This window comes from Actinokineospora terrae, from assembly GCF_900111175.1.
GTDB classification, from domain to species: domain Bacteria; phylum Actinomycetota; class Actinomycetes; order Mycobacteriales; family Pseudonocardiaceae; genus Actinokineospora; species Actinokineospora terrae.
In genome coordinates this window covers 114,918-227,711 of the sequence record NZ_FOGI01000006.1, presented here as the reverse complement: position 1 = coordinate 227,711, position 112,794 = coordinate 114,918, and the positions used below count along the sequence as shown (strand labels likewise).

Annotated in this window: 103 protein-coding genes and 4 pseudogenes (3 of these 107 only partly in view); 59 read left to right on the top strand and 48 right to left on the bottom strand. The window is 72.0% G+C overall.

Going from position 1 to position 112,794, the window contains the following annotated elements:
* From ruvB to BMY07_RS15045, 4 genes are all read right to left on the bottom strand, one after another.
* Positions 1 to 415: the 5' portion of a Holliday junction branch migration DNA helicase RuvB gene (gene ruvB, locus BMY07_RS15060; protein WP_092778675.1), read on the bottom strand. The gene continues 641 nt to the left of window position 1, outside the view; only the first 415 of its 1,056 coding nucleotides appear in the window; its start codon is at positions 413 to 415; its stop codon lies beyond the left edge, outside the window.
* Complete coding sequence (ruvA, locus tag BMY07_RS15055) at positions 415 to 1,011, bottom strand: Holliday junction branch migration protein RuvA (protein ID WP_092778673.1); 597 nt, start codon at positions 1,009 to 1,011, stop codon at positions 415 to 417. The genes ruvB and ruvA overlap by 1 nt, the downstream gene beginning before the upstream one ends.
* Positions 1,008 to 1,610 (bottom strand): crossover junction endodeoxyribonuclease RuvC, encoded by a 603-nt coding sequence (gene ruvC, locus BMY07_RS15050; protein WP_092778671.1) that lies wholly within the window; start codon positions 1,608 to 1,610, stop codon positions 1,008 to 1,010. The genes ruvA and ruvC overlap by 4 nt, the downstream gene beginning before the upstream one ends.
* 75 nt (positions 1,611 to 1,685) lie before the next feature.
* Positions 1,686 to 3,392, bottom strand: coding sequence for a metallophosphoesterase family protein (locus tag BMY07_RS15045; protein WP_092778670.1), 1,707 nt, complete (start codon positions 3,390 to 3,392; stop codon positions 1,686 to 1,688).
* A gap of 92 nt (positions 3,393 to 3,484) precedes the next feature.
* Here BMY07_RS15045 and BMY07_RS15040 point away from each other — a divergent pair, with 92 nt between their 5' ends.
* The gene (locus BMY07_RS15040; RefSeq protein WP_092778669.1) at positions 3,485 to 3,919 is read left to right on the top strand and encodes a cupin domain-containing protein; all 435 of its coding nucleotides are present in this window, start codon (positions 3,485 to 3,487) and stop codon (positions 3,917 to 3,919) included.
* Here BMY07_RS15040 and BMY07_RS15035 read toward each other — a convergent pair.
* The 6 genes from BMY07_RS15035 to BMY07_RS15010 all read right to left on the bottom strand — a co-directional run bounded on the left by BMY07_RS15035 (position 3,900) and on the right by BMY07_RS15010 (position 7,478).
* A complete protein-coding gene (locus BMY07_RS15035) occupies positions 3,900 to 4,355 on the bottom strand; it encodes a GNAT family N-acetyltransferase (RefSeq protein ID WP_092778668.1) in 456 nt (151 codons plus the stop codon). The genes BMY07_RS15040 and BMY07_RS15035 overlap by 20 nt on opposite strands.
* Positions 4,352 to 4,861 (bottom strand): DUF4262 domain-containing protein, encoded by a 510-nt coding sequence (locus BMY07_RS15030; RefSeq protein ID WP_092778667.1) that lies wholly within the window; start codon positions 4,859 to 4,861, stop codon positions 4,352 to 4,354. Before BMY07_RS15030 ends, BMY07_RS15035 begins: the two co-directional genes overlap by 4 nt.
* Positions 4,862 to 4,927: 66 nt before the next feature.
* The gene (locus tag BMY07_RS15025) at positions 4,928 to 5,677 is read right to left on the bottom strand and encodes a YebC/PmpR family DNA-binding transcriptional regulator (RefSeq protein WP_092778666.1); all 750 of its coding nucleotides are present in this window, start codon (positions 5,675 to 5,677) and stop codon (positions 4,928 to 4,930) included.
* An 18-nt stretch (positions 5,678 to 5,695) separates the two neighbouring features.
* Complete coding sequence (pdxT, locus tag BMY07_RS15020; RefSeq protein ID WP_092778664.1) at positions 5,696 to 6,343, bottom strand: pyridoxal 5'-phosphate synthase glutaminase subunit PdxT; 648 nt, start codon at positions 6,341 to 6,343, stop codon at positions 5,696 to 5,698.
* 56 nt (positions 6,344 to 6,399) lie between these two features.
* The gene (locus tag BMY07_RS15015; protein ID WP_092778662.1) at positions 6,400 to 6,708 is read right to left on the bottom strand and encodes an AzlD domain-containing protein; all 309 of its coding nucleotides are present in this window, start codon (positions 6,706 to 6,708) and stop codon (positions 6,400 to 6,402) included.
* A complete protein-coding gene (locus BMY07_RS15010) occupies positions 6,705 to 7,478 on the bottom strand; it encodes an AzlC family ABC transporter permease (protein WP_092778660.1) in 774 nt (257 codons plus the stop codon). The genes BMY07_RS15015 and BMY07_RS15010 overlap by 4 nt, the downstream gene beginning before the upstream one ends.
* A gap of 76 nt (positions 7,479 to 7,554) precedes the next feature.
* Here BMY07_RS15010 and BMY07_RS15005 point away from each other — a divergent pair, with 76 nt between their 5' ends.
* Positions 7,555 to 8,112 (top strand): helix-turn-helix domain-containing protein, encoded by a 558-nt coding sequence (locus BMY07_RS15005; RefSeq protein WP_245782394.1) that lies wholly within the window; start codon positions 7,555 to 7,557, stop codon positions 8,110 to 8,112.
* Between the two features lie 49 nt (positions 8,113 to 8,161).
* On the opposite strand, the gene pdxS is transcribed toward BMY07_RS15005, so the two are convergent.
* Entirely contained in the window at positions 8,162 to 9,085 is a 924-nt protein-coding gene (pdxS, locus tag BMY07_RS15000; protein ID WP_092778658.1) for a pyridoxal 5'-phosphate synthase lyase subunit PdxS, read from the bottom strand.
* Positions 9,086 to 9,374: 289 nt separating this feature from the next.
* Here pdxS and BMY07_RS14995 point away from each other — a divergent pair.
* Positions 9,375 to 11,363: pseudogene (locus tag BMY07_RS14995) on the top strand (elongation factor G-like protein EF-G2); the annotation flags it as partial.
* 230 nt (positions 11,364 to 11,593) lie between these two features.
* Here the strand turns inward: BMY07_RS14995 and BMY07_RS14990 are convergent.
* From BMY07_RS14990 to BMY07_RS14970, 5 genes are all read right to left on the bottom strand, one after another.
* Positions 11,594 to 12,553 carry an NUDIX hydrolase gene (locus BMY07_RS14990; protein WP_245782393.1) on the bottom strand — a complete coding sequence of 320 codons (960 nt, stop codon included), beginning with the start codon at positions 12,551 to 12,553 and terminating at the stop codon, positions 11,594 to 11,596.
* Positions 12,550 to 13,680 (bottom strand): glycosyltransferase family 4 protein, encoded by a 1,131-nt coding sequence (locus BMY07_RS14985; RefSeq protein ID WP_092778656.1) that lies wholly within the window; start codon positions 13,678 to 13,680, stop codon positions 12,550 to 12,552. Before BMY07_RS14985 ends, BMY07_RS14990 begins: the two co-directional genes overlap by 4 nt.
* Before the next feature lie 7 nt (positions 13,681 to 13,687).
* Positions 13,688 to 14,623: a phosphatidylinositol mannoside acyltransferase gene (locus BMY07_RS14980; protein WP_092778655.1), complete on the bottom strand. Its 936-nt coding sequence runs from the start codon at positions 14,621 to 14,623 to the stop codon at positions 13,688 to 13,690.
* Entirely contained in the window at positions 14,620 to 15,240 is a 621-nt protein-coding gene (gene pgsA / locus BMY07_RS14975) for a phosphatidylinositol phosphate synthase (RefSeq protein WP_092778654.1), read from the bottom strand. The genes BMY07_RS14980 and pgsA overlap by 4 nt, the downstream gene beginning before the upstream one ends.
* A gap of 85 nt (positions 15,241 to 15,325) precedes the next feature.
* Positions 15,326 to 15,814 carry a MarR family winged helix-turn-helix transcriptional regulator gene (locus tag BMY07_RS14970; RefSeq protein ID WP_092778653.1) on the bottom strand — a complete coding sequence of 163 codons (489 nt, stop codon included), beginning with the start codon at positions 15,812 to 15,814 and terminating at the stop codon, positions 15,326 to 15,328.
* 80 nt (positions 15,815 to 15,894) lie between these two features.
* Between BMY07_RS14970 and BMY07_RS14965 the strand changes: the two genes are divergently transcribed.
* Positions 15,895 to 16,446, top strand: coding sequence for a YceI family protein (locus tag BMY07_RS14965; protein WP_092778652.1), 552 nt, complete (start codon positions 15,895 to 15,897; stop codon positions 16,444 to 16,446).
* 95 nt (positions 16,447 to 16,541) lie between these two features.
* Positions 16,542 to 17,105, top strand: a complete 564-nt coding sequence (locus BMY07_RS14960) for an HIT family protein (protein ID WP_092778651.1) — start codon at positions 16,542 to 16,544, stop codon at positions 17,103 to 17,105.
* Positions 17,106 to 17,144: 39 nt separating this feature from the next.
* Here BMY07_RS14960 and BMY07_RS34335 read toward each other — a convergent pair whose 3' ends face one another.
* From BMY07_RS34335 to BMY07_RS14945, 3 genes are all read right to left on the bottom strand, one after another.
* Complete coding sequence (locus BMY07_RS34335) at positions 17,145 to 19,667, bottom strand: NACHT domain-containing protein (RefSeq protein WP_177215589.1); 2,523 nt, start codon at positions 19,665 to 19,667, stop codon at positions 17,145 to 17,147.
* Positions 19,668 to 19,809: 142 nt separating this feature from the next.
* The gene (thrS, locus tag BMY07_RS14950; RefSeq protein WP_092779098.1) at positions 19,810 to 21,834 is read right to left on the bottom strand and encodes a threonine--tRNA ligase; all 2,025 of its coding nucleotides are present in this window, start codon (positions 21,832 to 21,834) and stop codon (positions 19,810 to 19,812) included.
* Positions 21,835 to 22,009: 175 nt separating this feature from the next.
* A complete protein-coding gene (locus BMY07_RS14945) occupies positions 22,010 to 22,648 on the bottom strand; it encodes a DUF305 domain-containing protein (protein WP_092778648.1) in 639 nt (212 codons plus the stop codon).
* Positions 22,649 to 22,812: 164 nt separating this feature from the next.
* On the opposite strand from BMY07_RS14945, the gene BMY07_RS14940 reads away from it, so the two are divergent.
* Positions 22,813 to 24,246: an LVIVD repeat-containing protein gene (locus tag BMY07_RS14940; RefSeq protein WP_092778647.1), complete on the top strand. Its 1,434-nt coding sequence runs from the start codon at positions 22,813 to 22,815 to the stop codon at positions 24,244 to 24,246.
* A gap of 49 nt (positions 24,247 to 24,295) precedes the next feature.
* On the opposite strand, the gene BMY07_RS14935 is transcribed toward BMY07_RS14940, so the two are convergent.
* Positions 24,296 to 24,904, bottom strand: a complete 609-nt coding sequence (locus BMY07_RS14935; RefSeq protein ID WP_092778646.1) for a malonic semialdehyde reductase — start codon at positions 24,902 to 24,904, stop codon at positions 24,296 to 24,298.
* 157 nt (positions 24,905 to 25,061) lie between these two features.
* On the opposite strand from BMY07_RS14935, the gene BMY07_RS14930 reads away from it, so the two are divergent.
* Positions 25,062 to 28,175 carry an NACHT domain-containing protein gene (locus tag BMY07_RS14930; protein WP_092778645.1) on the top strand — a complete coding sequence of 1,038 codons (3,114 nt, stop codon included), beginning with the start codon at positions 25,062 to 25,064 and terminating at the stop codon, positions 28,173 to 28,175.
* Between the two features lie 41 nt (positions 28,176 to 28,216).
* On the opposite strand, the gene BMY07_RS35885 is transcribed toward BMY07_RS14930, so the two are convergent.
* A complete protein-coding gene (locus BMY07_RS35885; RefSeq protein ID WP_281245066.1) occupies positions 28,217 to 28,351 on the bottom strand; it encodes a hypothetical protein in 135 nt (44 codons plus the stop codon).
* 23 nt (positions 28,352 to 28,374) lie between these two features.
* On the bottom strand, positions 28,375 to 31,278 hold the full coding sequence (gene lanL, locus BMY07_RS14925) for a class IV lanthionine synthetase LanL (RefSeq protein ID WP_092778644.1): 2,904 nt from the start codon (positions 31,276 to 31,278) through the stop codon (positions 28,375 to 28,377).
* Positions 31,279 to 31,578: 300 nt separating this feature from the next.
* Here lanL and BMY07_RS14920 point away from each other — a divergent pair, with 300 nt between their 5' ends.
* Positions 31,579 to 33,666, top strand: a complete 2,088-nt coding sequence (locus tag BMY07_RS14920) for an ATP-binding protein (protein WP_092778643.1) — start codon at positions 31,579 to 31,581, stop codon at positions 33,664 to 33,666.
* 120 nt (positions 33,667 to 33,786) lie between these two features.
* Positions 33,787 to 35,040, top strand: a complete 1,254-nt coding sequence (locus tag BMY07_RS14915) for an MFS transporter (RefSeq protein ID WP_092779096.1) — start codon at positions 33,787 to 33,789, stop codon at positions 35,038 to 35,040.
* A 6-nt stretch (positions 35,041 to 35,046) separates the two neighbouring features.
* On the opposite strand, the gene BMY07_RS14910 is transcribed toward BMY07_RS14915, so the two are convergent.
* The 5 genes from BMY07_RS14910 to BMY07_RS14890 all read right to left on the bottom strand — a co-directional run bounded on the left by BMY07_RS14910 (position 35,047) and on the right by BMY07_RS14890 (position 39,201).
* Entirely contained in the window at positions 35,047 to 35,325 is a 279-nt protein-coding gene (locus BMY07_RS14910) for a hypothetical protein (RefSeq protein WP_092778642.1), read from the bottom strand.
* A gap of 7 nt (positions 35,326 to 35,332) precedes the next feature.
* Positions 35,333 to 36,274 carry a methyl-accepting chemotaxis protein gene (locus tag BMY07_RS14905; RefSeq protein ID WP_143073499.1) on the bottom strand — a complete coding sequence of 314 codons (942 nt, stop codon included), beginning with the start codon at positions 36,272 to 36,274 and terminating at the stop codon, positions 35,333 to 35,335.
* A 158-nt stretch (positions 36,275 to 36,432) separates the two neighbouring features.
* The gene (locus BMY07_RS14900) at positions 36,433 to 36,993 is read right to left on the bottom strand and encodes a hypothetical protein (protein WP_092778638.1); all 561 of its coding nucleotides are present in this window, start codon (positions 36,991 to 36,993) and stop codon (positions 36,433 to 36,435) included.
* 157 nt (positions 36,994 to 37,150) lie between these two features.
* Positions 37,151 to 38,521: a HAMP domain-containing sensor histidine kinase gene (locus BMY07_RS14895; RefSeq protein ID WP_092778636.1), complete on the bottom strand. Its 1,371-nt coding sequence runs from the start codon at positions 38,519 to 38,521 to the stop codon at positions 37,151 to 37,153.
* Positions 38,518 to 39,201, bottom strand: coding sequence for a response regulator transcription factor (locus BMY07_RS14890; RefSeq protein WP_092778634.1), 684 nt, complete (start codon positions 39,199 to 39,201; stop codon positions 38,518 to 38,520). The genes BMY07_RS14895 and BMY07_RS14890 overlap by 4 nt, the downstream gene beginning before the upstream one ends.
* Positions 39,202 to 39,525: 324 nt before the next feature.
* On the opposite strand from BMY07_RS14890, the gene BMY07_RS14885 reads away from it, so the two are divergent.
* The 6 genes from BMY07_RS14885 to BMY07_RS14860 all read left to right on the top strand — a co-directional run bounded on the left by BMY07_RS14885 (position 39,526) and on the right by BMY07_RS14860 (position 43,492).
* Complete coding sequence (locus BMY07_RS14885; RefSeq protein WP_092778632.1) at positions 39,526 to 39,909, top strand: hypothetical protein; 384 nt, start codon at positions 39,526 to 39,528, stop codon at positions 39,907 to 39,909.
* Positions 39,910 to 39,979: 70 nt separating this feature from the next.
* Positions 39,980 to 40,381: a hypothetical protein gene (locus BMY07_RS14880; RefSeq protein ID WP_143073498.1), complete on the top strand. Its 402-nt coding sequence runs from the start codon at positions 39,980 to 39,982 to the stop codon at positions 40,379 to 40,381.
* Positions 40,382 to 40,481: 100 nt separating this feature from the next.
* The gene (locus BMY07_RS14875) at positions 40,482 to 41,795 is read left to right on the top strand and encodes an ATP-binding protein (RefSeq protein WP_092778630.1); all 1,314 of its coding nucleotides are present in this window, start codon (positions 40,482 to 40,484) and stop codon (positions 41,793 to 41,795) included.
* Positions 41,796 to 41,799: 4 nt separating this feature from the next.
* Complete coding sequence (locus BMY07_RS14870; protein WP_092778629.1) at positions 41,800 to 42,591, top strand: DNA-binding transcriptional response regulator; 792 nt, start codon at positions 41,800 to 41,802, stop codon at positions 42,589 to 42,591.
* Positions 42,588 to 43,232: a hypothetical protein gene (locus tag BMY07_RS14865; RefSeq protein WP_092778628.1), complete on the top strand. Its 645-nt coding sequence runs from the start codon at positions 42,588 to 42,590 to the stop codon at positions 43,230 to 43,232. The genes BMY07_RS14870 and BMY07_RS14865 overlap by 4 nt, the downstream gene beginning before the upstream one ends.
* A gap of 53 nt (positions 43,233 to 43,285) precedes the next feature.
* Complete coding sequence (locus tag BMY07_RS14860; protein WP_092778627.1) at positions 43,286 to 43,492, top strand: hypothetical protein; 207 nt, start codon at positions 43,286 to 43,288, stop codon at positions 43,490 to 43,492.
* A 63-nt stretch (positions 43,493 to 43,555) separates the two neighbouring features.
* On the opposite strand, the gene BMY07_RS14855 is transcribed toward BMY07_RS14860, so the two are convergent.
* Both BMY07_RS14855 and BMY07_RS14850 read right to left on the bottom strand, forming a co-directional pair.
* The gene (locus tag BMY07_RS14855) at positions 43,556 to 44,083 is read right to left on the bottom strand and encodes a mycothiol transferase (protein WP_092778626.1); all 528 of its coding nucleotides are present in this window, start codon (positions 44,081 to 44,083) and stop codon (positions 43,556 to 43,558) included.
* 19 nt (positions 44,084 to 44,102) lie between these two features.
* Entirely contained in the window at positions 44,103 to 44,681 is a 579-nt protein-coding gene (locus BMY07_RS14850; protein ID WP_092778625.1) for a helix-turn-helix domain-containing protein, read from the bottom strand.
* 50 nt (positions 44,682 to 44,731) lie between these two features.
* Between BMY07_RS14850 and BMY07_RS14845 the strand changes: the two genes are divergently transcribed.
* Complete coding sequence (locus BMY07_RS14845; protein ID WP_092779094.1) at positions 44,732 to 45,958, top strand: MFS transporter; 1,227 nt, start codon at positions 44,732 to 44,734, stop codon at positions 45,956 to 45,958.
* 40 nt (positions 45,959 to 45,998) lie between these two features.
* Positions 45,999 to 46,769, top strand: a complete 771-nt coding sequence (locus BMY07_RS14840) for a TerC family protein (protein ID WP_092778624.1) — start codon at positions 45,999 to 46,001, stop codon at positions 46,767 to 46,769.
* Between the two features lie 10 nt (positions 46,770 to 46,779).
* Here the strand turns inward: BMY07_RS14840 and BMY07_RS14835 are convergent, their stop codons facing one another.
* Positions 46,780 to 47,151 carry an STAS domain-containing protein gene (locus BMY07_RS14835; RefSeq protein ID WP_143073497.1) on the bottom strand — a complete coding sequence of 124 codons (372 nt, stop codon included), beginning with the start codon at positions 47,149 to 47,151 and terminating at the stop codon, positions 46,780 to 46,782.
* A 164-nt stretch (positions 47,152 to 47,315) separates the two neighbouring features.
* Between BMY07_RS14835 and BMY07_RS14830 the strand changes: the two genes are divergently transcribed.
* Positions 47,316 to 47,828 carry a hypothetical protein gene (locus tag BMY07_RS14830; RefSeq protein ID WP_143073496.1) on the top strand — a complete coding sequence of 171 codons (513 nt, stop codon included), beginning with the start codon at positions 47,316 to 47,318 and terminating at the stop codon, positions 47,826 to 47,828.
* Here BMY07_RS14830 and BMY07_RS14825 read toward each other — a convergent pair.
* Positions 47,825 to 48,928, bottom strand: coding sequence for an NAD(P)/FAD-dependent oxidoreductase (locus BMY07_RS14825; protein ID WP_092778621.1), 1,104 nt, complete (start codon positions 48,926 to 48,928; stop codon positions 47,825 to 47,827). The genes BMY07_RS14830 and BMY07_RS14825 overlap by 4 nt on opposite strands.
* 75 nt (positions 48,929 to 49,003) lie before the next feature.
* Positions 49,004 to 49,888: an RNA polymerase sigma-70 factor gene (locus BMY07_RS14820; RefSeq protein WP_092778614.1), complete on the bottom strand. Its 885-nt coding sequence runs from the start codon at positions 49,886 to 49,888 to the stop codon at positions 49,004 to 49,006.
* A gap of 107 nt (positions 49,889 to 49,995) precedes the next feature.
* Here BMY07_RS14820 and BMY07_RS14815 point away from each other — a divergent pair, with 107 nt between their 5' ends.
* The gene (locus tag BMY07_RS14815) at positions 49,996 to 50,535 is read left to right on the top strand and encodes a dihydrofolate reductase family protein (RefSeq protein WP_092778613.1); all 540 of its coding nucleotides are present in this window, start codon (positions 49,996 to 49,998) and stop codon (positions 50,533 to 50,535) included.
* A 15-nt stretch (positions 50,536 to 50,550) separates the two neighbouring features.
* On the opposite strand, the gene BMY07_RS14810 is transcribed toward BMY07_RS14815, so the two are convergent.
* Together BMY07_RS14810 and BMY07_RS14805 are read right to left on the bottom strand one after the other, a co-directional pair.
* Positions 50,551 to 51,192 (bottom strand): VanZ family protein, encoded by a 642-nt coding sequence (locus tag BMY07_RS14810; RefSeq protein ID WP_245782392.1) that lies wholly within the window; start codon positions 51,190 to 51,192, stop codon positions 50,551 to 50,553.
* Between the two features lie 86 nt (positions 51,193 to 51,278).
* Positions 51,279 to 51,959 carry a TetR/AcrR family transcriptional regulator gene (locus BMY07_RS14805; protein ID WP_092778612.1) on the bottom strand — a complete coding sequence of 227 codons (681 nt, stop codon included), beginning with the start codon at positions 51,957 to 51,959 and terminating at the stop codon, positions 51,279 to 51,281.
* Between the two features lie 65 nt (positions 51,960 to 52,024).
* Here BMY07_RS14805 and BMY07_RS14800 point away from each other — a divergent pair.
* The 3 genes and pseudogenes from BMY07_RS14800 (at position 52,025) to BMY07_RS14790 (ending at position 54,831) form a co-directional block, all read left to right on the top strand.
* Positions 52,025 to 53,133 (top strand): annotated as a pseudogene (locus tag BMY07_RS14800) (FAD-dependent oxidoreductase).
* Between the two features lie 535 nt (positions 53,134 to 53,668).
* A complete protein-coding gene (locus tag BMY07_RS14795) occupies positions 53,669 to 54,400 on the top strand; it encodes an SDR family NAD(P)-dependent oxidoreductase (protein ID WP_092778611.1) in 732 nt (243 codons plus the stop codon).
* 20 nt (positions 54,401 to 54,420) lie between these two features.
* Entirely contained in the window at positions 54,421 to 54,831 is a 411-nt protein-coding gene (locus BMY07_RS14790; RefSeq protein WP_092778610.1) for a MerR family transcriptional regulator, read from the top strand.
* Here BMY07_RS14790 and BMY07_RS14785 read toward each other — a convergent pair.
* On the bottom strand, positions 54,824 to 56,248 hold the full coding sequence (locus tag BMY07_RS14785; RefSeq protein ID WP_092778609.1) for a WGR domain-containing protein: 1,425 nt from the start codon (positions 56,246 to 56,248) through the stop codon (positions 54,824 to 54,826). The genes BMY07_RS14790 and BMY07_RS14785 overlap by 8 nt on opposite strands.
* A 197-nt stretch (positions 56,249 to 56,445) precedes the next feature.
* Between BMY07_RS14785 and BMY07_RS14780 the strand changes: the two genes are divergently transcribed.
* Positions 56,446 to 56,940, top strand: coding sequence for a pyridoxamine 5'-phosphate oxidase family protein (locus tag BMY07_RS14780; protein ID WP_092778608.1), 495 nt, complete (start codon positions 56,446 to 56,448; stop codon positions 56,938 to 56,940).
* Here the strand turns inward: BMY07_RS14780 and BMY07_RS14775 are convergent.
* Positions 56,937 to 60,974 carry a SpoIIE family protein phosphatase gene (locus tag BMY07_RS14775; protein ID WP_218150669.1) on the bottom strand — a complete coding sequence of 1,346 codons (4,038 nt, stop codon included), beginning with the start codon at positions 60,972 to 60,974 and terminating at the stop codon, positions 56,937 to 56,939. The two genes, BMY07_RS14780 and BMY07_RS14775, sit on opposite strands and share 4 nt — an antisense overlap.
* A 136-nt stretch (positions 60,975 to 61,110) precedes the next feature.
* Here BMY07_RS14775 and BMY07_RS34330 point away from each other — a divergent pair, with 136 nt between their 5' ends.
* From BMY07_RS34330 to BMY07_RS14760, 3 genes are all read left to right on the top strand, one after another.
* Complete coding sequence (locus BMY07_RS34330; protein WP_092778606.1) at positions 61,111 to 61,623, top strand: hypothetical protein; 513 nt, start codon at positions 61,111 to 61,113, stop codon at positions 61,621 to 61,623.
* A 65-nt stretch (positions 61,624 to 61,688) separates the two neighbouring features.
* Positions 61,689 to 63,014, top strand: a complete 1,326-nt coding sequence (locus BMY07_RS14765) for an MFS transporter (RefSeq protein ID WP_092778604.1) — start codon at positions 61,689 to 61,691, stop codon at positions 63,012 to 63,014.
* A 21-nt stretch (positions 63,015 to 63,035) separates the two neighbouring features.
* The gene (locus BMY07_RS14760) at positions 63,036 to 63,386 is read left to right on the top strand and encodes an ArsR/SmtB family transcription factor (protein ID WP_092778603.1); all 351 of its coding nucleotides are present in this window, start codon (positions 63,036 to 63,038) and stop codon (positions 63,384 to 63,386) included.
* Positions 63,387 to 63,404: 18 nt separating this feature from the next.
* On the opposite strand, the gene BMY07_RS14755 is transcribed toward BMY07_RS14760, so the two are convergent.
* Positions 63,405 to 64,907, bottom strand: coding sequence for an alpha/beta hydrolase (locus BMY07_RS14755; protein ID WP_092778602.1), 1,503 nt, complete (start codon positions 64,905 to 64,907; stop codon positions 63,405 to 63,407).
* 244 nt (positions 64,908 to 65,151) lie between these two features.
* On the opposite strand from BMY07_RS14755, the gene BMY07_RS14750 reads away from it, so the two are divergent.
* Together BMY07_RS14750 and BMY07_RS14745 are read left to right on the top strand one after the other, a co-directional pair.
* Complete coding sequence (locus BMY07_RS14750) at positions 65,152 to 66,102, top strand: CE1 family esterase (RefSeq protein ID WP_092778601.1); 951 nt, start codon at positions 65,152 to 65,154, stop codon at positions 66,100 to 66,102.
* 76 nt (positions 66,103 to 66,178) lie between these two features.
* Positions 66,179 to 68,929: a polysaccharide lyase family 8 super-sandwich domain-containing protein gene (locus tag BMY07_RS14745; RefSeq protein ID WP_218150668.1), complete on the top strand. Its 2,751-nt coding sequence runs from the start codon at positions 66,179 to 66,181 to the stop codon at positions 68,927 to 68,929.
* A 1-nt stretch (position 68,930) separates the two neighbouring features.
* Here BMY07_RS14745 and BMY07_RS14740 read toward each other — a convergent pair whose 3' ends face one another.
* Together BMY07_RS14740 and BMY07_RS14735 are read right to left on the bottom strand one after the other, a co-directional pair.
* Positions 68,931 to 69,494 (bottom strand): nuclear transport factor 2 family protein, encoded by a 564-nt coding sequence (locus BMY07_RS14740; protein ID WP_092778598.1) that lies wholly within the window; start codon positions 69,492 to 69,494, stop codon positions 68,931 to 68,933.
* A 105-nt stretch (positions 69,495 to 69,599) separates the two neighbouring features.
* Positions 69,600 to 70,214: a TetR/AcrR family transcriptional regulator gene (locus BMY07_RS14735; RefSeq protein WP_092778597.1), complete on the bottom strand. Its 615-nt coding sequence runs from the start codon at positions 70,212 to 70,214 to the stop codon at positions 69,600 to 69,602.
* Positions 70,215 to 70,350: 136 nt separating this feature from the next.
* Between BMY07_RS14735 and BMY07_RS14730 the strand changes: the two genes are divergently transcribed.
* The 3 genes from BMY07_RS14730 (at position 70,351) to BMY07_RS14720 (ending at position 72,054) form a co-directional block, all read left to right on the top strand.
* On the top strand, positions 70,351 to 71,241 hold the full coding sequence (locus BMY07_RS14730; protein ID WP_092778596.1) for an AAA family ATPase: 891 nt from the start codon (positions 70,351 to 70,353) through the stop codon (positions 71,239 to 71,241).
* A 165-nt stretch (positions 71,242 to 71,406) separates the two neighbouring features.
* Positions 71,407 to 71,550: a zinc-binding dehydrogenase gene (locus BMY07_RS35420; RefSeq protein ID WP_245782391.1), complete on the top strand. Its 144-nt coding sequence runs from the start codon at positions 71,407 to 71,409 to the stop codon at positions 71,548 to 71,550.
* A gap of 75 nt (positions 71,551 to 71,625) precedes the next feature.
* Positions 71,626 to 72,054 (top strand): pyridoxamine 5'-phosphate oxidase family protein, encoded by a 429-nt coding sequence (locus tag BMY07_RS14720; RefSeq protein WP_092778595.1) that lies wholly within the window; start codon positions 71,626 to 71,628, stop codon positions 72,052 to 72,054.
* A gap of 493 nt (positions 72,055 to 72,547) precedes the next feature.
* Here BMY07_RS14720 and BMY07_RS14715 read toward each other — a convergent pair whose 3' ends face one another.
* The 5 genes and pseudogenes from BMY07_RS14715 to BMY07_RS14695 all read right to left on the bottom strand — a co-directional run bounded on the left by BMY07_RS14715 (position 72,548) and on the right by BMY07_RS14695 (position 75,761).
* On the bottom strand, positions 72,548 to 72,841 hold the full coding sequence (locus BMY07_RS14715; RefSeq protein WP_143073494.1) for a hypothetical protein: 294 nt from the start codon (positions 72,839 to 72,841) through the stop codon (positions 72,548 to 72,550).
* Positions 72,842 to 73,063: 222 nt separating this feature from the next.
* Positions 73,064 to 73,477 carry a hypothetical protein gene (locus BMY07_RS14710; protein ID WP_092778593.1) on the bottom strand — a complete coding sequence of 138 codons (414 nt, stop codon included), beginning with the start codon at positions 73,475 to 73,477 and terminating at the stop codon, positions 73,064 to 73,066.
* Positions 73,474 to 73,992: a hypothetical protein gene (locus tag BMY07_RS14705; protein WP_177215588.1), complete on the bottom strand. Its 519-nt coding sequence runs from the start codon at positions 73,990 to 73,992 to the stop codon at positions 73,474 to 73,476. Before BMY07_RS14705 ends, BMY07_RS14710 begins: the two co-directional genes overlap by 4 nt.
* 62 nt (positions 73,993 to 74,054) lie before the next feature.
* Entirely contained in the window at positions 74,055 to 75,092 is a 1,038-nt protein-coding gene (locus BMY07_RS14700; RefSeq protein WP_092778592.1) for a sensor histidine kinase, read from the bottom strand.
* Positions 75,085 to 75,761, bottom strand: a pseudogene (locus tag BMY07_RS14695) (response regulator transcription factor). The gene BMY07_RS14700 and the pseudogene BMY07_RS14695 overlap by 8 nt, the downstream one beginning before the upstream one ends.
* 171 nt (positions 75,762 to 75,932) lie before the next feature.
* Between BMY07_RS14695 and BMY07_RS35415 the strand changes: the two are divergent.
* Together BMY07_RS35415 and BMY07_RS35410 are read left to right on the top strand one after the other, a co-directional pair.
* A pseudogene (locus tag BMY07_RS35415) lies at positions 75,933 to 76,403 on the top strand (DedA family protein); the annotation flags it as partial.
* Positions 76,404 to 76,462: 59 nt separating this feature from the next.
* On the top strand, positions 76,463 to 76,900 hold the full coding sequence (locus BMY07_RS35410; protein ID WP_245782440.1) for a hypothetical protein: 438 nt from the start codon (positions 76,463 to 76,465) through the stop codon (positions 76,898 to 76,900).
* Here the strand turns inward: BMY07_RS35410 and BMY07_RS14685 are convergent.
* Positions 76,890 to 78,047, bottom strand: a complete 1,158-nt coding sequence (locus tag BMY07_RS14685) for an alpha/beta hydrolase family protein (RefSeq protein WP_177215587.1) — start codon at positions 78,045 to 78,047, stop codon at positions 76,890 to 76,892. The genes BMY07_RS35410 and BMY07_RS14685 overlap by 11 nt on opposite strands.
* A gap of 331 nt (positions 78,048 to 78,378) precedes the next feature.
* Between BMY07_RS14685 and BMY07_RS14680 the strand changes: the two genes are divergently transcribed.
* The 3 genes from BMY07_RS14680 (at position 78,379) to BMY07_RS14675 (ending at position 80,850) form a co-directional block, all read left to right on the top strand.
* Positions 78,379 to 79,494 (top strand): sensor histidine kinase, encoded by a 1,116-nt coding sequence (locus BMY07_RS14680; RefSeq protein ID WP_092778590.1) that lies wholly within the window; start codon positions 78,379 to 78,381, stop codon positions 79,492 to 79,494.
* A 568-nt stretch (positions 79,495 to 80,062) separates the two neighbouring features.
* The gene (locus BMY07_RS34325; RefSeq protein ID WP_177215586.1) at positions 80,063 to 80,212 is read left to right on the top strand and encodes an ATP-binding protein; all 150 of its coding nucleotides are present in this window, start codon (positions 80,063 to 80,065) and stop codon (positions 80,210 to 80,212) included.
* Complete coding sequence (locus BMY07_RS14675; RefSeq protein ID WP_092778589.1) at positions 80,209 to 80,850, top strand: response regulator; 642 nt, start codon at positions 80,209 to 80,211, stop codon at positions 80,848 to 80,850. The genes BMY07_RS34325 and BMY07_RS14675 overlap by 4 nt, the downstream gene beginning before the upstream one ends.
* Before the next feature lie 4 nt (positions 80,851 to 80,854).
* Here the strand turns inward: BMY07_RS14675 and BMY07_RS14670 are convergent, their stop codons facing one another.
* Together BMY07_RS14670 and BMY07_RS14665 are read right to left on the bottom strand one after the other, a co-directional pair.
* The gene (locus tag BMY07_RS14670) at positions 80,855 to 84,436 is read right to left on the bottom strand and encodes a BTAD domain-containing putative transcriptional regulator (protein ID WP_092779090.1); all 3,582 of its coding nucleotides are present in this window, start codon (positions 84,434 to 84,436) and stop codon (positions 80,855 to 80,857) included.
* A 40-nt stretch (positions 84,437 to 84,476) separates the two neighbouring features.
* Positions 84,477 to 86,168, bottom strand: coding sequence for an AfsR/SARP family transcriptional regulator (locus BMY07_RS14665; protein ID WP_092778587.1), 1,692 nt, complete (start codon positions 86,166 to 86,168; stop codon positions 84,477 to 84,479).
* 176 nt (positions 86,169 to 86,344) lie between these two features.
* Here BMY07_RS14665 and BMY07_RS14660 point away from each other — a divergent pair, with 176 nt between their 5' ends.
* From BMY07_RS14660 to BMY07_RS14635, 6 genes are all read left to right on the top strand, one after another.
* Entirely contained in the window at positions 86,345 to 86,704 is a 360-nt protein-coding gene (locus tag BMY07_RS14660) for a hypothetical protein (protein WP_092778586.1), read from the top strand.
* Between the two features lie 61 nt (positions 86,705 to 86,765).
* Positions 86,766 to 87,386 carry a helix-turn-helix transcriptional regulator gene (locus BMY07_RS14655; RefSeq protein ID WP_092778585.1) on the top strand — a complete coding sequence of 207 codons (621 nt, stop codon included), beginning with the start codon at positions 86,766 to 86,768 and terminating at the stop codon, positions 87,384 to 87,386.
* A 226-nt stretch (positions 87,387 to 87,612) separates the two neighbouring features.
* On the top strand, positions 87,613 to 88,857 hold the full coding sequence (locus tag BMY07_RS14650) for an ABC transporter substrate-binding protein (protein ID WP_092778584.1): 1,245 nt from the start codon (positions 87,613 to 87,615) through the stop codon (positions 88,855 to 88,857).
* Complete coding sequence (locus BMY07_RS14645) at positions 88,854 to 89,723, top strand: carbohydrate ABC transporter permease (protein WP_218150667.1); 870 nt, start codon at positions 88,854 to 88,856, stop codon at positions 89,721 to 89,723. The genes BMY07_RS14650 and BMY07_RS14645 overlap by 4 nt, the downstream gene beginning before the upstream one ends.
* Entirely contained in the window at positions 89,720 to 90,550 is an 831-nt protein-coding gene (locus tag BMY07_RS14640) for a carbohydrate ABC transporter permease (RefSeq protein WP_092778582.1), read from the top strand. The genes BMY07_RS14645 and BMY07_RS14640 overlap by 4 nt, the downstream gene beginning before the upstream one ends.
* 18 nt (positions 90,551 to 90,568) lie before the next feature.
* Complete coding sequence (locus BMY07_RS14635; RefSeq protein ID WP_092779088.1) at positions 90,569 to 91,960, top strand: GH1 family beta-glucosidase; 1,392 nt, start codon at positions 90,569 to 90,571, stop codon at positions 91,958 to 91,960.
* Here BMY07_RS14635 and BMY07_RS14630 read toward each other — a convergent pair.
* Positions 91,932 to 93,206, bottom strand: a complete 1,275-nt coding sequence (locus BMY07_RS14630) for a COG1470 family protein (protein ID WP_092779086.1) — start codon at positions 93,204 to 93,206, stop codon at positions 91,932 to 91,934. The genes BMY07_RS14635 and BMY07_RS14630 overlap by 29 nt on opposite strands.
* A gap of 152 nt (positions 93,207 to 93,358) precedes the next feature.
* Here BMY07_RS14630 and BMY07_RS14625 point away from each other — a divergent pair, with 152 nt between their 5' ends.
* Complete coding sequence (locus BMY07_RS14625; RefSeq protein WP_245782389.1) at positions 93,359 to 93,982, top strand: helix-turn-helix transcriptional regulator; 624 nt, start codon at positions 93,359 to 93,361, stop codon at positions 93,980 to 93,982.
* Between the two features lie 123 nt (positions 93,983 to 94,105).
* Positions 94,106 to 97,096 (top strand): DUF11 domain-containing protein, encoded by a 2,991-nt coding sequence (locus BMY07_RS35880; protein ID WP_092778580.1) that lies wholly within the window; start codon positions 94,106 to 94,108, stop codon positions 97,094 to 97,096.
* A gap of 13 nt (positions 97,097 to 97,109) precedes the next feature.
* Positions 97,110 to 97,790, top strand: a complete 681-nt coding sequence (locus BMY07_RS14615; RefSeq protein WP_092778579.1) for a Pvc16 family protein — start codon at positions 97,110 to 97,112, stop codon at positions 97,788 to 97,790.
* 190 nt (positions 97,791 to 97,980) lie between these two features.
* Positions 97,981 to 99,891, top strand: coding sequence for an ATP-binding protein (locus BMY07_RS14610; protein ID WP_092778578.1), 1,911 nt, complete (start codon positions 97,981 to 97,983; stop codon positions 99,889 to 99,891).
* A gap of 10 nt (positions 99,892 to 99,901) precedes the next feature.
* A complete protein-coding gene (locus BMY07_RS34975) occupies positions 99,902 to 101,491 on the top strand; it encodes an eCIS core domain-containing protein (protein ID WP_218150666.1) in 1,590 nt (529 codons plus the stop codon).
* A gap of 109 nt (positions 101,492 to 101,600) precedes the next feature.
* On the top strand, positions 101,601 to 103,115 hold the full coding sequence (locus BMY07_RS14600) for a phage tail sheath family protein (protein WP_092778577.1): 1,515 nt from the start codon (positions 101,601 to 101,603) through the stop codon (positions 103,113 to 103,115).
* 28 nt (positions 103,116 to 103,143) lie between these two features.
* A complete protein-coding gene (locus BMY07_RS14595; RefSeq protein WP_092778576.1) occupies positions 103,144 to 103,584 on the top strand; it encodes a phage tail protein in 441 nt (146 codons plus the stop codon).
* Positions 103,581 to 104,033 (top strand): hypothetical protein, encoded by a 453-nt coding sequence (locus BMY07_RS14590; protein WP_092778575.1) that lies wholly within the window; start codon positions 103,581 to 103,583, stop codon positions 104,031 to 104,033. The genes BMY07_RS14595 and BMY07_RS14590 overlap by 4 nt, the downstream gene beginning before the upstream one ends.
* Positions 104,030 to 104,188, top strand: coding sequence for a DUF6760 family protein (locus tag BMY07_RS34320; RefSeq protein ID WP_177215585.1), 159 nt, complete (start codon positions 104,030 to 104,032; stop codon positions 104,186 to 104,188). Before BMY07_RS14590 ends, BMY07_RS34320 begins: the two co-directional genes overlap by 4 nt.
* Before the next feature lie 2,682 nt (positions 104,189 to 106,870).
* On the top strand, positions 106,871 to 107,206 hold the full coding sequence (locus tag BMY07_RS14580; protein ID WP_143073490.1) for a hypothetical protein: 336 nt from the start codon (positions 106,871 to 106,873) through the stop codon (positions 107,204 to 107,206).
* A gap of 10 nt (positions 107,207 to 107,216) precedes the next feature.
* Entirely contained in the window at positions 107,217 to 107,642 is a 426-nt protein-coding gene (locus tag BMY07_RS14575; RefSeq protein ID WP_092778571.1) for a phage tail protein, read from the top strand.
* A 21-nt stretch (positions 107,643 to 107,663) separates the two neighbouring features.
* The gene (locus BMY07_RS14570; RefSeq protein ID WP_092778569.1) at positions 107,664 to 108,380 is read left to right on the top strand and encodes a CIS tube protein; all 717 of its coding nucleotides are present in this window, start codon (positions 107,664 to 107,666) and stop codon (positions 108,378 to 108,380) included.
* A complete protein-coding gene (locus BMY07_RS14565; protein WP_092778567.1) occupies positions 108,377 to 110,131 on the top strand; it encodes a VgrG-related protein in 1,755 nt (584 codons plus the stop codon). Before BMY07_RS14570 ends, BMY07_RS14565 begins: the two co-directional genes overlap by 4 nt.
* Before the next feature lie 12 nt (positions 110,132 to 110,143).
* Positions 110,144 to 110,443 (top strand): PAAR domain-containing protein, encoded by a 300-nt coding sequence (locus BMY07_RS14560; RefSeq protein ID WP_092778565.1) that lies wholly within the window; start codon positions 110,144 to 110,146, stop codon positions 110,441 to 110,443.
* Between the two features lie 2 nt (positions 110,444 to 110,445).
* Positions 110,446 to 110,853, top strand: a complete 408-nt coding sequence (locus BMY07_RS14555) for a GPW/gp25 family protein (RefSeq protein WP_218150675.1) — start codon at positions 110,446 to 110,448, stop codon at positions 110,851 to 110,853.
* Positions 110,853 to 112,794: the 5' portion of a putative baseplate assembly protein gene (locus BMY07_RS14550; RefSeq protein WP_092778564.1), read on the top strand. It continues 2 nt past the right edge of the window; only the first 1,942 of its 1,944 coding nucleotides appear in the window; its start codon is at positions 110,853 to 110,855; its stop codon straddles the right edge of the window (only 1 of its three bases is visible, at position 112,794). Before BMY07_RS14555 ends, BMY07_RS14550 begins: the two co-directional genes overlap by 1 nt.
* Positions 112,793 to 112,794, top strand: partial view of a phage tail protein gene (locus tag BMY07_RS14545; protein ID WP_092778563.1) — a 2-nt sliver only. The gene runs 553 nt beyond the window's last position; only 2 of the gene's 555 nt are visible here; the start codon is cut by the window's right edge — 2 of its three bases fall inside, at positions 112,793 to 112,794; its stop codon lies off the right edge, out of view. The genes BMY07_RS14550 and BMY07_RS14545 overlap by 4 nt, the downstream gene beginning before the upstream one ends.

The following is a 112,794-nucleotide window of genomic DNA, read 5'->3' as shown; positions in this document are numbered from 1 at the left end:
CCCGGAAGTCCTCCATCGCCAGGTACAGCATCTCCTCGGCGGGGCGGGCGATGCGGTGGATCTCGTCGATGAACATGACCTCGCCCTCGACCAGGTTCGACAGCATCGCGGCGAGGTCGCCCGCGCGTTCGAGGGCGGGGCCGGAGGTGATCCGGATAGGCCTGCCCAGCTCGGCGGCGATGATCATGGCGAGGCTGGTCTTGCCCAGGCCGGGCGGGCCGGAGAGCAGCACGTGGTCGGGTGGGGCGCCGCGCCTGGTCGCGCCTTGGAGCACCAGTTGCAGCTGCTCGCGGACCCGGGGCTGGCCGACGAACTCGTCGAGGGTGCGCGGGCGCAGCGAGGTCTCGTCGTCCCGCTCCCCCGGCGCGACCAGGGGCGACAGGTCGCCCCACTCGGGTTCGTCGTGCTCGGTCATCAGCGCTTGCGCCCGAGGGTGGCCAGCGACTGGCGCAGCACGGCGGCGGTGTCGGCGCCCGCGTCGGCGGCGAGCACGGTGTCGACGGTCTGCTCGGCCTGCTTGACCGGGAACCCGAGGCCGACCAGGGCCTCGACCACCGAGCCGCGGACCTGGCCCGCGGCGGGGGCGACCGGGGCGTCGCCGGTGCCCACGAGCGCGCCGACCTTGTCGCGCAGCTCGATGCTGAGCCGCTCGGCGCCCTTGCGGCCGATGCCGGGGACCTGGGTGAGCACGGTGATGTTGCTGTCGGCCAGCGCCGCGCGCAGCTGCGCGGGTTCGAGCACGGCGAGGGTGGCCAGGGCCAGCCGGGGTCCGATGCCGGAGACGGTCTGCAGCAGCCAGAACAGGTCGCGGGCCTCGGTGTCGGCGAAGCCGAAGAGGGTCAGCGAGTCCTCGCGGACCACCAGGGCGGTGGCCAGCGCGGCCTCGTCGCCGCGGCGCAGCGTGGCCAGGGTGTGCGGGGTGGCCTGGACGGCGAACCCGACGCCGCCCACCTCCACCACCGCGTGGTCGAGACCGATCGAGGCCACCGTGCCCCGTACCGAGGAGATCACTCGCTCACCGCCTTGCCCGTGCTCCGCCGTCGACCCGCTTCCAGTCTGCGGGCGGCGGCCAGCCTCGCACGGTGGTTGCGGGCCAGCTCGGCCGCCCTCGCCTCGGCCTCGGCCATCCGGTTGCGCACCGGCGCCCGCCACAGGTGGCAGATGGCCAGGGCCAGCGCGTCGGCGGCGTCGGCAGGCTTGGGCGCCGCGGTCAGCCCGAGCAGCTTGGTCACCATGAGTGTCACCTGGGCCTTGTCCGCCCGCCCCGATCCGGTGACGGCGGCCTTCACCTCGCTGGGGGTGTGGAACATGACCGGCAGGTCGCGGCGGGCCGCGGCGAGCGCGACGACCCCGGCCGCCTGCGCGGTGGCCATCGCGGTGCGCACGTTGTGCTGGCTGAACACCCGCTCGATGGCGACGACGTCGGGGCGGTGCCGCTCCAGCCAGGCCTCGATGGCGTCGGAGACCTTGAGCAGCCGGACCGCCAGCTCGTCGTCGACCGGGGTGCGGACCACGTCCACCGCGACCGCCCGGACCGCGCGGCCCGTGCCGCCGTCGACGACCGCGACACCGAGCCGGGTCAGGCCAGGGTCGACGCCCAGCACGCGCACCGTCTTCTTCTCCCCACCGCTGCCACCGCTTCGCGAACACTCGTTCGAGAGCCTATGGCGTGCGGCCGCTCCCGATCACCGCGACACGCGGATCGGCTGCTCGATCAGGTGCGGTTCGAGCGGGGTGGCGGGGGTGAACCACGGGTGGGTGCGGCCCGCGCCCGGTTGGGCGGTCCAGTCGCGGCAGACGCGGTCGAGCCGGATGGGGTAGATGGTCAGGCCCTCGGCGTCGATCCTGATCCGGAGGAAGCCCTTGTGGTCCTCGATGCTCTGGCCCGCCATGACCTCGTTGAGGTTGATGCCCGCGCGGCTGGCGAGCATCAGGTAGCAGGCGACGAGTTCGGCGTCGAGGAAGCCGATCAGCAGCGGGGTGCCGAGGGCGACGACGAGCAGCGTGCCCCAGTCCTGGGCGGCGCCATCGGGGAAAACGTCGGTATAGAGCCAGATCACGACGTAGGACCAACCGACCGCTAGTCCTAAGTGTCCTGCCGCGTGCAAGATGCCGAAGAGCCTGGCTAGGCCGACCCTGTGCGGGTTGCCCAACCTGGCGAAGCCGAGACCGCCCAGCACGAGGACGAGTCCGACGACGACGGCGGGTGCCCAGCTCGCGACCAGACCGAAGAAGCCCTTGGCGCCGATGTCGGTCTGCACCAAGCCGTAGAGGACGGCCAGGGTCATGACCGTCTGGAAGCCGCCTGTCAGTCCCCAGAAGCCGGGGTTGCGCCACGGCAGGCGGAGGATGCCACGGGCGAACCGCCTGGAGGTGTCGACATCGGGGTAGCGGGACTCCAGGTCGTAGAAGGCCGGTGGTGAGGGCGCGCGGACGCGGGAGTTGGCGGGCGGCAGGCACAACAGCTCCGGCAGCTCGTGGGTCGCCGCGAGGTAGGCGCCGCCGAGGCCGCAGGTGATGCGCTGCCGGGGTTTGTCGTCCCGTTCGGCGAACCGGGCGTAGTGGTGCTTGTCGCCGGAGAGCATGACCCGGGTCTCGGCGCCCTTGGAGCGGACGATCTCGCGGTCGAAGAACTCGATGGTGTCGTAACCGTTTGTCCTACCGCCGGACCCCGCGTCCACCCAGGCCGGTTTGGACGTGCACAGGATGACCCCGTCGCCCTCGGCCATGTCCGCGGTGGCTTCGCGGAAGTACTCCAGCTGCGGCGCGTCGACGTAGTCGTCGAACTGGGTGTCTATGGCCAGCAGCCACCAGTTGTGCGGGAGCTTGATGGCGAAGTAGGAGCGGGTCTGCTCGGTAGCCCAACCGCCGAACCAGCGTCCTTGGGCGAAGACCCGCAGGAACGCGGTAAGGCCGTCGTACCAGTCGTGGTTGCCGGGCAAGGCGAACAGGGTGGGGGAACCGTTTTCGGTCAGCGGTAGCGCGGCTCGGTATGGCCCTTTAGTCCGGTCCTCGTAGTCGGTGGTCGACGCGTACGGGTAGACCTCGTCACCACCCATGACCAGCACCTTGCCGCGCGGCAGGTCGTGACCATCGACGGCCAGCTCGTCCGCGGCGAGCAACTGGGCGACGGAGTGGGTCGCGTGGAAGCCGTCACCGAGGTCGGCGACGAAGTCGACCCACTCGGCGTCCTCGTGCGCGTGCTCCCGGACCCGCAGACTGCCCTGGATCTCCCGCTTGTCGGCGTAGGACCCGAAGATCGTCGCCAACGCCGACTGGATCCCGGTGGTGAACAACACCCTGGGCGCCAACCACCGCACCGCCGCCCGCGGCGAGAACCCCAACTCCGCCTCGGTCAACGCCGCCGGACGCGGACGCTCTGGTTCAGCCACCGGACCCGCCTCTCGCTACCGGGGAGAAGATCGTAACCGGCGGTTCGCCGCAGGCGGGAGGACCGAACGGGCAGGCTTCCTACGCTGAGACCATGAGCGATCCCGTAGCCGCCTACACCGCCGCGCTCGGCCTGTCACCGCTACCGGTGGAAGGTGGGCGCTGGGCCAGGTCGTGGGCGGACGACACGTTCTCGGCGATCTACTACCTGCTCGAACACCCGGAGTTCTCGGCGTGGCACCGCCTCGACCGGCCCGAGCTCTACGTCCACCACGCGGGCGCCCCGCTGATCACGCACCTCATCGGACCGGACGGCTACCGGGCCCACCGGCTCGGCCCGGACGTCGCCGCCGGTGAGCGCCCCCAGTTGCTGGTCCCGGCAGGCACCTGGCAGGCGTCCGAGACCGCGACGTGGTCGCTGGTCGGCACGGTCGTGGTCCCGCCCTACACCGACGCCGCGGTCGAGTTCGGCGTCCCCGATGCCCTGCCGGCCGGGCTGGCGCGGTTGCTCAGCGCGGCTTCTCCATGATCAGCAGGCGGATGCCGACGACGTCGTCGCGCTCGCCCGCCGGGAGGTAGCCCGCGGCGCGGTAGAGGCGCTGGTTGTCGTGGCTGGCGGCGCCGGTGATCAGCCAGAAGCGGGTGATCTCCGGTGGGGCGGCTGCCTCGACCGCCGCCAGCAGGGCTCGGCCGACGCCCGCGCCCTGGAAGTCGAGTGCGACGGAGAAGCGGGCGATCTCCATGCGGGTGCCGTCGACCCGGCCGCGGACGCTGCCGACCAGGCGGGTGCCGGACCAGGCGCCGATCGCGATGCGGAGGTCGGCGCGGAACTGGTCCAGGGTCTCTACCAGCGGCGGGATAAGAGGTTGGTGGTAGCGCTGGGCCTCGGACACGTAAGCGGAGCGCTGGACGGTAAGAGCTTCACCGACGTCCTCTGGGCGCAGCGGGGCGAGACGGATGGTCATGGGCCGTCGATGCCGGGGCGCCAGCTCTCGGGCAGGCCGCTTTCGGTGAGGACGGGCTGCCACTCGGCGAAGCCCTCGGGGGCCTGGTGGCTCCACGGGAAGTGGCCGTCAGGGGTGGCCACGATGATCTGCACGGCCGGGAACTGACCGGACGGGTAGAGCAAGAGGGCGCTACCGAGCAGCGGGTAGAAGTCCTGGTTCACCCGCTCGACGACTACCGGCGTGCCTTCGAAGAAGTCCAGGTAGGGCAGACCGGGGAAGAACCGCTCACCCTCCGACGCACGCCGAACGTACGCGTCGAGCAGGGGCTGGTTCATGTCGACCGGCAGGCCGATGACGATCGCCTCGGGCGCGCCGAACCGGCGCCAGGCTCCCACCGTGAACGCGTACGGGGAGCCGTGTTCGTCGCCGGGCACCTGGATGACGGCGTGGCCGCTCTCGTCGGCGGTCTTGAGCAGCCACTCGCGCAGCGCGGCTTGGTCGTCGCTGATGTCATCCAGCGGCACGGGCGACTCCTCGGTGGGGACCGAAACGGGGCCCGGGCGAGAAACCCGGGCCCCGGAGAACAACGCCTAGTCGATCTCGGCGAGCACGTCGTCCGAGAGGTCGAAGTTCGCGTACACGTTCTGCACGTCGTCCGAGTCCTCGAGGGCGTCGATCAGCTTGAAGATCTTGCGGGCGCCATCGGCGTCGAGGGCGACGGTGACCGAGGGGACGAAGCTGGCGTCGGCGGACTCGTAGTCGTACCCGGCGCCCTGCAGGGCGGTGCGGACGGCGACCAGGTCGGTCGGCTCGGACACGATCTCGTAGTTCTCGCCGAGGTCGTTGACGTCCTCGGCGCCCGCGTCCAGCACGGCACCGAGCACGTCGTCCTCGGACAGGCCGTTCTTGGGCAGCACCACGACGCCCTTGCGGTTGAACATGTACGCCACCGAGCCCGGGTCGGCCATGTTGCCGCCGTTGCGGGTCATCGCGGTGCGGACCTCGCCGGCGGCGCGGTTGCGGTTGTCGGTGAGGCACTCGATGAGCACCGCGACGCCGTTGGGGCCGTAGCCCTCGTACATGATCGTCTGCCAGTCGGCGCCGCCCGCCTCCTCGCCGCCGCCGCGCTTGCGGGCGCGCTCGATGTTGTCCTGCGGGACGGAGTTCTTCTTCGCCTTCTGGATCGCGTCGAAGAGGGTGGGGTTGCCGTCGGGGTCACCGCCGCCGGTGCGCGCCGCCACCTCCACGTTCTTGATCAGCTTGGCGAACAGTTTGCCCCGCTTGGCGTCCAGGGCGGCCTTCTTGTGCTTGGTCGTCGCCCACTTTGAATGGCCGCTCATCGGTCCTCCGTCAATGGCTCAGCTCTCGGTTGTGCGCCCGCGGACCCCGGCCGCACGGACCATGTCCACGAACAGGCGGTGCACGCGCGCGTCACCGGTCAGCTCCGGGTGGAACGAGGTGGCCAGCACGTTGCCCTGCCGAACGGCGACGATCCTACCGGCGGCCGCTCCCGCCGCCTGGCTGTCGGGCACCCTGGCCAGCACCTCGACGGTCGGACCGGCCGACTCGACCCAGGGCGCGCGGATGAACACGGCGTGCACCGGGGGCCCGTCGACCCCCGTGACCTGGAGGTCTTCCTCGAACGAGTCGACCTGCCTGCCGAAGGCGTTGCGCCGCACGATCACGTCGAGGCCGCCGAGCTGGTGCTGGTCGGGCCTGCCGTCGATGACCTTCTCGGCGAGCAGGATGAGCCCGGCGCAGGAGCCGTAGGCGGGGAGGCCTGCGGCGAGCCTGGCGCGCAGCGGGTCGAGCAGGTCGAAGGTCGCCAGCAGCCGGGAGATGGTCGTCGACTCCCCGCCGGGCAGCACCAGGCCGTCCACCTCGGCCAGCTCGGACTCGCGGCGGACGGTGATCACCTCGGCGCCGCCCGCCTCGAGCGCGGCGGAGTGCTCCCGGACGTCGCCCTGCAGGGCGAGCACGCCGATGAGCGGTCGTTGCGCGGACACTGGTTGGTCCTCCCTCGTTTCCCGACCCAGGGTAATGAGCCCGGTCGGGGGTCGGGTCAGGCCACCCCGGCCAGGCGAAGCAGTGCGGTGGTCGCGGCGGCGGCGATCACCACGACGACGAACGGGGCCTTGCGCCAGGCCAGCAGCCCGCCGACGGCGACCCCGGCGGGCAGTGCCCACCCTGCGAAGTCGTGGCCCTTGGCCAGCGCGCTGGTGGCGATGAGCGCGACCAGCAGCACGACGGCGCCGGTGGCCAGCAGGTCCCTGACCCGCTGCGACAGGGTGATCCGGTCGCGCAGCAGGGTCCCGCCGAAGCGGAAGGCGAAGGTGCCCAGGGCGAGCACCAGGATCGGCACGATGGTCACGCCGTCGCCCCCTTCGGTCCGGCCTCAGCGGTCCCGCCAGTCCCGCCAGTCCTGGCAGTCTCAGCAGCCCCGGCAGTCTCCGTGGTCCCGGCAGCCCCGGTCCCGTTGTGGCGGGGCACGGCCAGGAGTCCGGCCAGGGCGAGCAGCACGGGCACGCCCGGCGGCAGGAACGGGGTGGCGGCCAGGGCGATGGCGGCGCCGAGCAGGGCGGGCCGCAGCTTGCCCGCCTCCTTGAGCGCGGGCAGGACCAGGGCCAGCATGACCGCGGGGAAGACCGCGTCCAGGCCGAGCGCGTTCGGGTCGCTGACCAGCGAGCCCGCCAGCGACCCGCCGAACACGCCGAGGTTCCAGGCGACGAACAGCGATCCGCCGCAGGCCCAGTAGGCGGCCTTGGCGCGCTCCGGGTCCTTCTGCGCCATGGCGAAGGCGACCGACTCGTCGACCAGCAGGTGGCTGCCCACCAGCCGGGCGGGCAGGCTCTTGCCCACCACGTCGCCGATCGCGAGGCCGAACGGCAGGTGCCGGGCGTTGAGCACCAGGCCACCGATGACCGCCGCGATCGGGCTGCCACCGGAGGCGACCACGCCGACCGCCATGTACTGCGAGCCGCCCGCGAAGACCAGCACGGACATCGCGACCGGCACCCACAGCGGGTTGCCCGCCGCGACCGCGATCGCGCCGAACGAGGCCCCGTTGACCGCCGCGGCGACCGCGATGGCCAGCACGCCCCGCCAGAGGCCGGGATCGAGGGTTCGCCATATCGAACGCATAGTCCAGTATCATGAACACCTCAGGCGCGTTCGTCAAGGCGAACGCTTTGTTCGTCGTAGCGAACGGAGAGTGTTGGTGGAGCAGCGCGGAGCCCCGCTGGAGGTCATCGCCCGGTCCCTGCGCCGCGAACGCGAGCGAGTCGGGCTCTCGCTCAGCGAGCTGGCCAAGCGGGCCGGGGTGGCCAAGTCGACGCTGTCGCAGCTGGAGTCCGGCTCGGGCAACCCCAGCGTGGAGACGCTGTGGGCGCTCAGCGTCGCGCTGAACGTGCCGTTCAGCAGGCTCGTCGAACCGCCCCAACCGCGCGTCCAGGTCATCCGTGCGGGCGAGGGGCCCGCCGTGTTCTCCGAACGCGCCTCGTACATCGCCACGCTGCTCGCCTCGTGCCCACCGCACGCCCGCCGCGACCTGTACCTGATCACCGCGGAACCGGGCAGCACGCGCGAGTCCGCCCCGCACTCCCCCGGCGTCGTCGAACACGTCGTGCTGTGCACCGGACGCGCCCTGGTCGGCCTCACCGACGACCCGGTCACCATCGAGCCGGGCGACTACGTCTCCTACCCGGGCGACCTGCCGCACGTGTTCGAGGCGCTGACCGGGGGCACCATGGCCGCGATGGTCTCCGAGCACGTCTAGCGGGTGGCGCTGGATCGGACCCCGTGCCCGATCCAGCACACCCCCAGGATCACCAGCCGCGTTCCGCCAACCGGTGCGGCTCGGCGATGCCCTCGACGTTGATGCCGACCATGGCCTCACCGAGACCACGGCTGACCTTGGCGATGACGTCGGGGTCGTCGTGGAAGGTGGTGGCCTTGACGATGGCCTCGGCGCGCTGCTCGGGGTTGCCGGACTTGAAGATGCCCGAGCCGACGAACACGCCCTCGGCGCCCAGCTGCATCATCATCGCCGCGTCGGCCGGGGTGGCGATGCCGCCCGCGGTGAACAGCACGACCGGCAGCTTGCCGGTGCGCGCGACCTCGACGACCAGGTCGTAGGGCGCCTGCAGCTCCTTGGCCGCGACGTAGAGCTCGTCGGTGGGCAGCGAGGACAGCCGCTTGATCTCGGCGCGGATCTTGCGCATGTGGGTGGTGGCGTTGGAGACGTCGCCGGTGCCCGCCTCGCCCTTGGAGCGGATCATCGCCGCGCCCTCGGTGATCCGGCGCAGCGCCTCGCCCAGGTTGGTCGCGCCGCAGACGAAGGGCACGGTGAACGCCCACTTGTCGATGTGGTTGGCGTAGTCGGCCGGGGTGAGCACCTCGGACTCGTCGATGTAGTCCACGCCGAGCGACTGCAGGACCTGCGCCTCGACGAAGTGGCCGATGCGGGCCTTGGCCATCACCGGGATGGAGACCGCCGCGATGATCCCGTCGATCAGGTCGGGGTCGCTCATCCTGGCCACGCCGCCCTGGGTGCGGATGTCGGCGGGCACCCGCTCCAGGGCCATGACCGCGACGGCACCCGCGTCCTCGGCGATCTTGGCCTGCCTGGCGTCGACCACGTCCATGATCACGCCGCCCTTGAGCATCTCGGCCATGCCGCGCTTGACCCGCGTGGTGCCGGTTTCCGGGGCGGTGGCGGCGTGCTTGGGGGCGGTGCTGGCGTCGGACACGGTGCGGCCTCTCGGGTCGAGTCGTCGCGCCGGGCAACGGCGCTGACCACAGGTTACGTCCCAGGTGGTCCGATCAAGGCGGCCAATCGAGGGCTATCTCGAAAGACCACTTCGGCCATGGGGTTGTCCGTTCGGCGGAGGCGGTGTGAGATCGGACACAGACAGCCGATGGGGAGCCCCGGCGGCCCCCCGACCGAGGGAGGTGGGCGCCATGGGGTCGAAGCACTCCGAGAACGGTCAACCCGAGTCCGGGGTCGTGGTGAGCGACCCGGCGAAGGTCCGCAACATCGCGCTGGTCGGGCCGTCCGGGGCCGGGAAGACCACGCTCACCGAGGCGCTGCTGGCGGCGTCGGGGGTGCTGGGCAGGGCCGGGTCGGTCACCGAGGGCACGACGGTGTGCGACCACGACCCGGCCGCGGTGCGCCAGCAGCGGTCGGTGGGGCTGGCGGTGGCCCCGCTGCTGCACGACGGGGTGAAGGTCAACCTGATCGACACCCCCGGGTACGCCGACTTCGTGGGTGAGCTGCGGGCCGGGCTGCGGGCGGCGGACGCGGCGCTGTTCGTGGTCAGCGCCGCGGAGGGGGTCGACGCGGCCACCACGGCGCTGTGGGCGGAGTGCGCGGCGGTCGGCATGCCCAGGGCGCTGGTGATCGCCCGGCTCGACCACGCGCGCGCCGACTTCGCCGCCGAGCTCGCCGCCTGCCAGGACGCATTCGGCACCAACGTGCTGCCGGTGTACCTGCCGGTGGGCGACGGGCTGCTCGGCTTGATCACCCAGCGGTGGGTCGGCGGCGAACCGGCGCCCCTGGACGAGGTGGCCGAGGTGGCGCGGGCGGAGCTGCTGGAGGGGATCATCGCCGAGAGCGAGGACGAGTCCCTGATGGACCGCTACCTGGCGGGCGAGGAGATCGACCCGGCGACGATCACCGCGGACCTGGAGACGGCCGTGGCGCGCGGCGCGTTCCACCCGGTGTTCCCGGTGTGCGCGCTGTCCGGCCTGGGGGTCGCGGCCCTGCTCGACGCGCTGACCAGGGCGTTCCCGTCGCCGCTGGAACACCGGCTGCCCGGGGTGACCGACCCCGCCGGGCACGCGCACCCGGCGATCACCGCCGACCCGGACGGACCGCTGGCCGCGGCGGTGGTGCGCACCGCGGTCGACTCGTACGTCGGTCGGGTGTCACTGGTCCGGGTGTTCTCCGGGACGCTGCGCCCGGAACGCGCGGTGCACGTCTCCGGGCACGGACTGGCCGACCGCGGCCACGAGGACCACGACACCGACGAACGGGTCGCGCACGTGTACTCGCCGCTGGGCGCGGCGCTGCGGGAGGTGCCGTACTGCGTGGCCGGTGACCTGTGCGCGGTGACCAAGGTCGGCTCGGCGGAGACCGGGGACACGGTGTCGGCGCCGGAGGACCCGATCCTGATGGCGCCGTGGGCGATGCCGGAGCCACTGCTGCCGGTCGCCGTCACCGCGAAGACCCGCAGCGACGAGGACACCATGGCGCGCAACCTGTCCCGACTGGTCGCGGGCGACCCGACGCTGCGGACGGAGCGCAACCCGGAGACGCACCAGTTGGTGTTGTGGTGCATGGGCGAGGCGCACGCGGACGTCGTCCTCGACCGGCTGCGCGCGGGTGGGGCCGATGTGGACACCGAGCCGGTGCGGGTGACGCTGCGGGAGACGTTCGCGACGCCCGCGCGGGGGCACGGTCGGCACGTGAAGCAGTCAGGCGGGCACGGGCAGTACGCGGTGTGCGACGTGGAGGTCGAGCCACTTCCCACAGGCACCGGCGTCGAGTTCGTCGACCGAGTTGTCGGCGGGTCCGTCCCACACCAGTTCATCGGCAGCGTCGAAAAGGGCGTCCGCGCCCAACTGGCCCGAGGCCTCCGCGACGGCCACCCCGTGGTAGACGTCCGGGTAACCCTCGTAGACGGCAAATCCCACACCGTCGACTCCTCCGACACCGCCTTCCAAACCGCCGCCGCCCTAGCCATCCGCGACGCCGCGGAGAAGGCCCGGATCGCCGTGTTGGAGCCTGTGGACGAAGTTCACATCACTATTCCTGACGACCACCTGGGCCCTGTCCTGGGTGACCTTTCCGCCCGCCGAGGTCGAGTCCTCGGCACGACCACGGACGACTCCGGCCACACGACCATCCAGTCGGAGATCCCCGCGACGGCGCTTGTGCGTTATGCGATCGACCTGCGGTCACTGACTTCTGGGGCGGGCAGCTTCAACCGCTCGTTTTCCCGCTTCGACCCACTACCCGCCAGTTAGGGCAGCCTTCACAGACGTTGGCCCCAACGCGCCCCTCTCAGACGTTGGTCCCCACGTGCCCCTCGCAGACGTTGGCCGACCACGCGCTCCTCGGATCCGCTGGTGCCAAGCCGGCTCGATGGGGCGTTGTTCGGCCAACGTTTCAGAGGGGCACGTGGGGACCAACGCCTGGGAGGGGCGTATTGGGACCAACGATCGTGAAGGCCGGGTGGGGGCCAACGTCGGCCGTGCTACCGGACCGGTCGAAGGGTCCCGTCCCATGTGGACAAGCTCGGCAAGAGCTCGGCGAACTGCACCGGGTACACCGTCTCCGAGGTGGCCAGCAGTTCCTCCGACGACCACCACCGATGCTCACCGATAGTCGCCGACTCCAGTTCCGTGAACCCCGAAGTGTCCACAGCAGACCCATCCGGCAGCGAAGCGAGGAAGAACCACTCCTCCCCGTCATAGCTCCGCCCAGCGAAACTGAACGCCACCCGCCGTCGCCACACGGGACCCACAAGGGAGTCCGGCACCACCCCGGTCTCCTCAAGCAGTTCCCGCAGCGCAGCCGTGCGCAGGTCCTCCCCCGCCTCCACCCCTCCCCCAGGCGTGAACCAGTACACGTCATCCACGCGCGCAGGATCGTGGCCCCGGAACAGCAGCACTCGCCCATCCCGATCACGCAGGATCACCCGCGCGGCAGGTCGGGGGACGTCCTCCGACAAGGATGGCTCCGCGATCTCCAGGTACTCCGGGCTGGGCGCGGTGCCTGCGAGTTTGAGCCAGCGGACGACGCGGCGGCGGCGCAATGCGAGGGTGTCGCGGACTGCGTCGCCGTGGACTCGGCGGGCGATTATCACTCGGTGCTCGGCGTCGGCGAGTTCGGCGACGAGGGTGAGGGGGAGGTCGCGGCGGTCTACGGTGGCGAGTTCTCTGGTGAGGGCGTTCTCGGCGGGTTCGCGGTCGGGGCGGGGGGCGTGTTCGGCTCGGTCGGCCAGGACGCGGAGGTGGTCGCCGGGGGGTGGGTCGATGCCGCCGGAGACGGCGCGGGCCACGACGGCGCGGCGGGCCAGGGCGGCGTCGAGGGCGGCCCAGGCAGCGTCGGTGCGCACGTGCAGGCGGTCGAGGCGGTTGGCGGTTCCGACCAGCCAGATGCCGATGAGGACCAGCAGCGCCATGGCCGCCAACACCACCACCCAGGCGGTCACGGCACCTCCCCCACACCGCGTGGATCCGCCGCGACGGCCTGCTCGTAGACCCGCAGGACCTGCGCGGCGACCACCGACCAGTCGTACGCGGCGACCCGCCGCTCCCCCTCCAGCACGAGGGTGTCCCGCCTGGCCCGGTCGTCCAGCACGGACCGCAGCCCGGCGGCCAGTCCCGCGGGCTCCCCCACCGGGGTCAGCACCCCCGCGCGGCCGTCGTCGAGGACCCGGCGGAACGCGTCGAGGTCGCTGGCCACCACCGCGGCACCGGCGGCCATCGCCTCGGTCAGGATGATCCCGAAGCTCTCCCCGCCCAGGTTCGGGGCGCAGTAGACGTCCACGCTGCTGAGCATGCGCGCCTTGTCCGCGTCGTCCACCTGGCCGAGCAGGTCGATCCGGTCGGCGAGGCGCGGTCCGGCCGCGCGCCGCAGGTCGGCCTCGTCGCCGCGGCCGACCACCACCAGCCGCAGGTCCGGCCGGTCGTCGAGCAGCAGGTTCAGTGCGTCGAGCAGCACCGGCATGCCCTTGCGCGGCTCGTCGTAGCGGCCGACGAAGCCGACCGTGCCGCCCGCGCGGGGGTAGCCGGGCAGCGGGTCGGCGTCGCGGAAGAACCCCACGTCGACGCCGTTGGGGATCTCGACCGCGTCGCCGCCGAGGTGCTCCACCTGCACCCGCCTGGCCAGCGCGGACACCGCGATCCTGGCGGTGATCTTCTCCAGGAACGGCCGCAGCACCGACTGGAACGCGCTGAGCGTGCGCGAGCGCGGCGTCGAGGTGTGGAAGGTGGCCACGATCGGGCCGTCGGCGACCACCATGGCCAGCATCGACAGGCTCGGCGCGGTCGGTTCGTGCAGGTGCAGCACGTCGAAGTCGTGCTCGCGGACCCACCGGCGCACGCGCGCGTAGGACACCGGGCCGAACGACAGCCGCGCCACCGACCCGTTGTACGGGATGCCCACGGCGCGCCCGGCGGGCTGGACGAAGTCCGGCAGCGGGGTGTCCTCGTCGGCCGGGGCGAGCACGTCGACCTCGTGGCCGAGCCCGCGCAGCGCCCTGGCCAGGTCCAGCACGTGCGCCTGGACGCCGCCGGGCACGTCGAAGGAGTACGGGCAGACGATGCCGACCCTCATGTCCCGCTCACCGGCGCCCCCGGGGTTCCTCCCCGGTCGACAGCTCCCGCTGCCGGGCCTCGGTGAGGTCCTCGATCCACAGCTTCTGCAGCATGTGCCAGTCGGCCGGGTGCGCGGCGATGTCGGCGGCGAACACGTCGGCCAGCGCCTGGGTGGCCGCCTTGACCCCGCGCACGCCGTCGACCTTGATCGGCGGGTGCAGCCGCAGGCCCCAGCCGTGGTCGGTGAACCAGCAGCCCGCCGGGATCAGGGCGGCGCCGGTGCGGGCGGCGAGGTAGGCGGGACCGGAGGGCATCCGGGTCTTGGCACCGAAGAAGGTGACCGGTAGGCCTGCCGGGGTGAGATCGCGGTCGGCGACAAGACAGATCAGCTTGTTCTGCCGCAGCCGCTCGGCCAGCACGACCGCCGGGTTCTTGTCGCCACCGGTGGCAGGAATGATCTCGAAGCCGAGCGACGCGCGGTATTCGACGAACCGCTCATAGAGGGACTCTGGCTTGAGGCGCTCGGCGACGGTGGTGAACCGGCCGTGCTCACGCGCGAGCCACACACCGGCGGCGTCCCAGTTACCTGAGTGCGTCAGGGCTAAGACGGCGCCGTTGCCCTCGGCGAGCGCGGCGGTGATGTACTCGTTGCCGGTCATGGTGGCGTCGATCTCGGCGTGCACGGCAGCGTGGTCCATCGCCGGTAGGCGGAACGCCTCTTGCCAGTACCGGGCGTAAGAGCGCAGCGCCTGCCGGACGAGGTCGTCCAATTCGGCCGGTCCCGCCTTCGGGACGACCCGGGCGAGGTTGGCCCGCAACTGCTGGGCCCCCGGCCCGGCGCGGCGCGCGGCGAGGTCGGCACCGCCGCGGAACAGCGCGGTCGCGGCACCCTCCGGCAGCGTCTTGACCAGCCGCCAGCCCGCCCCGTACCCGGCGGCGTGCAGCCGTTCGCCCCAGCTCATCGGGCGTTCTCCTCGGCGGGGACCGCGGCGCTGCGGCGCACCGCGAGCAGGCGCTGGCCAACGGTGATGACCGACCCGGCGGCCACCAGCCACAGCGACACCTCGACCGCGTACGGCACGCCGAGGCCGGACAGGCCGGTGCCGACGAGGGTGATGATCAGCCGTTCCGCGCGCTCCACCAGGCCGCCATCGGCGTCGAGGCCGCTGGCCTCCGCGCGCGCCTTGATGTAGGAGACGACCTGCGCCAGCACCAGGCAGATGAGCGCGGCGACGGCGGTGACCCGGTTCCCGGTGTCGAACAGGTACCAGGTGATGCCGCAGAGCAGGGCGCCGTCGGCGAGCCGGTCGCAGGTGGCGTCCAGCACGGCGCCGAAGCGGGTGCCGCCGCCGAGCGCGCGGGCCATCGCGCCGTCGAGCAGGTCGAACATGGCGAAGCCCCAGACCACGAAGGTCCCGGCGAGCAGGTGCCCGGTGGGGAACAGCCACAGCGCGCCCGCGATGGCGCACGCGGTGCCCAGCACGGTGACGGCGTTCGGGGTGAGGCCGAGGCGCACCAGCCCGGCCCCGACCGGATCGGTGACTCGGGAGACGGAGGCACGGGCGAAGATGTTGAGCATGGGGGTGTGAGACGCACCTAACCGCGGGACGACCTGGCCCGGGCAGCCTAACCGCCGCGGGTCCGCCCCGTGCAGACCGGGCTGGTCAGCGCAGTTCGCGGCACCCGGGCAGGGTCTTGTCCGGGTCGATGCCGTCGAGGATGGCGGCGCTGATGGCGCCGAGCGCGGTGACCTGCTCGGGGGTGAGCCGGTCGAACACGGCCTCGCGCACGGTGGTGACGTGCCCGGGTGCCGCGGCGGCCAGCGCGGCGAACCCGGCGTCGGTGAGCACGGCGACGGAGCCGCGCTTGTCGGTCGGGCACTCGCGCCGCTCGACCCAGCCCTGCGCCTCCAGCCTGGCCACGGCGTGGGAGAGTCTGCTGCGGCTGGACCCGCGCAGCCCCGCCAGCTCGCTCATCCGCAGCGACCGGCAGGGGGCGTGGGAGAGCACGACGAGGATCTCGTAGTAGGTGTAGGGCATCGACGAGTCGCGTTGCAGTTGCCGGTCCATGTGCTCACCCAGGGCACCGAGCATGGTGACGAAGGTCCGCCACACGTCCTGGTCGGCCGCCGAGAGCCACCGGGTGTCGTCCATGCCACCCACTCTACTAGTTGAACTCTCAATCGGCTCGCGGTAAGGTTCCGGTTGAGTGTTCAACCACATGAGGAGATCTGATGACTCTCGCCACCCTGCCCGGCTTCGTCGCGGGCACCTGGGACATCGACGCCGCCCACTCCGACGTCGGCTTCTCGGTCCGGCACATGGTGGTCAGCAAGGTCAAGGGCCGCTTCGACGGCGTCTCCGGCGAGATCGTCACCGCCGAGGACCCGGCGCAGGCCTCGGTGCGCGTCGCGATCGACCTGAACACGATCAACACCCACAACGAGCAGCGCGACGGCCACCTGCGCTCCGCCGACTTCTTCGAGGTCGAGACCTACCCGGAGCTCACCTACACCGCCACCGGCATCCGCGCCGACGGCGACGGCTACGTCCTCGACGGCGAGCTCACCCTCAAGGGCGTCACCAAGGTCGTGCCGCTGCAGTTCGAGCTCAACGGCTTCGGCCCGGACCCCTACGGCGGCACCCGGGTCGGCTTCTCCGGCCAGACCGAGATCAACCGCCGCGAGTTCGGCGTGAACTTCGAGGGTGTCCAGAACGGCATCGCCGTGGTCGGCGACAAGATCACCGTGCACATCGAGATCGAGGCCGTGCTGCGCCAGGCCTGACCCGCGGGGTGGGTGGGGGCGGGGTCGCCGCCTCCACCTGTGACCCGCGCTGCCAGGCCCGATGCGGTGCCGCCCCCCGCCACTAGGATCGGGGCATGGCTGGACCCGCCCCCACCGAGGGACCCGAGCTCGTTCCCCAGGACGGGGTCGGCGAACCCGACGCCCTGCAGCGGCTGTGGACACCCCACCGGATGGCCTACATCCGCGGCGAGGGCAAACCCGACGGCCAGGACAGCGACGGCTGCCCATTCTGCGGCCTCGTGCGACTGGACGACGCCGAGGCGCTGATCATCGCTCGTGGCTCGACGGTGTACGCGGTGCTCAACCTGTACCCGTACAACCCGGGGCACCTGATGGTCGTGCCTTATCGGCATGTGGCTGACTACACGGACCTGACCGCCGCCGAGACTGACGAGCTTGCCCGATTCACGCAGCAGGCGATGCGGGTGGCGCGGAAGGTGGCGTCGCCGCACGGGTTCAACATCGGGATGAACCAGGGCGTGGTGGCCGGTGCCGGGATCGCGGCGCACCTGCACCAGCACCTGGTGCCCCGGTGGGGTGGGGACGCGAACTTCATGCCCGTCATCGGGCACACCAAGGTCCTCCCCCAACTCCTCGCCGAGACCCGCACGCTGCTGGCCAGTGCCTGGGCCGACTAGTCGAGCGCCTCCCTTCGACCGCCCGAGCCATTCGCTCCGTCACAACCGCGTGATCGACGCTATGAACCAGCCCGCCATGAGTTGCCACGCGTTGCCGTCCAACCCTGACCGCCAGAGCGACAAGGTGGAACGCCAGGCCCGGAGAGCTTCAGAGGGCTCACCACCGAACACGTCGACCAGCCTCACCGGGTCAGGGGCGGTGAACGAGACCGCCATGGTGACCAGGTTCGCCGAGTAGGTCGCGTGCTGGCGGATCGTGTCGCGGGGCACCGGCGTGTACCCGTTGAACCTCGAAGAGCGCTCTTTCGCCCGGTAGGTGCTGATGAGTGTCCGAAGCACCTTCTGGATGTTCGCGCGCTCGTCGGCGGGCAACTCGCTGAACAGGCCGACCGCGAACTCCACAATGGACCGCCTGCGGCGCCACGCGTGGTGCGACAGCACGGCGTAGAGCAGTTCGTCGGCGATCTCCCCGGATGGCCACCGGCCGCCGAAGGACGCCTCGGCGACCTTGCGCAATTCGAGCACCACGAAATGCGCGACCAGGTACTCGCCGAAGTTCGCGTGCAGGAACTCGTAAGAACGGTAATCGCGGTTGGCGGAGTTCGCCTCGGCTGTGTGCACGAAGAAGAACTCGCCCACCACTCGCGCACCCGCGTCCTCCGCGACCGCGGACTCACCACCCAGCGCGGCGAGATCAGCCCGGATCTCCGACTCGCTCGCGCTCAGCCTCCCCCGGTTGAACATGGCCATGCCTGCGATGGCCAACCTGGTCACCTGGTTGTCCACCGCCACGTCCAGCGCCCTCCCGCGCAACAGGTGGTCGGTGCGCTTGAGCACCTCGCGGCGCACGACGGTGTCGAGGATCTGGTCGTAAAGCGCAGCCCGGGACAGTCCGGCGTCCAGCAGTCGCGAGGTCGGGTCGGCGGCGTAGAGGGCGAGCATGAGCAGCAGCAGGGGTTGGACCGCGAGGTCGGCCTGGTGCATGGCTTCGTCGAAGGTCAGCGCCCGCACCGCGCCGGAACCGACCCCGGCGGCATTGGCCGCCCGCCAACGCTCCAGCCAGCCTGCGACCTGGTCGTGGCTGAACGCCTCCAACTTGACCACGACGGTCCCGTCGACGAGGGAGACACGGTCGACCACCACGGTGCGGCAGGTGACGATGACCGCTACCGGGCGCCCCTGCTGCGCCTCGATCCACTGGAAGTCCGCGACTTCCTGCAGATAGCTGTGCCGGTCGTACCGGGACGCCTGCAGCAGCTCGTCCAGCCCGTCGAGCAGCAGGACCCGCAGGGTGTCGGCGCTGCTGTCGGCGAGGTCGGTCCACAGGACCCGCTCGTTGGTCGCCCGGTCGAGGGCGGCTTGGACCTGCTTCATGATCGGCGCGCCCGAGTCGACCGACCGCAGCGGGACGCGCACGACCGTGTAGTTGCTGACGGGCAGTTGGGCGGCGAGGACCTTGGTCAGCAAGGACTTCCCCGCACCCGGGTGGCCGAGCAACACCATCGGGACGCGGACGGCCTCAGCGGAGGCCAGGTGCCCGGCGAGCCGGTGGTCGAGATCGTGGTGGATGTCTTGGTGGTCCCACCAGGTGTCGTCGGCGAGAGCCGTGGACTTGGCGCTGCGGGCGATCCGGTAGCGCGGGGTCAGGAACATCCTCTCCACCGTCGGGAAGACAACCTCGGTGTTGTAGGGCCCGGCATCGGTCGGCACGACCGGTTCGAAGAGCACGCTGCGGTTGGCCAGGTGCAGGCTCCAGCGGGGGTGGTTTGGTCTGGGGCCCGGCGCGTTCGCCGAGACCAAGCGGTGCAGGCCCTCCAGGGCGGTGGCCTGCTCGGCCGCCGCGTTCCGCAGGAGGGTGTCCAGCTCGGCGAGCCGCGCCCGGGTCGCGGCGTGCTCACCCAGGCTTGCCCACACCAGGAACTCGGGAACCGTGGCGGCCAGATCCAGGTAGTACGACTCGTAGCGCTGGGCCACCGCGTCCACGAACTCCACCGGCTCGGGGTAGCCCATTTCTGCCGCAGCCAGTTGCTCGTTGGTGTGCCGTAGCAGATCCGCTGCCCATCGCGTGATGCGGTCGAGGTTCTCGCGGAACCCCCACGCACCGGACGGGCACGGCACCTCGAGCAGGTAGAGGGCCTCGAAGTAGTCCTCCGCGTGGCTTCCATCCCGCTCAGGCCACTCGAAGTCGACGGAGATGTCGTGCTCGGCGAGGTGTTCCCGCAGGACCTCCAGGAACGCCGCCGCCGCGATGATGCTGTGCGCGGCGGAAACCAGCTCGCGCCGCTCCCTGCCCGCGGCGACTGAAGTCTTCGCCCGCAGGCCACCAACGATCGAGCGCAGCAGTCCGAAAGCCTCGTTCTTCTGGTCCACCCACCCCCACAGCGGGGTCAGCAACGCCAATGGCGCCAGGGCAGCACCACCGAGAACGGCAAGACCGGCACCCGCACCCGCGGCGAGGATCAGCCCGCCAAGAGCCTTGTCGAGCGCGCCCACGGCCCTCGGCTCGTGCTTGCCGAGCACGTCGAGTGCCCCGGCGAAGGTCAAGGCGGGCTGTCGCGGCACAGTGGCTCCCGGCGGCGTCGGGGGTGGGGGTGCCGATTCTGACGCCGATCCACTTCGCCGGGAGGTCGCGGGCCACTGGACCGGGCCACCCGCGAGCCGGGCTGGTGGCCGGAGCGCGTGCCCAGGCCACCAGCCGTGACCGCTAGTCGATGGTGAAGGTGTCCGCCGTCGGGGAGGTGTTGTCGCGGCGGGTGATCCAGGACTCGATGGCGTCGATGGCGCGGGCCACGGGGATGCCGTTGACCTGGGAGCCGTCGCGGAAGCGGAAGGAGACCGAGTCGGATTCGACGTCCTTGCCGCCTGCCACCAGGAGGAAGGGGACCTTCTGCAGGGTGTGGTTGCGGATCTTCTTCTGCATGCGGTCGTCGGAGGCGTCGACGTCGACGCGGATCGCCCTGGCGCGCAGGGACTTGGCCACCTGGAGCAGGTGGTCGGTGTGCTCGTCGGCGATGGGGATGCCGACGACCTGCACCGGGGCCAGCCAGGCGGGGAAGGCGCCCGCGTAGTGCTCGGTGAGCACGCCGAAGAAGCGCTCGATGGAGCCGAACAGGGCGCGGTGGATCATCACCGGGCGCTGGCGGGTGCCGTCACCGGCGGTGTACTCCAGTTCGAAGCGCTCCGGCAGGTTGAAGTCGACCTGGATGGTCGACATCTGCCAGGTGCGGCCGAGGGCGTCGCGGGCCTGCACGGAGATCTTGGGGCCGTAGAACGCGGCGCCGCCCGGGTCGGGGACCAGTTCCAGGCCGGAGTCGGTGGCCGCGACGCGCAGCGCCTCGGTGGCCTTGGCCCACACCTCGTCGGAGCCGACGTACTTCTCCTCGTTGCGGGTCGAGAGCTCGAGGTAGAAGTCGTCGAGGCCGTAGTCGCGCAGCAGGTCGAGCACGAAGGTGAGCAGCGACTTGAGCTCGTCCTGCACCTGCTCGGGGGTGCAGAAGATGTGCGCGTCGTCCTGCGTCATGCCGCGGACCCGGGTGAGGCCGTGCACGACGCCGGACTTCTCGTAGCGGTACACCGAGCCGAACTCGAACATCCGCAGCGGCAGCTCGCGGTAGGAGCGGCCGCGGGAGCGGAAGATCAGGTCGTGGAACGGGCAGTTCATCGGCTTGAGGAAGTAGTCCTGGCCGGGCTTGCGGACCGTGCCGTCCTCGTTGTACTCGGCGTCGAGGTGCATCGCCGGGTACATGCCGTCGCGGTACCAGTCCAGGTGCCCGGAAGTCTCGAACAGCGTGCCCTTGGTGATGTGCGGGCTGTAGACGAACTCGTAGCCCTCTTCCTCGTGGCGGCGGCGCGAGTAGTCCTCCATCGCGCGCCGCACGATGCCACCGCGGGGGTGGAACACCGCGAGGCCGGAGCCGATCTCGTCGGGGAAGCTGAACAGGTCGAGCTCGGTGCCCAGCCTGCGGTGGTCGCGGCGCTCGGCCTCGGCCAGCAGTTCCAGGTAGCCGTCCAGCGCCTCCTGCGACTCCCACGCGGTGCCGTAGACCCGCTGGAGCTGCTGGTTGTTCTGGTCGCCCCGCCAGTACGCGGCGGCCACCCTGGTGAGCTTGAACGCCGGGATGTGCTTGGTGGTCGGCACGTGCGGGCCGCGGCACAGGTCGCCCCAGACCTGCTCGCCGGAGCGCGGGTCGACGTTGTCGTAGATGGTCAGCTCGCCGCCGCCGACCTCCATCACCTCGGGGTCGTCCACAGTGTCGTCCGCGCCGCTCTTGAGGTCGACGAGCTCCAGCTTGAACGGCTCGGCCGCCAGCTCGACCTTGGCCGCGTCGACCGACTCCAGCACCCGACGGGAGAACCGCTGCGCGCCCTTGATGATCTGCTTCATGCGCTTCTCCAGCGCCAGCAGGTCCTCCGGGGTGAACGGGCGCTCGACGGCGAAGTCGTAGTAGAAGCCGTCGCGCACCGGCGGGCCGATGCCGAGCTTGGCGTCCGGGAACTGCTGCTGCACGGCCTGGGCGAGCACGTGGGCGCAGGAGTGCCGGATCACCGAGCGGCCGTCGTCGGTGTTCGCCGCGACCGGGGTGACCTCCGCGTCCGAGGTGGGCGCCCAGGACAGGTCGCGCAGGCGGCCCTCGGCGTCGCGCACCACCACGACGGCGTCCGCGCCCTTGCCGGGCAGCCCGGCCTCGCGGACGGCCGCGCCAGCCGTAGTGCCCGCCCGCACCACCACGCTCTGGGCGGGTGCGACGGCTGGGGACTCTGGCTGGGGCACGGGAGCTCCTCGGTGCTCGGGTGGTCACACCGGCTGTGACCTCGACACCAGGGATGCTAGCGAGCCGCTCGCGGCGTCCGCCGCCCGGTTTCCCCTGCCTGTGGACAACCCGGGGGGATGGGGACGGGCGGGCTCAGCCCAGGATGGTGCGCAGCCGGACGATCTCGTCGGACTGCTCGGCGACGATGTTGTCGGCCATCTCCTGCACCCGCACGTCCGAGCCGTCCTTGCGGACCACGTCGGCCATCTCGATGGCGCCCTGGTGGTGGCGGGTCATCAGCTCGACGAACAGCGCGTCGAACGCCGCCCCGGTGGCCGCCTTGAGCCGGTCGAGCTGCTCCTGGGTCGCCATGCCCGGCATCGGGTGCCCCGCGTGCCCGGAGTGACCGGCGTGGCCGGGGTCGATGGTCGGCTTGCCGTTGCGGCGCAGCCACTCGTTCATCGCGCCGATCTCGGGGCCCTGGGTGTCGGCGATGCGGCTGGCCAGGCCCTTGAGCGAGGTGTTGGCGGCGCGGTCGGGGGCGAGCGCGGCCATGTCCACCGCCTGCTGGTGGTGGACGATCATCATCTCGGCGTAGGTGTAGTCGGCGGCGTTCGGCGGGACGACGGGCACCCCGGACTCGATCTCCTCGGGGGACAGCGTGTGGTTGGCCTCCCCCGGCCTGCCCGGCTGCACCACGGGGTTGCTCGGGGCGGGCTCGGGACTGGTGCAGGCCGCACCGGCCAGCGCGATACCGAGCACAACCCCGCACACAATCCGCCGACCGGCCATCCCGACTCCCCTCGCCCCGCGCCAGGGGGCCGAACGTACCCGACCGGGGCCGGTGGCAACAGAGTGTGTCCATCTGGTGATAACTAGCAACAAAAGGGGCTGGTTGCGGTCTTGTGCCCAGGTCATACTGCGGTTTCGAAGCCTTCACGAGAGGGGTACGCAGGGTGCCTTCTACCCGACGCGGCAGGCGCGGGACCGCGATCGCGGTCGCCGGTGTCGCGGCCGCGACGATCTCCGCTCTGCTCGGGGTGCCGTCCGCGTCCGCGCAGGGCCAGTTCCCCGGTCCGGACGAGATCGTCACCAGTCCCAACGTCAAGCACGTCGCCAACATCCCGGCGACCGCCCCGCTGAAGGGCACCGGGTCGACCGGGACCGACCTGGCCTTCACCGGCGACTACGCCATCGCGGGCAACTACCTCGGCTTCACCATCTACGACATCAAGAACCCGCGCCAGCCCAAGATCGCCAGCCAGGTGCTGTGCCCCGGTTCGCAGAACGACGTGTCGGTCAGCGGGAACCTGCTGTTCCTGTCCACCGACTCCCGCCGCAGCGACGACTCGTGCGCGTCGGTGGCCCAGTCCGACGGCACCAAGGCGTACTGGGAGGGCATGAAGATCTTCGACATCAGCGACAAGCGCAACCCGCGCTACATCCGGTCGGTGGAGACCGCCTGCGGGTCGCACACGCACACGCTGGTGCCGGACAAGCGCGGCCGCGACGTCTACATCTACGTCTCCTCCTACAGCCCGGCGACGAACATCAGCAAGTGCCAGCCGCCGCACGACATCATCACCATCATCAAGGTGCCGCTGCGCAACCCGGCCGCGGCCGAGGTCGTGGCGACGCCGAACCTGTTCCCCGACGGCGGCAACCCCGGGCGCGGCACCTCCGGCAACGTCGAGGTCCCCTACGTGGTCGCGACCTCCGGCTGCCACGACATCACCGTGTTCCCGTCGAAGAACCTCGCGGCGGGCGCCTGCATGGGTGACGGCGTGCTGATCGACATCGTCGACCCGGAGAAGCCGCGGGTGATCAACCGCGTGCAGGACGACGACCACTTCGCGTTCTGGCACTCCGCGACCTTCAACAACGACGGCACCAAGGTCATCTTCACCGACGAGCTCGGCGGTGGCGGCGGCGCGACGTGCAACGAGAAGGTCGGCCCGACCCGCGGCGCGAACGGGATCTACGACATCACCGGCCGCGGCAACCAGCGGGCGCTGGAGTTCCGCAGCTTCTACAAGATCGGCCGCTACCAGACGCCGACCGAGAACTGCGTGGCGCACAACGGGTCGCTGCTGCCGGTGCCCGGCCGCGACATCATGGTGCAGGCCTGGTACTCCGGCGGCATCCAGCTGGTCGACTACACCAACTCGCAGCAGCCCAAGGAGATCGGGTTCTTCGAGCGCGGCCCGGCGGCGGTGTCGGCCGAGAGCGGCGGCGTGTGGTCGGCGTACTACTACAACGGGTTCATCTACGCGTCCGACCTTGGCAAGGGCTTCGACGTCCTCGAGGTGAACGACCCGGCGACGGACCCGGCGAAGTCGTACCGGTGGACCGAGCTCAACGTGCAGACGCAGTCGACCTACGGTCGGTAAGGATCACCGTGGAAGGGGCCCCGCCGCGGCGGGGCCCCTTCTGCGTGCGTCAGACGGTCAGCACGACGTCGTCGTAGTCCAGTCGCGGGCTGCGGGGGAACGGCGCGGCCTCGGCGGGGTTGCCGATGTTGACCACCACCAGCGAGCGCAACCGGCCGTCCGGGAAGAACTCCCCGTCCACCCCGGCGGCGTCGAACCCGGTCATCGGCCCCGCGGCCAACCCGGCGGCGCGGACGCCGAGCACGAAGTACCCCGCTTGCAGCAACGCGTTGAACCGCGCGCTCCCGGCCCGCCGCTCGGCGTCGACGAAGAAGTCCTTGGCGCCGGGCAGGTGCGGGAACACCGTCGGCAGGTTCTCGTGGAAGTCGGTGTCAGCGGCCAGGATCGCGGTCAACGGCGCGCTCAGCGTCTTCGCCCGGTTGCCCTCCGACAGGTGTCGGGCCAACCGCTCCCGCCCCTGCGCCGTCCGCACGAGCACAACCCGCAACGGCTGCCCGTTCATCGCGGTGGGCCCCCACTTCACCAACTCGTAGATGGCGCGCACCTGCTCCTCGCTGACAGCACCCTCCGCGAACGCGTTCGCGGTCCTGGCCTGCCGGAACAACAGGTCCTGCGCGTCCTCGGCGAGCTCGAGCACCCGACCCTGCACAGCCGTCATCACTGACACCCCTTCGATCGTCGACACCTCCCGCTCAACTTGATTGAGAGCTTGACTATTTCTCGAAGGCCGATGACCCCGGTCACACCCCCTGGCCCGGGCCGCCGGTGCGCGGTGCGGTAGGACGTTGCGGTCCTAGATCTCGGGGAGGCGGACCGTGCAGCCGCGGACCACACGTGTTGTCCTGCTGGGAGCCCTGGTCCTGCTCTGCGCCGCGGTGGCGGCGTGGATGGCGGGCAACGACCTCGACACCAACGACCGGATCGCCAGCGTCACCGCGATGGTCTTCGCCGCGGTAGGGCTCGCGGTGGGGATCATCGGCGCCACCGAGCCCCGCGAGCACCGGCACCGCGACATCGACAGCCTCGCCGACGACCTGGCGGGCACCGTCGCCGACGAGTGGGCGGAGGAGGCGACCGCGCGGCGGCTGCGGGACCCGCACGTGCTCCCGGTGGCGTGGTCGAGCGAGTGGCTGACCGGCCGGGTGGACGGCCCGTTCGACGAGGTCGCCGCCCGGGTCGCCCGCGGCTACTCGGGCATCGGCTCCGGTCGGATGCTGGTGCTCGGCGAGCCGGGCTCGGGCAAGACGGTCCTGGCGATCGTGCTGACCCTGGGGTTGCTGGCCGACCGCGCGCCGGGCGACCCGGTGCCGGTGCTGCTCGCGGCCTCGTCGTGGGACCCGGTCGAGGAGTCGCTGGACGACTGGTCGGCGCGCACCGTGGCCACCGCGTACTACAACGGCCGCGAGGAGATCCCGCGCAGGCTCCTCGACCACGGCAAGGTCCGCCTGGTGCTCGACGGCCTCGACGAGGTCCCCGAGGCCGACCGGCGGGCGGCGGTCCGCGGCATCGACACCGCGCTCGGCCGGGACCGCCCGATCGTGGTGACCTGCCGGGCCGCCGAGTACGCCGAGGTGATCGGGGACGGGTCCCCCGGGCTGCGCGCAGCGGTGGTCACACGCGTGCTGCCGGTGGCCCCCGAGGACGCGTCGGCGTACCTGCGGGAGGCGTCCACGGCCGACTGGGCACCCGTGTTCGCCGCGGTGGGCCACGACCCAGGCGGGGATGTCGCGCTCGCGCTGTCCACGCCGCTGATGGTGTCGTTGGCGCGCACGGTGTTCCAGCGGCTGGACGCCGACCCTATTGACCTGCTCGACCGCGACCGGTTCCCCAGCAGGCACGCGGTCGAGGACTTCTTGGTCGACCACCTCGTCGACGCCACCTACGCGACCCCGGGCACACGGGCGGAGGCGGCGGCTAGAAGGTCCGCGCGTGCTAAGCGGTCGCTGGAGTTCCTAGCCCGCTACATGCACCGCTACCGCAGGCGCGACCTGGCGTGGTGGCGGATAAGCGATCGGCTCCTGTCGCCGTGGGCCGCGCCGGTGATCGGGCTCGGTATCGGCCTGTGCGTGTCGGTGTTGCTCTCGATCGGGGTCGGCATCGGCGTGTTGCAGTCCGAGGCGGGCGCGCTGTCGCAGGACCTGCCACTGCGCGCGGGCATGGTCATCGCCGTGCTGGCCACTGCCCTCTGGTACGGCGCGGCCCACCGAGTCCCCGGGCGGGTGGCCTTCTCGCCGCAGGGGTGGGGTCCGCGCTTCCGCGCGGGCTTTCGGACGGGAGCCGCGTTCGTGGCCGTCCCGGCGGTGCCGCTGCTGCTCGGCCGTCTGATCTTGAGCTACCTGGAGTACGGCTCGCTGACCTACCGAGCGGCGGACCTGGCCGATCTCCTGGCGGCGGCGGTCGTGGCGGTGGTTGCGGGCACCGCGTTCGGCGTGCACCAGGCCGTCAACGCGTTGCCGCGGCGGTCGGCGCGGTCGAGCCCCATGGAGTTGCTGCGGCAGGACCGCAGATCGGTGCTCGTGGGCGGTGTCGTCGCCACCGCGGTGGCGGTGCTGGTCTCGGTTCCGGCGCTACGGCTGGGCGTCGTCCTCGAGACCGTGTACGGCGGGGCGCTGTCGGGCATCGAGCCCGAGAACGGGGTGCTGTTGGCCGAGCAGCACCACTCCTCCGTCGACCCGACCACGGCGGTGGTGGTCATGGCGGTCGCGGTCGCGGTACTGGTGACGTTGACGAGGGCGTGGCCGCGCTTCGCTGTCACCCGACTTGTCCTCGCCGTGCGGCGTAAGACGCCCTTGCGGTTGATGCGTTTTCTCGCCGAGGCGCGCAACCTGGGTCTCTTGCGCCAGTCCGGCGGCGTCTACCAGTTCCGGCATGTGCGACTACAAGAACGGCTGCAAGGTGGGCCTACTGAGCGCCGCGGGGCCGGCAGGGCAATGTCGCCGCAGCGGAGGAAAGTTGTCGTTTTCGCTTCCATCTTCGCGCTTGTCGCTGGCACGGTGCTGACAATCGGGACCTACAACTACCTGCGCTGCGAACCCCTCTTGCGGCTAGGCGGCGATGTCTCGAAGGTTCGCGCTAGCACTGACGCAGGTTCCACGTGCATCGGTGTCGTCCCGGAATCGCAGTGGTACGGACTGCCTGCCGACCACGAGGTGGTCGACCGGCTGATCGCGGGCAACCGCCGCGCGCGGGACCTGGGTGGCGGCGGGGTCGTCGGCGTCATCGGTTCGCTGCGCACGGGCGATGGCGGCTCGTGGCGGGAACTGTCGGCGGGACTGCTCGGGGTGGCCGAGGCCCAGGAGCAGGCCCCGCCCACCCGTCCGGTGCGGGTCGTGCTCGTCGGCTACCCGAACGAGTTGCCCGACGCCCAGTACACCGCGGCGGCCCGCGTCGCGGTCGCCGCGCGACGAGAGGGGGCGCCGCTGCTCGGCGTCGTAGACCTGACCAGCACGTGGACCACTCCCCTCCCCGAGGATCTGCCGGGGACGTCGGCCGTGATCGTGCACGCCGGCGGTGGCGACGAGCGGTACGCCGCCAGCCAGGTCCAACTCCTGCGCCTGCGCGCGGTGCTGGCCGGGGATCGGCCGGACCTGGTGGATCCGTGGACCCTCACCTTCGGCTGCGACGGCACCGCGCCCCGGGTGCTGATCAGGACCTCGACGGCACTGCCGCCGCTGGAGCCCGGGTGCGGTCGGCAACGGCCGACGGTCGTCGTCGGCGGCGGGGATCCCGAGTCGGTCGGCGACCTCCCGGCGGTCGAGGACGGCGACGTGGCCTACCTGGCCCAGGCGCCCGACGTGGCGTGCCGCTGTGACGTCCCGGCCACTCGGCGCGCGCACGATCTCACCCGGGCGCTGGCGGGTGAGCCCGGTCTGCGGCTGAGCAAGGGCATCCGGACCGGCGGGCGGTGGGAGTTCGCTGCGCTGGGGTGACGGCGGTGGCCGTGTCCGGAGGGGACACGGCCACCGGGGGATCACCACTCACAGCCGTTCGTGACGAGCATCAGTGACGAGAAGCAGTGGCTGCAGCAGCTGGAGAGCAGCTGGGGCTCGTCGCCGGTCTGCTCCGTCGCGGGGAGCAGGTCCAGTTGGTTCACGGTCAGTTCCATCGGGGGTTCCTCCTTTCACGGGGTCAGGCCAGGACGGAGTCCCTGGCGTAGCTGGGCAGGAGTGGGCGAGCACCGCCGTGGTGGAGGCGGAGCAGGAAGGACAGGGTGCCCGCGTAGCCGTTGGCGAAGGAGGCGACGACGTCGCCGGTGTCGTCGGGGGTGAGCAGGCGGCCGCGGCGGCGGACCGCGCGGGCGGCGATGACCTGGGCGGTGTCCTCGGCCCAGGTCCGGTAGCGGGTGGCCGGGTCCGCCGAGGTGCCGCGACGCGGGGTCGTGGCGGTGGCGGCGCGAGAAGCCGGGTCGAGCGGCGCGGTGGCTCGTTGGGTGGGCAAGCTCGTCGCGGCGGTGGCACGAGTGGCGGGGTCGAGCGCCGAGCCGTGGGGCGCGGTGGAGTGGGCGACGCCTCGATCGGCGGGCCGGTCAGTGCCGTGGGAGGACGCGGCAGGGCGCGCGGATGTGCCGGTCGGCGCGGTGTGGGTGGCGCCGGTCCCGTGGGAGCGGGACGCGGCCGAGGTGGCCGGGTCGATGGCGGACAGGGTGGCGCAGTCGAGGAGGAAGTCGCCGTCGGTGGCCAGGCCGTGGCACCACAGGGGCGGGGCGGTCCAGGCGCCGTGGTGGACGGCGGTGGCGGCGGCCTCGGCGAGGGCGCGGGCGGCGGGGTGGCCGGTGAGCTGGTGCAGCCGGAGCAGGAAGGTGCCCACGCCGGTCGCGCCGCTGCAGAAGCCGGTCAGCCGGACGGTATCGGCCTGGCTGTCGTCCTCGCCGCTGGGCCAGAACGCGGCGTCGCCGTCGAGGATGGCGGCCCCGGCCAGCGCCTCGGCCGCCTGGCCGACCATGGCCAGGTACCGGCCGTCGCCGGTGGCCGCGGCGATGTCGAGCAGGAACGTGGCGATGCCTGCGACACCGTGCGCGAACCCCCAGTGCGTGGTGCCCGCGAGCAGGAAGTCCCCCTTCGCTGTCCACTGTGGACCTTCCTCGGCGCCGGCCAGCAGCGCGTCCGCGCACCGCCGGGCGCGGACGAGGAGCTCGTCGTCGCCGGTGTGCCGCCACAGCCGCACCAGGGCCAGCCCGGCGCCCGCGACACCGTGGAACACGTCCGGCACGTGCCACTCGGTCGGCAGGGTCCGCGCCAGGCTCAACCCGGCCGCGCTGATGTCGTCCGCGCCGAGCAGCGCACCGGCCTCGTAGAGGCTGACCGCGGTGCCGGCCCGCCCGAACATCAGCCCGGGCAGGACCCTCGGCTCGTCCCCCAGCCTGCGCATGGTCCACCTGGCGGCCAGGTCGACGGTGTCGAGCACCTCCGCGTGCCCCGCCCGCGCGGCCTGGCTCAACACCAGCAGCACCCCGGGCGCGCCGACGTGGACCGAGCACGGGTCGTACCGCGAGGCGGTCTCGGAGTTGCGCCACAGCCAGCCCCGCTCGGGGGTCGCGGTGCCGACGATGTCGGCCAGCATCTCGTCGACCAGCTCGCCCACCCCCGCCACGTCCACCGCCGCGTCGACCGGGGCGGGCTCGGCCAGGGCGGTCCGCACCTCGGCGAGGCTGGGTCGGGCGGCGGGTTCCGGTGCCAGCAGGCCGGTGACGACCGAGCCCAGCCGGGCCGCGACCGGGTTGCGGCGTGCCATCAGCCGGACCATCTCCCGCAGCCGGGTGCCCTGCGACGCGGGCGGGTGGGCGCCGGAGACCAGGTAGAACAGCGTGGCCCCGAGGCTGTAGAGGTCGGTGGCCTGGTCCGGGTCGGCGGCGATCATCCGGGACCGGCCCTCGTCCTCCGGCGCCGCGTAGCCCGGTGTCAGCAGCCGGGCGGCGACGTCGGTCGGGCGCAGCGCGGACTCCAGGTCGATCAGGACGAGCCGCCGGTCCGCGGTGACCAGCACGTTGTTCGGGGTCAGGTCGCCGAGGACGTACCCGGCGGCGTGCACCTCGCCGAGCAGGTCGACCAGCCGGCGGGTCAGGTCGAGCGCCAGGTCGGTGTCCAGGGCGAGCGCGGTGCCGCGCGGGCGCAGTTCCCTGGCGACGAACCGGCGCAGCGGCACGCCGTCGACCCACTGCTGGGCGACGAAGATGTCCGTGCCGGAGGTGAAGATGTCGAGGAACCCCGGCGAGGACCCGCTCGGCCCGAGGATCGACAGCAGCCGGGCCTCGGCGCGGGCGCGGGTCCGCGAATCGGTGCCGTCGACCCCGGCCCCGGTGTGCTCGCGGAAGCGCTTGAGCACCAGGCGGGTGCCGTCCGCGTCCTCGGCGAGGTACACGCCGCCGCGGTTGTTCTGCCGGATGGCGGAGCGCACGGTGAACCTACCGCCGACGAGCACCGATTCGGCCACTGTGGACGGTGTGACATCGTCCTGGAACGGGTCGACGGCCCACGATGGCGCTACCTGACCCACCGCGCGCTTGTCCGGTACAACCGATCCGTCCGGTGCGCGCAGCATCGCGCGGTACTCACCGTCGTCGGTCAGCACTGTCGGTGGGGTGAATCCGCCGTAGCGGTAGAACACCTGCGAGTGTTGGCGATAACGGCGGTCGGTGAGGATCCACTGCCCCGGTAGGCCTAGCGTCGCGCGGTGCAAGGCTTCCGCGACAACGCGCGCGTGGTCGTCGTCATCGGGGTACGCGGTGACGAACTTGCCCGCGGCCTTGCGGTCGGCGTTGGGGCCGACGAGTTCGTGCAAGCGGCGCATGGTGACGGCGAACTTGAACGCGCACCGGTGCCGGGCGAGCACCTCCACCGAGCGGGACAGCACGAGGCAGGCCGACAGCGGGGTGGCCGGGACGTGCAGCTTCCAGCCCTGTTCCCGGGATCTGTGGTCGTCGGGCAGCACGTAGTGCCACCGGTCGTCGACGGCGTGCCGCCAGGTGCGCGGCTGGTGCCGGTCGAGCACCGCGGCGGCGCAGTCGGCGAGCAGGTCGGCGTCTTCGAGCGTCATCGGAAACCATCCCCAGGGTGTCGGCCCCGATCGGGGCCCGTCCGCAACTAGACGCCGTTCATCGCCGTGAAACAAGCGGTTCACAGTGGGGGAACACTTCGGATGCAACGAATTCCATCGTTCGGCGTGTGTCGGGTGACCGCCGGTGAGCGTGGACGGCCGCCGTCGCCCTGTCAGGTCATCGCCCTGTCGGCGTGGCGAATTCCGGCCCGGTCACCGGATTCCGGTCACCGCGCCGGAGCGGGGCCAGTACAGTGGCCGCCACTTCGATCCTGTTGATCACCCGGCGAGGACGTGCCCGTGGCCGACGACAGTACGCGCAACCAGTTGACGGCGACGTCGTCGAACGCGGTGCAGGCGCACACGATCCTAGGTGGCGTTCACTTCACCACTGCACAGTCAGCGTTACCTGTCCCCCGCCAACTGCCCGCCGACACCGCGCACTTCAACGACCGAGAGAAGTACCTGAAGTCACTGGGGAACTGGTTGGAGACCACTACGCCGGTAGCACCAACGATGATCGTGGGAATCGGTGGCGTCGGTAAGACCTCTCTGGCAACGCATTGGGCGCACCAGGTCCGTGACAGCTTTCCCGATGGCGACCTCTATCTAGACCTTCGCGGCTACCACGCCGATGAAGCCGTGACAGCGGAAGACGCGCTGGAACAGATCCTGCGGTCGTTGGACATACCGGGCGAGCGCATCCCGGTGGGCACCGAGCCGCGCGCGGCGTTGTACCGATCCTTGGTGCACGGCAAGCGGATCCTCATCCTGTTGGACAACGCCGCCACCCCGCAGCAGGTCCGACCGCTGCTGCCCGGCTCGTCTTCGTGCCGCGTGCTGATCACCAGCCGCAGTAGACTGACCGGGTTGGCGACCAGGGAAGGGGCCCAGCGGATGGCGTTGGACGTGCTGCCCCCAGTGCGGGCGGTCGAGGTGTTGGCCAGGATCGTGGGCGAGAGCCGGATCGCGGCCGAACCGGACGCGGCAGCGGAGTTGGCCCGCGACTGCGGTTACCTCCCTCTTGCGCTGCGCATCGTGGGCGGCAGGCTTGCCGCGAGCGAGTCGTTGAGTCTGGCCGAGTTCGCGCGGGAACTGCACCAAGAGCGGCTGGACGCGCTAACCGACGATGAGGACCCTTCCGCCGCCGTACGCGTGGTGTTCTCCTTGTCCTACCGAACACTGCCTGCCGACGCGGCCAGATTGTTCCGCCTCCTCGGAGTGGTTCCCGGTGCCGACATCGGCCTAGACGCGGTCTCCGCGTTGGCAGCGCTCACGCCCACGGCGACCCGACGGCTACTAGAGACGTTGGTCAACGCACACCTCCTGCGCGAGGACACACCTAGGCGCTATCGGTTCCACGATCTACTTAGGGTCTACGCGGCTGAACGGGCTAGCGATGACTCCGAACGCGGAGAGGCGTTGCGGCGTCTGCTCACTTGGTACACCCATGCGGCCGACGCGGCGGCGAGGATGTTCACGCCGAGCTTCACCCGCATCGCGCTGGATCTTGCCGAGACGCCTGCTCCGCTACCGACCTTCACGGACAGGGCTGACGCGCTGCACTGGTGCGACCTGGAGCGGGCGAACCTGGTGGCATCGGTGACGCAAGCCGAGCGTGCGGGCGAGCTGGCGCTGGCGTGGCAGTTGCCGGTGGCGATGTTCGGTGCCTTCCTGGCCCGCCGCCCGTTCAACGACTGGGTGGACACGCACCTGGTGGCGTTGCGCGCGGCCAGGGCCTGCGGTGAGCGGGCAGCGTTGGCCTGGCTGCACACGAGCATCGCGCTCGCGTATAGAGGCCTGCGCGACTACGCGACCGCCCTGGAGCACTTCGAGCTGGCGCGGGCCGGATGGCGGGAACTGGGCGAGGGGTGGGCGGAGGCGTGGGCGCTCCGCGACACCGGCGACGTCCAGCACCGGCTGGGTGACGTGACCTCGGCCGTGGCCACACTCACCGAGGCACTGGCGATGCACGTCGCGGAGGGCGACGCGTTCGGCGAGGCCACCGCGCTGCGCCTGCTCGGCGAGGCCCAGCACAGCCTCGGCGACCACGACGCCGCCCTGGCCAACCTGGAGCGTTCGCTGGAGATCCGCAGGCAACAGGGCGACCAGCGCAACATAGCCATCGTCTACGCGGCCATGAGCGTTATCCACAACAGCAAGAACGACCCCACCCGCGCCCTCGAGTACGCGACCCAGGCCCTCCCCCTGGCCGAAGCCCTCGACGACTGGCACACCGAAGCCCGCGCCCACGACGCCCTGGGCGACGCCCTATCCCGTCTCGGTAAGCCAAACAGCGCAAGGGAACACTGGGAGGCCGCGCTACTCCTCCTGGAGAAGCTCGCCGACCCGGACACAGACACCTTGGAGCGCAAGCTCTCCACCTAACCGGATACCGGTATAGCCGGGCGGAAACAACCCTACCTATCCACCTCACACTGTGGCACTGTCCAACAACAGGCACACACCAGGAGGTGGCTCGTGGTCGCCGGCGCGGACGTGACGGAGATGCACCGCTTACCAGTACGGAAGCTCGTCGCCGCCAGTGTGGGGAACGCGGTGGAGTGGTACGACTGGACGGTCTATGCGACGTTCAGTACGTATATCGCGAACGCGTTGTTCGAGCCTGGGAGCAAGGCGTTGTTGGCGACGTTCGTGACGTATGCGTTGGCGTTCTTCTTCCGGCCGTTGGGCGGGTTTCTGCTGGGGCGGTTCGCGGATACTCGGGGGCGGCGGCCTGCGATGATCCTGACGATCGTGGCTATGGCGGGGGCTTCGTTGGCGATCGGGGTGTTGCCGACGTTCGCGCAGGTGGGGTGGTTGGCGCCGGTGTTGTTGTTGGTGGCCAGGATCGTGCAGGGGTTGTCGATGGGTGGGGAGGTGTCGAACGCGTCGGCGTACCTGGCGGAGATCGCGCCGTCGGGGCGGCGGGGGCGGTACTCGGCGTTCTTCTACATCTCGACCGGGTCGGCGGTGCTGGTCGCGTCGCTGCTCGGGTACTTCCTCACCAACGGGCTGGGCAAGGCCGCCATGCAGGACTACGGGTGGCGGATCCCGTTCGTCGTCGGCGGTGTGCTCGGCTTGGTCGGCCTGGTGCTGCGGCGCGCGTTGGACGAGACCGAGCAGTTCGAGGACAACAAGGACAAGGCGCGGCGGTTGAGCAACCCGCTGCTGTTGACGCTACGCAGGCACCCCAAGGCTGTCGGGCATCTAGTCGGCTTCACGATGCTGTCGACCCTCTGCTACTACACGTTCTTCAGCGCCCTGACCCCGTTCGCGATCAACACCAGGAAGGCCGACGCCGGCGACGTCTTCCTGGCACTGTCCATCGGTACCGCGCTATTCGTGGCGCTGCAATACCCCATGGGCGCCATAGCCGACCGCTTCGGCCGCAAACCCCAGCTCTTGGTCTGGGCGGCCGCGATAGCCATGTCGAGCTACCCACTGTCCACACTTGTACGCCCCGGCCTGGCCAACCTGATCGTCGTCTTCTGCGTGGGCCTGGGGTTCTACACCGCAATGACCTCGATCGCCCCGGCCATCATGAGCGAGCTCTTCCCCACGGAGGTCCGAGCCCTGGGCATTGGCGCTTGGTACAACCTCACGGTAGCCCTGTTCGGCGGCACAGCGCCTCTAGTCGTAACGGCCCTGGCAGACGCAGGCGCCTCGACCGTCTTCTTCTGGTACCTCACCGCCGCGGCCGTAGTCGCCTTCCTCGTCATCCTTACCCTGCCGGAGACGAAGGGCAGCGACCTCCGCTAGTCCCTCTTACTCGGCGCCGCGAACCAACGTGTCAGCAGCAGCGAGCGCGGTGTGGGCAGTAGAGCGGATGCGGAAAGCCTGGGCGCACAGGGAAAGCACCGGGTCGGTCTTCTCCATCGCGTCGATCAAACCAGCCAGTGCGTCACCATCCGTCTCGCGGCCGGTTAGCCCTGCCTTGACCAGGAGAGACGACCACACCTGACTGCCAGTCGACGGATAGAGGCGGTGGATGGCGTTCTCCGCGTCGATCAACGTGGGGCTGGCAAAGCCGTAGGGGGCGGTCATGGCGGCCTCAGTAGTGGAAGACGCCGACGAGGGCGTTGAGCTTGGTGGCGAGGGTGGACAGGTCGTCGGCGGCGACCTGGCCGGCCCGGGCGCTGTCGGAGGTCGCGGTGGTGACCTCGGCGACGGCGCCGAAGGTGGCGGACAGCTCGCCGCTGCCGTTGGCGGCCGCCGAGATCGCGCGGCTCATCTCGGCGGTGGTCGCGGACTGCTGCTCCACGGCGGAGGCCACCGTGGTGGAGTGGTCGGTGATCTGGCCGACGACGTCCTGGATCTGCTGGACCGACCTGGCCGCGCCCGCGGTGCCCGCCTGGATGGCCTCGACCCGCTGGGAGATGCCCTCGGTGGCCCTGGCCGTGGCCTGCGCCAGGTCCTTGACCTCGCTGGCGACCACGGCGAAGCCCTTGCCCGCGTCCCCGGCCCGCGCGGCCTCGATGGTCGCGTTGAGCGCCAGCAGGTTCGTCTGCTCGGCGATCGAGGTGATCATCTTGACCACCTCGCCGATCTCGGAGCTGGCCTCGGCGAGGGCGGCGATCTGCACGCCGGTCTCGGTGGCCGCGGTGAGCGACTGCTGGGCGACGTCGGCGGCCTGACCGGCGCTGCTGGCGATCTCGGCGATGGACGAGGTCATCTCCTCGGCGCTGACCGACATCGACCGCACGTTCTCGCTGACCTGGCCCGCGGTGTCGGTCGCGGCACCGGCGCGCTCGGCCGCCCGGCCGGAGCCCGCGCTGAGCCCGCCGCTGACCTCGGAGAGCCGCACCGACGCCGACGTCAGCGCGATCGCCGTCCCGGCCGGCTCGGACACCGTCTCGCGGACGGTGCCCATGGCGGTGTCGAAGTCGCGGCCCATCACCGCGAGCTCGTCGCGGCCGTGGATACCGGCGTGCCCGGTGAGGTCCTTGGCGGCGAGCGCGGCGATGGCGGCGCCGACGACCGCGAGCAACCCCAAGGTGCCCACACCTTCGTGCCGACCTTGCGGTTGGCCAGCCAGCGCGTCACCAGGCCGCCCACCGGCCGCCCCGTCCCCTGCTCGCGCACCCGTGAGGCTGGGCGGGTCCCCCGACGCCGGGGGGACGCGTCCGGGGGACCCGCCTGGTGGGCGTCGGCTCAGCCGCGCCCAGGTCCTTCGCCGCGGCCGGGCCCGTCGCCGCGGTCCCCACCCCGGTCGCCGCCGCGGTCCTCGTCCCGGCCACCGCCGCGGCGGTCACCACCGCGGTCGTCTCCGCCGCGACCGCCGCGCACCTCGCCACCCCGGTCGCGGGCGTCGCTGACGGCGGGGCGGCTGTCGCGGTCGTCGCGCATCGCCAACGCCGTGACACCGGCGCCGATCGCGCCACCGAGCACGAGCGCGACGACGACCAGCGTCGCCCGGTGCTTGGCGACCCGGCCCGCGGTCGCGCCCGCGCCGCGCCACCTCGACCGCGGCGGCGGAACCGGCGCACCCGGGGCGGCCGCGTGGGCCGTCGACTGCTCGGCGGCGGGCCATGCCGCCGGGTCCGGCCGCGGCGCGCCAGGATCCGGCTCGGCGTGGCCGGGCACGGGCTGCTCGACCGTGGGCCGCGGCGCGGGGTGGGCGGGCTCGGCGGGGTAGGCGAGTCGCTCGGTCGGCTGGGCCGCCGTCGGGGGCACCTCGGCGCGGGGGGCGTCCGGGTCCTGCGGTGTGGTCATCGGCGGTGCCTTTCGGGTGCGGTCAAGCGGATCTCCTGCTGGTCGGCGACGACGTGGCCGGGGTCACGTCCACAACGGACGGACAGGCTGGTGGTCAGCACACCACAGACATTGACGCCGCTTCATGAGACGACGATGAGAACCCGGTCGCGCTTCGTTAAGAAACGTCCGCCAGCGGCAGCAGGATCGACACCCGGGCACCGCCACCCGGCGCTGGACCGGCCACCGCCCTGCCACCGTGCTGGGCCGCGACCTGGGCGACGATGGCCAGTCCGAGCCCCGAGCCCGGCAGCGACTTCGCCGCGGCGGCCCGGTAGAAGCGCTCGAACACGTGCGGCACGTCGGCCTCCGCGATCCCCGGACCCTCATCGTCAACGTCCACCCGGGCCCACCAGCCGTCACTGGACACCCTGGCGGTGACGACACCGCCGTCCTGGCTCCACTTGGCCGCGTTGTCCAGCAGGTTGAGCACCGCGCGCTCCAGCGACACCGGCCGGGCGAGCACCGGCGCGGGCGCGAACTCGGTCACGTACCGCACCTTCGGCGCCCTGGCCCTGGCGCGTTCCACGGCCGGTCCGACCACGTCGGCGAGGTCCAGGGGCTCCTCCACCTCCGGGGACCGGTCGCCGGTGGACAGGTCGACAAGCTCGCCGATGAGGGTGGTGAGTTCCTCGGTCTGGGCGCGCAGGTCGGCCAGCAGCCGGGCGCGGTCGTCCGGGGGCAGGTCGCGGGTGTGCTCAGCGGCGTGGATGAGCAGTTCGACGTTGTTGCGCAGGCTGGTCAACGGGGTGCGCAGCTCGTGCCCGGCGTCCTGGGCGAGGCGGCGCTGGGCGTCGCGGGAGGTGCCGAGTGCGGCGAGCATGGCGTTGAACGCGGACCCGAGTCGAGCGATCTCGTCTGTTCCGCTGACGGTGATCCCGGCGGAGAGGTCCTGGGTCCTGGCCACGTCCTCGGCCGCGGCGGTGAGCGCGTCGACCGGGCGCAGCGCGGTTCGGGCGATCAGCCACCCGGCGACGGCCGCGAGCGCGACCCCCACCAACCCGACGATCCCGTGCCACAGCCCGAGTTCGGCGAGGGTGTTCTCGACTTCCTCGGCGTCCATCGCGACCTGGGCCGCACCACCCTGCCTGGCCACAGTCAGGACCCGGTAGGGGTCATCGGAGATCACGACCTCTTCGGTGACCCGGGGCATCATCCCGGCGGCGACCTGTGCGGCGCGGGCGCTGACCGGGAAGGTAGGCCCACCGCTGGCACCTCTGATCTGCCCCGTGCGGTCCACGAACTGCACGATCAGCGTGGACGGACCGCGGCGAGGTCCGCGGCCGCGGTCTTCGAGCAGCACGGTGATGGCGTCCGCCGGGGACGTGGTGGCGGAGGCGACCCTGGCCGCGGACTGGAGCCGGTCGTCGAAGTCCCGGTTCAGCTTGCCGCGCACCAGCAACCACGAGGTCAGCGCGACCCCGAGCACCGCGACGGCGACGGCCCCGACGGCGAGCGCGGTCAGCCGCGACCGCAGCGACAGGGTCACAGCGGCTCCTCCCGCAGGACGTAGCCGACGCCGCGCACGGTGTGCAGCAGCCGCGGCTCCCCCTCGGCCTCCAGCTTGCGGCGCAGGTAGCCGACGTACACGTCGAGCCCGTTGGACGCGGCGCCGAAGTCGTAGCCCCAGACCTGCTCGAACATCAGCGTCCTGGTCAGCACGATGCGCGGGTGGCGCAGGAAGGCCTCCAGGATCGCGAACTCGGTCCTGGTCAGCCGCAGCGGCCTGCCGCCCCGGGTGACCTCGCGGGTGGCCGGGTCGAGCACGACGTCGGCGAAGCGCAGCGCGGGGTCGGCGGCGGCGTTGTACTCGGTCCTGCGCAGCAGCGCGCGCACCCTGGCCAGCAGTTCCTGCAACGCGAACGGCTTGACCAGGTAGTCGTCGGCGCCCGCCTCCAGCCCGGCCACCCGGTCGTCGACGCCGGTGCGGGCGGTCAGCATCAGGATCGGCACGAAGTTGCCCTCGGCGCGCAGCACCCGGCAGGTGTCGAGCCCGTCGAGCACCGGCATGGTGACGTCTAGCAGCACGCCGTCCGGCCGCTCGGCGCGGACCAGCGCGAGCGCGGCCGCCCCGTCCGCCGCCGTGGCGACGGTGTAGCCCTCGAACCGCAGGGTCCGCGACAGCGAGTCCCGCACGGCCGCCTCGTCGTCGACGATCACCAGGTGCACGACGCCTCCGCTGCGGCCGGGGACTGGTCCACCACCACGATCGCACACCACCGGGGCACGACCGCCCACCCGCGCCGTACACCCACCGGAACCGGCCCCCGCGCCACCCCGGGTCGCCGGACGAGTGCACTGTGGACGATTTCGGTACCGCAGACCAGCAACGACGCGCGGACGCGTCACCCACAGGCGGGCGATGGCCGCACCAGCGGGGGAACGCCATTGAGGGAACTCAGCCCAGTGGTGAGACTCGGGTTGACGGATTTCGTCGGTCGGGGGACCAGCGGTCAGCTATCCACCAGTCAGACATCCAGCGCAGGAGGAACCATGTCGGCCACCCACCTCTCCCCCGCCGAGGCCGCGTTGACCCTGTCCGCGAGCGGGCTGCCCGAGACCGGGATCCACCCCTCCGCCCGCAACACCCAGGACCACAGCTTCACCTTCATGGGCGCCTTCCGGATCGAGGCCACCATCTCCACCGGCGACGGCGTGTCCGCGCTGATCACCGCCTACGCGGTGGGCATCCGGCTGTTCCAGTACACCGTCGACCAGCAGAACCCGACCATGCGCGCGGCGGGCAGCATCGCGGGTTTCAAGCTGGCGATGGAGGCCGACCTGGTGAGCGACCCGAGCCGGATCGTCTTCGAGGGCGAGGGCTGCGTCCCGATCGAGGGTTGTCAGCAGCTGCACCACGTCCTGCCGGTCGACTAGCCCGCACCCCCGGCCCGGTCCACTGTGGACGTTCTCAGGACGATCTCGGGTGGACCGGGATACTGGGGGTGTGGATCGAGAGGAGCGCCTCGCCAGGGCGCGGGCCGAGGTGGCCGCGGCGCGCAAGGCCGACGGCAAGCCGGGGTTGTGGGCGCGGCTGCCGCGCGGCACCTGGCACGTGATCGCCAAGGTCGGCCGGTTCCTGCTGGAACTGGTCGGCGAGGCGGTGTTCGAGGTCCTCGTGGCCGTGCTGGCGATCGGTCTGTTCGTCGGCGTCCTCGCGCTCGTGGCCTGGGGTTTCGGGGTGAACCCGATCGCGACGACGGTGCTGGTGGCGGGCCTGGCGGTGTTGCTCGTCTTCGGCGTGCTCGACCTGGTCGGCGGCAGGCGACCGGGTCGGATCGGCGCGATCCTCGCCGGGACCGGGCTGTTCACCGTCATCTGGCTCGGCTACGTGCTCGCCTACTCCTGATCCCGCCGCCGCGCGGGGAGTGCGAAGTTTCCCCTTCCACCCGCCGCTGATCGATGACGACCATGAAACCCCACGGTGGTTGTCGACGATCAGGAGAGTTGTGCGGGGTTTCGACGAGGCCCAGGTCAGGTTCAGCACCGCCGTGCGCGCGGCGGCGCCGCTGTGGGCGGCGGGGTGCTGGATCCGGGCCGGACTGCTCGCCGGGGTGTGGGTGACGCTGCTGTGGGCGGACCCCGCGGACCGGGCGCGCGGCGCGGCCCAGTTGCTGGTGGGGACCGGCGCGGTGCTGCTGGCGTTCGCCCACGTGCGCCCGGAGGTGTTGGCCGCGTTGGGCCAGGTCCCCGGCTTGCGCAGACTCGTCGACCACCTCACGTCCACCTCCGGGCGGGCCACGGTGGACGCGTCCGGCCTGGCCGAGGGGGCGGGGGCGCTGCTGGCGACGTGGTTGTTCGCCGGGCCGTTCCCGTTGGCCTCGCTGCCGCCCGCGGCGCGGCTGGTCGGGTTGACGCTGGCCGTCCTGTACGTGTGGGAGGCCGTGCTGCAGGCCGTGATCGACCCCGGCTGGTACAGCGTCGAGCAGCCGCCACCGCGCGGGATGCGGGTGTTCCGCCGCACGTTCGCGCCGGTGCTCAGCACGATCATCCTGGTCGGCGCGGCCCCGTACACCGAGCACGCGGTGTCCACCACGGCCTGGCTGGTGCTGAGCGCGACCCCGTACCTCTACTACCCGGTGTGGGCCGCCTTCGACGTGCTGCTGCGCGCGTCGGTGAGCCACGCGGGCACCAGCCACCTGCTCAACCGGCAGGAGATCGCCATCGACCTGCACAGCCAGGTGAAGAACTCGGCCGGGCTGTTGCAGCGCTACGTCGACGAGCCCGCGCCCGTGCTCGCCGAGGTGCGCAGCCTGGCCCGCGAGGTGCTGATGCGGGTCGAGGAGATGCGCAGGGATGTCCTGGACGTGCAGCGCGACCAACGCCGCAGGCGGTTCGGCGACCTCTGGGACACCACCCAGCGGGTACTGCCCTCGCACTGGCGGTCGGCCTGCGTGCTGACCGAGGGCGGGGCGGTGGTGCTGGGCCCGGCGGACGCGCAGATCGCCCGGCGGGTGCTGCCGGACCTGCTCACCAACGCGCTCAACGCGGGCGCGGGGTCGGTGGAGCTGGCGTGCCGGGCGGACGCGGACGAGGTGGTGCTCACCGTGCGCGACGACGGACCGGGCGTCACCGCCGAGGACCTGGACCGGCCGCACGGCAGCGCGGCGCTGTTGCGGCAGCGGCTGGTGCTCTTCGGCGGCGGCATCGAGTGGACCGCGACCGGGGCGGGCACCCTGGTCCGCGCGCACTGGCGGACCCAGTCGCACGGGGCGGGCACCCGGCTGAGCCCACCGGGGACCGACCGGCGCGGGGGGCACTGAGGCGATGCGGATCGTGGTGGTGGACGACATCCTGGAAGTGGGCAACACCGTGGCCAGGGCGCTCGACGGCAGCGGGCACGAGGTGCGGGTGCTGCTGAGCCCGGCCGCGCTGGGCACCGCGCTCGCCGAGCACCGGTTCGACCTGGCTTTCGTCGACCTCGACTTCTCCTACGAGTCGAGCGAGACAGGGCTCACCGCGCTGCGGCACCTGTCCGGCGCAGGCGTGCCCGCGGTCGTCTACTCGGCCGACAGCGAGGAGAACCGCGCCCTGCTGCTGCTGGCCGCCTTCCAGCACTTCGCGCCGCTGGCGCTGCTGTCCAAGAGCGCGACCCAGGACCACATCCGCGCGCTGGTCGGCCGGTTGGCCGAGTCCGGGATGGCGCCGGTGACCGACCGGCTGTCCGACCGATACCGTCCACACGCGACACCGACGCTGCTCGACCAGCTGGTGCGCAATCGGACCGACCTCACGATCTGGCGCCTGCTGTCCCGGTACGCGACGCGCGGCGAGGTCGCCATCGCCGCGCACGTCCACCCGAGGACGGTGGACAAGTTCCTGTCCACCCACTACCCGGTCATGCGCGCGGTCGAGTCGCGGCTGCGGTCCACGGTGCGTGAGCCGGAGTCCGAGACGCCGAAGAAGCACCTGCTGGCCCCGATGCACGCGTTCGCCGTGAAGCACGCGATGTTCTTCGCCGACGCGGAAGTCGAGGCGCTGGTGGACTCCAAGCCGCCACCCACTCGAACCACCAGCGAGGCCTCCCGCGCGGCGCGCGAGTACCGGGGCCGCTCGTGACGGCGTGGCCGCTCGGCCTGGACTGGCTCAGCGGCTTCCTGCTGGCGTTCGCCATCACCCCCGGCGGGCACTTCGCGCTGGCCCTGGTGCTGGAGCGCCGGATCATCCGCCCCCGCGAGGAGTTCACGGCGCTGGTCTACGGGGATCCCCTGCTGTGCCTGGCGTGCGGCACCGGGTTCGCGTTGACGCCGGACGGCATCCCGGCACCGGTGGCGTTCCTCGGCACGCTCCCCGCGGTGCTGGTGTCGGTGGCGGTGTGGCTCGGTTTCGGCGCGTGGCAATGGGTCGACGAGCTGCGGCGCGGGTACTACACGGTGGCGCAAGCGTTTTCGCCGACGAAGGTCTGGCACCAGCTGGTCGTGTACCCGGGTTTCGGGACCCTGGCGGGTTTCGCGGGCACGGCGGGCCTGGCGGCCCCGGTCACCGGGGTCGGGGCGGTGCTGGGCAAGGTCGTGATCGGCGCGGGTCTGCTCGCGTGGGTGGCGATGAACGTCTACGACCGCGTACACCCCAGACTGGGCCACCCGCCGTATGACTGGCGGCACCTGCGCCCGGCGCCGCATCCCTGGCCACCTGCGTCGACGACGTTGCGTACAGCGTGCGAAGTTTCCCCTACCGACCGACCGCGCGACACCGGATAGTTGTGCTCACCGGACGGGGAAGGTCCGGGAGGCGAGTCGGGGAGGCGGACCGGATGGGTAAGAACAAGCGGGCACGCCAGGCAGGGGACAAGGACTCCTCGGGCAAGGCGGGCGAGCCGAACATCGTGGAGGGCACTGGCCGAGCGGCCGGGGTCAAGATCGGCGCGGCCATGGACATCGTCACCAAGGCCAAGACCGGTGGGGCCATCGGGGCGTGCGTCGGCGCTGTCGTGGCGGACATCATGACCCGCGACGACTGATCCAGTGCGGGCAACGGCCTCCGGCGCGGCATCGGGGGCCGTTCCCCTTGCACGGCAACGGGATCAGGAGACCGGGCGCCAGCCGGGCGGCGGGTCCTCGCCGACGCGGCCGTCGACCGCCTCGCGCAGCAGGTCGGCGTGACCGGTGTGGCGGCCGTACTCCTCGATGAGGTCGCACACCAACCGGCGGAGGCTGACGTGGTTGCCCTCACCGTCGCTCAGGTGCGCGGCTTGGTCGAGCCCACCGTTCGCCAGGGCGGTGTTCAGGCGCGCGCGAGACCGTTCCACCGCGGCGTCCCAGATCGCGTAGTGCTGCGCGGGGGTGGCGTCGGTGGGGCCGAAGCCCCAGTGCGGGTCGCCGTCCCACGGGTCGCCGGAGAGGCGGACGGAGAAGATGTGGTCCTCGACCACCGCGAGGTGGCGCAGCAGGGTGCCGATGGTCAACCCGGAGGCGCCGATCCTGGCGGACAGGCCCGCGGCGTCGAGGTCGTCGGCCTTCCAGCGGAACGTCGCGCGCAGCCGGTCGAGGGCACCGACGAGGTGCTCGGCCTCGGTGCCCGCCAGGGGTGGTTCCCACGGGGTGTCGGTCATGGGTCCACTGTAGAGCGGACTACTCCCCCTTGGGCCTGGCGCGCACGTGCATGCGCTCGCCCTGCGGCCCGAACAGGCTGAGGATCTCGACCGGGGCCTCGCCGGTGCTGCCGAACCAGTGCGGCAGCTTGGTGTCGAACTCGGCCGCCTCCCCCGCCTTGAGCACGACGTCGTGCTCGGCGAGGACCAGGCGCAGCTTGCCGCTGAGCACGTAGAGCCACTCGTAGCCGCTGTGCGTGCGCGGGTCCGGGTCGCAGCGGGTCACCGGGATGACCATCTTGAACGCCTGCGGCCCGCCCGGGTGCTGGGTCAGCGGCACGATCGTCGCGCCCGCGTGCCGGATCGGCTTGAGGCGCACCCTCGGGTCGCCGACGGCGGGCGCGCCGACGAGGTCGTCGAGCGGCACCTGGTAGGCGCGGGCCAGCGGGAGCAGCAGCTCCAGGTTCGGCTTGCGCTCGCCGGACTCCAGCCGCGACAGGGTGCTCACCGAGATGCCGGTGGTCTCGGCGAGCTGGGTGAGCGTGGTGCCCCTGGTCTTGCGCAGCGCCCGCAGGCGGGGTCCGACAGCGGAGAGCACGGCCTCGTCGTCGTTTGCCATACCGGCAAGAGTACTTGGCTGATTTTGCCGGTCAAGCACACGCTGTGGCCATGACCAAGCGCGCGGCGCTCGCCGCTCTCACCCTCGCCATGCTGGTGCCGTCGCTGAGCACCAGCATCGCCAGCGGCGCGGCGCCCACCCTGGCGGTGGCTTTCGACGCGACGTTCGCCCAGGTCCAGTGGGTGGTGCTGGCGTACCTGGTCGCCGTGACGGCGCTGACCGTCGTGGCCGGGCACGTCGGCGACACCACCGGGCGCAAGCGCCTGTTCCTGATCGGCATCGCGCTGTTCGGGGTGATGTCGGCGGCCTGCGCGGCGGCCCCCACGCTCGGCGTGCTGGTCGCCGCCAGGGCCGGGCAGGGCGTCGGCGCGGCGATCATGATGGCGCTGACCGTGGCGTTCGTCGGCGAGGCGGTGCCCAGGGAGCGGATCGGCACCGCGATGGGCCTGCTCGGCACCGTGTCGGCGGTCGGGACGGCGCTGGGGCCGCCGGTCGGCGGGGCGCTGATCACGGCCTTCGGCTGGGAGGCGATCTTCCTGCTGACCGTCCCGCTGAGCGCCACGGCCTTCGTGCTCGCCTACCGGTACCTGCCCGACGCGCCCAAGGCCCCGCGAGCCCGCCTCAGCCTGGAGGTGCTGCGCGACCGCGCCAGGGCGACGAACCTGCTGCTGAGCGCGATCGCGACCACCGTCCTGATGTCGACCCTGGTGGTCGGGCCGTTCTACCTGACCGGGGCGCTCGGGCTGGACGCTGCCGTGGTCGGGGCGGTCATGGCGGCCGGTCCGGTGGTCGCGGCGCTGGGCGGGCTGCCCGCCGGTCGGGTCGTCGACCGGCTCGGAACCCGCCGCACCACCGCGCTCGGGCTCGGCGGGATGGCCGCCGGGTGCCTGGCGCTGGCGACACTGCCGGAGAGCCTGGGTGTGCCCGGGTACGTCATCCCGATCGTGGTCATCACCGGGAGCTTCGCCCAGTTCCAGGCGGCCAACAGCACCGAGGTCGTGGCCACCGCGCCCGCGACCGGCCGGGGCGCGATCGCCGGGATGCTCGCGCTGTCTCGGCAGGTGGGGCTGATCCTGGGCACGGCGGCCATGGGCTGGGTGTTCACCACCGCCGCAGGGACCTCCGACATCACCGGTGCCGCGCCGGGCGACGTCGCCGACGCGCTGCGCACCACGTTCGCGACCGGGGCCGCACTGGTGGCGGGCGCGCTGCTACTGGCCACGGTCGGGCGACGGACCGCGTCACCGATGGGTGAAAACGTGGCCACGCGGGTATGAGCGGGGTGCCCGGAATCCCCCATTAGAGGACAATCAGCCCATGGACTGGATGCTCAGCCCCGAACTGTGGATCGCCTTCGGCACGCTCCTGCTGCTGGAGGTGGTGCTGGGGATCGACAACATCGTGTTCATCTCGATCCTCGCCGGTCGGCTGCCCGCCGCGCAGCAGCAGCGCGCCAGGGTGGTGGGCCTGTCGCTGGCGCTGATCACCCGGCTGCTGCTGCTGGCGTCGCTGTCCTGGGTGGTCGGGCTGACCGCGCCGCTGTTCACCGCGCTCGGCCAGGAGATCTCCGGCCGCGACCTGATCCTGCTGCTGGGCGGGCTGTTCCTGCTGGGCAAGGCGACCTTCGAGATCCACGAGCAGCTGGAGGGCGCCGAGCACGCGAACACCCGCAAGGCGGCGTCGTTCGCCTCGGTGATCGGCCAGATCCTGGTGCTGGACGTGGTGTTCTCGCTCGACTCGGTGATCACCGCGGTGGGCATGGTGGACGAGCTGGGCATCATGGTCGCGGCCGTGGTGGTGGCGATGGTGATCATGCTGTTCTCGGCGCGGGCGATCAGCGAGTTCGTCAACCGGCACCCCACGGTCAAGATGCTCGCCCTGTCGTTCCTGCTCCTCATCGGCGGCAGCCTCATCGCCGAGGGCCTCGACCAGCACATCCCCAAGGGCTACGTGTACGGCCCGATCGCCTTCTCCATCTTCGTCGAGTTCCTCAACCTGCGCGCCAAGGCCAAACGCGCCGCCACCCCGGTCCACCTGCACCCGACCTACATCAAGCCCCCGGACGAGTCGCCCACCACCGACCGCTGAGCCGGCGTCGTCACCGGCCGCTGGCGACCCGGCCCACCGCCACCCTGGCCGCCTCGGGATCGGCGAACACCGGTACCCGCTCGCTCACCCCGGTGATCCGCAGCACCCGGTAAGCCGCCCCACCGGGGTCGAGCACCAGGCACACCTGCACCCGCCCCCGCACGCACCCCGCCACGAACCGGTTCACCAGCCTCGCCCCGTGCGCCGACAGCAGGGCGACATCACGCAGATCGAGCACCACCACCCCGCCTTCCACGGCGCCCACCCAGGCGGCTCGCAACTGCGCCCCCACCCCCGCCACATCGACCGACCCCACGTCCCCCGCCACCCGCACCACCGTGGCCCACCCGGTCGACACCCGGCTGACCTCGACCCCACTCACCAACCACACCCCACCGCCTGTCGAACAAGGGGCTACATCATGCTCCTCCGCCACGGCACCGGACGACGCGACTCGTGTCCGGTCCGCCGGTGGCCCGGGGCGGTGGGAGGGGCGGTGCCGGTCGGGCGTGGTCGCGCGCCTGATCACCTGGGTACGGTGGGCGGATGGGGGCTGTGAGATCGAGGAGTCTTGGCCTGTTCCTGGCCATGGTGGCGGTGGTGGTGGCCGTCGTGGTCGTCGGCGGGTGGCTCGCGTTCCGGACGGCCGCGCACGCGTTGTTCCCCGATCAGTGCGACCAGGCTGACGAGCGGACGGCCGCGCGGCTCGAACGCGAGGACGTGCTCGCGGTCGTGCCGCCGGGGGTGGAGGGGCAGGCGCGGTTCACCACCATGCCGTGCCGGGACGACGACAACGTCGGCGCTGTCGGTCGCGACTTCCTGGCGAGCGGGGAGTACGCGGAGATCGAGACCTTCTACCAGCAGGCCTTCGCCGAGCGCGGATGGCGGTTGCGCGAGCAGGAGACCGTACCGTCCGGGAACTCCGACGTCGGGTTCTGCTTCGAGCACCCCGACTTCACCAACGTCGTCGCCGTGGTCCGGTTCTCCGCCGAGGTCCCGTACCACTACATGGTGATGTTCCGTTTCCGCCAGGTGGAGTACACCTGCGCCCCGACCTAGGTCCGAAGTGGACGGCCGGGCAGCAGCGGGCCGGGGTGGCGGGCGGCGAGGGCGGCGGCGCGGACGATGGATTCCTTGGCCAGGGCGGCGGTTCGGCCGGTGAGGGCCTGGGGCCGCGGGGTGTCGTCGGGGTTGAGGGGTTGGAGCAGGGCGTCGCGGCGGCCGAGGCTGAGGCACTGGGCCACGGAGGAGAAGTCCAGCGCGCCAGGGGTTCGGTCGGTGACGCGGGCGATGAGGTTGGCGGCGACGTGCCGGCCCGAGGGCAGGGCGGTGGCGCAGGCCATCCGGAGGTTGCCGGGGAGGGCGGTCGCGTCGCCCGCGGCGCAGACGGTGTCGTGGCTCTGGGAGCGCAGGGTGTCGTCGACCAGGACGCGGCCCTGGTTGTCGACGGCGAGCCCGGCGTCGCGGGCGAGGGTGGGGACGGTGAAGCCGGTCGACCAGATGGTGGCCTCGCCGGGCAGGTGCGCGCCGGTGGCGAGGGTGACGCCGCCCGGGTCGGTCTCGACGGCCTTGGTCTCGTGGACCTCGACGCCCAGGCGCCCGAGGACGGCGCGGACGTGGTCGCGGCCCCGGGGTGACAGCCAGGCGCCGAGCTCCTCGCCGGTGACGAGCCGGACCACCAGGTCACGCCGCGCCTCGGCCAGCTCGGTGGCGACCTCGATCCCGGTCGCGCCGCCGCCGACCACCGTCACCCGCGCGCCGTTGGTCAGCTCCGCGAGGCGCGCACGGGTCACCTCCGTGTCGTGCGCGCCGGACACGGTCAGCGTGTGCTCATTGGCAACGCCCGTGCTGCCCGCTGCGTAGACGAGGAAGTCGTAGTCGAGTTCCCGGGTCCCTACGAGCAAGCGACGCGAGTCAGGCTCTAGCGCTGTCACTGCCCCTAGGACGAACGAGATGCCCCGCTTCTCCAGCATCGCGCGCAAGTCGACCTGCTTGCTTGCCTTACCTACCGCGACCTGGTGTAGCCGCACGCGTTCGACGAACAACGGGCTGGGGTTGACGACGGTCACCTCGACCCGCCGCCCCAGCGTCCGGGCCACCCGCCCGGCCGCCGACAGCCCCGCGTACCCCGCCCCGACCACCACGATCCGCTGTGCCAAGGTCCTGCTCCTCTCGGTTCGCGACTTGAACCGAGCAGCGGGGCGATTGCTGACAGGACCGGGTGGTGACCCCGCTCACGCGGCGCCGATCTGGGCGGCGAAGTGGGCGAGCTTCTCCGGGTTGGCCAGCGCGTGCACGGTGCTGATCCGGTCGTCGACGACCTCGAAGACCACCACGCCCCACAGCTGCCCGTCGACCACCGCGACGATCCCGATCCCGCCGTTGACCTCCCGCAGCGTCACCTCCAGCCCGGGCACCGGCCGCGACATCCACCCGGCCAGGTAGCGCGCGACCCGCGTGACACCGCGCACCGGGCGCCGCGCCGCGTGGACCTTGCCGCCGCCATCGGCCCACGACACGACATCGGCGGCCAGCACCTGCTCCAGGCCCGCGAGGTCACCGGTGGCGGCCGCGGCGAGGAACCGGCGGGCGATGACCTGGGCCCGGTCCCGGTCCACCGGCAACCGCCTGCGCGACTGGTCGAGGTGCGCCCGCGCCCGCCGGTACACCTGCGCGGAGTTCGCCTCGGTCACGTCCAGCACCTCGGCGATCTCCCGGTGGCTGTACCCGAACGCCTCGCGCAGCACGAACACCGCCCGCTCGGCCGGGGTGAGCCGCTCCAGCACCACCAGCAGCGCCAACGACACCGACTCCCGCTGCTCGGCGGACTCCATCGGCCCCAGCGCGCCACCCTCGGTCAGCACCGGCTCCGGCAGCCACGGCCCCACGTAGCTCTCCCGCCTGGCCCGCGCCGCGGTCAACCGGTTCAAGCACAGGTTCGTGACCACCTTCGCCAACCACGCCGCAGGCGTGACCACCTCGTCCCGGTCCACCCCGTTCCACCGCAGGAACGCGTCCTGCACAACATCCTCAGCCTCGGCCGCCGACCCCAACAACCGGTACGCCAACGCGAACAACCGCCCCCGCTGCGCCTCGAACCCAGCCACCAGATCGCTCACCCCACCACCCTACCCCCAGTCCGATGTGGACTGACCAGGCACGGCCAGCGGCCGCCGATCTCGCGCGGGCGGGGCATACTCGGTGTGAAGCGACCCTTGGAGGACCGATGGCCAGGCTGCTCTACTCGGCGACCATGTCACTGGACGGCTTCATCGCGGGGCCGGACGGGGACATGTCGTGGCTGTCGGCGTTCTCCGGGCCGGATCCCGCGGTGGACGCGCTGGTCGACGAGATCGGGGCCCTGCTCGTCGGCAACCGCACCTACCGCGGTGACGACCCCAACCGCGGCACCGACAACGAGGGCGCCTTCGGCGGCGCGTGGTGCGGCCCCCAGTTCGTCCTGACCCACCACATCCCCGAGACCCCCGTCCCCGGAACGACCTTCCTCGACGACCTCGATACCGCCATCGCCGCCGCCAAACAGGCGGCGGGAGGCAAGTACGTCAACGTCCTGGGCGCCGACGTCGCCGCTCAGTGCCTGACCGCAGGCCATCTTGACGAGATCCTTGTCTACATCGCACCAGTGCTGCTGGGCGCAGGCACGCGCCTCTTCCTTCACGACGGCGGCACCAACATCTCCCTGGAACGCCTCTCCACCAACGAATCCCTGGCAGCGACCAGCATCTGGTACCGCGTCCCCCGATGAAGCGCACGAGAGGGGTCAGCGTGCTGGGTCGGTGCGCCACCAGCGGCGGGAGGCCAGGGCGGCCAGGGCTGCGCCGGTGGCGTTGAGGAGTACGTCGTCCACTGAGGACACGCGGTCCAGCTGGAAGACGTACTGGGCGGTTTCGACCAGGGTGGAGCAGGCCGCGCCGAGGGCCAGGATCCTGGGGGTGGATGCCAGGGCGGTGAACCGGATCGGGGCGAAGAAGCCCAGGGCGGCGAAGACCAGGAGGTTGCCGCCGATGCCGATCGGGCCCATCGACACCAGGTCCACCAGCGGGACCAGGCTCAGCCTGCCGGGGACGACGCCCGCGCCGGAGCCGGGCATCAGGGTCAGCCACACCCACGGCACCGTCCCGTAGGCCATGCCCACCTCGGCCAGCGACATCCGCCACGCCGACCGGACACCCGCGGCGCGCCGTCGCAGCGCCAGCGGCCACGCCACCAGGACGGCCACCGGCACGCCGACCAGTGTCATCAGCACCACGCCGTTCTCCGTGCTCAAGCACCCGTGCCACCGCCCCGCCAGGCACGCGGGCGCGGCCATCAGCAACGGCCCCCGCACGGCGAACACCGCCCCCGCCAGGCAGACGACCGCCACGGCGATGAGCACGATCCTGCGCCAGGGCAGCGTAGACACCGGTGGGCTGTGGTTCACACCCCCAGTAAAGCCGGCGGACCGTTGCCGTGGCGTAGGCGCTTTTCGATACGTCCGCGATATGCCGGTCAGCGTGGGACGTGGGCCGCGATGCCGTCGAGGAGGAAGTCGAGGCCCGCGTGGAAGGTCTGGTCGGCGTCGAGGTGGGGACCGTCGTGGACGAGGGTGGACAGGGCGGGGAAGCGGCCGGTGGCGAAGGTCCGGCGCAGGTAGGGGCCGAAGGTGGCCTGCCACTGCTCCTTGTCCATGCCGGAGGCCCGCTCGGCGCGGCGTTCGGTGATCTCCCGGCGGACCGCGCCGACCACGTACGCGTTGACCGCGGCGACCGCCGGGACGACGGTGGCCAGGTCGACGCCGTCCATCGCGGCCAGCACGGCCTCCGAGGTGGCCAGCGTGTTCGGCCCCAGTTGGGGGCGCCCGCCGATCAGGTCGGCGAGCCATTCGTGCTGGTGGGCGGCCTGCCGGGTGGCCTCGGCGAGGGAGCGCAGCACCTCGCGCCAGCCTGCCCCGGTGGGGCGGATCTCGGCGTGGACCGCGTCGACCATCAGGTCGAGCAGGTCCTCCTTGGTGGCGATGTAGCCGTAGAGCCGCATCGGCCCGACGTCCAGCGCCGCGGCGACCTTGCGCAGCGACACCGCGTCGAGCCCGTCCACATCGGCCAACTCGATCGCCGCCCGCACGATCCGGTCCCGGCTCAGCGGGGCGGGCACCGGCCGGTCCGGCGGCTCCGGCCGCTCCCACACCAACATACCGCCGACCCTACAGCGTCCAGCCTGATACGGTGTATCGACAGATACGGTGAATCGAGGCAGCCATGACCATCGCCATCGTCGGAGCGGGCCTGGGCGGCCTGGCGCTTGCCCGGGTGCTGCACGTCAAGGGCATCGAGGCCGTCGTCTACGAACGTGAGCCGTCACGGCACGCGCGCGGTCAGGGCGGCATGCTCGACATCCACTCCGGGCAGCGGGCGCTGCGCGAGGCCGGTCTGGTGGACGAGTTCCACGCGATCGCCCGCGGCTCGGGCCAGGACATGCGACTCCTGCGACCGGACGGAACCCTGCTGCTGCAAGAGGACACGCCCGACGACGCCCCGCTCCTGCGCCCCGAGGTCGACCGCGCCGACCTGCGCGCCATGCTGCTGGACTCGCTGCCGGAGCACGCGGTGCGCTGGGGGCACGCGTACGAGTCGGCAGGCAACGGCGTGCTGCGCCTCACCAACGGCAGCAGCGCGCCGTACGACCTGCTGGTCGGCGCTGACGGTGCCGGTTCCCGGGTCCGCGCGCTGCTCACCGACGCCCGACCGGTGCACGTCGGCCAGAACGTCGTCGAACTCGGCATCCCCGACATCGACCGCACCCACCCCGACCTCGCGGCGATGGTCGGGCGCGGCAACTACTGGGTGCTCGGCGACGGGATCTCCCTCGGCGCGCAGCGCAACGGCGACGGCCGCGTCCGCATCGGCGTCAGCTTCTACAACACCGGCGAGGACTGGTTCACCACCAGCGGCATCCCGCTCGACGACCCGGCCGCCACCCGGGCGCGGCTGGTCGACCTGCTCGCGGACTGGGACCCGCGCGTCACCGCACTCATCACCGCCTGCGACGACACGGTCGTCCCGCGCTCCATCACCACCCTCCCCGTCGGCCTGACCTGGCCCCAACCCCCACCACAACCCTGATCGGCGACGCCGCCCACCTCATGCCCCCAGTCGGCGAAGGCGCCAACATGGCCCTACTCGACGGCGCCCTCCTGGGCATCGCCCTAGCCACCCACCCCGACGATTTCCCCACCGCCCTCAGGGAATACGAACACGAGATGTTCGACCGCACCAGCAGAGCAGCCCGGATGTCAGCGGACATGCAGGAACTCCTCATGTCCCCCAACGCCGCCCAACGAATGCTCGCCTTCTTCCAACCCGACTGAGGCAACACAGCCTGCCGCGCGGGCGGCAAAGGTCGGATGGATCGCGTATCAACCCGTTGAACGCCATCGGGAAGTACGGGCCGGCCATGACTCAAGATCGCCGCCAAGGCAGCCGCCCGCTATCGAATGCGATGGCGAACCCTCGAAGGCATATCGACATGGACTGGGACAGCGGTCCGTACGCGCACGAGGTGACCAGGTGAAGCTGCGCGGGTTCCTGATCGAACTCGGCGAGGTGGAGCGGGTGCTCCGCATGCTGCCCACGAACGCCAAGGGCGAGGACGTTCCGCCACTCCACACCGGCGGGTAGCGACCTGGCATCCGCAACCAGGGCGAACGCGGGTGTGAATCTACGGTGCGCGCACCGCGGCCTCCGATCAGGGCTGAAGTCAACCCCTGGCCTGGGACGGACTCGCCACACGACGGGCTCTCTTCGCCGGTAGCGGCGCCGGCTTCGCGTGAGGGCTTGCCGCCGGCTGTGGTGTGCCGAAGGGGCTTGACCTTGTCGTTGGTGGCAGGGTTTGAGGATGGGGGTATGCGGAACAAGGTTGTCCTGATCACAGGTGCGGGTACCGGTATTGGCAAGGCCACCGCGCGGATGTTCGCGGCGGTGGGGGCGCGGGTGGTGGTCGTCGGTAGGCGGGCGTGGGTGCTCGATGAGGTGGCTGGTGAGCGGGTACGGCCGTTGCCCGCTGATGTCACCGGGGATGGCGAGCCCCAGCGGGCCGTCGACGCTGTGGTGGGTGAGTTCGGGCGGCTTGACGTGTTGGTGAACAACGCGGCGATCGTGCGTGGTGGTGCGCTGGGCGATATCCAGCCGGGGGCGATCGGGGAGCAGTTCGCGACCAACGTGACCGCGCCGATCCTGTTGGCCCAAGCGGCCGTTCCCGTCATGGCCAGCGGGGGCGTGATCGTGAACGTGAGCACCGCCGTTGGACAGCGGGCGTGGCCGGGTAGTTCCGTTTACGCAGCCACCAAAGCGGCCCTGGACTCGTTGACCCGCAGTTGGGCGGTGGAGTTGGCGCCGCGCGGAATCCGGGTGGTGGCGGTGGCGCCGGGTGCGGTCGACACGCCGATCGCCGATCACCAGGGGTTGTCGCCCGAGCAGCGGCGTGAGGTGCGCGAGTGGCAGGTGGCGCACACCCCGTTGGGGCGGATCGCCGATCCGGACGAGGTGGCCTGGGCGATCGTGCAACTCGCCACGCCCGCGGCCTCGTTCGTCACGGGGGTCGTGCTGCCGGTGGATGGTGGCGCTGTCGTCGGCTGAGGAGGTGATAGGACTGGTCGATGCGCATCGGAGAGCTTGCCCGGGCAACAGGTGTGACGCCCAGGGCTCTGCGCCACTACGAACGTGCCGGGCTGATCACCTCGCGGCGAGAACGGAACGGCTACCGCGACTACGGCAGCGGAACGACCAACCGAGTGCACAACATCCGCCATCTGCTCGCCGCAGGCCTGACCCTCGACGATGTCCAGGTCTTCCTGCCCTGCCTGGACGGCGATATCCGCGCGGCGCCGCCGTCGCCGGTGGGGATCCAGGTCGCGCGGGACCGCCTCGCCGTGCTCGAGCACCGCATCGCCGCCCAGACCGCGGCCCGCGACCGACTGGCGGCGGCGTTGGAAAGCCTGGGGGAGAACGCCGTGCGCGGTGTCCGGGCCTGGGACGTGCCCAGGCCCGGACAGCGAGGGGTCAGTTGATGCGCTTGATCTCGCCGCGGGCTCGGTAGAAGGAGCCGTTGGCCGAGGTGAGGACTTCGGAGACCACGTAGCGGGCGCCGGGGATGCGGATGTTCTTGGGGAACTGGACGCCCCAGGTGGGGTTGTAGCCGTCGGTGCGGACGTGGACCCGGACTCGGCCGCCGGACTGGACGCACTCGACGATGACACCGTCGGCGGGGGTGACGTGGGTGACGACCTCGACCTCGGCGGTGGCCTCGACGCGTTGGACGCTGCCCGCCTTGATGTCCTGGCGTTCGGGTAGTTGGCCCTGTTCGGCGGCGTGGACGGCGGCCGGGCTGGCGTCCACACAGGCCAGTGAGCCATCGGTGGTGACCAGGTACAGGCGCTCGCCGCGGTACTGCATGGAGTACGCGGAACCGCAGCCGGTGCCCAGCTTCCACAGGCGCGTGCCGTCAGCGGCGAAGCAGTACACAGAGGACTGGTTGTCACCCGCGAAGACGAACTCGCCATCGGGCGAGGTGGCGCAGGAGAACACAGCGGCGTCACAGCGGTAGTTGCCGGTGACCTTGCCGTCCGCCTTGGCGAAGCGGTGCACCCAGCCGCGACTGGTGCCCGCGAACACCTCGGCGCGCTCCTGCCATCCGAACAGGACACTGCCGGTCGTGTCCGCGTGCCACACCTGCTCGCCGCGCCCGGAGTAGTGCGTCACACCGCGGGAATGCCCGTGGTACACGCCTTCCGCGGCGTTGCGGACCATCCACGCGCTGTCGCCGGAGCTCGGCCGCGACCACTGGAACTCGTCCTCGTGGTCGACGACGGTCACGCCACCGTGCCGGTCGGACACCCCGAGCACGCCGTCGTGGATGTCGAGCCAGTAGATGTCGACGTCGTCGGCGATCTCGTAGGCCACCCGGGGGACCTTCGCGCCCAGGTCGTAGACGTTGCCGTCGTCGCACCCGGCGTAGATCCAGAAGTCGTCGGCGACGATGCACTTGACCGCGTCCGGGAGACCGAACCGGCCGGTGACGCGGCCGTCGTGGGTGAGGGTGTAGACGTCGCCGTTCTCGTTGCCCACCCAGGCCTGGTCCTCGCCGACGAAGATCCCGAACGCAGGCGCGCCGGAGGTGAACCGCCACAGCACCGGCGCCTGGCGGGCGGTCGAGCGGGTGCTGACGATCTCCCGCCTGCTCACCGGCCTGCGCCCCCGCTCCCCCTTGACCGCGGGCGCGTACCCCTTGCGCACCTTCTCGCCGATCTTCTTCTCGGCCGCCTTGAGCGCCTTGCCGTGGTCGGCGAACGACGCCGTCCTGACCTGCCCCTGCTCCCCGATCCGCCCGTAGGTGATGGTGACCTCGGTGTCCACGACGCGCACCTCGTAGAACTTGTGCGCGCCGCCCCCCGTCTCGGACAGCTCCAGGTACGTCGTGGCGGACATGTATCGATTCCTCTCTGCGTGAGCTGGACTCACACTATCGAGGGCCACCGACAGTCCCCGAAGGGTGACGATCAGCCAAACCGAACGTGCTCCGCAGGGCAGGCCCGTCGCTCTCCACAGTGGTCCGACCGCCGACCCGATGTGTGAGCGGGCGCGCGGCGGGGCATACCGGCCCCACCTCAGACCGAAGGAGATCCATGGCCGACCACGACCCCGTTCGCACGCTGGCGAAGCTCGCCGGGGGCATCCGGATCGGGATGCTGATCACCCGGGACGAGCACGACCACCTCGTCGGCAGGCCGATGGCGCAGCAGGAGACCGAGTTCGACGGCGACATGTGGTTCTTCGCCGAGCGCGGGTCCCGCAAGGTCGCGCACATCACCGCGTCCCCGCACGTGGGCCTGACCCTGACCAGCTCGGACACCTGGATCTCCATCGACGGCCGCGCGGTGGTCGTCGAGGACCGGATGAAGGCGCGGGAGCTGTGGAACGCGTGGGTCGAGGCGTGGCTGCCGCAGGGCCCGGACGACCCGTCGGTGGTGCTGATCAAGGTGACGCCGACGACGGCCGAGTACTGGGACACGCCCGGTGGCAAGGTCGCGTCCGCGTTGAGCTTCCTCAAGAGCAAGGCGACCGGTGAGCGCTACGAGGGTGGGGAGCACGAGGTCGTCGACCTGGCCGAGGGGAGCTAGACGATCCGGGTGGTCATGTGGACGGTTGTGCCGGATGCGCTCGGGGTGATGGTGACCTGGCGCATGAGGGCGCGCATCAGGGAGATGCCGCGGCCGCGGTGGGGGCTTCGGGCCGGGTCTGGGGGGAGCCAGCTGCCGGAATCGGTGGTGGTGAGGTCCAGGGTCGGGCCGGCTATCTCGGCGTGGAAGCGGACTGGGCCGGTGGTGTTGTCGCGGGAGCCGTGTTCTATGGCGTTGGCCCACGCCTCGCCGACCGCCACAAGAACATCCTCGATGGTGGCGGTGGGCACGGCGAACCGGATCAGCCAGTCGCGTAGGGCGTGGCGAGCGGGGGCGAGTCGGTGGGCCTCTGCGGCGAAGGTCAGGTCCAGAGGCGCGGGGTGGCGGTAGAGCAAGATCGCGACGTCGTCGTCATAGCCGCCGTCTGGGGCTAGGCGCGTCATCACCTGGTCGGCGAGTAGGTCGAGTTGGCCGTCGCGGCCGTGTTCCATCGTGTCGACTACCTGGGAGATGCCGACCGACAGCGCGCGGCGGCGGCGTTCGACCAACCCATCGGTATAGACCAGCAGGGTCGCACCCGCGGCGAGCACGCACTCGGACTCGGGGCGCTGGAACGGCGGTTGGACGGCCAGCGGGGTCGCCGAGGCCTGGTCGAGGTAGGCGGCGGACCCATCCGGGTCGGTGACGATCGCCTGCGGGTGGCCCGCGCTGGAGTAGGTCAGCGTGCCGGTGGCCGGGTCGAGCACGCCGCAGAACACCGTGGTGCACACCGCGCCGGGCACGTCGGCGGCGAAGTCGTCGAGCGCCATGAGCGTGCGGGCCGGGCCCGCGTTCTGCAGCAGCAACGCGTGGCAGGCGCTGCGCAGCTGCCCCATCACCGCCGCCGCGTTGAGCCCGCGGCCGACGCAGTCGCCGACCACGACGCCGATCCGGCCGTCCGGCAGCGGGACCGTGTCGTACCAGTCGCCGCCCACCTCCAGCGGGCTCGCGGCGGGTTCGTAGCGCACGACGAACCCGGCGGGCAGATGAGCCGGTCCGAGGATCGCGCGTTGCAGGGCCAGCGCGGTCTGGCGTTGCTGGTCGATCTGGTGAGCGCGCGACAGTCCCTGGGCGAGGTGCCCGGCCAGCAGCGACAGCAACAGCTCGTCCTGGTGGGTGAACGGCCGGTGCCGGTGCAGTTCGAGCCACAGCACCATCGGACCCTCGGGGTGGTCCAGGCTGATCCCGACGCCGACGCCCGGCTCGGTCACCGGGGCCAGGGTCGGGTGCGCGCGCAGCGCGGTGAGCGCAGACCTGAGCCGCTCGGGCAGGTCTACCCAGGTCAGGGCGGGGTCGGTGCTGGTGATCGCCGGGTCGGCACCGTGCGCGCCGACCACGGCGAGCACACGCGGTGCCCGCCACAGCCCCGCGAGTTCCTCCAGCGCCCCGGACAACGCCTCGGGCAGGCTGGTCGCGACGGAGACCCGCATGCTGAGGGCGGCGAGCGCGCTGTCGCGTTGGATGGCGTGGTGCTCGGCGGTGACGTCGCGGAAGGTGCCGACCGTGACGGTCCGGCCGGAGTCGGGGTCCTGGGTCTGGTTGTGCGTCGCGCTGATCCACAGCCGGTGCCCGTCGCGGTGCACGACCGGGACGACCGGGCGCACGCCCACCTCGCCGCCGATCAGGCTGGTGAAGGCGTCGAGCGCGCGCTGGTGGCCCTCGGGATCGGTGTCCGGGTCCGGCCACCACGGGTGCGGCGGCAGGTAGGGCAGTCCCTCTTGGCCGTACCCGAGGATGTCGGCGAACGCGGTGTTGACCTCGATGATCGCCCCGTCCTCCGCGCAGACGAAGAACGCCTCTTGCAGCGAGTCGACCAGGGCGGCGTGCCAGCGGGCGTGGTGGTTGCGCAACCGGGCCAGCTCGACGTTCGCCCGGACCCTGGCCAGCAGCTCCGCGGCCGCGAACGGCTTGACCAGGTAGTCATCGGCGCCCGCGTGCAGGCCCTCGATGGACTCCTCTTGGCCCGCACGGGCGGAGAGCAGCAACACCGGCACGGCGGCGGTACGCGGGTCGGCGCGCAGGGCGGATACCAGGCCTAGACCGTCCAACCTGGGCATCATCACGTCGCTGACCACCAGTTGCGGCGGCGCGGTGCGGACGATCTCCAGGGCGTCGAGCCCGTCAACGGCGGTGCGGACGCCGTAGCCCGCGGTGGTGAGCAGCCGGTCGAGGTACTCGCGCATGTCGGCGTTGTCGTCGACGACTAGAACCGTCGCGCCCTGTCCGGTGATCTCGGTGCTAGGGACGGCGAGCGTGTCGTGCTCGCCAGGTAGCCAGCGCAGCGCCTCTTGCACGTACGGGTCTGCAGTCATGGTGACGGCACTGGCGGTCTGGTCGTGTGCGACGGCGTCTGCGGGCAGGTGCGTGCGACCGAACGGGAGGCGTATCGTGAAGCGAGTGCCTTCGCCCTCGACGCTGTCCCCGACGATGGTGCCGCCGTGGAGTCCCACCAGTTCCTGCACGAGCGCCAGGCCGATACCGCTGCCTTCGTTGGATCGCGACCGCGCGTTCTCGATGCGGTGGAAGCGTTCGAACAGCCGGGGAATCTCCTCGTGCGGGATACCGACGCCGGTATCGCTAACGGTGACGACCGCCGTGGGGCCGTCCGCGCGCACCGAGACGCCGATCGAGCCGTCGAAGGTGAACTTGACGGCGTTGCTGAGCAGGTTGAGGACGACCTTCTCCCACATGCCCAGGTCCAGGTACACCGGCTCGGGTAGCGGCGGGCAGTCGACGACGAAGTCCAGGCCCGCCTTGTCGATCGCCGAGCGGAACACGCTGGCCAGTTCCAGCGTGGTCGCGGCGAGGTCGACCGGCTCGTAGCGCGCCCGCGCCCGGCCCGCCTCGATCCGGGAGAAGTCGAGCAGCGTGTTGACCAGCTTGCCCAGCCGCAGCCCGTTGCGGTGCACGATCGCCAGGTCCTCGCTCGTCGCGGGGTCGGCCCTGGCGAGCATGTCCTCGACCGGGCCCATGATCAGGGTGAGCGGCGTGCGGAACTCGTGGCTGATGTTGGAGAAGAACGTCGTCTTGGCGCGGTCGAGCTCGGCGAGTTCCTCGGCTCGCTGCTGCTGCGCCCGGTAGCTGCGCGCGCTGGCGATACCGGCGGCGACATGGCCCGCGACGAGGTCGATGAAGCCGCGGTAGCCGTCGTCTAGAGGCCGGAACCGGTTCAACCCGGCGACCATGAACCCGTAGTCGCGCAGCGGTAGGACCAACGCGCGGGTGGGAGGCGCGGGCCAGTCGCCGTTCCCAAGGCCGTGGAACACCGTGGGGTCGAGTTCCAACAGCTGCGGTTCTGACGCTAGAGGCCAGATGTCGGCCGGGTACTCGATGTCCACACCGGTCGCGCTGGTCAACCGCGGGTCGCCCTGGGTGGCGTAGGTGAGGGTGAACGGCAGGTCGCGGGGGTTGCGCGCCAACTGGTCCCTGGCGAAGGCGAGCGCCTCCTGCTCGGTGCGCTGCGCGTTGGGGTCGGAGCCCAGGTCGCGCAGTGTCGCCATCCGCCGCTCGCCGATGATCCGCTCGGTGTCCTCGCTGACCACGCACAACATGCCCACGACGGCCTCGGTCTCGTCGCGCAGCGGGCTGTAGGAGAAGGTGTGGTAGCTCTCCTCGCGGAAACCGGAGCGCTCCACGAACAGCAGCAGCGCCTCGTCCCAGGTCGCCTGCCCGGTGGTCATGACGGTGTCGATGCGCGGCCCGATGTCGGTCCAGATCTCCGCCCACACCTCCCGCGCGGGCCGCCCCAGCGCCCACGGGTACTTGCGCGCCAGCGTGTCGCGGCGGTAGGCGGCGTTGCAGAAGAACGTCAGCTCCGGCCCCCACGCCAACCACATCGGGAACCGCGACGACAGCAGGATGCTCACCGCGGTCCGCAGGCTCTGCGGCCACCCCGACGGCTCCCCCAGCGGCCCACCGGCCCAGTCGACCGCCGCCAGATCCCGCCCCACCTCGGCATCGGCGGCGAACACATCGCCCCCACCCGACCTCGTCACCGCCGTACTCCGTCCGCTCCGCGCCGGTCTCGCAGGCGGTAGTCAACCACGCCCCTCCCCCGCCGACAGGCCCAAACCCCGGCCCGCGGGAGTCCGCGACGCGGGGTGGTGGCGCGCCCGAACCAGCCTGACGCGCATGGCTGAACCACGGGCGGAGTCCGGCAGCGAAGACGCGCGGGAGCGGGCGGCGCGGCTCAAGGAACGGGTCTACCTGACCTTCACCGCGCTCGCCGTCGTCCTCGCGTTGCGCTCGCACGGCGGTGAGGCGGGCGAGGCCGCGGCCGTCCTGCTGATCACGGTCACCGGCACCCTGCTGGCGGTCCTGGTGGCGGACATCGTGTCGCACCTCGCCGTGCACGCGGTGTTGCCGGACCGCGCCGAGTTCGGCCGGATGGTGCGGGTGACCGCCGGGGCCCTCGGCGCGGTCACCCTGCCGTTCGTCTTCCTCGGGTTGGCCGCGGCGGGCGTCTGGCGGGTCGAGGCCGCCCTGAAGGGTTCGACGATCGCCCTGGTCTCGGCGCTCGCCGCGATCGGCTACCTGGCCGTCCGGCGCGTCCGGCTGCCCGCGTGGCAGCGGCTGATCGTCCTCGGCGCCGAACTGGCCCTCGGCGCGGCCGTCGTCGGGCTCGAACTGCCGGCGCACGGCTGACACCCGCACATCACTGGCACTTGCCACGTTGTCGCGTGCGTACCTGAGCACATATATTCGGCGCCATGTCCGCGTTGGCGAACCGCACGTACCGGCGGTTGCTGGTCGCGCACGTGGTCGCGCTGGTGGGCACCGGGCTGACCACGGTGGCGCTGGGGCTGCTGGCGTACGACCTCGCGGGGGCCGGGGCGGGCGTGGTGCTCGGCGGGGTGCTGGCGGTGAAGATGGTCGCCAACGTGCTGGTCGCGCCGGTGGCCGCCGCGGTGGCGGAGCGGGTGGGCAGGCGGGCGCTGCTGGTGTCCACGGACCTGGTCCGGTGCGGGGCCGCGCTGGCGCTGCCCTGGGTGGACGCGGTGTGGCAGGTGGTCGCCCTGGTCGCGGTGCTGCAGGTCGCGGCGGCGACGTTCACCCCGGCGTTCCAGGCGGTCATCCCCCGGGTCCTGACCGACGAACGCGACTACACCCGCGCGTTGTCGCTGTCTCGCCTGGCCTACGACGTCGAGGGCGTGGTCAGCCCGGTCCTGGCGGCGGCGCTGCTCACGGCGATCACCTTCTCCTGGCTGTTCGTCGGTACCGCTGCCGGTTTCCTGGTGTCCGCTGTCCTGATCGCGACTCTTACCCTGCCTGCCCGTGCGGACACCTCGACGTCGTTGGCCGAACGCACGATCAAGGGCATTCGCGCCTACCGCCACACCCCGCGCCTACGGGCACAGTTGGGGCTCAACCTGGCTGCCGCGGCCGGGGGCGCGATGGTGTTGGTCAACACGGTCGTGCTGGTGCGCGGCGACCTCGGCATGGGGCCGACAGCGGTCGCGGTAGCGCTAGGAGTGTTCGCGGCGGGCTCTATGGGCGCGGCGCTCGCGTTGCCGCGGTTGCTCGACCGGCGGCCGCAGCGGCGGGTGATGGTCGGCGCGGGCGGGGTTTTGGTGGCGTTGATGGTGGCGGGTACGGCGGTGTTCTGGACCGGCGTGCGGTGGGGGCCACTGCTGGGGTTGTGGCTGGCGCTCGGGGTGGCGTACTCGGCGGTGCTGACCCCGGTCGGTCGGCTGATCCGGGCGTCGGCGCATCCGGACGACCTGCCCGCGCTGTTCGCCGCGCAGTACGCCTTGTCGCACGCCGAGTGGCTGGTGACGTACCTGCTCGCCGGTCTGCTGGGCGGCGTCGTCGGCCCGGCCGCGACCCTGGGGGTGCTGGCGCTGGTCGCGGGCGCGGGCCTGGTCTTCGGCGCGCGGGCGTGGCGAGGCGCGGACTCGGTGGAGCACGTGCACGCGGACCTGCCCGCCGGTGACCCGCACCTCGGTGACGCTGTCCGCTGCTCCGGCGGGTGGCGGCACACGCACCACTACGTCATCGACCGCGTGCACCGCCGTTGGCCGGTCGCACGCCGGTAAGAGCTGCGAGAATGTCCCACCATGCACGCCCCCCGCCGCGCCGAGCCCGACTGGCGACAGCTGCCGCCCGCGGAACACGTGGTGGTCGCCGTCGACTCGCTGCGGATGCTCGCCGACCCCACCCGCCTGCGCATGCTCTGGCTCCTGTGCGGCACCGAGTACGACGTCACCACCCTCGCCACCGCCGTCGGCATCGCCCGCCCCGCGGTGTCCCAGCACCTGGCCAAACTCCGCCTCACCGGCCTGGTCACCCTCCGCCGAGACGGCCGCCGAGCCCTCTACCGAGCCACCGGCACCCACGTCCGCCACATGCTCGCCGAAGCCCTCCACACCGCCCACCACCACGCCGCGGGCCTACCCGAGCACGACTGACCGCACCCGGGGCATCGGTCACCGCAGCAGGGGCACGAACCCCGTCGCCCGGGTCTGGGTTGGGTCGGGCTCGCAGGTCAGGTCGTGGCTGGGGAGGGTGCCGGTGGCCAGGAAGCGGTGGGTCTCGGTGATCGCGCAGGACGGGGTGGTGGGGTCGTAGGCGCCGTGGTTGCCGGTGTCCACGGTGATCAGGCGGGCTCGGGGGCCGAGGGAGGCGCGCATGCCGAGGGCTCCCGCATAGGGCGTGGCGGGGTCGCGGCGGGTTTGGAGTAGGAGGACGTTGGTGGGGCCTTCGGGGGTGACACGGGTGGGGGGTTCGAGGGGTTCGGGCCAGAAGGCGCAGGGCCAGATGTTCGCGCCCATCCCGCCCAGGATCGGGTATCGCGCCCGGTTCACCCGGACCTCGCGCCGGTACTGGGCGATGTCGTGCGGCCAGTACCTGTCGCCGCAGGTGACCGCCATCAGGACGGCGACCGAGTTGTCCTGCGGCACCCCGGGCACCAGCTCCGGATCGCCCCAGGCGGGGGCCGGGCCGCGGCCGGTCAGGAACAGCCACCACGCGCCGATTTCCGGGAAGTACAGGCTGTGGTACGAGTACGCCCGGAAGATCGCCCGGAACAGGTTCCCGTTGACCGGCCCGGCCTTCGGGTGCGTCACCGGTGATCGGTCAAGCTCCTTGGCCAACGCCAGCAATCCCGTCCGCACCTGGTCTTGAGTCGCGCCGAACCCTCCTTCCCGCACGGCCCAGGCCGCGAAGTCCGGGAAGCGCAACTCGGCGCCGCTGTCCCACAACGCCCACTGCCGGTGCCACACCCGGTTGGGATCGACGTTGCCGTCCAACACGATCCGGTCGGTCCGCTCCGGGAACAACGACGCGTACACCGCACCGAGGTAGCTGCCATAGGAACCGCTGGAGTACGAAATCCTCCTCTCCCCCAAGGCAACCCGGATCCGGTCCATGTCGCGAGCCGTGTTCGCCGTCGTCACGTGCCGGACCAGGTCGCCGCCGTGCTTGAGGCAGTCGCGGGCCAGATCCCTTGCGTAGTCGACATTCCCGGTGATCGAGCCATCCGCGGCCGGGAACGGCATGACCCACTCGTTGGGCAGTTCGGCGGGCGAGCGGCCGCACGTGATCGGCGTGCTGTAGCCGACGCCGCGCGGGTCGAACCCGATCAGGTCGTACCGGTCCAGCACCTCCCGCGAGTACGCCTGCGCGTACCGGCTCGGCAGGTGCAGACTGGCCTGACCAGGCCCGCCTCCGTTGTGCAGCAACACCCCGCGCCGGAGTCCGGGTTTCGCGGTGGCGAGCCGGGACACCCGGATCTCGATCTTGCGCCCGCCCGGCGCCCGGTAGTCCAGCGGCACCTCCAGCACCGCGCACCGCAGCCGCGGATCGCTCCCGGCCGGATCGGGCGGGCACTGCCCCCACGCCAACCCGGACACCTCGGCCACCGCGGGCACGATGCCGCCGAATGCCACGGCCAGCACCACCGCGCCGACCACCCACCGCCGTCCGATCATGTCTAGACCATAGGGACAAACCCGACCACCGGTCCAGCACCACCCACCCGGACCACGGTCCACCGCGGCGCCCGGATCCCTTGATGGACAAGCGAATCCGTCCGGTATGTCGCATCTCGACGAACGGAGTCCACGAAGATCGACAATGGTGCAACCCCGCGGGCCGGACCGGGCGTGGAGCAGGTGTGCGGCCGGACCGGTCGACCCGGTCCGCAGGCGTAGTGCCGAAACAACAGGGGTGTCCATGCGGTTCAGCAAGCTCGGTGTCGTAGCGCTCTCGGTCCTCGCGGGGGTGGCAGTTCCGCGGGTGGCGCAGGCGGATCCGCCCGCGCACAACTATCCCGTGCACTCGGCGGGGTGCCAGAACACGACGACCACCCTCCCGCTCGGGCAGTCGGTGGCGCAGACCATCACCTCCGGGAACCTGACCAGGGGCTACCAGATCCACCTGCCCACGACCTACCAGGCGGGCCAGCAGAAGCCGCTGGTCCTGGCCTTCCACGGGCGCAAGGGCGACGGCGCCGACATCGAGCGCTTCTCGAAGATCGACAGCCTCGACACCATCGCCGTCTACCCGGACGGCGTCCAGGGGCAGGGCGGCGAGCGGGCGTGGCAGGGCGCGCCCTACGCGGCGGCGGTCGACGACGTCCAGTTCGTCGCCGACCTGCTCGACCACCTGCAGGCGACGCTGTGCGTGGACCCGGTGCGGATCTTCGCGGTCGGCAAGTCCAACGGCGGCGGGTTCGCGGCACTGCTGGCGTGCAGGCTGCCGCTGCGGATCGCCGCCTTCGGCGCGGTCGCGGGCGCGTTCTACCCCGGCACGGACTGCGCGACGCCGGTCGAGGTGCCGATCATCGACTTCCACGGCACCGCCGACTCGGTCATCGCCTACACCGGTGACAGCACCAAGCCCGTCCCGTCGATCTTGCCTTGGGCGCAGACCTGGGCCGACCGCGACACCTGCCTGCCGACGCCCACCTCGACGCAGCTCAGCAGCGAGGTCGTGCGGTACACGTGGGGTTCCTGCGTGCGCAACACCGCCGTCGCGCACTACAAGATCCTCACCGGCGACCACACGTGGCCGGGCGCGGACGTGTTCAGCGGACCGGGCAAGACGACCGGCCAGATCCAGGCGCACCAGGTGATCTGGGACTTCTTCGCCGCGCACCCGCTGACCCCCTTCATCATCTCCTGAATCGGCGGCCACGCAGATGTCCCTGTCCCGAAGGGGTTTCCTCGTAGCGGGGTCGGCGGCGGCGATAGTCCTGGGCGTGAACGTTCCCGCGTTCGCCGCCGCCCCCTACGACGCGTTGCGCGCTCGATGGCGCGACCTGCTGGTCGGTGTCGGCTACGACCCGGCCGCTGAACCATTCCACAGTGCTCTCATCAACACCGGCAACGCGGCCACCACCTACCGCGACAACATGGTCGTCACCAGCTCAGGTGTGTGGCCCGAGTGCCCGATCGGGACGAAGTCGGCGAACGTCACCAACACCTACGCCCGGTTGCGCGTGATGGCACTCGCCTACGCGCAACCGGGCACGGGCCAGACGGGTTCGCCGGACATGGCCGCGTCGATCATCACCGGTCTGCAATGGATGGTGGACAACGCTTACACCGCGGGCAGCTCCCCCTACGACAACTGGTGGGACTGGCGGATCGGCGCGCCGCAGAAGCTGGTGGACATCTGCTGCCTCGTGCCGGTGCCGTCAATTCTCCTGGCGTCACAACTGGCGGCGATCGACTACCACGTCCCCGTCTCCGAACTGGCGCAGTACACGGACAAGAGCACCGGGGCGAACCGCGTGGACCTCTGCCAGGTGATCGCGTTGCGCGGGGTCCTCGGCGAGGACTCCGCCAAGATCACCTCGGCGCGGGACGGGTTGTCACCCGTGCTGCCGACCGTGCTGACCGGGGACGGCCTGTACGCGGACGGCTCGTTCGTGCAGCACACCCGGGTGCCCTACGCGGGCGGGTACGGCGCGGTGCTGCTCAGCGGGTTGACCAAGGTGCTGCACCTGCTCGCCGGGTCGTCGTGGGCGGTGACCGACCCGAACCGGCAGGTGCTGTTCGACTCGGTGGAGTCGACCTTCGCGCCTTTCATCCACAACGGACTCGTCGGCGACGCCGTGTCCGGGCGCGGCATCGCCCGCTCCGACCAGGACGACCACCAGCGCGGGCACAACATCGTCGGCGCGATCGTGCTGCTGGCCTCGACCGGGTTGGCCACGCCCACCGAGTCGGACCGCTGGCGCGCGATGGCGAAGGGGTGGATCACTCGCGGCACCTACGCGCCTTACACCGACCACCTGGCGGTACCCGACCTGGCACGCGCGCTGGCGCTCCTGGCGAACGCGGGTGTTCCCGCTGCCGCGCACCCACCGTCGAGTCACGTCTTCGGCGCTATGGACCGCGCGGTGCACCGGCGTCCGTTGTGGACGTTCATGGTCTCGATGCACTCGCTCCGCAGCACGTTCTACGAGACCGGCAACGGTGAGAACCTGCGTGGCTGGCACACCGGCAGCGGCATGACCTACTGGTGGGGCCAGGACGACGGGCATTACTCCGACGCGTTCTGGCCGACCGTGGACCCCTACCGACTGCCCGGGGTCACCGTGTCCCGCAAGGTGCTGGCGGACGAGGCGGGTGGCCCGTGGAACGCGACCGTACCGACCAACACCTGGGCGGGCGGCGCCTCCGACGGCGTGGCGGCGGCGATCGGCCAGCACGTCACGGGGTTGCAGTCGACCTTGACCGGCCGCAAGTCGTGGTTCTGCCTGGATGATGCCGTGGTGTGCCTGGGCGCGGGCATCACGGCCACCGATGGCGTGCCGGTCGAGTCCATGGTGGATAGCCGCAACCTCGGCGCCTCCGGGACGAACGCGCTGGTCGTCGACGGTGTGAACCAGCCGGCCACCCTCGGCTGGTCGAAGGCGTTCCCCAGCGCCAACTGGGCGCACATCGGCGGCTTCGGCGGGTACCTGTTCCTCGGCGGTTCACCGGTCTCCGCGTCCCGGGCCGTGCGCACCGGCTCGTGGCGAACCATCGATTCAGGCGGCCCGACGACTGCGATCACCCGCCGCTTCCTCACCCTGTGGCACGACCACGGCACAGACCCCGTCAACGCTTCCTACGCCTACATGGTGCTGCCCGGCGCCTCGGACACCACAACAGCGGCACGCAGCGCGTCACCTGGTGTGACCGTCGTGGCGAACACGTCCACGGTGCAGGGAATCGCGGCAGGCACGGTGCGAGCGGCCAACTTCTTCGCCGCGGGCACCTGCGGGTCGATCATCGCGGACGGCCCGTGCTCGGTGCTCTTGCGCCAAGTGGGGCCGGTCCTGACCGTGGCCGTGTCCGATCCAACCCGCACCACGACCACCGTGACGATCACCTTGTCGGACAACGGCTTCACCACGGCGGACGCGGACACCGGCGTCACCGTCCTGCGGACCTCCCCCGTGACAACGCTCTTGGTCGAGCTAGGCGGAACCCTCGGCGCCAGCCGCACAGTTCGACTCGGCACGGGATCACCCGTGGTGCCAGGCACCGCACTGACCTTCACCCCCGCGGCCGACGCTTACGTGCGCGACGGCACCTACGCGGACCAGAACTTCAGCACCGGCCGCCTCATAGTCAAGGCGGCGACAGCCCCCGGCTACTCACGACGAGCCTATCTGCGATTCACCCCAGGGCTGGCCGCGCCACCGAAGCGAGCGGTGCTGTGGTTGCGCGGCAGGGTGAACGACGGCGAGAACACGCATTCCACCGTGACGGCACGCGCGGTGACCGGATCGTGGACCGAGACCGGGGTGACCTGGAACAACCAGCCATCACTGGGTTTCGCGCTCTCGACCGTGCCGATCAGCAAGACCACCGACTGGATCGGTCTGGACGTGACGGCGGCGGTGGCGGCCAACCCCGCCAGCGTGTCGTTCGGCCTGTCAGGCAGCGCGTTCGCCCTGGAGTTCGACAGCCGTGACACCGCGGCGACCCGACCGGTGCTGGAGGTAGTCAGCTGACTCAGCCCTGGCCGGGAGGGGTGAACGGGCCCGCGGGGAGACCGACCTGGCGGAGCAGGTCGGCGAGGTTGTAGTAGTCGTCGGCCGTGGCGATGTGGTCGCGGTGGAGGGTGAAGACGGAAGTCGCCTTCACCGCGAAGGACCGGCCTGCCGGGTTGTTGGGCGGGGTGAACGGGTTCTGGTCGGTGGAGGTGCCGCTGAAGGTCCAGGTCACGGCCACCTGGTCGCCGGAGCGGAAGGCGGTGTGGACAGTGGCGTGGAGCGGCGTGATGGCGCGCTTGGTCAGCTCCACCCACTGCTTCACACCCGCCCGACCGGTGAACGACGCCTGGAAGGCGTGGTCGGTGTAGGTGCCGTCAGCGGTGAACAGGGCGCTCAGCGCGTTCGCGTCGCCGCGGTTCCAGGCGTCGGCCCACTGCTCGACGATCCGGGGGAAGTGCCGGTGCGCGCTGTCCTGCGCGGCTGCCGGACCCGCGGGCTCGGCCACCGAGAGGGACGACGAGGTGAGGGCGAGTCCGGCGACCAGGGCGGTCGCGGTGAGCAGGCGGCGGGCGGTGCGGGACATGGCGGGGGCCTCTCGATCGGGAACCCTCGGCGCGGGTCCGTCGAGGTCGACCCTGCCGTGGCGGCGAGGCACGCCGCGTCCGCGAGGATTGCGTAGATCGGCCGACTACGCAGCCGGGTAGTCGCCGTCCGGGTGGGTCCGCCAGGTCAGCATGAGCGCGCGCAGGGCGCGGTCGGCCAGGTGCGCGGCCCGGTCGAAGCCGATGGTGTCGAGCTGGCCGAGGCTCGCGATCCCGTACAGCGTCCCCCAGGCGACCTCGCACGCCTCCACCGGGCTCGCCAGCACGACCCCGTGCTCGGCGGCCCACCCGGTCATCAGGTCGACCACCAGGCGGGTGATCGGCGCGGCGGCGCGGAACCGGTCGTGCGGGTCGACGGCGGTGTTGTTCATCAGCGCGTACAGGTGCGGGTTGTCGCCCGCGAACCGCACGTAGGCCCCGGTGGGCGCCAGCAGCCGGTCGTCGGTCGTCGTCGCGGTCCGCGCGGCCGCGGCCATCCGCTCGCGCAGCCGCTCGTAGCCGACCTCGACCAGCGCCAGCAGCAGCGCCTGCTTGTTGGCGAAGTGCTGGTAGACCACCGGCGCGGTGTACTCCACCTCGCCCGCCACCCGCCGGACGGTCAGCGCGGCCGCGCCCTCGCGCTCCAGCAGGGCCAACGCGACCGCGACCATGCTCTCGCGGACGGTCGCCCGTTCTCGTTCCCGCCGAGTGCCGGTCGACATCGCCCTCCCTCGCTCGCGGTAGCCGATCGTAACGCCGGTCCGCCCCCGCCCGGCCCTCCCCTCGGCCCGGGCACGCCTCTCGGGATCTAACAACGTTAGAATAGCTATCGTCGTTAGCACCCCGAGGAGGAGCGCCATGTCGATCGTCGCCCGGCGGGACGAGTCGCGGGTGCTCGACGAGCTCACCCGGTCCGCGCGCGGCGGCCAGGGCGGGGCGGTGGTCGTGGTCGGTGCCGCCGGGATGGGCACGACGGCGCTGGTCGACAGCGCGCTGGCGGGCCTCGACGGGTGGCTGGTCCTGCGGGCGGCGGGCAGCGAGTTCGAGCGCGACCTGCCCTACTCCTGCCTGCGCCAGCTCTGCGCGCCGGTGGTCGAGCAGCGCGCCGCCCTGCCCGCGGTGCAGCGCAAGGCGCTGGAGTCCGTGTTCGGGCTCGGCGGTGGCACGACGGCGAGCCCGCTGGTGATCGGTCTCGCCGTCCTCGGCCTGCTGCACGAGCTGGCCAGGCGGCGGCCGGTGTGCTGCGTGGTCGACGACGCCCAGTGGGCCGACGAGGGCACCAGGCAGGTGCTGGCCTTCGTCGCGCGCCGGGTCGGCGCCGAGCGGATCGCCGTCGTCATCGCCACCAGGGCAGGCTGCCCCGGGCTCTCCGACCTCCCGCACCTGCCGCTGTCCGGGCTCGGTGACGCCGACGCGCGGTCGCTGCTGCGCTCGACGGCACGGCCCGGCCTCGACGACGAGGTGCTCGACCGGATCGTCGCCGAGGCGGGCGGCAACCCGCTGGCGCTGCTGGAGTTCGGCCGCGACGCCGGTCCGCTCGGCCTGCCCGTCCACCGCGCCCACCACCGGGCAGGCGTCGCCGAAGCGCTGGAGGCCGAGTTCGCGCGCCGGGCGAAGCGGTTGCCGTCGGCCACCCGGACGTCGTTGTCGCGGACGCTGCGGGACGTGATGTCGAACGGGTGCGCGGCTTCGGCGCCGACCACGTCGTGGAGCGCGGAAGTGGCGTGGCATCTCGGATTCGCGCAGTGATACCTGACGGCGTGCCCGGCCTCGTGGACGGCTCGGCACAGACCGCGGAGGTACTACCGGCCGTCGCGGATGGCGGACACCTGGCCGAGCTGCGCGGCTGGGCCGGTCCTGCCGACCGCGGCATCCACGTGCACCCGGTGATGGTGACGGACGGCCTCACCTCAGATGGACACCCTGCGCCGCCAAACCGAGAACGGCACCCTGACCTCGCACGTCGCCGAGGTACTCCCCGCGGCCCGGGCGGTCGAGGCCCACCACATGCTGGAGGCAGGCGGCGTCCGCGGCCGGTTGGTGCTGGACTTCACCTGACCCGGCGTGGTGCTAGCTTGCCCGCGGCGTTCGTGTTGACTGGGTGTGAACCGAGCACCCACCGGAAGGGCCGTGATGAGCACCGACGCCAGTTCGCTGACCGCCGATGACCTGGAGTTCCTCCAGCGCCCGCTGCACGGGCTGCTGTCCGTGGCCGCGGGCCCGGTCCCGGCCCAACCCCGCCCCGTGTGGTTCGAGGCCACCGCGGACGGCACCGTCCAGCTCTTCACCGGGCCGGAGACCGTCAAGGTCCGCCGCCTGCGCCGCGACCCCCGTGCCTCCATCGTCGTCGCGGCTCCCGTGGGCGAGCGTGAACGCTGGATCTCGGTCGCGGGCACCGTCACCATCGAACTCGACGGCGCCCACGACCTCGCCTCCCGCCTGGCCGCCCGCTACTGGGACCTCGACGACCCCATCCGCGCCAAGGACTTGGCCGCGCTGCTGGCCGAGGACCAGGTGCGCCTGGTCCTCCACCCGGAGACCGTCCACCGCTTCGCCTACTGACCTCCAGCGGGGCGGCGCTGCTGTGGTTCAGCGTCAAGGAGAAGGTGATGGGAGGCGGTAGCGGTGAGCAGTCACACCGTCCCGCGCTTCCGCCTCTCCGGGAGGACGATCACCGCCTGAGCGGAAGCGCGCTCCCGTTTCCGAAGGTGGAAGTCCTTGTCCCGACGTGCCCATGCTCTCGACAGCTCGTTCTGGAAACTGTTCGCGGCATCCGCCACGACGACCTGCGCCGATGGGATCGGCAAGGTCGCACCGGCCTGGGCGGTTCCGCGGCGGTCGGCCCGGTGACCGCCCGGATCGGCAGACCCCGAGCGATCACCGCGGCCGTGGTGGTCGCACCCGTCATGTGCGTCCTACTCGGCACGACCACCAACACCTAGTCCTGTCGATGTCCCTACACCAAGTGATGATCCCCACCGACCGACTAGGCCTGATCACCAGACACCGCAACCTCATCACGGAATCCGCGGCGCCCTGACCACGCGAAGACGGCTCAGCAGAAGTACTCGGCGAGAACCCAGCCGCCGTAGGGGGCGTTGATGTGCCACCAGACGCCGTTGTAGTGGTCGTCGACGTTGACGTAGATCCCGTTGTGGATGACGGCGCCCGTCCAGTAGCCGTTCCCGTCCGGCGCGCTGTAGACGCGGACCGTGTCGGCACGGCACTGCTGGCGGTTCTCCAGCACACTGGCCGGAGCCGCGGTGGTGGCCGACGCGGGGATCGCGGCCGCGCACGTCAGAGCCGTTGCCGCCAACACGACACCTATCGCTGACCTGAGCCTGCTCATGGTTTGAGGTGAACCTTTCGCTCGGTTGTCGGGAAAATTTCCCACACCAACGACAGTAGGGCGAGATCGGCGGCCCCGAGCCGGTCGACCACCGGAACCCGCTCAACAGCCCAACACGCCTCTCGGTAGCACCACGGCGGTCATCCACCCGCACACCGAGCGGCGAGGAACCGGGCCGGATGTTCACCCCTTCGTCGCAGTCCGCGTCCGAGGTGGACGCCGTCAGCGGACTGGAACTCCTTGGAGCGGGGACCTTTGCGCCGGACGGGACTCGGGCGTGCGCATCGCGATGGCGAAGAAGTCGCGTTGGTCGGGGACGAGGTAGCGGTCGGGCGGGCTGCTCATGGTGGGCAGGAGGCGGGTCGGGGCGGTGGTGGGTGCGTCGGGGCGGTAGGCGGTGAAGACGACCATGCCGGTGTGGATGTCGAGTTCCAGGCCGCGGGTGATGCCTGCCTGGAGCATCGCGTCGGCGAGGGTTCGGAGGGTGAGCTGGTCGCCGCCGACGTAGATCAGGTTGCCGTGCGCGTCGAGGCCGAGGCCGGAGCGCCAGGCGTACTGGAACTGGTTGCGGGCGTTGCCCCAGCGCTCCGCCGCGTTCTGGTCCAGCCCCGGCACTGCCTGACCGCCGTCGATCACCAGGTCGAGGTTCTGCCGGGCTCGCGGGTACCGGGGATGAGCGTGGCCGCGGTCAGGTCTTGGTTGAGCCACGCCACCCCGGCGACCACGCTGCCGTGTCCCGGGTCAGGTCGGACGAGTGTCGTGTACAGCGCCGCCCCGCCGTTGGCCGCCCGCGCACCGGGAACCCACTTGCCCTCACCCGAAAGTCCTGAATGGACAGTGAGATCGGCTGGGCGCGATCCCGGTGCGGCCACCCCGGGGGCGCGCGTCGAGGGCAGCGCGTCGACAGCTGGGGCGTCGGTGCCGGGCTGCTTGCGTGTGTACCACCAGTTCTCGATGGCGTTGACCGGTGCGTCGAGACCCATCTGCCGCAACCAGTCGACGGTGCGCGCGGCGAAGCTCGCTTGTCCGGGGTACGCCAGCACCTGGACATAAGTCACCATCGGGTACACGAGCAAGACGGCCAGTACCAGGGCGATGAGGCGGCGCCGCTTGCGCCGCAACGGTTTCGTGCGCTGGGGACTCTGGGGCATGCCGCCAACGACAGGAACCGCTCGGTGCCAGCCGGGTCAGCCTGGGGTTAGCCGAGGGCAAATCAGCGGGTCGGCAGCACCAGGGTGAACTGAGTCGGGTCGGTCCGCAGCAACCGCAGCCGTCCCCACTCGGCCTCGGCGAGCCTGCGGGCCAGCGCCAGGCCGATGCCGTGGCCGCCGCTGTCGTGCGCGCGCCGCCGGAACACGTCGGTGCCCGCCGCCGGTCCGACGCCCTGGTCGGTGACGTCGACGGCCACGGTGTCGCCCAGCGCACGAGCCGCCAGCCGGACCTCCCCCGCGCCGCGCCGGACCGCGTTGTCCAGCAGCACGGCCACGACCTGGCACAGCACCGGACCGGCCACCAGCGCCGCCGCGGCCTCCCCGGTCACCTCGATCCCGAGCCCCCGGTCGGCCGGCACCGCCCGCCACTGCCCGGCCAGCCCGTCGAGGATCTCCCCCACCTGGCCGGTGCTCACCACCGATGGCACGTCCCTGGCCAGCGCCAGCAGGTCGTCGATGGTCCGTTCCAGCACGTCGGTCGTGTCGATCCCAGCGGCGATGGCCCGACGCGGGTCGGCGTCGGGGTTCTCCAGCGCCGACTCCGGTTGCAGCCGCAGCCCGGCGAGCGGGGTCCGCAGCTGGTGCGAGGCGTCAGCGGTGAACGCGCGCTCCCGTTCCAGCAGGGCGTCGAGCCGCTGCGCGGTGAGCGTCAGCGCCGAGCCCACGGAGTCCACCTCGGGGATGCCGCTGTCGCGGGCGCGCGCGGTGAAGTCCGCCTCGCCGAGCCTGGCCGCGATGCCCGCCAACCGTTCCAGTGGCTCGGCAAGCCTGCGCGCCTGACCGCGCGCGACCAGCCAGGTGCCCGCCAGCGCGACCCCGCCGAGCAGCACCATGGGCACCCAGGTGAGCCCGGTCCGCTGGTAGTACTCGATCGTCGGGCTCGCCGCGCGGATGATCCCCACCACGTCGTCGCCCCTGGCGATGGCGATCACGACGACGAACTCGTCGGCGGTGTCGGCCTCGACGACCTCGCCCGCCTCGATCCGGGCGATGGCCAGGGCCGCGGCCACCACGACGAGGGCGACGATCCGCCTACGCATCCGCCGGGGACTCCAGCCGGTAGGCGTAGCCGCGCAGGGTGGTGATCTCCGGGGTGGCGCCCGCGGCGGCCAGCTTCCGGCGCAGCGCGGCGACGTGCACGTCCAGCGTCTTGGTCGAGCCGTACCAGTGCGCGTCCCACACGTCGGCCATCAGGTCCTCCCGGCGCACCGCGATCCCCGGCTCGCGCGCCAACCGCTGCAGCTCGAACTCCTTGGCCCGCAACGCGACCTCCCGACCGTCCACAGTGACCCGCCGGGTGCCGGGTCGACCCGCAGCGCGCCGAACTCCAGCACCTGGGCGCCCGCGCCCATCGACTCCCGGCGCAGGTGCGCCCGGATCCGCGCGAGCAGCTCGACCAGGCGCACCGGCTTGGTCAGGTAGTCGTCGGCGCCCGCCTCCAGCCCGAGGACGACGTCGACCTCGGCGGTGCGGGCGGTCAGGATCACCTGCACGCACTGCGGCTGCCGTTCGCGCAGCCTGCGGCACACCTCGATGCCGTCGAGGTCGGGCAGGCCGAGGTCGAGCAGCGCCAGGTCGAAGGCGTTTCCGTCGGGGAGCGCGGCCGCGGCGGTGCGCGCCCACCGCACGTCGCGGCCGTGCCTGCGCAGGCCGTCGCTCAGCACGGCCCCGACCGTCTCGTCGTCCTCGACCAGGAGCACGCGGGCCATACCCGGGGACCTTAGTGCGCCCGCCGCGGTTTCTCCTGATGGGCTCGTCACCGGTACCGCTCTAGCAGGCCGTGCAGGCCCATCCCCGCCGCGACCGAGATCGCGAACACGAGTACCAGCACCAAGACCTCCATCGTCGCTCCTCTCGCCACCTTGACGTTAGGTCGGCCGATGGACGCTGGGGGCAAGCGGAAGGCAAACGTTGCGGCGCTTTGCCTTCCGCTTACCTTGCGCTCGCCGCGGGCGCACCCGGTGGTCCTTAACGTCGATGGCACACACCACCGGCTGCGAAGGACCCCTATGCCCGTGCTCGATCCACACTCCCTGCTGAGCGGTTTCGGCGCGCTCGGCGTGTTCCTGGTGATGTTCGCCGAGACCGGCTTGCTCATCGGGTTCTTCCTGCCCGGGGACTCGCTGCTGTTCACCGCCGGGGTGCTGGCGGCGACGCCCGCGGGCACGTCGCTGCACCTGTCGTTGCCGCTGACGATCGCGGCAGCGGCGGCGGGGGCCCTGCTCGGCGCGCAGGCCGGGTACGTGATCGGCCGCCGGGGTGGGACCGCCCTGCTGGAGCGCTCGCGCAACCGGCACCTGCACAGCGGTGTCGCGCACAGCAAGCGGGTCCTGGAGTCCTACGGGCACCGCAAGGCGATCGTGCTGGCCCGATTCATCCCGGTGGTGCGGACGGTGACAGCGAGCCCCGCGTGCGGGAGGCCGAGACCCGCGGGGGGCTCTGGCAGGCGGTGGCCGTGGTCGCCGTCGTGTTTGCTCTTGGGGCGACTGGCTACTACCTGCGCACGTCAGCGCTTCGCGACGACGCCGCCGCGGCTGCCGTGGGTGCACCGCCATCGGCCCGACTGGGTGATCTGTCCTCCTTCCGTGTCATCACCCAGGACACCCTCGACCGCCTGGACACCGGCGACCAGGCAGGCGCCGCCGCCCGCGTCGGTGACCTCGAGACCGCGTGGGACCAGGCGCAGGGCCGCCTCAAGCCCCGCGACAGCGCAGCCTGGACCGACCTCGACGGCAAGATCGATGCCGTGCTGGGAGAGCTCCGCGCGGGCAGCCCCGACCAGGGCGCGGAGCAGGCAGCGCTGCGGACCCTGATCGGAGCGCTCGGCTGGGCGGCGGTCATGGGGTGAAGACGACCTCGGGGAATCGGGTGGATGGACCGTCCACGAGGTGGCCGGTGTGTCGGAAGTGGCGGTCGAAGAAGGCCGTTGGGTAGGCCTGTTGCACGGCGACCGAGCGGGCCGGGGCCACTGTGCCGATCTCGGCCTCGACCTCGGCCTGGTTCAGCCCCAGCAGCGGTGCCGCCTGCGGGAGCAGCACGGCCAGGTCGCCGTAGGTCGCGTGCGCGGCGCCGGTGAGGGTGATGTCGCGCTTCCAGCCCCGCAGGTTGGACCAGAACGTCGCCAGGTCCGGCAGGGTCTGCCGGGAGGCGCGGGCGTTCATCAGCAGGTACGGGCGGTCCAGTCCGGCGGTGACGACCGGGCCGGTGACCGCGCCGTCCACGCCGATCCCGGCCCGTACGCGCGGGTCGGCGTGCAGGGTGGCCGCGGTGGTCGTCGCCCCGGCCGAGTAGCCGAACATGCCGACCCGGGCCAGGTCGATGCCGCCGCGCAGGCCGCGGGGCAGCGGGTGCCCGTCGACGTCCGGGTTGGCGCCCGTGTCGAGCGCGGTGAGCTGGTCGAGCACGAACCGAACGTCGGCGACCCTGGCCGCGGCCATCGCCTCCCCGGTCGCCGGGCCGTCTGGTACCGGCACGCTCACCCGCCCACCGGGGAACTCGACGAGACCGTCGTGGGTGTGGTCGATGGTGACCACGAGGTATCCGCGACTCGCCAACTCCTCCACCACCACGGTGTTGGCCGACCGGAAGGAGTCGTTGCCCGGCGAGTACAGCACCACCGGCAACCGACCACACCGGTCGATCGGCGCACCGTCGTGGCCGTGGGTGTCGGGAACGCGCAGGTCACCCGGCGCGACACCGTTGTCGATCGCGTACCGAGCCGCGGCGGCGGGCGGCAACCACGGCGCCACGGGGTAGCGCCCGGTGTCGCGGGCGGGGTACCAGAGACTGATCATCAGCTCCCTGGGCGACCCCGGCGCACCCCACGGGTCGACGCGCTGGTGGTCAACCAGGTGCAGTGCCGCGGTACCGACCGGACGAGGCCCGGTCGGCGGCGGCAGGGTGAGAACAACCGGGCTCGCGGTGGCGACCGCACCGGTGCCCAGTAGCAGGCTTGCGGCTAGCGGAACCACCGCCGCTGAACGACTGAAACGCATAAAACCTCCCTGTGAACTCAAGTGATGCCCGATCAGGACTTCCTTTCCCGACAGGCGATTCATCAACCCGCGCGACGGTTCCGCAACCAGGCGGGACCGCTCGGCGGCGGCAAGGTGAGAACGACCGGGCTCGCGGCGAGCGAGACCACCGCTACTCGACGACTGATTCGCAGGGGACCTCCCGGTGGACTCGGGTATTGCCCGATCAGGGTTTCCGTTTCCGGCAGGCGATTCATCAGCCCGTGCGGTGGTTCCGCGACCGGAGTCCCCGCCCCAGGGCGTACGACCGTGGACTGACGTCACGGGCGCGGAGTTCCCCTAGCGTCGGGGTATGCGCCGCAGGGTGGGTTGGTGGGTCGACGTCGTGGTTGTGGTGGTTCACGGCGTGGTGCTCGGTTCTGTCCTTTTCGTCCAGAACAGTCCACAGGCGACGTTCCGGCTCAGTCCGGACGGTCTCGCCGCCGTGCCAGCGCGGATCGGGCTGCTCGGTGTGCTCTGCCTGCTGCTCTCGTGCGCGGCGGTGGTCATGCGCGCTCGGTGGCCGGTGATCGCCGCATGTCTGCTGGTGGTGGCCACCCTGCCGCTGTCATCCGCGTGGCTGGTCGTAGTGCCGTGGGCGCTGTTGCTGTACTCGGCGGCGGGTGCGGGCAAGCGAGTCGGTGTCGTGGTCCTCGTCGCTGCATTGGCGACGGTTCTCGTCCATCGGCACGACGTCGTCCTCCCCGGCTTGGTGCTGGTCATCGCGTGGCTGGTCGGGCTGGTGGTGGGCGGGCACCGGGCCGCTGTCGCCGAGCGGATCCGCCGCGCCGAGGCGGAGGCGGCGCTGGCCAGGCAGGACGTCGTGGCCGAGCGGTTGCGCATCGCCCGCGACCTGCACGACGTGATCGCCCACGGGATGAGCGTGATCACGGTGCAGGCGGGCTACGCGGGCCTGGTGGTCGACGACCGGCCGCACCAGGCGCGCGCCGCACTCGACGCGATCGAGACCACCGGCCGCGCGACCCTGGTGGAGATGCGCCGCCTCCTCGGCGTGCTGCGCGCCGAACCCGACGACGGGACCGGCCCCCCTGGCCTGGCGAACCTGGGCGAACTGGTGGCCAGGACCCAGGCCGCGGGCGTCGCGGTCGAGGTCGTAACACGCGGCGCGGCCCGCGACATCCCCGCAGGTGTCGACGTGTCCGCGTACCGGATCGCGCAAGAGGCCCTGACCAACGTGGTCAAGCACGCCGCGACCAACTCCTGCACCCTCACCATCGAAACCACCGACGACGAGCTGTCCGTGGCAGTCGTCGACCGCGGCCGCGGCGGCCCGACCGAGACCGGCCACGGACTCACCGGCATGCGAGAGCGAGCAGCAGCACACGGCGGCACGATCGAGGCAGGGTCGGTCCCCGGCGGCGGATTCGCGGTGCGAGCCAGGCTCCCGCTCGACGAGGTACCCACATGAACACCACACGCGTACTGGTCGCCGACAACCAAGACCTGACACCGGAGCGGGCAGCGACACACGGCGGCACCGTCAAGGCAGGGTCGGTGCCCGGTGGCGGATTCGTGGTACGCGCCCGGCGAGGAACCCACGTGAACACCACAGGCGTACCGGTGGCCGACGACCAAGACTCGACGCGGAAGCGCGCAACAGCGCACGGCGGGACAGTCGAAGCAGGATCAGCGCCCGACAGCGGATTCGCAGTACGGGCCCGACTCCCGCTCGCCGAGACGCCCGCACGAGCACCACACGCGTACTGGACACCGACGACCAAGACCCGACGCTGGAGCGAGCGGCAGCGCATGACGACACCGCCGAGGCAGGGCCGGTCCCCGATGGCGGATTCGCCATATGCGCCAGACTCTCACTCGGCGAGGAGCCCGCATGAACACCACACGCGTACCGGTCACCGACGACCGAGACCGACGCGGAAGCGCGCAGCGGCGCACAGCGGCACGATCGAAGCAGGGTCGGTCCCCGGTGGCGGATTCGCGGTGCGCGCCAGGCTCCCGCTCGACGAGGTGCCCGCGTGAGCACCGCGCCCGAGCTGGTGGCCGACGACCAAGGCCCGACGCGGGAGCGGGTGACAGCGCGCGGCGGCACCGCCGAGGCAAGGTCGGTGCCCGGCGGGGGGATCGCGGTGCGCGCCCGACTCCCGCTCGACGAGGTACCCACATGAACACCACACGCGTACTGGTCGCCGACGATCAGGATCTGATGCGGGCGGGGTTGTGCGGGATCGTTGATTCCGCTGAGGATCTCACCGTTGTTGGTGCGGCTGAGGACGGGCTGCGGGCGGTCGAGTTGGCCCGTGAGTTGCGGCCTGACGTGGTGCTGATGGATGTCCGGATGCCGGGGCTGGACGGGGTGGCCGCGACCGCCCGGGTCACCGCGTCGACTGCGGCTCGGGTGCTGGTGTTGACCACCTTCGACCTCGATGAGCACGTCCATGCCGCGCTGCGGGCCGGGGCCAGTGGGTTCCTGCTCAAGGACACCCCGCCGCGGGATCTGCTCGCCGCGCTTCGGGTGGTCGCCGCGGGTGACGCCCTGTTGGCGCCCACCGTGACCCGGCGGCTCATCGCCGAGTTCGCCGCCCGCCCCGCCTCGCCCCCGGCCCCGGCCCGGTTGCCGATCACCGAACGGGAGCGGGAGGTGCTGGTCCTGGTGGCGCGCGGCCTGACCAACCGGGAGATCGCCGAGCACCTGCACATCAGCCCGGGCACGGCGAAGGCGCACCTGCGCAGCCTGCTGATGAAACTGGCCGCCCGCGACCGCGTGCACCTGGTGCTCCTCGCCCTCGGGGCGGGTCTGGGCTGAGACCTCAGGCGATGTGCGCGGTGATGGTGGAGCGGGAGGACGAGCCGAGTTTGGTCAGGATCGCGGACACGTGGGACTGGACGGTGCGCCGGGGCAGGCTGAGGAGCAGGCCGATGTCGGGGTTGGGCATGCCTTGGGCCACCAGGTCGGCGATGCGCTTCTCCAAAGGGGACAGTGCGTCGCGGGCCGGGGCGGTGGTGGGGTCCGGCGGGTGGCCGAGGGCGTGCATGCGGGTGTCGAGGCGGTGGAGGTCCCAGTGGGATGAGGTGGTGGCGAACAGCGCGGTGGCCTCGGCACGGGTCGCCCGGGCCTCGGTCGTGCGCCCCGCGGTGGCGAGGGCGATTGTGGCGTCGGCCAGTGCCGTGGCGAGTTCCACCGGGCGGCCGACAGCGCGGTAGTGGGTGGCGGCGGTCAGGGCGGGTTCGGGGTCGCCGGTGAGCAGGGTGCGGCAGTGGGCCAGGGCGGCCGCGGCGCGGGCCGGGGTCACCTCGTTGGCGGCTTCCTCCGCGCACACCCGCACCGCCGCCGCGGCCACGGATTCCCGACCCGCCGCCATGGCCAGGCGCACGACCTGGGGCAGCCACTGGTGGCGCAGCATCATGCGGGCGTAGTCGGGACGCAGCACGGGATCGAGCAGCCGCAGTGCTTCCGCGAGATCGCCGCGTTGTTCGGCGGCCAATGCCATTGCGGCCAAAAGGAAGTCGCAACTCTCCCTTTCGGACGCTGTGCTCGGTTCGAACGCCCGCGCCGCGTCGAGGTGGGCGGCGGCCTGGGCCCGGTCACCGCGGCGACCGGCGATGAGGGCGGCGACGCCGTGCAGCAGCAGGGCGGCGGAGCCGGGTTCGCGCATGCCGTAGAAGGTGATCGCCGGGCCGTCCTCGGTGACGGTCTCGAGCTCGGCGAGCGCCTCGTCCCAGCGACCGGTCCAGAAGTGGTGCACGGCGGCCGACACCTGCATCCCGGCGGGCAGGTTGTCGCGGGCGGCGACCTCGCGGGCGGTGCGCAGCGACTGCTCGGCCTCGGCCAGCCGGTCGAGGTTCTGCAGGGTGAACATCCGGTTGTCCAGCAGGTCGAACCGCAGTTCGGCGTGCGCGCCCACCTCGGCGAGCGCGCGGTCGACCCAGGCGAGGGCCCGCGGGTGGTCCCGGCGCGTGGAGTGCACCAGCCACAGCGTCTGCGCGGCGTGCGCCCTCGGGTACGCCGCGTCCGCCTCGACGTGGGCCACCAGCGCCGCCTGTTCCGCCGCGGCCAGGTCGGTGAGGTCGCCGCGCCGGAAGTTGGCCAGCAGTGACTGGTGCCGGACCCGCCACAGCTCGGGTGCGTCGGCGACGGCGAGCGCGGCCCGCAACCGGGTGATCGCCTCGGTGACCTCCCCCGACCGGTGGCGCGCGGCGGCCAGCACGTGCCGCATCTCCGCCGCCACCGCCGGATCACCCGTCCCCGCAAGGGAAGCGGCCGCCGCGCGGGACGGGTCGCGGCCCAGCCGGAACAACGCGCGGGCCAGGGCGGCCTCAAGATCAGGTGCATCGGCGCCGGTGTCGACCACCCGCTGCAGCACCGCGACGGCGACCAGCGGCGCACGGTTGACGATCACGGCGTGGTGCGCGCCGAGCCACCCGACCACCCACGGATCGGCCGGGACCTCCCCCGCCGCGAGGTGTTCGGCGACCCGCTCGGCCGTCGCCCCGACCCTGGTCAACGCCTCGGCGGCGGCCCGGTGCGCGGTGACGCGGTCCGCCGCGGCGATGCTCTCGTACACCGCTTGGTGCAGCAGGGAATGCCGGAACGCCAACCGGTCGCCCGCCTCCACCACGACCGACGCGGTCAGCGCCTCGTCCAACCGCCCGACCAGCTCGGCCACGCCCAGCCCCGCCACCTCGGCGAGTTCGTCGACGCCGAACTCCGCACCCAGCAACGCCGCCGAGCGCAGCAAAGCGCGCGTGCCGGGCGAGAGCAGTTCGACGGTCTGGTGCACCGCCGACAGCAGTGACCGCGGCGCGAGTGCCACCGTGCTCGGGGCGACCTCGGCGACCCCGCCAGTCACCTCGACCGCGTCGGTACGCAGCAACCCGTGCGCCATCTCCCGCAGGTACAACGGATTGCCCGCGGCCCGCCCCGCCATCTCCCGCAGCCGGGGTCCCGGTTCGGCGCCGACGAGACCACCGAGCAGCGACTCGGCATCGGCGGTTGCCAACGGGGACAACGTCAGCAGGTGCCCGCCCCTGGTGAGCACACCGCGTCGCGCCCGGCTGACCTCGGCGTTGCCCGGGGCGGGTCGGGTGGCGGCGACGAGCAGCAACGGGAGTTGGCGGGTCGCCGCGGCCAACCGGTGCCAGACCAGCACACTGGCCGGGTCGGCGCGGTGCAGGTCGTCGACGACCAGCACCAGGGGCGCCGCCGCGCACACCCGGTCGACGAGGTCGAGCAGCCGGTCGACCGCGGCCGGGGTCGGGTCGGCGGGCCCCCAGCCGTGGTGCGCCGGGTCCTGGGTGAGCTGGGCGGCGAGGTCGGCGCGGTGCGGGTCCGGCGAGTCGACGGCCACCGCGAGACAGCGCAGGATCACCCCGAGCGGCGCCTGGTCCCCGGCGGTGGCCCACGCCAGCTGGCAGCCCAGCTCGCCCGCGTCGGCGAGTGCCTCCGCCAGCAGCGCGGACTTCCCGAGCCCCGGCTCGCCCTCGACCCACACCGCGCGCCCACGACCGGCGGCCGCCTCGGCGACCAGTCCGCGCAGCGCTCCCACCTCGTTCTCACGGCCGAGCAGCCGCGCGGACCGGGTGACGGTCACCGGCGCGACCAGCAACCGATCGGCCTGGTGGTGCAGCGCGGGGTCGCGCGCCACGATCCGCTCGCGCAGCGACCGCAGGGCCGGACCGGGTTCGATGCCGAGTTCGTCGGCGAGGACTCGCCGGGTGTCGTCGTAGACGACGAGGGCCTCGCTGCGCCGACCCGCGCGGTGCAGGGCGAGCATCAGGTGTTCGCGCAGCAACTCGTGCCGGGGGTCGCGGGCGACCAGCTCGGTCAGCTCGGCGACGACCTCGGTGTGCGCGCCCAGTTCCATCGCCGCGCGCACCCGCAGTTCCAGCGCGCGGGCCAGGGACTCGGCCAGCCGGTGCCGCTCCAGCTCGGCGGACGGTCCGGGCACCCCGGCGTAGGCGTCGCCGTGCCAGAGGGTCAGCGCGTCGTCGAGACGCCTGCGCGCCCCCTGCCAGTCGCCGTCCTCGCCCTGCCTGGCCGCGACCGCGCGGGCGAGGTCGAACGCGGTGGCGTCGACCGCGGCGGGATCCAGGCGCAGCCGGTACCCGGCGGTGGTCGATTCCAGGAGCGTGCGCGCGGGGCCGAGCGCGCGGCGCAGGCCGGACACGTAGGTGTGCAGGCTGCCGCGGGCGCTGGCCGGTGCGGACTCGCCCCACACGCCGTCGACCAGGTCGGCGGCGGGCACGGCGAACCCGGCCTTGGCGGCGAGCATGCCGAGCACGGCGCGCTGCCTGGCCGGACCCAGCGCCAGCTCGGTGTCGCCGCGCCAGGCCCGCATCGGCCCGAGCACGCGCACCCGGACCGGCTCCCCCGCCCTCGGTTCCTCTCGCATCAGGTCCACCATCCCGTCACGGGCGGGGGCGGCGGGAGGTTCACTTTCCGTTCGCCCCCTGTTCGGCGGAGGCTGGTTCGCCCGTCAGGAGCAACCGGACCAGTGCCGCGGTGAGCCCGGTCCGGGCCGGCTGAGGGAGCGCGTCCTGGCCCACGGCGTACCGCAGCAGCCGGACCGCGAGACCTGGGGACATGGCGTCGACGTTGCCCGCGATCCAGTCGGACGCCCAGCCGTGGATGGTGGCGGCGCCGTCGAGCAGGTGGTGGGCGACCCGGTCGGGGGGCGCCCCCGCGGCGGCGAGGTCCTTGGCCAGTTCCCGGTGCAGGACAACGCGCACGGCGCGGGGCAGGCCCGCGAGCAGGGCCCTGCGCAGCGACGGCTGGGCGAACCCCACGTGGTCGCCCGACTCGCACAGGACACCGGCCGCCACGGCAGCGCCCAGCCACTGGTCGCCGGGGTGCGCGGCCACGACCTGGGCGCGGGGCCCGTACTCGCCGAGCAGGGCCACGCGCCTCAGCGGCTCCAGCAGGTCCGGTGCCAGGGCGGCGGTCGTGGCGCGGGCGACCTGCTCGGTGTCACCACCGGCGTCGACCAGTGCGGTGGCGAAGCCCGGGCTCCCGCCGGACTCCCGGACAGCCACTGCGGCGAGGTCGGGAGCGCCGAGGGCGGTGGTCAGCGCGGCGACGTCCGAGTCGCCGAGCGGCCCCAAGGTGATCACCCTGGTCGCCCGCGCGCGCAAGGCGTGCCCCGGCCGAGCCGCGACGACCAGCGAGACGCCCCAGCCCGAGACAGCCGGGTCCGGGCCGTCGACGACCACAAGACCGGACCGCGGCTCGGGCAGGCCGGGCTGGTACCAGGTGACGTCGGTGTCGGCGAGGGCAGCGCGCAGCAACGCGGACTTGCCCGCGCCCGCCACCCCCTCGACCAGCACGAGACCACCGGGCCGGGCCGCGACCGCGCGCAGTGCCGCCACCTCGGCCCGTCTGCCGACGAAGCCGTTGTCGACGCGACCGGGCTGGGTGCCGGTGAGGATGCGTTCGTGCAGCGCGAGCAGGTCGGGACCGGCCCGGCCGCGGTGGAACACCTCGATGGCCTGCGCGGGACGTCCACCCGCGGCCAGCGCCGTCATCAGCAGCGCCCGGAGGCTGTCGCGCTCGGGGTGCTCCTCGGTCAGCACCGCCAGCTCGGCCGCCGCGTCCTCGGCCCGGCCCGCGTCGACCAGCAGCCGCATCCTGGTCTCCACCAGCGACAACCGGGTCTCGGCGAGCCGGACCCGCTGGCCTTCGGCGAACGGGCCGGACACCCCGGACAGCGGCTCACCGCGCCACAGCGCCAGCGCCGCGTCCACGCCATCCAGGTCGGACCGCGTCCGGAGCCGGTCGAGGACCCGCACGTCCACGCCGTCGTCGGGCAGGTCGAGGACGTACCCGGCGTCGGTCGTGCGCAGGAGCCGCCCGGAGGTCCACCGGGCCCGGTCGGGCTCCAGCACCCGCCGCAGGTCGCCGACGTAGGTCTGGATGATCCGCGCCGCGCTGGCCGGTGGGCGCTCCCACAGCCCGTCGACCAGCCGGTCCCTGGACACGACCTGGCCCGCGCCCAGCGCGAGGACCGCGAACACCGCCTGCCTGCCCGCCGATCCCAGCGGGAGCACGGCACCGCCGCGGCGCGCCTCGACCGGTCCGAGCAGCCCAGCCCACAGCCCGACCCCGCCCCGCCCCGCCTCGGCCGCCATCACCCTCCGCCATGCCCCGGTCACCACGACGGTAGGGCGGATTCCCGCACGCCCGCAACAACCCGTGGTCACGGTCTCGGCGGGCACTTCGGCCGGTGTGCCCGGGCAGAGCGGGCCGCGGGTGCTTCCACGACCGCCGCCGCCCGTGGTGGGCTGGGCCGGTCTGCGGAGGTGGGATGGACATCTGGTCCGGGGAAGACGACGACGGCGCCGGGGCCGAGGGGTTCGCGGGCGAGTTGTTCCTCCAACTCGCCGAACGCGGCTGGCTGGTGGTCGAGCCCGAGGTGGGCAGGCGGGTGATCGCCGAGCTGCGGGCGACGCTGGAGGCGGTGCGCGGCCGGGTGCGGCTGGCCGAGATGTCGCGCAGGCTCCGCGAGACCGCGGGCGACCGGCTGGTGCCCGAGGTGGACCAGGCGGTGGTCGACTCGGTGTTCGCCGAGCAGATCACCGCCGGTCGCTGGGAGCAGGCGCTGGTCGAGCTGCCCAAGTACATCGAGGCGTTCCGGCGGGCGGCGGGCCTGCCGGAGCAGGCGTGAAGGTTTCGTTGAGTCAGCCCCGACAGGCTGGTGCCACACAGGCGTCGGGGAGGGGAACACGATGGCAGGAGTCCAGGTCGCCGTGCGGTCGGCGGACCCGCTTACGTTGGCGGGGCTGAGCGGGCAGTTGGCGGCGCAGCCGAGGATCGAGGTCGCGGGCAGGCACACGGCGGCGACCGCGGTGCTGGTCGTCGGCGCGGACCGGTTCACACCGGACCTGGTCGCGCAGCTGCGCGAGGCGGCGGCCGAGTTCGGCACACCGGTGGTGCTGGTCGCCGATGGGGTGACCGAGGCGGAGCTGCTGACCGCGGTGGAGTGCCGGGTGGTGGCGGTGCTGCCCCGGGCGGCGGCCACGGGGGGCAGGTTGGCGCACGCGGTGCTCGCGGCTGCCGATGGCGGCGGGGTGCTCGGCCCGGACCTGGTCGGCGGGCTGCTCAAGCACCTCGACCGGATCCAGCGCGACCTGCTCGCCCCGCGCGGCCTCACCGCGTCCGGCCTCACCGCCCGGGAGATCCACGTGCTGCGGCTGATGGCCGACGGCCTCGACACCGCCGAGATCGCCGTCGAGCTCAGCTACTCGGAACGCATGATCAAGAACGTCATCCACGGCCTCACCCGCCGCCTCAACCTCCGCAACCGCTCCCACGCGGTGGCCTACGCCCTCCGAGCGGGCGTGATCTGAGACATTCCCTCCCACCACCCGCCGCTGGGTTGATCCCTCCCACCACCCGCCCCCTCGTCCCCGCCCGGCATCGTCCCCGACTTGGCACCGCCCGCGCCGTAACCGCATCGCTGCCCGTTAGGGCAGTCAGGGTTGGGCAGAACGGGCAACGGGATGTTCGGGCGGTGTGCCGTGGTGGTCGGGGCGAGCACGGTGAGAGGGGGGATCGGCGGCGGGGAGGAACGGTATGCGGCGGGTGTGGGCGTTGATCGCGGTGCTGGTGGTGCTGGTCGGCGGGTGTTCGGCGAACGCGGACCAGCGGGTGCGGATCACGGTGGCCACCTTCGGCGAGTTCGGCTACGAACCGCTCTTCGCCGAGTACGAGCGGCTCAACCCCGGCGTCGACCTGGTCGGCCGGGTCACCGACTTCGACTCCCACCACAAAGGACTGATCACCGCGCTGGCCGCGGGCAGGGGCGCCGCGGACGTGGTCGCCGTCGAGGAGCAGTACCTGCCCGCGCTGCGCCGGTCGCGGGACAAGCTGGTGGACCTGTCCCGGTTCGGGGCGCGGGACCTGCGGGGGCAGTGGTCGGCGTGGAAGTGGGAGCAGGGCGTCGTCGGTGACGCGGTCCTCGGGCTCGGCACGGACATGGGCGGGCTGGCGATGTGCTACCGCCGCGACCTGATCGAGCGCGCCGGGCTGCCGACCGACCGCGACGCCCTCGCCGCGCTGTGGCCCACGTGGCAGGCCTACGCCGAGGTCGCCGACCGGTTCAGCGCGCGGGTGCCCGACGCGAGGTTCACCGACTCGGCGGGCACGGTCTACACCGCGATGCTCAACCAGGCCGGGGAGAACTACTTCCGCACCGCCGACGACGCGTTCATCGGCGACACCAACCCGGCCGTCGCCACGGCTTTCGAGCTGGCGGGCGCGATCGGCGCCAAGCACCAGACCGCGGCGCTCACCACGTTCACCCAGCCCTGGAACGTCGGCATCAACCAGGGCGCGTTCGCCACGATGACCTGCCCGGCGTGGATGCTGGCGCAGATCAAGCAGGCGGGCGGGCCCGGCGGGGCCGGGGTGTGGGACGTGACGACGGTGCCGGGCCGTGCGGGCAACTGGGGTGGGTCGTACCTGGTGGTACCCGCGCAGGGCGCGCACACCGAGGCCGCCTACGCCGCGGCGAAGTGGCTCACCGCGCCCGCGCAGCAGAAGCGGCTGTTCGAGTCCGACAACATCCTGCCCAGCCAGCCCGAGGTCTACCGCGACCCGGCCGTGCTGGCGCACACCGACCCGTACTTCCGCGACGCGCCGATCGGCCGGATCTTCGCCGCGTCCTCGGACGCGGTGCGCCCCAACCACCGCGGGGTGCGCGACGCCGACGTCCGACCGGTGTTCGGGCGGGCGCTCGGCCGGGTCGAGGACGGCAAGCAGACCGTCGAGCAGGCGTGGCGGCAGGCGGTCGACGAGGCCCGCACGGTGCTGCGGTGAGCCGGTACACCCCGTACCTGCTCGTCGCACCGTTCTTCCTGGTCTTCGGCGCGTTCGGGGTGTTCCCGCTGCTCTACACCGCGTGGGTGTCGACGCACCACTGGCACCTCATCGCGGGCGACGGGGGGTTCACAGGTCTGACGAACTACCGGGACCTGCTGGCTGACCCGTTGTTCTACAACGCCTTGGGCAACACGCTGAGCATCTTCCTGCTGGCGACCATCCCGCAGTTGGCGCTGGCGCTGGGTATCGCCTCCCTGCTGCGGCGACGCGGGGCGGCGTGGCAGGTGTTGGTGCTGGTCCCCAACGTGGTGCCGGTGGTCGCGGTGGCGCTGGTGTTCGGCCAACTGCTCGGCCGCGACTACGGGATGGTCAACTTCCTGCTCGGCCGGGTCGGGGTCGGCCCGGTGGCCTGGCAGGCGGACACCTGGGCGGCGCACCTGGGAGTCGCGACGATGGTGATGTGGCGGTGGACCGGGTACACGGCCCTGCTCTACCTGGCCGCGATGCGAGCCGTACCGCGCGAACTGTACGAAGCAGCCGAACTGGACGGCGCAGGCGGCTGGCAACGATTCCGCGCGGTCACCCTCCCCGGAATCCGCCCGACGCTCCTGTTCACCGCCATCGCCTCAGCCATCGGCGGCGTGCAACTGTTCACCGAACCCCAACTGTTCGACGGCTCCGGCCTAGCAGGCGCGGGCGGCAGCGACCGACAGTTCCAGACCGTGGCCATGTACCTGTACGAAGTCGGCTTCAGCCGCTTCAACGCCGGTTACGCCGCCGCGATGACCTGGCTCCTGTTCCTCCTGTGCGCCACATTCGCCATCACCGCCACCACCATCGCCCGACGAATCGTCCGGCGATGACACTCCGCGTCAAACGGTTGCCGCAAGCGGTTGCGCTGCTAGCGCTGGTGCTGTTCTCCCTAGCGCCGCTGTACTCGGCACTCGTTGTTGCCTCCCGTGACAACGCGGACCTAGCCAGGGCGACACCACCTTTGGTGCCGGGCGGGCGGTTGCTCGACCACCTAGGCGAGTTGGTCGATCGGGTTGACCTCGGGCAGGCGATGGTGAACTCCGCGGTGATCGCGGGGGTCGTGGCGGTCGCGAATGCGTTGCTGTGCACGGTCGCTGGGTTCGCGTTCGCCAGATTGCGGTTTCGCGGAAGGGAAGCGCTATTCGCCGTGGTGCTCGCGTCTGCGATGGTGCCCACGCAGCTGGGGATCGTGCCGGTGTTCATGGTGGTCGACGCGCTCGGGTGGTATGACACGCTCGCGGCGGCGATCGCGCCTGGGCTGGTCAGTGCGTTCGGGGTGTTCTGGATGCGGCAGGCGTGCCTGGAGGCGGTGGCGCCGGAGTTGGTGGACGCGGCGAGGGTGGACGGCTGTTCGCTTGCGCGTGTCTACTGGCACGTCGCCCTGCCCGCGTTGCGGGGGCCCGCCGCGGTGCTGGGCATGTTGTCGTTCGCCACGTCGTGGAATGAGTTCGGGTGGCCGCTGGTGGCGCTCGACCCGAACGACACCCCCACCGCGCAGGTCGTGCTGTCGCGGCTGGCGGGTGGCTACTACACCGACTACCCGCTGGTCCTGACCGGGGTGCTGGTGAGCATCGTGCCGGTCCTGCTGCTGTTCGTCCTGTTCGCCAGGAAGGTCGTCGCCGTGCTGCTGCGCGGGGCGGCGGAAACCGGGAGGTGATGTGCCGTGACCGGGGAGCTGGCTTTCCCGTCGGGGTTCCTGTGGGGCGCCGCGACAGCGGCCTACCAGATCGAGGGCGCGACAGCCGAGGACGGGCGTGGACCATCCATCTGGGACGTGTTCGCCGCGGTACCCGGCGCGGTCGAGGGAGGAGCGAGCGGCGCAACCGCTTGCGACCACTATCGCCGCTACCGCGAGGACGTCGACCTGCTGTCCACCCTCGGCATGCCGACCTACCGCTTCTCCACCGCGTGGCCGAGGATCATGCCCGATGGCCGGACCCCCAACCCGGCGGGTCTGGCGTTCTACGACCGGTTGGTCGACGCCCTGCTCGACCGCGACATCACCCCGGTTCTCACCCTCTACCACTGGGACCTGCCGCAGGCCTTGCAGGAGCGCGGCGGGTGGGTCGAGCGCGACATCGCCCTCTGGTTCGCCGAGTACGCCGGCACAGTCCACACCAGACTAGGCGACCGCGTGAAACACTGGACCACGCTCAACGAGCCGTTCTGCTCGGCGTTCCTCGGCTACGGCAACGGCGTCCACGCACCGGGCGTGAAGAACCCGCGAACCGCCCTCCGCGCCGCCCACCACCACCTACTCGCACACGGCCAAGCCGCACAGGCGTTACGCGCCGGTGGCGCAACCAGCCTCTCCATCGCACTGAACTTCTCCCCCGCGTTAGCCGACGACCCCGCCGACCACGACGCGGTCCGCCGGTTCGACGCCGTGCACAACAGGTTCTTCCTCGACCCCGTCCTAGGCCGGGGCTACCCAGCCGACCTGCGCGCCGACCTGGCCCACCTCGACGGGCTCGAACCGGCCATCCGCGACGGCGACCTGGACGTGATCGCCGAGCCGCTCGACTGGATCGGCGTCAACTACTACGCCCCGACCAGGGTCGTCTCGCTGGCCGACCCGACCGAACCCAGCAACTGCCCGCTGCCCGGACTGCGCGGTATGTCCGTGCTGCCGCCGCGCGCCCCGCTCACCGTGACCGGCTGGGAGCAGCACCCCGCCTCGCTGACCGACCTGTTGGTGCACCTCAGCGAGTACACCCGGACTCCCCTGGTGGTCGCCGAGAACGGGGCCGCCTTCCCCGATGTCGTCGACGAAGGCGGCCGGGTGCGCGACGACGACCGGGTCCGGTACTTCGCCGAGCACCTGCGGGCGGTGCACGCCGCGATCGAGGCGGGTGCCGATGTCCGCGGCTATCTGGCCTGGTCGCTGCTGGACAACTTCGAGTGGGCCTGGGGCTACGGTCCCCGGTTCGGGCTGGTGCACGTGGACTTCGCCTGCCAGCGCCGGATCGTCAAGGACAGCGGGTGGTTCTTCGCCGAGGTCGCCGCCCGCAACGCCGTGCCCGCCGAAGGCCACCCCGTCACTCCAGGTCGGCGAGCTGACCGCTGACGTTGAGCAGTTCCAGGCAGTTGCGGGCCTGCCGTCCGGTGGCGGGTGTGCCCGGCTTGGCGCAGGAGACGTTCACCGTCACCGCGGCACCGGCCGGGATGTCGATCGGGGTCACCCAGTGGTAGTCCTGGTTGCGGAAGGTCTCCAGGGCGATCGTGGTGACCGTGCGCTCGCCGAAGATGATGGTCAGCACGCCCTCGTCGCCCTGGTGGTTGGCGACGAGGATGTCGGTGATGCGGAAGACCTTGCCCTCGGGCACCACGTAGGTGCCGGTGCCGAGCCCGCCGGTGTTGGTGCGGACCTCGATGGTGCTCGAGCTCTGCGTCCCCACGCCGCCCGGGCCACCGGTGCCCGGTTGCCCTTCGCCGGTCTGGCCGTCGCCGCTGCGGCCGGGCCGCGGCGCCGAGGTGGTGATCGGGGGCGGCGGTGGCGGCGGCGCGGGGGCCTGGGTCTGGCCTGCCTGCTGGATCTCTTCGGCCCGGTCGTCAGCCGCTTCCCTTGCCGCACTGCGCACCGCGGGCCGGACGAGCAGGAACCACGCCAGCAGCAGGGCCAGCAGCGCGGCGAGCAGCGCCAGCAGCCACCTCGGGAAGATCGGCAGCTGGATGAACTCGCCCGCCAGGTCGTGCTCGCGCGGCTCGGGTTCCGCCGCGGTGGCGCTGAGCCGGATCGGCCAGGTGACGGGCTTGCCGAACCACTGGACCTTGCCGACGCGCACGCGCACGGGGATCTCGGTGTCGGCGCCGGGTTCGACCGGGATCGGCTGGTCGGTGGTGGTGTAGCGGATCCGGTCGTCGACCTCGGCGGTGGTCAGCGCCAGTTCGACGGGGGTGTTGCCGTCGTTGTGCGCCAGCACCCGGTAGCGCGCGGACCGCCAGGCGCGGCGTCGTTCGGGCACGAGTTCCAGTCGCTGCTCGGCGAACGGCTCGATGGTCACCACCGTCTCGGCCACCGCGGCCGAGTCCGGGCGCTCCACCGGCAGCACGCGCACGCCCAGCGGGGTCTCACCGGCGCGGACCGCCGACGAGCGCGGTGGCCGCAACCGGACCACCACGTCCTGGGAGGTGCCCGGGTACAGCGAGAGCCGGGCGGGTTCGACCTCGGTCCAAGCGGCGCACTCCCCCACCACCTGGAACCCGTATGCCTCGACGATGTCACCGTCGTTGCGCACCCGCAGCGCCGTGGTGGTCTCCGCGCCGGGGACGACCCGCACCGTGCGCCGCTCGAAGTCGGTCGATGTGCTCACGCCGGTGACGCTAGCCACGGCGGATCGGCGGGCGGCAGGGGGAAAAGGGCAGTCGACGGGCACCCCGGGTGCACAGCGCGGCCCCGCGCGCTGCCCGGGACCAGTGGTGCGGCGCAGGATCGGGGCAGGCTCTTCGGCGTCAGGAGGACAGCGTGAACAGAATCCCGGTAGCGGTGTACGCGGACGACCCGATCCTGCGCGGCGGCACCGTCCACCTGCTCCGATCCCGCCCCGAGGTCGAGTTGCTCGCGCCGGAGGACGACGGCAGGGCGGTGGTGTCGCTGGTGGTGGTCGACGCCGTGGACGACGAGATCGCCCGTTTGCTGCGCGGCCTGCGCCGCGGCGGCGCGACCAGGACCGGTCTCGTGGTGGGCCGCTTCGACCAGAACTCGTTGCGCACCACCATCGAGTGCGGTGTCGCCGCGGTGGTCCGCCGTTCCGAAGCCACCCAGGACCGGCTGGTCGGGGCGATCACCGCGATCGCGGACGGCGAGGCGGTGCTGCCCGGCGACCTGCTCGACACCCTGCTCGCGCACGTCGGGCGGCTGCAACGCGGCGTGCTCGACCCGAACGCCCCCACACTGTCCACTTTGACCACTCGGGAGACCGATATCCTGCGGCTGGTCGCCGACGGGCTCGACACCGCCGAGATCGCGCTGAAGATGTCGTACTCGGAGCGGACGGTGAAGAACGTGCTGCACGAGGTGTCCACCCGGCTGAACCTGCGCAACCGCGCGCACGCCGTCGGCTACGTCATGCGGCACGGCCTGATCTGAGCGGGCACCGACGACAGCACGGCCGGGCAGCGGGAACGCCCCGACCGTGCCCGGCAGGCCATCGGAACCGGCGCCCGCCGGGGCGACGATCACGAGGTGGCCGATGACCGCGGAAGGACACCCATGTCCCGCTTGCCCGTCGTACTGGCGGTGGTGGCGTCGCTGGGCGGCGTCGTCACCGCAGCGGCGCCCACGGTGGCCCAGGCCGCGCCGGACCCGGTGCCGACCAGGATCGCCTTCGCGGGCACCGGGCACCGCAGCATCGGCGTGCTCGACAGCCCGGTAGCCGACCAGCTTCGGTCGACCCGTCCGCTGCTGGGAGCCGGGGTCGCGCACCACGACGACGACGTGTCCGCGCGCGGTGAGTTGATCGTCTTCACCAGTAGACGCGACAGCCCTCGACCGCAGGTCTACCTCGCCTCCCCGGAGGGCGAGGTGCGCAGGCTGACCACCGGCCGGGACGCGGCGCGGCCGGTGCTGTCGCCGGACCTGCGCACGGTCGTGTTCGAGTCGGTCGAGGGCGGGCAACGCGACCTGTGGGCGATCCGGGTCGACGGCACAGGGGAGCGCAGGCTCACCAGGACACCGCAGGACGAGACGTCGCCGACGTTCTCACCGGACGGCGAGGACATCGCCTTTGCCCGATCGGGCCAGATCGTCGCCCAGCCCCTCGCGGGCGGGCCGTCGCGCCGCCTGACCGAGGAACCGGTCGGCACGGCGAGCCAGCCCGCGTGGAACCCGCGCGACGGCCGCCTGGCGTACACAGTGGACCTGGGCGCGGCAGGCACCCGGATCAGCGTCCTGAGCGGCGGTGCGACGGTCGGGACACCGCTGCTCAGCGGTGGGCAGGCGGACTGGAGCCTCCACTCCCCGCGGTGGAAGCCTGATGGCGTCAACCTGTTGTTCCTGACCAAGGACCAGGACTGCACCTGCACGGCCGATCCGGCGGTGCTGAAGGTGTACTGCATCGACACCACCACGCTGCCCTCACCCGCGTTGCCCGACCTGCTCCTGGCCGAGGACCGCGCGGTGTCATCGCCGACCTGGTTGGTGACCGGCGGCGTGCAGCACCTGCTGGTCGCCAGGACGAGCGCGCCAACCGCCAATACCGCCACGCTGCAGGACATCCAGCCCGATGGGACCGACCCGCGTGATCTCGGGGTGCCGGTGCTGCGGGAAGACCCGGAGGCGGTCAACGACCCGAACCTGCTGTTCCACCCGCGCCAGGGGTTCGACCCGTGGACGCAACGGCAGTCGTACTCCCCGGACGGGCGGCGGATCGTGCTGACCCGGTTCGAGGACGAGGCGGGCAGGCGGGTGCAGCGGCTGTGGGTGGTCGACGCCGATGGGACGAACCCGCGCCGGGTCCCCGTCGCCGATCGGCAGCCCACGGACTGGGAGTTCGACCCGGCCTGGTCGCCTGACGGCCGGTCGCTGGTGTTCGCCCGCCGCTCCCCCGGCGGGGTGCGGCCCAACGGCGGTCCCAGCCGGGTGGTGGTGATCGACGCGGAGTCCGGCGCGGTGCGCGGGCTGCTGCTCCCGCCGCCCGAGGTCGCCGACCAGGAAGACACCCAGCCGGCGTGGTCACCGGACGGGCGGACGCTCTCGTTCACCCGGGGCGTGGTCAGCGACGGGCCGACCGGCGAGATCCGCGACAACCACATCTGGGTCGCGCGGGCGGACACCCTCGGTGGACAACGTGATCTGAGCGCGGCGGTGTGCGGGTTCGATTGCGCGGTCACCGACGACAGTCCGGCGTTCAGCCCGGACAGCCGCGTGGTGGCGTTCAACCGGGAGAACGACGGTGTGCTGCTGGTGTCGCCGGCGGACGACGACTGCCGGGTGGTGCTGCCCGCGGGCGCCGCATCTTGCGCGGGACCGCTGAACAGTGGCGCCACCGGCCCGTTCCAGCCGCGTGACGTGGCGTTCTCGGCCGAGGGTGACCGGTTGGTGCTGACCACGCGGCGCGCGGGTGACGCCCGGTCGCCGGAGGCACTCGCCGTGCTCGACCTGGACACCGGTGAGCTGGCGCGGCTCGACTGGGACCTGCCGGGGCGGCAGAAGGAGCCGACGTGGCAGCAGCCGGTCGACCTGGCGGTGCTGGCGCCACCGCGGCTCGTCACGACCGTGGGTGAGCCGGTCGAGGTGCCGGTCGACGTGGTGAACCACGGCCCCGCGCCCACGCCGGACGCCGTCGTGACCGCTTCCGTTCCCACCGGGCTGCGGCTGGACGATCTGCGTACGCCACGGGGCAGTTGCGACGTGGTGGAGCGGCGGTGCGCGCTCGGGGGTTTGGCGCCTGGGTCGACCGTGCGGATCACGGCCGTGTTCACCGCTGTCGTGGCGGGCCGGTGGCAGGTCCAATGGTCGGTGGCGGGCCCGGTGTTCGACTCGACCCCGGCGGACAACGCGACGGCGACGCTGGTCGAGGTCGACTCCCCCGAACCGCCCGCTCCCCCACCGCCGCCACCCGCCGGTCCGGCGCTGTCGGTCACTGTGAACCCGAACCCGTCTTATGTGGATGGACGAGCGACGGTCACCTACACGGCGCACAACGGTGGTCCCAGCCTGGCCACAGGTCTTCGCCTGGATCTCGCGCTGCCGCAAGGGATCCCGGTCGCCTCGTTGCCTCCGGGTTGCACCGTGGCAGGTTGCGCGCTGCCCGACCTGACTCCCGGCACCGCTGTGTTGGTGCAGGTCGTGTTGGCCCCGCGGGAGCCGGTGACCACGGAGGTGCGCGGCCTGCTGAGGACCTCCGGCACCGACAACGACCTGTCCGACAACGCCGCCACCGCGCCGATGCGGGTGCTGCTGCCGAAGATCGTCGCCGTTCCCGACATCGGCGAGCCGGGCTTCGTCACCTCGGTGCGCGGGGTCGACTTCCCGCCGGGCACGCCGGTCGCGTTGACCTGGACGCCCGGGATCACCGCGGCCGCCGCACCCACGCTGCCCGCCGCTGACGGCCGGTTCATCGCGCAGCTGCTGGTGCTGGACAAGGACCAGACCGGGCCACGCACGATCACGGCGTCCGGCGCCGGGTTCCGGCCCGCGACGACGCCGTTCCTGGTGGTGCTGGGGACGATCAGCCCGCCGGACATGGTGGGACGACGGTGACCGGGAGGCAGGCGTGATCCACGAGGTCGACGAGGCGCTCCGCGGCCTGCTGGTCGACGGCGGCGTGCCGGGCGCGGACGGCGAGCTGGCGTTCGAGGCGCCCACCACGGACTGGACGGCCCGGCGCACCGCCCCCACGGTCAACGTGTTCCTCTACGACATCCGGGAAGACCGCGCCCGACGCGGTTCCGGGGCCATCGAGGAGCTCGACGAAAAGGGCAGGGTCACCGGCTGGCGGGAGCCGCCGCGCTGGTTCCGGCTGTCGTACCTGGTGACGGCGTGGACGAACCGACCGCAGGACGAGCACCGACTGCTGTCGCGGGCCCTGTCCGTGCTGGTCCGCCGGGAACGGGTCGAGGACCGCTGGCTGACCGGCTCGCTCGCCGAACTGGGCCTGTCGGTGACCCTGGAGACCGCGGGCCCGGTGTCCTCCGGCAGCGCGGCAACCGACATCTGGTCCGCACTCGGCGGTGAGCTCAAACCCGCCATCGACGTGCTGGTCCTCGCCCCGCTCATCGGCCACCACACCCCCGCGGGCCCGCCGGTCACCGAGGGGATCGTGCTGCGCGGCGCCCAGACAGGCGAGCACGGCCACCGCCTGCGCTACGAAGGCCCCACAACCGCCGAGGGCGACGGCTTCGCCACAACCCGCCCACGCCCAACCCGCCGCAGACGCCAGGGCCCAATCACATGAGCACCGACCTGCTCATCAGGCTGGCGGAGTTGGAGGGTCGAGTGCGCGCAGCAATCAAGAACCACGAATCCACCAACCCAGCGCTCACCGGCCCGCCACACGCGCCAAGGCCCGACCACATGACCGCCGATCCGGCGTTCACCGCGACTCGCCCACTGCCGGTCCACCGCAGGCGCCAAGGCCCGATCACATGAGCACCGATCTGCTGACCAGGCTGGCGGAGCTTGAGGACCGGGTGCGCGCCGCGATCGAGGGGCGCGAGTCCGTCGACCCAGGGTTCGCCGATCCGCGTCGGGCGTTGTACCTGACCCCGGCCGACGCGCGGCGCGTCCTCGACACGCCGGTCGAGCCGGTGCCTCGGTCGCGGCCCGCTGAGGAGCCGGGTGGGCGGTTGGGGGCGTTGGCCAAGCGGTTCGGGTTGGACGAGGTTGAGGTGGACTTCCTGCTGGTCGCCGTCGCGCCGGATGTCGATGCTCGGTTCGAGGCGCTCTACGGGTACCTCAACGACGACATCACCCGCCGCAGGCCCACGGTCGGGCTGGCGTTGCGGCTGTGCGGGCTGGATCAGGCGGGGACCGGGCGGTTCCGGGTGCGCCCGCTGGTCGCGGGTGGCCTGTTGGAGGTCGTCGACCCCGGGGCGCCCGCGCTGTCCCGGACCCTGCGGGTGCCCGACCGGGTGGTGGCGCACCTGCTCGGCGACGACAGTCCTGACACGGGACTGGACGTGCGAACCGCGGTGGGCGAACCGGGCCCGTTCGCCGAGCGGCTGCGGTCGGCGGTGGCAGCGGGCCCGGTGCACATACGCGATACCACCGGCGAGGCGCACCGGGTCGCGGTCGAGGCGTTGGGCACGGCGGTCGTGGTCCCGCCCGCCGCGTTGACCGAGGCGGTAGTCGTCGCCGCGGTGCGTGAGGCGCGACTGCGGGACGGTGGCGTCGTCGTAGGGCCGCTGGACGCCCCACCCGAGGGACTCCGGGCGTTGCTGGAACACGACGTGCCGCTGGTGTTCCACAGTGGACTGCATTGGGACGCGGGATGGTCACCTCGCACCGTCCTATCGCTCCCCCTCTCCCCCAGCGGTTCCGCGAACCCTTGGGCAGAGGCCATCACGGCGGCGACTGGCGAGCCCGCCGATCCCGAGGTGGTGGCGGCCGTCGGCGCGTACCGGGTGGGCAGCGCGCAGGTCGAGCAGATCACGTCCGTCGCCGCCCGGCACGCCGCGCTGGACGGGCGACCGCTTGGCCTCGACCACGTACAGGCAGGCGTGCGGGCCACCAACGGATCCGGGTTGCGACGACTCGCCCGCCGCATCACGCCCACGGTGACCTGGGACGACCTGGTGCTGCCGGAGGCGACCCGCGCGCAGTTGGCGGAACTGGCCCAGCGGGCGCGGCTGCGCGACCGGGTGCTCGGCGACTGGGGGATGCGACCGGGCGGTGGCCGCGGACGGGGTGTGGTGGCGCTGTTCGCGGGCGAGTCGGGCACCGGCAAGACGATGTCGGCGGAGGTCGTCGCCGCGGACCTCGGGATGGACCTGTACGTGGTCGACCTGGCCACCGTGGTCGACAAGTACCTCGGCGAGACCGAGAAGAACCTGGACCGGATCTTCACCGAGGCCGAGCGGGTGCAGGGCGTGCTGCTGTTCGACGAGGCCGACGCCGTGTTCGGCAAGCGGTCCAAGATCTCCGACGCCCGGGACCGCTACGCCAACCTGGAATCGGCCTACCTGCTCTCGCGGCTGGAGTCCTTCGGCGGCGTCGCGGTGCTCACCACCAACCTGCGGTCCAATGTGGACGACGCGTTCACCAGGCGGCTGGACGTGGTCGCCGAGTTCGCGCTGCCCGACGCCCGGCAACGGGAAGCGCTGTGGGACCGCTGCCTGGGCGCCGCGATGCCCAGGGCGGACGACATCGACCTCACCGGCTGCGCGCGGCGCTTCGAGCTGGCGGGCGGGTCGATCCGGGCCTGCGCGATCAGCGCCGCCTACGCCGCGGCCGCCGACGACCGCCCGGTGGCGATGGCCGATCTGGTCGCCGCCGTGCGCCAGGAGTACCGCAAGCTCGGACGGCTCGTCGACGGCGACGAGTTCGACCCCGCCTGAGGAGGCACCGATGCACGAGCACGAGCAGGTCGACAAGGCAGGACGGCGGTCGGCACCACGGCGCTCCCCCGAACCGGCCGAGACCACCACCCGGGTCCAGCAGCTGCAACGAGCACTGGGCAACGCCGCCGTCGCGCAACTCCTGTCGTCAGAACAAGAGGAGACCGAGGAGCCGACCGGGGTGCACGATGTCCTCGGCAAGTCCGGGCAACCGCTGCCCGACGGGGTGCGGACCGACATGGAAGCCAGGCTGGGCGCGGACTTCTCCTCTGTGCGGGTGCACAACGACACCGCCGCGGCCCGGTCCGCCGACGAGATCGGTGCCCGCGCCTACACCTCCGGCGAACACGTCGTCCTCGGTCGCGGTGGCGGGGACGACCACACCCTGGCGCACGAGCTGTGGCACGTCGTCCAGCAGCGCGAGGGGCCGGTCTCGGCGACCGACCACGGCAACGGCGTTGCCCTCAGCGACCCGGGCGACCGGTTCGAACGGGCAGCCGAGGACGTAGCCACCCGTGCCATGAGCGGGCCCGCGCCCGAACACGCGGGGCACGCGGACCACTCCGGCCACGCTCACGCGGGCGCCGTGCAGCGCAGTCCGCGGGACTGGCGCAACTCCGACCACGTCCGCTCGGCGCTCACCGCCGAACCCGGCGGCCTGGGGCTGCGGCGCTCGTTCTGGCCCGCGATCACCCAGGCGGTCCGGGCCTACATCAGCATCCACGACAACACCCAGCTCGACCAGCGCCGCGACATCCTCAACACCCTGGAAGAGGCGATCAACGCCTGGGAGGAGAACCAGCGGGGCACGGTCACCCTCAACACCGGTGGGGCCAGGGACAAGCGGGCCATCATCGCCGCGCTGGTCGGGCTGGTCGCCACCGAGCGGGCCGAGATCCGGGCGGCCAGCGCGCCCCAGCAGCCCGCGGCGGCCGCCGCCCGGCCGATGGCCATGCCCGGCTCGTCCTCCGGCGCGGCCCGGCCGATGGCGATCGGGGGACCGTCGCGGGCCCGCCCCGGCCAGGACGGCGAGGACAGCAGCCCGGAGGACCGCAGCGACATGGCCGCGCTGCGCGACCGGTTCGCCGCCACCGCGAACCTGCCCCCGGGCATCGACATCCACGCGCACCTGACCCGGGGCCGCAACCTGCCCGCCATCCACGACCAGGGGCTGATGCCCGGCGCCTCGCGCGGCATCGGCCTGCCCGACACCGACCGGGAACCCGACACCACCTACACCTACCTGCTGTCCGGGTCCCCGCCCGCGGCGCGGTTCGTGTCCCAGGAAGCCGGTGGCCGCACGGTCGGCGTTGTCAGCTCGAACGTCGACTTCGGACCCGACACCAACTACCCCGGCGGTTCCTACATGCACCACGGGGGCATCCCCCCGGTGCGCGACAACACCCAGGGCGCCGACGGGCCGTTCTCCTTCACGCTGCCCGCGACGCCGCGGACGCGCCAGGGGCTGCGCGACTTCGTCAACGCCCACCTGCCCGCGGGTCAGCAGCAGCTGTCCGAGGCCGAGGCGCTGGAGCGGGTCATGGCGGCCCTGTGGCGCACGTTCGGCATCCGGGCCGCGGGCGACCTCGCCCGCGGCTGACCGGTCGGGCAACCGCGGTGCCCCGAGGGGGAGTCGGGCGGACCTCCCGCCGGGGCACCGAACCGCGAAACCCTGTTCCCAGGCACGAGATCCGAGATGAGGAGCGACCATGCCGCAGTACCTCTCCCCAGGTGTGTACGTGGAGGAGGTCCAGACCGGGGCGCGACCGATCGAGGGGGTCGGCACGGCGGTCGCCGCCTTCGTCGGGTTCGCCGAGCAGGGCCCGTTCCACCGGCCCACCCTGGTGACCAGCTGGAACCAGTACGCGCAGCTGTTCGGCGGGTTCGCCGAGGGCGCGTACCTGCCGCACGCCGTCTACGGCTACTTCAGCAACGGCGGCGGATCGGCCTACGTCGTGCGCGTCGGCGGTCCGGCCGCTGATGCCGCCGCCCCCGCGCCGGAACCGGTCGCCGTGGGCGGGCTGCTGGTGGCGCCCCGACCGGACGCCGGGCCGGACCTGTCGGTGGAGATCGCCGACGCCGACGGCGAGAACCCGCCGGACGACCGGTTCAAGCTGCTGGTGCGGCAGGGCACCAAGGTCGTCGAGACCTTCGACGTGTCGACCCGCAAGAACGTCAAGAACTACGTCGTCACCCAGGTCGGCGAACGGTCCACATTGGTCACGGTTACCGAGCGGCCGGGAACCGCGCTGAGCAAGCCGGAACGGCAGTCGGTGACCCTCGCCGCGGCGGAGCGACCGAAGGAGTCCAGCTCGGTCGACGCTGCCGAGTACATCGGCGACGCCGAGGAACGCACCGGTTTTGGCGGCCTGGAGTCGATCGACGAGGTCACCATGGTCGCGGTCCCGGACTTGATGGGCGCCTACCAGCGGGGCGCGATCGACCTGGAGGGCGTCAAAACGGTGCAGCTCGCGGTGATCTCGCACTGCGAGCAGATGGGCGACCGGGTCGCCGTGCTCGACTCCCCGCCCGGGCTGTCCGCGCAGCAGGTCCGCGGCTGGCGGCAGGACACCGCGGGCTACGACTCCAAGCACGCGGCGCTGTACTACCCGTGGATCACGGTGTTCGACCCGGCCGCGGGCCGCAACAGCACCGTGCCGCCGTCCGGGCACGTCGCGGGCGTGTGGGCGCGCAACGACGTCGAGCGCGGTGTCCACAAGGCACCGGCCAACGAGGTCATCCGCGGCGCGGTGGACCTGGAACTGACGCTGAGCAAGGGTGAGCAGGACCTGCTCAACCCGGTCGGTATCAACTGCGTGCGGGCCTTCCCGGGGCGCGGCATCCGGATCTGGGGCGCGCGCACGCTGTCGTCGGACCCGGCGTGGCGCTACCTGAACGTGCGCAGGCTGTTCAACTACCTGGAGGAGTCGATCCTGCTGGGCACCCAGTGGGTGGTGTTCGAGCCCAACGACGACCGGCTGTGGTCGAGCATCCGGCGCAACATCACCGCGTTCCTCACTGAGCAGTGGCGCCGGGGCGCGCTGTTCGGGCGCACCGCGCAGGAAGCGTTCTACGTCAAGTGCGATCGGGACAACAACCCGCAGGAGTCCATCGACCTCGGTCAGGTCGTGTGCGAGATCGGTGTGGCGCCGGTGAAGCCCGCCGAGTTCGTGGTGTTCCGGCTGGCGCAGTTCTCCGACAGCACCAGCCAGGTCAGTGAGTGACGCAGTCGCGAGTAGAGGGAGGTAGACCATGGCAGAGGGCGACGCGCTGTCCACCCACGTCTTCGGGGTGCAGCTGGGCGGGTACGAGGTCGAGTCGCTGCAGGAGGTGAGCGGCCTGGTCGTGGAGGAGGACGTCGTGGAGGTGTCCCAGGTGACCCCGCAGGGCAAACCCCTGCTGCGCAAGCAACCCGGGGCGCGCAAGGGCGGCGAGATCGTGCTGACCCGCGGCCTCGACCAGAGCAGCGAGTTCACCAAGTGGCTCAAGGAAACCCTGAACAAGGGCGCGGTGGCCTCGGCGCGGCAGAACATCACCATCGAGGTCAAGGACAGCGAGGGCACCACGGTGCGCCGGATGCAGCTGATGAACGGGTGGGCCAGCAAGTGGGAGGGCCCCTCGCTCAAGGCGGGCGAGTCCTCCGCGGCGACCGAGAAGGTCACCATCACCTTCGAGGACATCGAGGTCGAATGAGGCGCCGGACGGTCAGCCTTGGCGACCTCGACGAGCTGGTCGAGGTCGGCAAGAAGAGCAAGCGGCAGTCGGAGCAGTCGTCGCACACCGAGTTCGAGTTCGAGCTGCCGCGCGGCTACGTCGACCAGAACGGCACCAAGCACCGCGCGGGCCGGATGCGGTTGGCCACCGCGCGCGACGAGCTGCGGCCGCTGATCGACGTGCGGGTCAAGGAGAACCCGGCGTACCTGAGCGTGGTGCTGCTCAGCCAGGTGATCACCGAGCTCGGCGAGGTGTCCGACGTGCACGCGGGCGTGGTGGAGCAGATGTACGCCACCGACATCGCGTTCCTGCAGGACTTCTACCGGCGGATCAACAGCGAGGGCCACACCAGGGCGGGCGTGGCGTGCCCGTCCTGCGGGTCCACCTTCGACGTCGACCTGGCGGGTGGGCGCCTGGGGGAATCGTGACGTACCCGCCCGACCGGCTGGCCGAGGAGGTCGCCTACGTGGCGTACCACTTCCACTGGCCGCGCGCGGAGATCCTCGACCTGACGCACGAGGAGCGCGCCGGGTGGGTGCGCGAGATCAGCCGGATCAACACCAGGGTCAACGGAGGGGGGTGAGCGGCGGTGTCCATCTTGGACCGCTTCCGCAAGCAGAAGTCCACACCGGACCGACCGGCGTGGGACGGGGGTTGGCGCGCGGTGCGGCCACTGGCCCCGGTGTCGGTGCGCGGCGGGGTCTCGGTGTCGGACGGTCTCGCCTTCCGCTCGACCCTCGCCTCCTGGCACGACCCGTCACTGGTGGGCGAGATGTCCCACTCGATCTCACCCACCGCCCCCTCCGGCGTCGCCCACGGCGTCGTCCGCGCCCCGACGGCCACCTCCCAACCCGGTCCACTGCTGCGCGCGGTCCAGGCACCGGCCGACTCTTCCTCGGTGCCGGTGGTCGAGCAGGCATCGCGCCCGGCCGTGCCCTCGGCCGGTCCGGGTGCGCCCGTGGCCGGGGTTCAGCGAGCCACGTCGCGGGGAGAGACGGCGAGCGTGGATGGCGCGGGACAGGCTGCCCGACCACAGACGCCCGGCGCCGGTCCGGTCACCGCGGCGTCACCGGTCGAGGCCGCCAACCGGGGCAACGCCCCTGCCGCACCCATCCAGCCCGAAGGTGCACCGTTGGTCCGGCCCGTCAACCCGGCGGTCCAGCGGGCCGCGCCGCCGGCTGTCGACCATGGCGGCACACCCGCTCGACCTGGTGGACCACAGATCCCCCCGCCTGTCGGCGCTGTGGCCCACCGGGCCATGCCGACGCACGGCACCCGGTCCCTCGGACCGCCCATTCGCCGCCACGAGCCAGTGGCCGACACCGCGGTGGCCCAGCGCGGGATGTCGTCGGGAGAGAGGACGAGCACACCGGCACGACCGGTCGGCTCGGTGGTCCATCCCGGCGCGTCCCCGGGCACACCTCTGGTCGGGCCGGCCGTCCAGCGGTCCGCAGGCCACGGCAACACACCGGAACGGCCCGCGCCCTCTCCCGCTGGTCCGAACACGCGGGTCGACACAGTGGTCCACCGAGCCGCGGTCGACACCGCAGCTCCGAGACAACCCACGCCCCCTTCAACAGGTCCGGGCACGCCGCTGGTCAGCCCGGTCGACGCAACCGCCCCCCGCGATACACCCGTGCCCTCATCGGCAGTCCCAAGCGTGCCACTGGTCGGCCCGGTCACACACCGGACCAAGCCCCCTGGCCCTGCCCGACTCGCCGGACCGCCACCCATCTCAGCCGATCAGAGCCCGCCTCTGGTCAAGCGGGTCACCCAGCCCGAGCCTCCTGGTCCCGCTACCGCACCGCAGCCGCCCGCCAGCCCCCCACCCACCTCAGCCAGTCCGAGCACACCACTCGTCAAACGGGCCACAGCCGACACCACCGACCACGGCAACGCCTCGACACAGCCGACGCCCCCTTCCGAACCTCCGAAGGCACTAGTCAGGCCGATCGACACGGTGTTTCCCCGGACCGGGTCCACTAGCCCCGGCACCGCACCGGAGCAGCCCACCGGACCGACACCCACCTCAACCGATCTGGGCACGCCACTGGTCTGGCCTATCAACACGGTCCTTCACCGGACCAAGCCCACAGCCCCCAGCACCGCATCGAAGCGGCCCACCGAACCGCCATCGTCCTCGGTCGGTCCAGGCACGCCACCGGCCGAGCGGGCCGACACAGTCCTCCGCCAAACCAACACCGCTGGCCGCAGCGACACACCACAGCGGACCACCGGACCGACGCCCATCTCATTCAGTCCCATCACGCCACTGGTCGGGTCGATCGACACAGTCCTTCACCGGACCAAGTCCGCGGCCCCCGGCACCACACCCGAGCGGCCCACCGAACCCGCGTCTACCTCAACCGGTCCGGACACGCCACTACTCGGACGGGCAAACACAGTCCTTCGCCAAACCAACACCACCGGTCGCAGCAACGCACCACAGCAGCCCACCAGACCGACATCCACCTCACCCAGCCCAATCACTCCACTAGTCGGCCAGAGCGACGCCGTCATTCACCACACCAACACCACCGGTCACAGCGACACACCGCAACGGCTCACCGGGCCGACGCCCACCTCGGCCGGCCCCGCCACACCACGGATCGGGCCGAGCGAAACCGTCGTTCACCAACACAGGACCACTCGCCCCGACAGTGCACCGCCGCGGCCCTCAGCCGGTCCGAGCACGCCGCTGGTCGGGCTCGGGGATCCCCAGCGGGTCGGTGCTGGGCGAGAGCCGGTCATCGGTGCGAGGTCCGGCCGAGGCACAACCCGAGCGCGGGTCGGGTCCCCGGTGCGGGAGCCGAGCCGCGTCACCCGGTCGGCGGCGCCGGCCCCTCTGGAGCACGTCGACCACTCCGGGACCGGGCCAAGCGAGCCCGTCCGCCCCACCCTCGGTACCGAGCCGGACGCGACTCGAGTCGAGTCCGGTCAGGTCGCCAGGAAGACCCCCGTCCAGCGAGTGGCCGCGGCAGGCCAGGCCAGCGGTCCGACGGCACCGGTCCTCGCGCACCGAGCCCAGGCAGACGGCAGACCCCCGACTCCGGTCACCCCACCAGGGCGACTCCCCCGGGTTCGGGTCCAGCCCGTCCAGCGCTCGACGCCCACTCCGGCGAAGCCGACGCTCGGCCGGGACCACGCCCTCCACCTCGCCCTCCACGTGGCTCGCCCCGGCACCGATCCCCACCGAGCCGACCCCACCCAACCCGCGGTCCAGCACCTCACCCCGGCACACACCCCCTCCGCCGCCCCACGCACCGTGGCCGCGAAGCAAGGCCCCTCACTCGCAGCCCAGCACCTCACCGGCCCCAACACCGTGGCCGCCAGGCAAAGCCCCCCACCCACCGCCCAACACCTCACCGGCCCCAACACCGTGGCCGCCAGGCAGAGCCCCTCACCACCGCCTCCTCCCCCACGCCCCGCACCCGTCCAGCGCAGGGCCGCGCCGAGGAAGCGATCCCGCACCGACCCCACCGCCGACCAGGACCTGGACGACCTGGCGCGCGGGCTGCTCGACCCGCTGACGCGCCTGCTGCGCGCCGAACTGCGCCACGGCCGGGAGCGCGCCGGGCACCGCAACGACCACCGCCGCTGAGAGGGACCCCATGACCAGCACCGTTTTCGCCACCACCGTGTTCTTCCAGCTGAGCATCGGCGGCAACGACCTCGGCGCGTTCCACACCTGCCAGGGGCTCGGCGCGCAGATGGAGGTGGAGCAGTTCACCGAGGGCGGCAACAACGGGTTCACCTGGCAGCTGCCCTCGCGGATCACCTGGTCGAACATCACCATGACCCGGCCGGTGACGGCGGACTCGGCGAAGGTGGTGCGCTGGCTCAACGAGGTGGTGCGGCGGGTGGAGCGCAAGAGCGGCGAGATCGTGGCGCTGGCGCCGGACCTGACGCCGATCACCCGCTGGCAGGTGCAGGGGATCGTGCCGGTGCGGTGGACCGGGCCGTCGTTCGACCCGGCGGACTCGCAGGCCGCGGTGGAGACGCTGGAGTTCGCGCACGAGGGCCTGCTCGCTTCCTGACCGGACAAAGGACCGATTGAGATGGCCGCACAGAGCCTGGCCCGCGCCCGGTTGGTGATCATGGAGCCGCCCGCGAAGGTGGGCGCGAAGCCGGGCGCGCGGCTGGCGAGCGTGCCGTTCCAGTTCAACCCCAACACCCTCGCGCTGGCCAAGAGCGTCGAGTGGCGGCGCAAGCCGTCGCGGATGGCGGGTCAGGCGGCGCTGCCGGAGTTCGTCGGCAGCGGACCGCGGACGCTGTCGGTGGAGGTCTTCCTCGACGCCACCGCCACGCACGACAACTCGGTGGAGGAACGGGTCGAGAAGCTGATGGTGGCGTGCGTGCCGACCAAGCGGAGCCTGGCGCGCAAGAAGCCCGCCAGCCCGTGGGTGCGGTTCGAGTGGGGCACCGCGCGGACCACGTCGTTCGACGGGATCCTGGCGAACCTGTCGGTCGACTACGCGCTGTTCGATGTGGACGGAAAGCCGCTGCGCGCGACCTGTGCACTGTCCATTGAGGAAGCTGGAGCGGACACACCAGGGCAGAACCCGACGTCCGGGTCGCCGGGTGCGCGCCGCACGCACCGCGTCGTCGCCGGGGACAGCCTGCCGCAGCTGGCGTGGCAGGAGTACGGGGACGCGACGCTGTGGCGGCCGATCGCCGAGGCCAACGACATCGACGACCCGATGGTGCTGCCGGTCGGCCGGGAGCTGCTGCTGCCCGGCGCGGCGGAGGTCAACGAGCAGGACGGAGTCGCATGAGGACCCAGGGCGGGCGGGCCTTCGCCGCCGATCCGATCATCGCCGCGCCGGGGCCGCTGCCCGCCCCGTGGGACAAGCAGTTGGTGAGCTGCGTGGTCGACGAGAGCGTCGGACTGCCGGACGCCGCCGTGCTGACCTACCGCGACGGCGACCACGAGATGCTCGCCGAGACCGGGATCACCATCGGCACCCCGCTGCGGGTGTCGGTGTCCACGGTGAGCGGCACCGCGCAGGAACTGCTGTTCATCGGCGAGGTCACCGCGCTGGAGCTGGACGCGGACACGACCGGCACGTTCACCGTGGTGCACGCGATGAGCAGGGCGCACCGGCTCTTCCGCGGCCGCAAGGTGGAGGCCTTCCGCAACATGACCGCGGCCGACATCGTGCGCAAGGTGGCCAGGGGCGCGGGCGTCACCGTGGGCAGGGTCGAGCTGGCGCCGGTCACCTACACCCAGCTCAGCCAGGCCGGGGTGTCCGATTGGGACTTCCTGTCCCAGCTCGCCCACGACCACGGCGTCGTGCTGCAGGTCGACGACAAGGGCGTCCTGCACCTGACGAAACCCGAACCGGCGAGCAAGGCGCCATCACCGAGCACGTCCGCCGCGGTCGACCCGCTGGTGCTCGAACACGGCGAGAACGTGACGGCCCTGCACGCGACGCTGACCAGCGCCGAGCAGGTCAGCGCGGTGGAGGTCCGGTCGTGGGACGTCAAGACGAAGAAGGCGCACGTGGCCGTGGAGCCAGCGCTCAAGAGCCGGACCGTCGCGCCGGGGATGACCCCGTCGGCGGTGTTCGGTCCCAGGGCGCGGATGCTGGTGACCGACACTCCATACGGGACACAAGCGGAGACCGCGGCCGTGGCGCGCGGGGTCGCCGCCTCGGCTGCCGCGGGGTACGGCGAGATCGAGGCGGTCGCCAACGGCAACCCCAAGCTGCGGGCGGGTGTTCCGGTGGCGCTGGCCAACGCGGGCGCGGCGTTCTCCGGTAAGTACACCGCGACGGCGGTGCGCCACGTCCTGGAGCCGGGGTTGGGCTACCGCACGGTGGTCACGGTGAGCGCCTCGGCCGACCGGTCGTTGGCGGGACTGGTGGCGGGGGCGAACGCTCCGGCCCGATCGCCGCGGATGCCGGGGCTGGCGATCGCCGTGGTGACCGACATCAAGGACCCGACCGAGCGCGGCGGGGTCCGGCTGAGGTTCCCCTGGCTGGACGACAACTACGTCACCGACTGGGTCCGAACCGTGCAGTGGGGCGGTATCCGCGGCGGCGGTGTGTTCAGCCCGGAGGTCAACGACGAGGTGCTGGTCGGGTTCGAGCAGGGCAGCCTCGACCGGCCGTACGTGCTCGGCGGGCTCTACAACGGCGTCGACAAACCGTCCACACACGACGTTCCGCTGGTCGACCGCAAGACCGGCAAGCTCAACCGGCGGTCGTTGGTCTCGCGCACGGGCAACCGGCTGGAGCTGCTCGACGGGACCGCCAAGTCCGGGGTGCGCATCGCCAGCGGCGACAAGCGCCTGGAGGTCGTGCTGGACGAGAAGACCGGGCGCATCGACGTCCGTGTGCGCGGTCGCGGTGGCGGTCGGGTGCTCAGCTCGATGCGCATGGACTCCCGCGGCGTCACCGTCGACGCCAAACGCGGCGCCCTGGTCCTCAAGGGACGGACGGTGTCGGTCGAGGCCGCGACCTCGGCGTCGGTCAGCGGCGGCACGGAAGCGGTCGTCAAGGGCCTGACGGTCCGGATCAACTGAGAGGAGACCGCGATGTTCCCCGCAGCACGCCTGGGCGACAAGACCAGCCACGGTGGCGCGGTCGGCCCGCCGCCGCCCGTCGTGGCGGCCAGGGTGGCGACCGTGCTGATCGAGGGCAAGCCCGCCGCGGTCATCGGCAGCACGCACGTGTGCGTCATCCCACCGCACGCCGCGCTCGGTCCCGGCAACGTGCTCCAGCCGCGCATCGGCCGGGTGCTCATCGGCGGGCTGGTCGCGGCCAGGGTCGGCGACAAGTCCACCTGCGGCGCCACGGTCGTGACCGGCGCGCTGACAGTCCGAATAGGAGGGTGAGCGTGGTCGCGGACTTCATCGGCCGGGGCTGGGGTTTCCCGTTGCGGGTCGGGCCGACCGGCGGCATCGGCATGGTCGAGCGCGACCAGGAGATCGAGGAGGCCATCTGGCTGATCCTGGGCACCGCGCCGGGCGAGCGGCCGATGCGGCCGGAGTTCGGCTGCGGCATCCACGACCACGTGTTCGCGGCGACCGACGGGGCGACCGCGGGTCACCTGGCGCGCGAGGTGCGCACCGCGCTGGACCGGTGGGAACCGCGGGTGGACACCGTCGCCGTCGAGGTCGACTTCGACCAGGTCGAGGTGGGCACGCTGCACATCTCGATCCACTACACCATCCGCGCGACCAACGACCAGCGCAACCTGGTGTTCCCCTTCTACACCATCCCCTCCGAAGGTGAGCCGGACTGATGGCCCTGCCCGCACCCAACCTGGACGACCGCCGGTTCCAGCAGCTCGTCGACGAGGCGAAGCGGTACGTGCGCGACCGGTGTCCCGAGTGGACCGACCACAACGTCTCCGACCCCGGCGTCACGCTGATCGAGACCTTCGCGCAGATGGTCGACCAGCTCGTCTACCGGCTCAACCGGGTGCCGGAGCGCAACTACCTGGCGTTCCTGGACCTGCTGGGCGTGCGGCTGTTCCCGCCGACCGCGGCGCGGGCTCGGGTCACGTTCTGGCTCTCGGCGCCGCAGGTGGAGGTCGTTCTGCTGCCCGCGGGAACCGAGGTGGCGACGGTCCGCGCGGAGACCACCGAGGCGGTCGTGTTCGCCACGACCACGCCGCTGCCGATCGTTCCGTGCGAGCTCGACGCGCTGGTCACCAGGAGCGCGTCCGGCGAGCACGTCGACCGCACCAAGGACCTCGCGGCAGGCCAGGACGTTCGGTGCTTCCAAGCGACCCCGGCCGTGGACGACTCGACCCTGTTCGGCCTGTCCGCCGCGGCGCCGGAGTGCGTGGTGGTGTTGCGCTTGGACAGTCGGGTGGAGGGCATCGGTGTCGACCCGCGTCAGCCGCCACTGGTGTGGGAGGCGTGGGACGGACGCGGTTGGACAGTCTGCGAGACCGATGAGGACAGCACGGGCGGGCTCAACCGGCCCGGCGAGGTCGTCGTGCACCTGCCCGCGTCGCATGTGGAGTCGGTGATCGCGGGCAGGCGGGCCGGGTGGGTGCGCGCCCGGGTGAGCGAACCCGAGGCCGGTCAGCCGTTCTACTCCGAGTCGCCGACGATCCGCGTCGCCGAGGCGTTCACCATCGGCGGCACGGTCGCCGTCGAGCACGCCGAGGCCGTGCCGGATGTTTTGCTCGGGCTGTCGCAAGGCGTTCCCGGGCAACGGTTCACCCTGCCCAGGACGCCGGTGCTGACCGATGGCGACCCGATCACCGTGCTGGTGTCCGATGGCGACGGGTGGCAGCGGTGGACCGCGGTCGAGCACTTCGGCGACTCGGGGCCCGGCGACCGGCACGTGGTGCTGGACGCGACGCTCGGTGAGGTGCGGTTCCCGCCCGCGGTGCGCACGGCTGACGGCGGTTTGCGTTACTACGGCGCGGTTCCGCCGAAGGGGTCGGCGGTTCTGGTCGAGCAGTACCGGACCGGGGGTGGCCGCGCGGGGAACGTCGCTCGTGGGGCGATCTCGGTGCTGCGCAGCTCGGTCCCGTACATCTCGGCGGTGGAGAACCGGGAGGCGGCTCGCGGCGGGGTCGACGGTGAGACGGTGGCGGAGGCTCGAACCCGTGCGCCGCAGGAGTTGCGCGTGCAGGACCGGGCCGTGACCGCGTCCGACTACGAACGCTTGGCGCATCAGGCGGCGCCCTCGCTGGCGCGGGTGCGGTGTCTGCCCTCGGCCGATGAACCGGGTGCCGCGCGTGTGCTGGTGGTGCCCTCGGCAACGGTCGGTCACGGTGAGCGGTTGCGGATCGAGCAGTTGGTGCCGTCCGACGAGGTACTGGCGGCCGTGGCAGGGCACCTGGACGCGCGGCGGCTGTTGGGGACGCGGGCGATCGTGAGTCCGCCGCGGTATCAGGGGATCACGGTGGTGGCGCGGTTGGTGGCGCCGGACGCTGACGTCGACGGGGTGCGGGCCGCGGCGCAGGACGCGCTGCACGGGTACCTCGACCCGATGACCGGGGGCGCGGACGGCACGGGGTGGGCGTTCGGCCGCGCGGTGCAGTACGGCGAGATTTTCGCTGTGCTGCAACGGGTTCCGGGGGTGGGCATGGTGGAGGAGATCCTGCTGTTCCCGGCCAACCCGCTGACCGGTGCCCGTGGTGGGCGGGTGGACCGGCTTGAGCTGACGCCGGACGCGCTGGTGTTCTCCCACCAGCACCAGGTGACCGTGGTGGGTGCGCAGT

What these genes read in the sequence shown, in the direction of transcription:
- BMY07_RS14735 (WP_092778597.1), bottom strand. Translation starts at nt 70,214, where the DNA reads ATGTCGACCGGCACTCGGCGGGAACGAGAACGGGCGACCGTCCGCGAG.
- BMY07_RS14575 (WP_092778571.1), top strand. Translation starts at nt 107,217, where the DNA reads ATGACCAGCACCGTTTTCGCCACCACCGTGTTCTTCCAGCTGAGCATC.
- BMY07_RS14570 (WP_092778569.1), top strand. Translation starts at nt 107,664, where the DNA reads ATGGCCGCACAGAGCCTGGCCCGCGCCCGGTTGGTGATCATGGAGCCG.
- BMY07_RS14985 (WP_092778656.1), bottom strand. Translation starts at nt 13,680, where the DNA reads ATGAGGGTCGGCATCGTCTGCCCGTACTCCTTCGACGTGCCCGGCGGC.
- BMY07_RS34975 (WP_218150666.1), top strand. Translation starts at nt 99,902, where the DNA reads ATGCACGAGCACGAGCAGGTCGACAAGGCAGGACGGCGGTCGGCACCA.
- BMY07_RS14740 (WP_092778598.1), bottom strand. Translation starts at nt 69,494, where the DNA reads ATGTCCCGCACCGCCCGCCGCCTGCTCACCGCGACCGCCCTGGTCGCC.
- BMY07_RS14670 (WP_092779090.1), bottom strand. Translation starts at nt 84,436, where the DNA reads ATGCGAGAGGAACCGAGGGCGGGGGAGCCGGTCCGGGTGCGCGTGCTC.
- BMY07_RS14565 (WP_092778567.1), top strand. Translation starts at nt 108,377, where the DNA reads ATGAGGACCCAGGGCGGGCGGGCCTTCGCCGCCGATCCGATCATCGCC.
- BMY07_RS14855 (WP_092778626.1), bottom strand. Translation starts at nt 44,083, where the DNA reads ATGACCGACACCCCGTGGGAACCACCCCTGGCGGGCACCGAGGCCGAG.
- BMY07_RS14860 (WP_092778627.1), top strand. Translation starts at nt 43,286, where the DNA reads ATGGGTAAGAACAAGCGGGCACGCCAGGCAGGGGACAAGGACTCCTCG.
- BMY07_RS14715 (WP_143073494.1), bottom strand. Translation starts at nt 72,841, where the DNA reads ATGAGCAGGCTCAGGTCAGCGATAGGTGTCGTGTTGGCGGCAACGGCT.
- BMY07_RS14915 (WP_092779096.1), top strand. Translation starts at nt 33,787, where the DNA reads ATGCACCGCTTACCAGTACGGAAGCTCGTCGCCGCCAGTGTGGGGAAC.
- BMY07_RS14840 (WP_092778624.1), top strand. Translation starts at nt 45,999, where the DNA reads ATGGACTGGATGCTCAGCCCCGAACTGTGGATCGCCTTCGGCACGCTC.
- BMY07_RS14680 (WP_092778590.1), top strand. Translation starts at nt 78,379, where the DNA reads ATGCGCCGCAGGGTGGGTTGGTGGGTCGACGTCGTGGTTGTGGTGGTT.
- BMY07_RS14980 (WP_092778655.1), bottom strand. Translation starts at nt 14,623, where the DNA reads ATGAGCTGGGGCGAACGGCTGCACGCCGCCGGGTACGGGGCGGGCTGG.
- BMY07_RS14970 (WP_092778653.1), bottom strand. Translation starts at nt 15,814, where the DNA reads ATGGACGACACCCGGTGGCTCTCGGCGGCCGACCAGGACGTGTGGCGG.
- BMY07_RS14595 (WP_092778576.1), top strand. Translation starts at nt 103,144, where the DNA reads ATGGCAGAGGGCGACGCGCTGTCCACCCACGTCTTCGGGGTGCAGCTG.
- BMY07_RS14600 (WP_092778577.1), top strand. Translation starts at nt 101,601, where the DNA reads ATGCCGCAGTACCTCTCCCCAGGTGTGTACGTGGAGGAGGTCCAGACC.
- BMY07_RS14945 (WP_092778648.1), bottom strand. Translation starts at nt 22,648, where the DNA reads ATGGCCGGTCGGCGGATTGTGTGCGGGGTTGTGCTCGGTATCGCGCTG.
- BMY07_RS14780 (WP_092778608.1), top strand. Translation starts at nt 56,446, where the DNA reads ATGGCCGACCACGACCCCGTTCGCACGCTGGCGAAGCTCGCCGGGGGC.
- BMY07_RS14675 (WP_092778589.1), top strand. Translation starts at nt 80,209, where the DNA reads ATGAACACCACACGCGTACTGGTCGCCGACGATCAGGATCTGATGCGG.
- BMY07_RS14655 (WP_092778585.1), top strand. Translation starts at nt 86,766, where the DNA reads ATGGCAGGAGTCCAGGTCGCCGTGCGGTCGGCGGACCCGCTTACGTTG.
- BMY07_RS34330 (WP_092778606.1), top strand. Translation starts at nt 61,111, where the DNA reads ATGGCTGAACCACGGGCGGAGTCCGGCAGCGAAGACGCGCGGGAGCGG.
- BMY07_RS14900 (WP_092778638.1), bottom strand. Translation starts at nt 36,993, where the DNA reads ATGACCACACCGCAGGACCCGGACGCCCCCCGCGCCGAGGTGCCCCCG.
- BMY07_RS14910 (WP_092778642.1), bottom strand. Translation starts at nt 35,325, where the DNA reads ATGACCGCCCCCTACGGCTTTGCCAGCCCCACGTTGATCGACGCGGAG.
- lanL (WP_092778644.1), bottom strand. Translation starts at nt 31,278, where the DNA reads ATGACGCTCGAAGACGCCGACCTGCTCGCCGACTGCGCCGCCGCGGTG.
- BMY07_RS14850 (WP_092778625.1), bottom strand. Translation starts at nt 44,681, where the DNA reads ATGGCAAACGACGACGAGGCCGTGCTCTCCGCTGTCGGACCCCGCCTG.
- BMY07_RS14845 (WP_092779094.1), top strand. Translation starts at nt 44,732, where the DNA reads ATGACCAAGCGCGCGGCGCTCGCCGCTCTCACCCTCGCCATGCTGGTG.
- BMY07_RS35420 (WP_245782391.1), top strand. Translation starts at nt 71,407, where the DNA reads ATGGACACCCTGCGCCGCCAAACCGAGAACGGCACCCTGACCTCGCAC.
- BMY07_RS14755 (WP_092778602.1), bottom strand. Translation starts at nt 64,907, where the DNA reads ATGATCGGACGGCGGTGGGTGGTCGGCGCGGTGGTGCTGGCCGTGGCA.
- BMY07_RS14750 (WP_092778601.1), top strand. Translation starts at nt 65,152, where the DNA reads ATGCGGTTCAGCAAGCTCGGTGTCGTAGCGCTCTCGGTCCTCGCGGGG.
- BMY07_RS14560 (WP_092778565.1), top strand. Translation starts at nt 110,144, where the DNA reads ATGTTCCCCGCAGCACGCCTGGGCGACAAGACCAGCCACGGTGGCGCG.
- BMY07_RS35885 (WP_281245066.1), bottom strand. Translation starts at nt 28,351, where the DNA reads ATGGAACTGACCGTGAACCAACTGGACCTGCTCCCCGCGACGGAGCAG.
- BMY07_RS14700 (WP_092778592.1), bottom strand. Translation starts at nt 75,092, where the DNA reads ATGCGTAGGCGGATCGTCGCCCTCGTCGTGGTGGCCGCGGCCCTGGCC.
- BMY07_RS14785 (WP_092778609.1), bottom strand. Translation starts at nt 56,248, where the DNA reads ATGTCCGCCACGACGTACCTGGAGCTGTCCGAGACGGGGGGCGGCGCG.
- BMY07_RS14590 (WP_092778575.1), top strand. Translation starts at nt 103,581, where the DNA reads ATGAGGCGCCGGACGGTCAGCCTTGGCGACCTCGACGAGCTGGTCGAG.
- BMY07_RS14830 (WP_143073496.1), top strand. Translation starts at nt 47,316, where the DNA reads ATGGGGGCTGTGAGATCGAGGAGTCTTGGCCTGTTCCTGGCCATGGTG.
- BMY07_RS14885 (WP_092778632.1), top strand. Translation starts at nt 39,526, where the DNA reads ATGTCGGCCACCCACCTCTCCCCCGCCGAGGCCGCGTTGACCCTGTCC.
- BMY07_RS14965 (WP_092778652.1), top strand. Translation starts at nt 15,895, where the DNA reads ATGACTCTCGCCACCCTGCCCGGCTTCGTCGCGGGCACCTGGGACATC.
- BMY07_RS15035 (WP_092778668.1), bottom strand. Translation starts at nt 4,355, where the DNA reads ATGACCATCCGTCTCGCCCCGCTGCGCCCAGAGGACGTCGGTGAAGCT.
- BMY07_RS14650 (WP_092778584.1), top strand. Translation starts at nt 87,613, where the DNA reads ATGCGGCGGGTGTGGGCGTTGATCGCGGTGCTGGTGGTGCTGGTCGGC.
- BMY07_RS14795 (WP_092778611.1), top strand. Translation starts at nt 53,669, where the DNA reads ATGCGGAACAAGGTTGTCCTGATCACAGGTGCGGGTACCGGTATTGGC.
- BMY07_RS14665 (WP_092778587.1), bottom strand. Translation starts at nt 86,168, where the DNA reads ATGGCGGCCGAGGCGGGGCGGGGCGGGGTCGGGCTGTGGGCTGGGCTG.
- BMY07_RS14610 (WP_092778578.1), top strand. Translation starts at nt 97,981, where the DNA reads ATGAGCACCGATCTGCTGACCAGGCTGGCGGAGCTTGAGGACCGGGTG.
- BMY07_RS35880 (WP_092778580.1), top strand. Translation starts at nt 94,106, where the DNA reads ATGTCCCGCTTGCCCGTCGTACTGGCGGTGGTGGCGTCGCTGGGCGGC.
- BMY07_RS14640 (WP_092778582.1), top strand. Translation starts at nt 89,720, where the DNA reads ATGACACTCCGCGTCAAACGGTTGCCGCAAGCGGTTGCGCTGCTAGCG.
- BMY07_RS14720 (WP_092778595.1), top strand. Translation starts at nt 71,626, where the DNA reads ATGAGCACCGACGCCAGTTCGCTGACCGCCGATGACCTGGAGTTCCTC.
- BMY07_RS14730 (WP_092778596.1), top strand. Translation starts at nt 70,351, where the DNA reads ATGTCGATCGTCGCCCGGCGGGACGAGTCGCGGGTGCTCGACGAGCTC.
- BMY07_RS14935 (WP_092778646.1), bottom strand. Translation starts at nt 24,904, where the DNA reads ATGACGGCTGTGCAGGGTCGGGTGCTCGAGCTCGCCGAGGACGCGCAG.
- BMY07_RS15010 (WP_092778660.1), bottom strand. Translation starts at nt 7,478, where the DNA reads ATGCGTTCGATATGGCGAACCCTCGATCCCGGCCTCTGGCGGGGCGTG.
- BMY07_RS14765 (WP_092778604.1), top strand. Translation starts at nt 61,689, where the DNA reads ATGTCCGCGTTGGCGAACCGCACGTACCGGCGGTTGCTGGTCGCGCAC.
- BMY07_RS14960 (WP_092778651.1), top strand. Translation starts at nt 16,542, where the DNA reads ATGGCTGGACCCGCCCCCACCGAGGGACCCGAGCTCGTTCCCCAGGAC.
- BMY07_RS14815 (WP_092778613.1), top strand. Translation starts at nt 49,996, where the DNA reads ATGGCCAGGCTGCTCTACTCGGCGACCATGTCACTGGACGGCTTCATC.
- BMY07_RS15025 (WP_092778666.1), bottom strand. Translation starts at nt 5,677, where the DNA reads ATGAGCGGCCATTCAAAGTGGGCGACGACCAAGCACAAGAAGGCCGCC.
- BMY07_RS14805 (WP_092778612.1), bottom strand. Translation starts at nt 51,959, where the DNA reads ATGTTGGTGTGGGAGCGGCCGGAGCCGCCGGACCGGCCGGTGCCCGCC.
- pgsA (WP_092778654.1), bottom strand. Translation starts at nt 15,240, where the DNA reads ATGCTCAACATCTTCGCCCGTGCCTCCGTCTCCCGAGTCACCGATCCG.
- BMY07_RS14760 (WP_092778603.1), top strand. Translation starts at nt 63,036, where the DNA reads ATGCACGCCCCCCGCCGCGCCGAGCCCGACTGGCGACAGCTGCCGCCC.
- BMY07_RS14870 (WP_092778629.1), top strand. Translation starts at nt 41,800, where the DNA reads ATGCGGATCGTGGTGGTGGACGACATCCTGGAAGTGGGCAACACCGTG.
- BMY07_RS14790 (WP_092778610.1), top strand. Translation starts at nt 54,421, where the DNA reads ATGCGCATCGGAGAGCTTGCCCGGGCAACAGGTGTGACGCCCAGGGCT.
- BMY07_RS14685 (WP_177215587.1), bottom strand. Translation starts at nt 78,047, where the DNA reads ATGCGTTTCAGTCGTTCAGCGGCGGTGGTTCCGCTAGCCGCAAGCCTG.
- BMY07_RS15040 (WP_092778669.1), top strand. Translation starts at nt 3,485, where the DNA reads ATGAGCGATCCCGTAGCCGCCTACACCGCCGCGCTCGGCCTGTCACCG.
- BMY07_RS14705 (WP_177215588.1), bottom strand. Translation starts at nt 73,992, where the DNA reads ATGCCCCAGAGTCCCCAGCGCACGAAACCGTTGCGGCGCAAGCGGCGC.
- BMY07_RS14660 (WP_092778586.1), top strand. Translation starts at nt 86,345, where the DNA reads ATGGACATCTGGTCCGGGGAAGACGACGACGGCGCCGGGGCCGAGGGG.